Source organism: Shivajiella indica (genome assembly GCF_042683085.1).
Classification (GTDB): Bacteria; Bacteroidota; Bacteroidia; order Cytophagales; family Cyclobacteriaceae; genus Shivajiella; species Shivajiella indica.
Genome location: NZ_JBHUIV010000014.1, coordinates 57,672 through 173,014, shown reverse-complemented (window position 1 = coordinate 173,014; position 115,343 = coordinate 57,672). Strand labels below are relative to the sequence as shown.

85 protein-coding genes (1 of these 85 only partly in view) are annotated in these 115,343 nt (G+C 39.7%); 45 read left to right on the top strand and 40 right to left on the bottom strand.

The window, feature by feature from the left end:
• Together ACFSKV_RS09205 and ACFSKV_RS09200 are read left to right on the top strand one after the other, a co-directional pair.
• Positions 1 to 209: the end of a GlcG/HbpS family heme-binding protein gene (locus ACFSKV_RS09205; RefSeq protein ID WP_380801675.1), read on the top strand. It extends 247 nt beyond the left edge of the window; 209 of the gene's 456 nt are visible here — the last part of the coding sequence; its start codon lies beyond the left edge, outside the window; the stop codon is at positions 207 to 209.
• Positions 210 to 314: 105 nt separating this feature from the next.
• Positions 315 to 1,250 carry a proline iminopeptidase-family hydrolase gene (locus ACFSKV_RS09200; RefSeq protein WP_380801674.1) on the top strand — a complete coding sequence of 312 codons (936 nt, stop codon included), beginning with the start codon at positions 315 to 317 and terminating at the stop codon, positions 1,248 to 1,250.
• An 84-nt stretch (positions 1,251 to 1,334) separates the two neighbouring features.
• On the opposite strand, the gene ACFSKV_RS09195 is transcribed toward ACFSKV_RS09200, so the two are convergent.
• On the bottom strand, positions 1,335 to 2,972 hold the full coding sequence (locus ACFSKV_RS09195; RefSeq protein WP_380801672.1) for a carboxylesterase/lipase family protein: 1,638 nt from the start codon (positions 2,970 to 2,972) through the stop codon (positions 1,335 to 1,337).
• A 163-nt stretch (positions 2,973 to 3,135) separates the two neighbouring features.
• Complete coding sequence (locus tag ACFSKV_RS09190; RefSeq protein ID WP_380801670.1) at positions 3,136 to 4,965, bottom strand: phosphoenolpyruvate carboxykinase (GTP); 1,830 nt, start codon at positions 4,963 to 4,965, stop codon at positions 3,136 to 3,138.
• 449 nt (positions 4,966 to 5,414) lie between these two features.
• On the opposite strand from ACFSKV_RS09190, the gene ACFSKV_RS09185 reads away from it, so the two are divergent.
• The 4 genes from ACFSKV_RS09185 (at position 5,415) to ACFSKV_RS09170 (ending at position 14,146) form a co-directional block, all read left to right on the top strand.
• Positions 5,415 to 8,384, top strand: coding sequence for a SusC/RagA family TonB-linked outer membrane protein (locus tag ACFSKV_RS09185; RefSeq protein ID WP_380801668.1), 2,970 nt, complete (start codon positions 5,415 to 5,417; stop codon positions 8,382 to 8,384).
• An 18-nt stretch (positions 8,385 to 8,402) separates the two neighbouring features.
• On the top strand, positions 8,403 to 10,037 hold the full coding sequence (locus tag ACFSKV_RS09180; RefSeq protein ID WP_380801667.1) for a RagB/SusD family nutrient uptake outer membrane protein: 1,635 nt from the start codon (positions 8,403 to 8,405) through the stop codon (positions 10,035 to 10,037).
• Positions 10,038 to 10,207: 170 nt separating this feature from the next.
• Complete coding sequence (locus tag ACFSKV_RS09175; protein WP_380801666.1) at positions 10,208 to 10,786, top strand: hypothetical protein; 579 nt, start codon at positions 10,208 to 10,210, stop codon at positions 10,784 to 10,786.
• A gap of 48 nt (positions 10,787 to 10,834) precedes the next feature.
• Complete coding sequence (locus ACFSKV_RS09170; protein ID WP_380801664.1) at positions 10,835 to 14,146, top strand: VCBS repeat-containing protein; 3,312 nt, start codon at positions 10,835 to 10,837, stop codon at positions 14,144 to 14,146.
• Here ACFSKV_RS09170 and solA read toward each other — a convergent pair.
• From solA to ACFSKV_RS09145, 5 genes are all read right to left on the bottom strand, one after another.
• Positions 14,143 to 15,330, bottom strand: coding sequence for an N-methyl-L-tryptophan oxidase (gene solA / locus ACFSKV_RS09165; RefSeq protein ID WP_380801663.1), 1,188 nt, complete (start codon positions 15,328 to 15,330; stop codon positions 14,143 to 14,145). The genes ACFSKV_RS09170 and solA overlap by 4 nt on opposite strands.
• A gap of 505 nt (positions 15,331 to 15,835) precedes the next feature.
• Positions 15,836 to 16,429, bottom strand: a complete 594-nt coding sequence (locus tag ACFSKV_RS09160) for a gluconate 2-dehydrogenase subunit 3 family protein (RefSeq protein WP_380801662.1) — start codon at positions 16,427 to 16,429, stop codon at positions 15,836 to 15,838.
• A gap of 10 nt (positions 16,430 to 16,439) precedes the next feature.
• Positions 16,440 to 18,146, bottom strand: a complete 1,707-nt coding sequence (locus ACFSKV_RS09155; protein WP_380801661.1) for a GMC oxidoreductase — start codon at positions 18,144 to 18,146, stop codon at positions 16,440 to 16,442.
• Between the two features lie 109 nt (positions 18,147 to 18,255).
• Positions 18,256 to 18,393: an SDR family oxidoreductase gene (locus tag ACFSKV_RS09150; protein ID WP_380801659.1), complete on the bottom strand. Its 138-nt coding sequence runs from the start codon at positions 18,391 to 18,393 to the stop codon at positions 18,256 to 18,258.
• Positions 18,394 to 18,495: 102 nt separating this feature from the next.
• Entirely contained in the window at positions 18,496 to 20,049 is a 1,554-nt protein-coding gene (locus ACFSKV_RS09145) for a zinc-binding dehydrogenase (protein WP_380801658.1), read from the bottom strand.
• An 85-nt stretch (positions 20,050 to 20,134) separates the two neighbouring features.
• Between ACFSKV_RS09145 and ACFSKV_RS09140 the strand changes: the two genes are divergently transcribed.
• The 9 genes from ACFSKV_RS09140 to ACFSKV_RS09100 all read left to right on the top strand — a co-directional run bounded on the left by ACFSKV_RS09140 (position 20,135) and on the right by ACFSKV_RS09100 (position 31,366).
• Positions 20,135 to 21,523 carry a dipeptidase gene (locus tag ACFSKV_RS09140; protein ID WP_380801656.1) on the top strand — a complete coding sequence of 463 codons (1,389 nt, stop codon included), beginning with the start codon at positions 20,135 to 20,137 and terminating at the stop codon, positions 21,521 to 21,523.
• A 129-nt stretch (positions 21,524 to 21,652) separates the two neighbouring features.
• The gene (locus ACFSKV_RS09135; RefSeq protein ID WP_380801655.1) at positions 21,653 to 23,719 is read left to right on the top strand and encodes a protein-disulfide reductase DsbD family protein; all 2,067 of its coding nucleotides are present in this window, start codon (positions 21,653 to 21,655) and stop codon (positions 23,717 to 23,719) included.
• Positions 23,720 to 23,977: 258 nt separating this feature from the next.
• Positions 23,978 to 24,508 carry an adenylyl-sulfate kinase gene (cysC, locus tag ACFSKV_RS09130; protein ID WP_380801653.1) on the top strand — a complete coding sequence of 177 codons (531 nt, stop codon included), beginning with the start codon at positions 23,978 to 23,980 and terminating at the stop codon, positions 24,506 to 24,508.
• A gap of 13 nt (positions 24,509 to 24,521) precedes the next feature.
• Positions 24,522 to 25,616, top strand: a complete 1,095-nt coding sequence (locus tag ACFSKV_RS09125; RefSeq protein WP_380801651.1) for a sulfotransferase family protein — start codon at positions 24,522 to 24,524, stop codon at positions 25,614 to 25,616.
• Complete coding sequence (locus tag ACFSKV_RS09120; protein ID WP_380801649.1) at positions 25,613 to 27,124, top strand: MICOS complex subunit MIC60; 1,512 nt, start codon at positions 25,613 to 25,615, stop codon at positions 27,122 to 27,124. The genes ACFSKV_RS09125 and ACFSKV_RS09120 overlap by 4 nt, the downstream gene beginning before the upstream one ends.
• 1 nt (position 27,125) lies before the next feature.
• Positions 27,126 to 28,013, top strand: coding sequence for an alpha/beta fold hydrolase (locus tag ACFSKV_RS09115; RefSeq protein ID WP_380801648.1), 888 nt, complete (start codon positions 27,126 to 27,128; stop codon positions 28,011 to 28,013).
• Positions 28,006 to 29,652 (top strand): fatty acid CoA ligase family protein, encoded by a 1,647-nt coding sequence (locus tag ACFSKV_RS09110; RefSeq protein WP_380801647.1) that lies wholly within the window; start codon positions 28,006 to 28,008, stop codon positions 29,650 to 29,652. The genes ACFSKV_RS09115 and ACFSKV_RS09110 overlap by 8 nt, the downstream gene beginning before the upstream one ends.
• A complete protein-coding gene (locus ACFSKV_RS09105; protein WP_380801646.1) occupies positions 29,649 to 30,653 on the top strand; it encodes an NAD-dependent epimerase/dehydratase family protein in 1,005 nt (334 codons plus the stop codon). The genes ACFSKV_RS09110 and ACFSKV_RS09105 overlap by 4 nt, the downstream gene beginning before the upstream one ends.
• Positions 30,654 to 30,715: 62 nt before the next feature.
• Positions 30,716 to 31,366 carry a DUF6629 family protein gene (locus ACFSKV_RS09100; RefSeq protein WP_380801645.1) on the top strand — a complete coding sequence of 217 codons (651 nt, stop codon included), beginning with the start codon at positions 30,716 to 30,718 and terminating at the stop codon, positions 31,364 to 31,366.
• A gap of 54 nt (positions 31,367 to 31,420) precedes the next feature.
• Here ACFSKV_RS09100 and ACFSKV_RS09095 read toward each other — a convergent pair whose 3' ends face one another.
• The 4 genes from ACFSKV_RS09095 to ACFSKV_RS09080 are packed head-to-tail and all read right to left on the bottom strand — an operon-like array spanning position 31,421 to position 43,355.
• Positions 31,421 to 34,642: a non-ribosomal peptide synthetase gene (locus tag ACFSKV_RS09095; RefSeq protein ID WP_380801644.1), complete on the bottom strand. Its 3,222-nt coding sequence runs from the start codon at positions 34,640 to 34,642 to the stop codon at positions 31,421 to 31,423.
• Between the two features lie 5 nt (positions 34,643 to 34,647).
• On the bottom strand, positions 34,648 to 40,305 hold the full coding sequence (locus ACFSKV_RS09090) for an SDR family NAD(P)-dependent oxidoreductase (RefSeq protein ID WP_380801643.1): 5,658 nt from the start codon (positions 40,303 to 40,305) through the stop codon (positions 34,648 to 34,650).
• Positions 40,306 to 40,329: 24 nt separating this feature from the next.
• Positions 40,330 to 41,634, bottom strand: coding sequence for an LLM class flavin-dependent oxidoreductase (locus ACFSKV_RS09085; protein WP_380801642.1), 1,305 nt, complete (start codon positions 41,632 to 41,634; stop codon positions 40,330 to 40,332).
• Positions 41,631 to 43,355, bottom strand: a complete 1,725-nt coding sequence (locus ACFSKV_RS09080) for a fatty acyl-AMP ligase (RefSeq protein WP_380801641.1) — start codon at positions 43,353 to 43,355, stop codon at positions 41,631 to 41,633. The genes ACFSKV_RS09085 and ACFSKV_RS09080 overlap by 4 nt, the downstream gene beginning before the upstream one ends.
• Before the next feature lie 291 nt (positions 43,356 to 43,646).
• Here ACFSKV_RS09080 and ACFSKV_RS09075 point away from each other — a divergent pair, with 291 nt between their 5' ends.
• Genes ACFSKV_RS09075 through ACFSKV_RS09065 form a run of 3 tightly spaced genes read left to right on the top strand, consistent with a single transcriptional unit; the run spans position 43,647 to position 47,784 of the window.
• Positions 43,647 to 45,662 carry a 3-oxoacyl-[acyl-carrier-protein] synthase III C-terminal domain-containing protein gene (locus ACFSKV_RS09075; protein WP_380801640.1) on the top strand — a complete coding sequence of 672 codons (2,016 nt, stop codon included), beginning with the start codon at positions 43,647 to 43,649 and terminating at the stop codon, positions 45,660 to 45,662.
• Between the two features lie 10 nt (positions 45,663 to 45,672).
• Positions 45,673 to 47,013: a cytochrome P450 gene (locus ACFSKV_RS09070; RefSeq protein WP_380801639.1), complete on the top strand. Its 1,341-nt coding sequence runs from the start codon at positions 45,673 to 45,675 to the stop codon at positions 47,011 to 47,013.
• Positions 47,014 to 47,034: 21 nt separating this feature from the next.
• On the top strand, positions 47,035 to 47,784 hold the full coding sequence (locus ACFSKV_RS09065; protein WP_380801638.1) for a 4'-phosphopantetheinyl transferase family protein: 750 nt from the start codon (positions 47,035 to 47,037) through the stop codon (positions 47,782 to 47,784).
• A gap of 38 nt (positions 47,785 to 47,822) precedes the next feature.
• Here ACFSKV_RS09065 and ACFSKV_RS09060 read toward each other — a convergent pair whose 3' ends face one another.
• Together ACFSKV_RS09060 and ACFSKV_RS09055 are read right to left on the bottom strand one after the other, a co-directional pair.
• Positions 47,823 to 48,416, bottom strand: a complete 594-nt coding sequence (locus ACFSKV_RS09060) for a gluconate 2-dehydrogenase subunit 3 family protein (protein ID WP_380801637.1) — start codon at positions 48,414 to 48,416, stop codon at positions 47,823 to 47,825.
• Between the two features lie 4 nt (positions 48,417 to 48,420).
• A complete protein-coding gene (locus ACFSKV_RS09055; RefSeq protein WP_380801636.1) occupies positions 48,421 to 50,127 on the bottom strand; it encodes a GMC oxidoreductase in 1,707 nt (568 codons plus the stop codon).
• A 161-nt stretch (positions 50,128 to 50,288) separates the two neighbouring features.
• On the opposite strand from ACFSKV_RS09055, the gene ACFSKV_RS09050 reads away from it, so the two are divergent.
• Complete coding sequence (locus ACFSKV_RS09050) at positions 50,289 to 51,212, top strand: Nif3-like dinuclear metal center hexameric protein (protein ID WP_380801635.1); 924 nt, start codon at positions 50,289 to 50,291, stop codon at positions 51,210 to 51,212.
• Positions 51,213 to 51,396: 184 nt separating this feature from the next.
• Positions 51,397 to 51,999: a nitroreductase family protein gene (locus tag ACFSKV_RS09045; RefSeq protein ID WP_380801634.1), complete on the top strand. Its 603-nt coding sequence runs from the start codon at positions 51,397 to 51,399 to the stop codon at positions 51,997 to 51,999.
• Positions 52,000 to 52,143: 144 nt separating this feature from the next.
• Here ACFSKV_RS09045 and ACFSKV_RS09040 read toward each other — a convergent pair whose 3' ends face one another.
• Positions 52,144 to 52,680 carry a DinB family protein gene (locus ACFSKV_RS09040; RefSeq protein ID WP_380801633.1) on the bottom strand — a complete coding sequence of 179 codons (537 nt, stop codon included), beginning with the start codon at positions 52,678 to 52,680 and terminating at the stop codon, positions 52,144 to 52,146.
• A 77-nt stretch (positions 52,681 to 52,757) separates the two neighbouring features.
• Between ACFSKV_RS09040 and gldD the strand changes: the two genes are divergently transcribed.
• Complete coding sequence (gene gldD / locus ACFSKV_RS09035; RefSeq protein WP_380801632.1) at positions 52,758 to 53,339, top strand: gliding motility lipoprotein GldD; 582 nt, start codon at positions 52,758 to 52,760, stop codon at positions 53,337 to 53,339.
• Positions 53,340 to 53,409: 70 nt separating this feature from the next.
• On the opposite strand, the gene ACFSKV_RS09030 is transcribed toward gldD, so the two are convergent.
• The gene (locus tag ACFSKV_RS09030) at positions 53,410 to 55,185 is read right to left on the bottom strand and encodes a sodium:solute symporter family protein (RefSeq protein WP_380801631.1); all 1,776 of its coding nucleotides are present in this window, start codon (positions 55,183 to 55,185) and stop codon (positions 53,410 to 53,412) included.
• A 215-nt stretch (positions 55,186 to 55,400) separates the two neighbouring features.
• Here ACFSKV_RS09030 and ACFSKV_RS09025 point away from each other — a divergent pair, with 215 nt between their 5' ends.
• From ACFSKV_RS09025 to ACFSKV_RS09015, 3 genes are all read left to right on the top strand, one after another.
• A complete protein-coding gene (locus ACFSKV_RS09025; RefSeq protein ID WP_380801630.1) occupies positions 55,401 to 56,432 on the top strand; it encodes a phosphotransferase enzyme family protein in 1,032 nt (343 codons plus the stop codon).
• 235 nt (positions 56,433 to 56,667) lie between these two features.
• Complete coding sequence (gene katG / locus ACFSKV_RS09020) at positions 56,668 to 58,878, top strand: catalase/peroxidase HPI (protein WP_380801629.1); 2,211 nt, start codon at positions 56,668 to 56,670, stop codon at positions 58,876 to 58,878.
• Between the two features lie 235 nt (positions 58,879 to 59,113).
• Positions 59,114 to 60,037: a lysophospholipid acyltransferase family protein gene (locus tag ACFSKV_RS09015; RefSeq protein ID WP_380801628.1), complete on the top strand. Its 924-nt coding sequence runs from the start codon at positions 59,114 to 59,116 to the stop codon at positions 60,035 to 60,037.
• 107 nt (positions 60,038 to 60,144) lie between these two features.
• Here the strand turns inward: ACFSKV_RS09015 and ACFSKV_RS09010 are convergent, their stop codons facing one another.
• From ACFSKV_RS09010 to ACFSKV_RS08990, 5 genes are all read right to left on the bottom strand, one after another.
• On the bottom strand, positions 60,145 to 60,957 hold the full coding sequence (locus tag ACFSKV_RS09010; protein WP_380801627.1) for a sterol desaturase family protein: 813 nt from the start codon (positions 60,955 to 60,957) through the stop codon (positions 60,145 to 60,147).
• A gap of 92 nt (positions 60,958 to 61,049) precedes the next feature.
• Positions 61,050 to 62,330: a CotH kinase family protein gene (locus ACFSKV_RS09005; protein ID WP_380801626.1), complete on the bottom strand. Its 1,281-nt coding sequence runs from the start codon at positions 62,328 to 62,330 to the stop codon at positions 61,050 to 61,052.
• Between the two features lie 148 nt (positions 62,331 to 62,478).
• Positions 62,479 to 64,050, bottom strand: a complete 1,572-nt coding sequence (locus tag ACFSKV_RS09000) for an Rne/Rng family ribonuclease (RefSeq protein WP_380801625.1) — start codon at positions 64,048 to 64,050, stop codon at positions 62,479 to 62,481.
• Positions 64,051 to 64,232: 182 nt separating this feature from the next.
• On the bottom strand, positions 64,233 to 65,054 hold the full coding sequence (locus ACFSKV_RS08995; protein WP_380801624.1) for a tetratricopeptide repeat protein: 822 nt from the start codon (positions 65,052 to 65,054) through the stop codon (positions 64,233 to 64,235).
• Positions 65,055 to 65,075: 21 nt separating this feature from the next.
• Positions 65,076 to 65,384: an HU family DNA-binding protein gene (locus ACFSKV_RS08990; RefSeq protein ID WP_123952452.1), complete on the bottom strand. Its 309-nt coding sequence runs from the start codon at positions 65,382 to 65,384 to the stop codon at positions 65,076 to 65,078.
• Positions 65,385 to 65,546: 162 nt separating this feature from the next.
• Here ACFSKV_RS08990 and mutY point away from each other — a divergent pair, with 162 nt between their 5' ends.
• The 6 genes from mutY (at position 65,547) to ACFSKV_RS08960 (ending at position 75,591) form a co-directional block, all read left to right on the top strand.
• Positions 65,547 to 66,620 (top strand): A/G-specific adenine glycosylase, encoded by a 1,074-nt coding sequence (mutY, locus tag ACFSKV_RS08985; RefSeq protein WP_380801623.1) that lies wholly within the window; start codon positions 65,547 to 65,549, stop codon positions 66,618 to 66,620.
• 51 nt (positions 66,621 to 66,671) lie between these two features.
• Positions 66,672 to 67,109, top strand: coding sequence for a single-stranded DNA-binding protein (locus ACFSKV_RS08980; RefSeq protein ID WP_380801622.1), 438 nt, complete (start codon positions 66,672 to 66,674; stop codon positions 67,107 to 67,109).
• Positions 67,110 to 67,173: 64 nt separating this feature from the next.
• A complete protein-coding gene (gene gldE, locus ACFSKV_RS08975; RefSeq protein WP_380801621.1) occupies positions 67,174 to 68,520 on the top strand; it encodes a gliding motility-associated protein GldE in 1,347 nt (448 codons plus the stop codon).
• A gap of 403 nt (positions 68,521 to 68,923) precedes the next feature.
• A complete protein-coding gene (gene gltB, locus ACFSKV_RS08970; RefSeq protein ID WP_380801620.1) occupies positions 68,924 to 73,414 on the top strand; it encodes a glutamate synthase large subunit in 4,491 nt (1,496 codons plus the stop codon).
• 1 nt (position 73,415) lies between these two features.
• Entirely contained in the window at positions 73,416 to 74,891 is a 1,476-nt protein-coding gene (locus ACFSKV_RS08965; protein WP_380801619.1) for a glutamate synthase subunit beta, read from the top strand.
• A 253-nt stretch (positions 74,892 to 75,144) separates the two neighbouring features.
• Entirely contained in the window at positions 75,145 to 75,591 is a 447-nt protein-coding gene (locus tag ACFSKV_RS08960) for a hypothetical protein (RefSeq protein WP_380801618.1), read from the top strand.
• Between the two features lie 92 nt (positions 75,592 to 75,683).
• On the opposite strand, the gene ACFSKV_RS08955 is transcribed toward ACFSKV_RS08960, so the two are convergent.
• The gene (locus tag ACFSKV_RS08955; protein WP_380801617.1) at positions 75,684 to 76,121 is read right to left on the bottom strand and encodes a DUF4890 domain-containing protein; all 438 of its coding nucleotides are present in this window, start codon (positions 76,119 to 76,121) and stop codon (positions 75,684 to 75,686) included.
• 167 nt (positions 76,122 to 76,288) lie between these two features.
• On the opposite strand from ACFSKV_RS08955, the gene ACFSKV_RS08950 reads away from it, so the two are divergent.
• Positions 76,289 to 76,738, top strand: coding sequence for a gamma-glutamylcyclotransferase family protein (locus ACFSKV_RS08950; protein ID WP_380801616.1), 450 nt, complete (start codon positions 76,289 to 76,291; stop codon positions 76,736 to 76,738).
• Positions 76,739 to 76,782: 44 nt separating this feature from the next.
• Here the strand turns inward: ACFSKV_RS08950 and ACFSKV_RS08945 are convergent, their stop codons facing one another.
• Positions 76,783 to 78,126 carry an NAD(P)/FAD-dependent oxidoreductase gene (locus tag ACFSKV_RS08945; RefSeq protein ID WP_380801714.1) on the bottom strand — a complete coding sequence of 448 codons (1,344 nt, stop codon included), beginning with the start codon at positions 78,124 to 78,126 and terminating at the stop codon, positions 76,783 to 76,785.
• A gap of 159 nt (positions 78,127 to 78,285) precedes the next feature.
• Between ACFSKV_RS08945 and ACFSKV_RS08940 the strand changes: the two genes are divergently transcribed.
• Together ACFSKV_RS08940 and yjjX are read left to right on the top strand one after the other, a co-directional pair.
• Positions 78,286 to 78,993 carry a YebC/PmpR family DNA-binding transcriptional regulator gene (locus tag ACFSKV_RS08940; RefSeq protein ID WP_380801615.1) on the top strand — a complete coding sequence of 236 codons (708 nt, stop codon included), beginning with the start codon at positions 78,286 to 78,288 and terminating at the stop codon, positions 78,991 to 78,993.
• Between the two features lie 57 nt (positions 78,994 to 79,050).
• Positions 79,051 to 79,620: an inosine/xanthosine triphosphatase gene (yjjX, locus tag ACFSKV_RS08935; protein WP_380801614.1), complete on the top strand. Its 570-nt coding sequence runs from the start codon at positions 79,051 to 79,053 to the stop codon at positions 79,618 to 79,620.
• On the opposite strand, the gene ACFSKV_RS08930 is transcribed toward yjjX, so the two are convergent.
• Complete coding sequence (locus ACFSKV_RS08930; protein ID WP_380801613.1) at positions 79,601 to 80,593, bottom strand: NTPase; 993 nt, start codon at positions 80,591 to 80,593, stop codon at positions 79,601 to 79,603. The genes yjjX and ACFSKV_RS08930 overlap by 20 nt on opposite strands.
• 74 nt (positions 80,594 to 80,667) lie before the next feature.
• Here ACFSKV_RS08930 and ACFSKV_RS08925 point away from each other — a divergent pair, with 74 nt between their 5' ends.
• Positions 80,668 to 81,582: a M28 family peptidase gene (locus ACFSKV_RS08925; RefSeq protein WP_380801612.1), complete on the top strand. Its 915-nt coding sequence runs from the start codon at positions 80,668 to 80,670 to the stop codon at positions 81,580 to 81,582.
• A gap of 765 nt (positions 81,583 to 82,347) precedes the next feature.
• Here ACFSKV_RS08925 and ACFSKV_RS08920 read toward each other — a convergent pair.
• The gene (locus tag ACFSKV_RS08920; protein WP_380801611.1) at positions 82,348 to 83,703 is read right to left on the bottom strand and encodes an FAD-dependent oxidoreductase; all 1,356 of its coding nucleotides are present in this window, start codon (positions 83,701 to 83,703) and stop codon (positions 82,348 to 82,350) included.
• Positions 83,704 to 83,729: 26 nt separating this feature from the next.
• On the bottom strand, positions 83,730 to 85,016 hold the full coding sequence (gene kynU / locus ACFSKV_RS08915; protein WP_380801610.1) for a kynureninase: 1,287 nt from the start codon (positions 85,014 to 85,016) through the stop codon (positions 83,730 to 83,732).
• Between the two features lie 158 nt (positions 85,017 to 85,174).
• On the opposite strand from kynU, the gene ACFSKV_RS08910 reads away from it, so the two are divergent.
• The 6 genes from ACFSKV_RS08910 (at position 85,175) to ACFSKV_RS08885 (ending at position 92,441) form a co-directional block, all read left to right on the top strand.
• Positions 85,175 to 85,555, top strand: coding sequence for a RidA family protein (locus ACFSKV_RS08910; RefSeq protein ID WP_380801609.1), 381 nt, complete (start codon positions 85,175 to 85,177; stop codon positions 85,553 to 85,555).
• 180 nt (positions 85,556 to 85,735) lie between these two features.
• The gene (locus tag ACFSKV_RS08905) at positions 85,736 to 86,206 is read left to right on the top strand and encodes a hypothetical protein (RefSeq protein ID WP_380801608.1); all 471 of its coding nucleotides are present in this window, start codon (positions 85,736 to 85,738) and stop codon (positions 86,204 to 86,206) included.
• Positions 86,207 to 86,324: 118 nt separating this feature from the next.
• Positions 86,325 to 87,725, top strand: a complete 1,401-nt coding sequence (gene fumC, locus ACFSKV_RS08900; protein ID WP_380801607.1) for a class II fumarate hydratase — start codon at positions 86,325 to 86,327, stop codon at positions 87,723 to 87,725.
• A gap of 270 nt (positions 87,726 to 87,995) precedes the next feature.
• The gene (locus ACFSKV_RS08895; RefSeq protein ID WP_380801606.1) at positions 87,996 to 90,839 is read left to right on the top strand and encodes a PQQ-dependent sugar dehydrogenase; all 2,844 of its coding nucleotides are present in this window, start codon (positions 87,996 to 87,998) and stop codon (positions 90,837 to 90,839) included.
• Between the two features lie 11 nt (positions 90,840 to 90,850).
• Positions 90,851 to 91,591: a 3-keto-disaccharide hydrolase gene (locus ACFSKV_RS08890; protein ID WP_380801605.1), complete on the top strand. Its 741-nt coding sequence runs from the start codon at positions 90,851 to 90,853 to the stop codon at positions 91,589 to 91,591.
• Between the two features lie 109 nt (positions 91,592 to 91,700).
• The gene (locus tag ACFSKV_RS08885; protein ID WP_380801604.1) at positions 91,701 to 92,441 is read left to right on the top strand and encodes a formylglycine-generating enzyme family protein; all 741 of its coding nucleotides are present in this window, start codon (positions 91,701 to 91,703) and stop codon (positions 92,439 to 92,441) included.
• A gap of 14 nt (positions 92,442 to 92,455) precedes the next feature.
• Here ACFSKV_RS08885 and ACFSKV_RS08880 read toward each other — a convergent pair whose 3' ends face one another.
• A complete protein-coding gene (locus tag ACFSKV_RS08880; RefSeq protein ID WP_380801603.1) occupies positions 92,456 to 92,893 on the bottom strand; it encodes a hypothetical protein in 438 nt (145 codons plus the stop codon).
• A gap of 73 nt (positions 92,894 to 92,966) precedes the next feature.
• Here ACFSKV_RS08880 and ACFSKV_RS08875 point away from each other — a divergent pair, with 73 nt between their 5' ends.
• On the top strand, positions 92,967 to 94,640 hold the full coding sequence (locus ACFSKV_RS08875) for an amidase (RefSeq protein ID WP_380801602.1): 1,674 nt from the start codon (positions 92,967 to 92,969) through the stop codon (positions 94,638 to 94,640).
• Positions 94,641 to 94,781: 141 nt separating this feature from the next.
• Here ACFSKV_RS08875 and ACFSKV_RS08870 read toward each other — a convergent pair whose 3' ends face one another.
• From ACFSKV_RS08870 to ACFSKV_RS08855, 4 genes are all read right to left on the bottom strand, one after another.
• Positions 94,782 to 96,035 (bottom strand): carboxypeptidase-like regulatory domain-containing protein, encoded by a 1,254-nt coding sequence (locus ACFSKV_RS08870; RefSeq protein ID WP_380801601.1) that lies wholly within the window; start codon positions 96,033 to 96,035, stop codon positions 94,782 to 94,784.
• A gap of 5 nt (positions 96,036 to 96,040) precedes the next feature.
• Entirely contained in the window at positions 96,041 to 98,548 is a 2,508-nt protein-coding gene (locus tag ACFSKV_RS08865; RefSeq protein WP_380801600.1) for a TonB-dependent receptor, read from the bottom strand.
• A gap of 269 nt (positions 98,549 to 98,817) precedes the next feature.
• Positions 98,818 to 100,524 (bottom strand): GMC oxidoreductase, encoded by a 1,707-nt coding sequence (locus ACFSKV_RS08860; RefSeq protein ID WP_380801599.1) that lies wholly within the window; start codon positions 100,522 to 100,524, stop codon positions 98,818 to 98,820.
• A complete protein-coding gene (locus ACFSKV_RS08855) occupies positions 100,517 to 101,071 on the bottom strand; it encodes a gluconate 2-dehydrogenase subunit 3 family protein (RefSeq protein WP_380801598.1) in 555 nt (184 codons plus the stop codon). The genes ACFSKV_RS08860 and ACFSKV_RS08855 overlap by 8 nt, the downstream gene beginning before the upstream one ends.
• A 373-nt stretch (positions 101,072 to 101,444) precedes the next feature.
• Here ACFSKV_RS08855 and ACFSKV_RS08850 point away from each other — a divergent pair, with 373 nt between their 5' ends.
• Complete coding sequence (locus ACFSKV_RS08850) at positions 101,445 to 101,822, top strand: GxxExxY protein (protein ID WP_380801597.1); 378 nt, start codon at positions 101,445 to 101,447, stop codon at positions 101,820 to 101,822.
• A gap of 373 nt (positions 101,823 to 102,195) precedes the next feature.
• Here the strand turns inward: ACFSKV_RS08850 and ACFSKV_RS08845 are convergent, their stop codons facing one another.
• Entirely contained in the window at positions 102,196 to 104,253 is a 2,058-nt protein-coding gene (locus ACFSKV_RS08845; protein WP_380801596.1) for an alpha-L-fucosidase, read from the bottom strand.
• Positions 104,254 to 104,422: 169 nt separating this feature from the next.
• Between ACFSKV_RS08845 and araD1 the strand changes: the two genes are divergently transcribed.
• Both araD1 and alr read left to right on the top strand, forming a co-directional pair.
• Positions 104,423 to 105,385 (top strand): AraD1 family protein, encoded by a 963-nt coding sequence (araD1, locus tag ACFSKV_RS08840; RefSeq protein ID WP_380801595.1) that lies wholly within the window; start codon positions 104,423 to 104,425, stop codon positions 105,383 to 105,385.
• A 178-nt stretch (positions 105,386 to 105,563) separates the two neighbouring features.
• Entirely contained in the window at positions 105,564 to 106,718 is a 1,155-nt protein-coding gene (gene alr / locus ACFSKV_RS08835; RefSeq protein ID WP_380801594.1) for an alanine racemase, read from the top strand.
• A 20-nt stretch (positions 106,719 to 106,738) separates the two neighbouring features.
• On the opposite strand, the gene ACFSKV_RS08830 is transcribed toward alr, so the two are convergent.
• Positions 106,739 to 107,539, bottom strand: a complete 801-nt coding sequence (locus ACFSKV_RS08830) for a hypothetical protein (RefSeq protein ID WP_380801593.1) — start codon at positions 107,537 to 107,539, stop codon at positions 106,739 to 106,741.
• Positions 107,540 to 107,674: 135 nt separating this feature from the next.
• Here ACFSKV_RS08830 and ACFSKV_RS08825 point away from each other — a divergent pair, with 135 nt between their 5' ends.
• Positions 107,675 to 108,976 carry an aminotransferase class V-fold PLP-dependent enzyme gene (locus ACFSKV_RS08825; RefSeq protein ID WP_380801592.1) on the top strand — a complete coding sequence of 434 codons (1,302 nt, stop codon included), beginning with the start codon at positions 107,675 to 107,677 and terminating at the stop codon, positions 108,974 to 108,976.
• A 109-nt stretch (positions 108,977 to 109,085) separates the two neighbouring features.
• On the opposite strand, the gene ACFSKV_RS08820 is transcribed toward ACFSKV_RS08825, so the two are convergent.
• From ACFSKV_RS08820 to ACFSKV_RS08785, 8 genes are all read right to left on the bottom strand, one after another.
• Positions 109,086 to 109,760, bottom strand: a complete 675-nt coding sequence (locus tag ACFSKV_RS08820; RefSeq protein WP_380801591.1) for an ABC transporter ATP-binding protein — start codon at positions 109,758 to 109,760, stop codon at positions 109,086 to 109,088.
• Entirely contained in the window at positions 109,757 to 110,431 is a 675-nt protein-coding gene (gene modB / locus ACFSKV_RS08815; RefSeq protein WP_380801590.1) for a molybdate ABC transporter permease subunit, read from the bottom strand. Before modB ends, ACFSKV_RS08820 begins: the two co-directional genes overlap by 4 nt.
• Positions 110,432 to 110,438: 7 nt before the next feature.
• On the bottom strand, positions 110,439 to 111,197 hold the full coding sequence (gene modA, locus ACFSKV_RS08810) for a molybdate ABC transporter substrate-binding protein (RefSeq protein ID WP_380801589.1): 759 nt from the start codon (positions 111,195 to 111,197) through the stop codon (positions 110,439 to 110,441).
• A gap of 67 nt (positions 111,198 to 111,264) precedes the next feature.
• Positions 111,265 to 111,780, bottom strand: a complete 516-nt coding sequence (locus ACFSKV_RS08805; protein ID WP_380801588.1) for a molybdopterin-binding protein — start codon at positions 111,778 to 111,780, stop codon at positions 111,265 to 111,267.
• Positions 111,781 to 111,869: 89 nt separating this feature from the next.
• Positions 111,870 to 112,211 carry a winged helix-turn-helix domain-containing protein gene (locus tag ACFSKV_RS08800; protein WP_380801587.1) on the bottom strand — a complete coding sequence of 114 codons (342 nt, stop codon included), beginning with the start codon at positions 112,209 to 112,211 and terminating at the stop codon, positions 111,870 to 111,872.
• 7 nt (positions 112,212 to 112,218) lie between these two features.
• A complete protein-coding gene (locus ACFSKV_RS08795; RefSeq protein WP_380801586.1) occupies positions 112,219 to 112,581 on the bottom strand; it encodes a hypothetical protein in 363 nt (120 codons plus the stop codon).
• A 229-nt stretch (positions 112,582 to 112,810) separates the two neighbouring features.
• A complete protein-coding gene (gene feoB, locus ACFSKV_RS08790; protein WP_380801585.1) occupies positions 112,811 to 114,934 on the bottom strand; it encodes a ferrous iron transport protein B in 2,124 nt (707 codons plus the stop codon).
• Between the two features lie 49 nt (positions 114,935 to 114,983).
• Positions 114,984 to 115,232 (bottom strand): FeoA family protein, encoded by a 249-nt coding sequence (locus ACFSKV_RS08785; protein ID WP_380801584.1) that lies wholly within the window; start codon positions 115,230 to 115,232, stop codon positions 114,984 to 114,986.
• Positions 115,233 to 115,343: the final 111 nt, after the last annotated feature.

Below are 115,343 nucleotides of genomic sequence, written 5' to 3'. Positions count from 1 at the left end.
CAGCTGTTTATTTCAAAAGGCCAACGAAAGTTTTTGAGGACGCGGTAAATGAGGGGAATACAAGAATTTTGTCCTTACCCAATGCCGTGGCAGTTGAAGGAGGAATTCCCATATTTAAGGATGGGATTTGTGTTGGCGCTATCGGAATTTCAGGAGTAACTTCCTCACAGGATGCCATTATTGCAGAGGCAGGGTTAAAGGCATTATAATCATTTAACATAGCCTTGCAGTCAACTTAGGATTTTAGGTTAACAATTTCAGTATTCTTTTTTAAAGTTGGAACAAATGAAGAGCTAAGGCTTATTGAATAACATATGAAGAGGAAATATCTACTTTACCTATTTTTTCTAATCTTATTATTTTCCTGCAAAAAACAATCTCCTATTCTTTCGGAGGGATATGTGGAGGTCAATGGAGGAAGGATTTGGTATGAAGTTTTTGGAAATGGTCCCGAAGCGCCTGTTTTGTTGTTGCATGGTGGACCAGGAGGGACCAGTTTTGGATTTGAACCATTAAAGGAAATGGGATATAATGGTCCGATAATTTTTTGGGAACAGTTGGGTTCGGGAAGGTCAGATGCATTGACCGATACCTCCTTAATGACGATTGAGAATTATGTTGATCAGGTCGAGCGGCTCCGTAAGCATCTTGGGCTGAAAGATTTTATCCTCTATGGCCATTCTTGGGGTACCATGTTAGGTATGGATTATTATTTGGCTTATCCTGATGAAGTCAAAGCCATCATTTTTAGCAGTCCCCTATTTAGTACGGATTTGTGGATAGCGGATGCCGATACCCTGATCGCCACCTTACCAGATTCGGTACAACAGGTCATCAGGTACCATGAATCAATTGGTGAATACGAACATCCGGATTATCAGGAAGCTACTAAATTATATTACAGCTTATATGTGACCCGAAAAGAAAGGCCCAAAATGGATAGAAGCCATTTGAATCTGGCTTCAGGGGCGAATGTTTACCTTTATATGTGGGGACCCAGTGAGTTTACTTCCACGGGAACTTTAAGGGATTACGACCGGATGGAATACTTGCCTCAGATCAAAGTTCCGGTTTTATTGATGACTGGGGAATTTGATGAAGCGAGGCCAAATACCGTAAAATATTACCACAGTTTGGTACCCAATTCCCAATTTGCCATAATTCCCGATGCAGCCCACAGTACCTTAAATGACAATAAAGAAGCGACTTTGAAGGCGGTTAGGGAGTTTTTGGAGAAGATTGAGAACTAATAAATCAAATTTTAGAAATATGAGTAAAAAAGGGAAAAATCAAGCTGAATTTGTAAAATGGTTTGGGCCTTTTTGTACGTTTGCTTATTTGCTGTTCCCATAAAACTTATCATGGAATTTGTACCTGGCATCATTTTTAGACTTAACCGTTTTGGATTCGGTATCAATCACCATTACCGGAGGATTTTCGTCATTGGCGATAGCTTTTGGCCATTCAGGCAAGCCCTCGCCATTTGGATTATGGGTTTTGATAAAGTTAGCAAAATAATTAAACATGGTCGCGGAAGTCTGATAGTCATGTGCAGTCCAGGCAAATTCTTTAATTCTGTCCAAATTGCCCATGGCATATTCTATTTCCGCGGCATGAGGTGCCCCTAAATCCTTTGGTCTGGGAGGGGCATTGTCAGCTCTCTTGGATGTTCCACCTGCCAATCCCGCTTCCAGGGTTTGGTCCACCATGGGTGGCCTCAATTTGGCATAAAGGTAACGGTACACAGGCTGCTCGGAATTTTTTCTATGGAGGTCAAACCATTTCCAGGTGCTGTAGGAAATAAATCTGTCCCCTGCCAAGTCCATAGCTGAATAAGCTACCTGTTCTTCGGTTTCATGTGGATAAAGTTTCAGGACTTCGGCATAATCCTTGGGATAGGTTTCCTGTACCTTTTTGATAAAGTTATCCTTAGTGGATGGTAGACCCTGCATGAATGCTGCTGCCGGATTTTCCTGGGTATTCCAACCTAAAAGTAAAGGAACTTGGGCCTGTTCTCTGGCATTGAAAATTTCGGTCAAAGATTTGGGTAATAAGTAACCGTCCAAAACGACAGGAAATCCGAACCTTCCCGATTCATTATACATTTCATAGAGATCACGGGTGGGTAGTTTTCTTGCCTCAGCTATACTATTAACTCCGAATTTTTGAAAAAACTCCACCCCAGCTTTTTCACCTTCCGACAAAGGTACCGGAGCAAGGGCAGTAATTCCTGCCCCGCTTTCTCCAATGGCAGCGGAAATTAGATTTTTTGAAAGTGGGGATGCCATTTGATAGCTCACAGATATGGATCCGGCGGACTCACCTGCGATGGTCACCTTTTTAGGATCACCCCCAAACGCCGCAATGTTATCCTGCACCCATTGCAAGCCCAATGCCTGATCCAAAAGACCATAATTACCGGATGCTTTATAGGGAGCTTCTGCACTTAATTCAGGGTGGGCCAAAAATCCAAACACGCCCAATCTATAATTGATGGTAACTACAACAATCCCTTCTTTGGCCATATTTTCACCGTCATATCTGGGTTCAGAGCCGTCACCTGCTACAAAACCACCTCCAAAGAAATACACCAATACGGGCAATCCTTTGGTATTCCTAGTTGCCGGAGTCCAAACATTGAGGTAAAGACAGTCTTCACTGACCCCATTGGATCTGGAATTCATGTCTCCCCAGATCAGTTTTTGGACTGGTCTTGGTCCGAATTCTTTGGTTTCTTTCACCCCTGACCAGCTGTCGATGGGTTGGGGTGCTTTCCATCGGAGTTCACCTATAGGTGGTTTGGCAAATGGGATTCCAAAATATTTTTGAATTCCTGTTTTGGTATCATAATTTCCTTCAATGACTCCATTTTTTATGGTGGTTTGAACAGGGAAGGAATTATTTCCCTGTGCCATTGTACAACCAAGTGAAATCATAAACAGGATAAAATAGAGGATGGGTTTATTGGACATGATTATTGGGATTGACTATCATTATGTATATACTACACAATGATAGTCAATCGTTTTCAAATCTTCAATAAATCAAGTGATTATTTATCATGTTTCCATTATGAAAAAGACAAAAAAATCCCCACACTTTATCAAATAAAATGTGGGGAGAGAATTTCTTGATTTATTCTCCTCTTTCAGAAGCCAGACCCACTTTTTCAGGAGATCTCCATAATGCCGAAAGAATGAGTTCCCTCATAAAGAGAAATTCTTTGGGAATTTTATCATAAGACTGTTCAAATAGTTCAGAATGACCCAAAAGTTCCTTCTTCCAAGGCTCTCTTTCGATCACCATAATACTATCGAATTCTTCCTTGCTGAAGTCTTCCAAACCGTTCCAGTCCATATCTTTATACCTTGGTCTCCATCCTATAGGGCATTCTACGGCTGAAATTCTTCCTTTACATCTTCCGATAATCCATTTCAAGACTCTCATATTTTCACCAAATCCCGGCCAAATGAAATTACCGTCTTTGTCTTTTCTAAACCAATTGACCCCGAAAATCCTTGGTGCATTTTGTAGATCTCTGCCGAATTGTAGCCAGGTATTGAAATAATCACCCATGTGGTAGCCCATAAAAGGAAGCATGGCGAAAGGATCCCTTCTAACTTTTCCTACTTCCCCAAATGCCGCGGCAGTGGTTTCTGAACCCATGGTTGCAGCCATATATACTCCAAAACTCCAGTTGAAAGCCTGGTAAACCAAGGGAATAGCAGAACTTCTCCTGCCTCCGAAAATGAAGGCAAGAATTGGTACCCCATCAGGGTTTTCCCAATCAGAATCAATTACAGGGTTTTGGTAAGCAGGGGCGGTAAATCTGGAGTTTGGATGTGCTGCAGGTTTGCCGCTGTTTTTATCAAAGGGTTTTCCATGCCAGTCAGTTAATCCATCAGGCACATCTTTGGTCATTCCTTCCCACCAGACATCCCCGTCCTTGGTGATGGCCACATTAGTAAAGATGGTATTGGCCTTGATGCTTTCCATGGCGCTTGGATTGGTTTTATAATTCGTACCCGGTGCCACGCCAAAATATCCGGCTTCGGGATTGATGGCATGTAATCTTCCATCTTTTCCTTTATGTATCCAGGCAATATCATCACCGACTGTGGTAATTTTCCAGCCCTCCATTTTTTCAGGAGGAACCATCATGGCAAAATTCGTCTTTCCACAGGCACTTGGAAATGCAGCGGCAACATAGCTTTTCTCCCTTTGGGGGCTCTCAACTCCCATAATCAGCATATGTTCTGCAAGCCAGCCTTCTTCCCTGCCCATAGAACTTGCAATGCGTAGTGCGAAGCATTTTTTTCCCAATAAGGCATTCCCTCCATAACCACTTCCATAAGAAATAATCAGTTTTTCTTCAGGGAAATGGGAAATATATTTTACACTTGGATTGCATGGCCATTTCACATCTTCCTGGCCTTCAGCTAAAGGAGCACCAAGCGTATGAATACACTTTACAAAATTTTCATCTATATAGGGCATGGCCTGATTACCCATCCTAGTCATGATGCGCATGTTGATCACCACATATTCACTATCAGTAATCTGTACGCCATATCTGGAGAATGCAGATCCTACCGGCCCCATACAGAAAGGAATGACATACATGGTCCTACCCTTCATACTACCTGAGGTCAGTTCATCCAAAATGGATTTCATTTCCGTAGGGTTCATCCAATTGTTTGTTGGACCTGCATCTTCTTTTCTCCTACTGCAGATATAAGTTTTATCTTCCACCCTGGCAACATCACTTGGATCCGAAAAACAAGCAAAACTGTTAGGCCTTTTTTCAGGATTCAGTTTGATAAAAGTCCCTTTATCAACTAGCATCTGACAAAGTTTGTCATATTCCTCCTGGGAGCCATCACACCAATGTATACTTTGAGGTTTAAAATGGCCGGCCATTCTCTCCACCCAGGTTTTTAATTCGGTTTTGATTTCTGCAATCATAATTCTGATTTTTTAGTAAAAATGAAATGGTTAAAATTTGGGTTTAAATAGGTTTCCTTATTCAAACTTAATTGATTGACAGTTTAGATTTGAGGAATTTTATGAATTTTTTAAGGGAATTGAAACAAATAGTTTTTTCTATTTTTTTGCTGGCTTGTTTAGAATGTGAACAAATATTTAATCTTCAGAAAAAAATGAAATTTTACTTAATTTATTAAAAAACTTAAGTGGAAAAATTCAAATTTATTTTTTTATATAAAAAAAGGTAAAGATTTACATTTTAAAACAACATTTACCAAAAACAATACCTCACGGAAAATAATTTTAAAAAATATTAAAATAACCAAACTAATTATTTTGAAATTTCTAGTTCTTACTTTAAATTTCGTAGTTTAGTATTATTCAGGTATTAAATTTTAAAATTAATTAACAACAATCCCATTAAACCTATGAAAAAACAATTATGGAATTATGTATTCCTGTTGTTTTTCCTGCTGAGTTTAAGCATTGGAAATCTTGCTTTCGCTCAACAGAGTCAAATAACAGGAAAAGTAATCGACAAGGATTCAGGTGATGGAATCCCTGGGGTCAGCGTATTGGTAAAAGGAACCACAAGAGGATCCATTACTGATATAGACGGAAATTACTCAATTTTGGCATCACCAGAAGAGACTTTGGTAATATCCTTTATCGGATACGAATCTGTAGAAGAGCTGATTGGAAACCGATCGGTTATCAATGTTGGCCTTTCTCAGACTGTACAGGCGCTTTCCGAAATCATTGTGGTTGGTTACGGTACTCAGGAGAGAAAAGAAATTACCAGTGCGGTTACCAGTGTGAAAGCTGAGAATTTTAACCAGGGAACAGTAAATGACCCTAGACAATTGCTCCAAGGTAAAGTAGCAGGTTTGAATATTGCACGACCAGGTGGAAATCCAAATAGGGGTTTCAACATGCGTTTGAGAGGTATTTCTACTATCGGAGAAAATGCGGAACCACTAGTGGTAATAGATGGCGTGATCGGTGGTTCCTTGGCTACTGTGGATCCAAATGATATTGAATCCATGGACGTATTGAAGGATGGTTCAGCTGCTGCAATTTACGGAACAAGGGGTTCTGCAGGTGTAATTTTGGTCACTACCAAAACAGGAAAACAAGGAAGAACAGTAGTGGAATATAATGGAAGCGTCGCAGCAGAGACAGTAGCCAGAACGATTCCTGTTATGACAGCCAGTGAATACCGTCAGGTTCCCAACATGGTGGACCTTGGTGCAAATACCAATTGGTTAGATGAAGTAACCAGAACCGGTTTCAGCCAGGTACACAACCTATCCCTGGGAGGAGGAAGTGCAACAACAGCATATAGAGTATCCATGAACTACCGTGGGGTGGATGGTGTTGGCATCAATTCCGGTTTTGACCAATTAAATGCAAGGATAAACCTTACCCAACGTGCTTTAAAAGATAAAGCAATCTTTACAGTTAACATTTCCAATACCTCTATTGATAGGCAGTTTGGAAATGAGAACTCTTTCCGATATGCTATTATAAGTAACCCAACTGTTCCTGTCAGGAGTTCATTACCACAGGATGCCCAGTTTGGCGGCTATGCAGAAAGGGATATTTTTGATTGGTTCAACCCGGTTTCTATTGCAGAACAGAATATCGATGACCGTAGAGAAAGCAGATTATTGGCCAGCATCAGAGGTGAATATAACTTCACTGATCGGTTTAGGGCAGCTATATTCTATGCCTCCCAAAGAGAAACTGACTGGAGAGGTGCTTATTCTCCAAAGACTGCAAAATTTGGAGGAGGCTTTGGTAGAAACGGTCTCGCAACCATACAGGATGATGTAAGATTGAATGACTTGTTGGAAACTACCTTAAATTATGATGCCACCGCAGGTAGATTGGAAATGGCATTTTTAGGTGGTTATTCTTATCAGGAATTCTTCAATCAAGGCAACTACATGCAAGCCGGGGACTTCCTGACAGACATATTTACCTATAACAATATAGGTGCAGCTTTGGATTTTGCCAATGGTCTTGCTACTGTATCCAGTTATGCCAACTCCAACAAATTGGTGGCGTTCTTTGGTCGGGCCAATTTCAATTTGGAAGATACCTACTTCCTGTCTTTGAGTGCAAGATATGAAGGTTCTACCCGATTTGGTGCGAACAATAAATGGGGTTTGTTTCCAGCTGTAAGTGCCGGGGTCAACTTGGCGAACGTTTTTCAAATGCCTTCCTCTATAAGTGCTATGAAGTTTAGGGCCAGTTATGGTAGAACAGGTACACAGCCAAATCAATCCTACCTTTCTTTGTTGAGATTTGGCCGTCAGGGTAACTTCTTCTATAATGGAGCCTTTGTACCTTCCTATGGTCCTGTATCCAATCCAAACCCTGATTTGGCTTGGGAAACAAAAGACGAATATAACGTAGGGTTGGACTTTGTTATCCTTAACAATAAATTGGATGGTGCTATTGATTATTACACCAGGGTCACTACAGGAATGTTGCTTCCTATCAACGTACCCGTACCACCAAACTTATTCCCTCAAACTGTCCTGAACATAGGTGAAATGCTGAATTCAGGAATTGAGGTTATGGTCAATTACCAGGCCATTCAAAAATCTGATTTTAGATGGACTACAGGATTTAACTTCTCTACATTGAGGACCAATCTTCGAAGCTTATCAGCTGGAGATCTAAGTTTTGGTGAGGTGAATTATAGATCTAACTTTGGTTCTCCCGGACAAAACCTGACCCAATTGATCCGTATACAGGAAAATGGTCCTCTGGGACAGATTTGGGGACCTAGAAAAGTCGGATTGAATGAAGATGGAAGTCCAAGGATGGCCGTAATTAATGGAACCGCTGTAGACGATAACGGTAACCCGGTTTATTGTAATTGTAATGAGGACAGAACCCAATTGGGAACTGCTTATCCAACCTTCAATTTTGGTATAAACAACACCTTCAATTACAAAAGATGGGATCTGAACTTCTTCTTTAGAGGCTCAATCGGACATTATCTGATCAATAGTTACAGAGGCTTTTATGAAAATACTGAAGGAACTACTGTTCAGAACTATAACATCGTAAAAACAAAATATTATGATCCTGCTGTAACTAAGGCAGAATATAACAGTGACCACGTAGAAAGAGCAAATTTCGTTCTTTTGGACAATGCAACTTTAGGGTATAACTTTAATGTGGGAATTGGAAGGAATGTGACCAGGTTAAGGACATTCCTAGCCGTACAAAATCCTTTCATGTTTACAAGCTACACAGGTGTAGATCCTGAGGTTCGTTATCTTGATTCAGAAACAAATGACCCATTGGCTCCTGGGATAGAACGTAGGGCAACCTATTTTACTACAACCATCACAACATTTGGGTTAAACGTTAGTTTCTAAGCTTAAATTCAATATGATATGAAAAAATTATTAAACATACGATACTTCTTGATTGGCCTTGCAATGAGTTTCTTTGCCATATCATGCGTTGATCTGGAAGAGGAGGTATTCAGCGATGTAACGGCAGATAACTTCTTTCAAACGGAAGAAGAATTTATTTCTGCATTAGGTCAGGCATATAGTTCTTTGGGTGGTTTAGGTAATCACTCTGGACTTTGGTCAATCAATGAATTGGCTTCAGATGAAATCACCATCTCCACCAAAGGTGGTGACTGGTTTGACGGGGGTGTGTTGTTGCAATTGCATCAGCATGAATTCCTTCCGGATAACCCTTTCTTCAATAACTCTTGGAACTTCTTATACGGAGGGATTAACACTTGTAACCGTTTGATTTTCTCTTTCGAGTCTTTGGACAATCCCAATTCTCCTGCATTTATTGCTGAATTGAGAGCCTTAAGAGCCCTTTACTATTATTGGGCTATGGATGCGTTTGGAAACATTCCGTTAGTTACTTCTTTTACAGAGACCGAACCTCCTGGTACCTCATCAAGGACTGAAATTTATAATTTTATCCTTTCTGAATTGAATGAAATCATTCCTTTACTTCCAGTTGCAAAAGATGGAACAACTTATGGAAGGATGACGAAATGGGCTGCTTTGATGATTCGTATGAAGTTGTACCTTAATGCTGAAGTTTATACCGGAACACCTCAATGGGCTTTAGCTGCGGCAGATGCAAAAGAAATTATCAATACCGGTCCTTATAGTTTGATGCCAAGTTATAGGGATAATTTCTTAATCAATAATTCTGGATCTACCGAAAATATATTTGTTTATCCTTATGACAAAGTATTTGCAGGAGGCTTTAACTGGGTCATGATGACCTTGCATATTGCCAGTCAATCTACCTTTAACCTGACCCAACAACCATGGAATGGCTATCAGACAGTGGAAGAATTTTATAATTCTTACATTGATCCAGTTAAGAACCCAGGTGTTCAGGGTCCGGTATGGAGAGGCTTGGCATTGGAGCAATCTGAAGGGACTATAGATGGCAGGTTGAGTAACTTCCTGGTTGGACCACAGTTTAGATCTGATGGTTCTTTATTGGAAGATCCGGGAGTGGAGCCATTTGATGCCACAGGTAGAAACGGTGACCCTAATGGAACCCCTATTACCTTTATGCCTTACCTAAATGAAATTTGGCCACAGGGATTACGCCAGGCAGGAGCTAGAATTGGTAAGTATGAGTTTGAAATGGGAGGAACCAACAACATGAGTAATGACTTTGTTGTATTCAGATTATCAGACGCTATCCTTTCCCTTGCTGAAGCGGAATTTAGATTGGGCAATACTACCGAAGCTTTGGCTTTGGTGAATCAGATTCGAGAAAGAGCAGGGAACCTTGATCCATTTACCACTTTGACTGAAGAAAATCTTTTAGCTGAAAGAGGACGTGAAATGTATGTGGAAATGACTAGAAGACAGGATTTGATCCGCTTCAAGAAATATGGTGAAGCTTGGTGGCCTTTCCAAGGAATGAACAGACCTAAAAGAGTTCATTCACCAGGTAGTTTCTTGGAATTGTTTCCAATTCCTGAACCGCAAAGATTGGCAAATCCAAAACTTACCCAAAATCCGGGATATAATTAATTGGATTTGATATTATTGAAAAGCAAGCTGAATCATTTGATGCAGCTTGCTTTTTTTTTGTATTGTTGAATTTGGGTAAAAATGTTTTACTTATTTGATGATTAAGGACAAAATCCTTTATTTTCGAAAACTGATTATGGATCAGCATTGAATAAACTTCTTGAAAATCTATGAATAGATTTTATCAGCTATTGATTTATATTTCTTTGTTAGGTGCAAGCCTATTTTCCTGTGATATGGATAAAGGAAAAAGCTCTGATTCAGATGCTTTATTTATGGGGTTTTACCTTGGTATGCCTCAAAAGGATTTCTTTGATCATTGTACAGAACTAAACAAGCAGCAATTGATTACCCAAGGTCCTGGAGGAAATACCAATGTGGAGCATTTGATCAAGGATAAGTTTTCAAGTGAAGTCAGCATGCGGTTTTTCCCCACATTCATTGATCATAAAATTTTTGAGATGCCTGTTACCTACCAATTTATTTCTTGGGCTCCATGGAACAAACAATATTGGGCGGACCAGTTGTTGGAAGAAGTGTTGGAAGATTATAAAAAAACCTATGGAGATGATTTCAAATTGTTGAATCATCCAACACAGGGAAAAGTTTATTATAGGATTGACGGAAAAAGAAGGATCAATCTTTTTGTAAAGGATGAGCAGTTTGTGCAAGCGGTTTTCACAGATCTGAAAGTGGAAAAGAGGTTGAAAGAAGAATATGCCAAAAAAATATCCCCGGATAATAATTAAAGGATTGTGGAGGTTGTGCTCATTCATTCAGTGAAAATAATATTCTTAATGTTAAAAAGGATCGTGAAAACAGCATCCTTTTTTTTTATTGTTATTTCCTGTGTTCAAAATGAGGAAAAATTGGATCAGGACTTTCTATTTCAATCAATAGACCCTTTAAAAACAGGCATTAATTTTTCTAATGATCTTCATGAAGATGAAGAATTTAACATTATTGAATATCTCTATTTTTATAACGGTGGGGGAGTTGCCGTTGGGGATATCAATAATGATGGGCTGATGGATATTTATTTTTCAGCGAATCAGCAGGAAAACAAGCTTTATTTGAATAAGGGCAACTTTGAGTTTGAAGATATTACCCTCAAGGCTGGAGTTTCCTCTCCTGGATTATGGAAAACCGGGGTTTCCTTTGTGGACATCAATGGAGATGGATTAATGGATATATATGTTTGTAGGCTTGGCAATTACAAAGGTATAGAGGGTAAAAACGAGTTATATATCAACAATGGAGACCTTACTTTTTCGGAAAGGGCAGAGGAATATGGGTTGGATTTTAGGGGATTCAGTACGCATGCCGCATTTTTTGACTATGACAGAGACGGGGATTTGGACATGTATCTGCTCAACCATGCCGTTCATACGGAAAGGAGTTATGGTCGGGCCTCTTTACGTTTCCTTGATGATGGATTGGCCGGAGACAAATTGTTCAGAAGTAATTTAGAAAAGGGGATCAGTAAATTTACTCCCGTAACCAATGAAGCCGGAATTTTTTCCAGCCATATCGGCTATGGATTAGGTGTGGGGATTTCGGATGTAAATAATGATGGCTGGCCGGATATTTATGTTTCCAATGACTTTAATGAAAATGACTACCTGTATATCAACCAAAAAGACGGCTCATTTAAAGAAGTGATTTCTTCCTCTCTCCCTTATTCAAGCAGGTTTTCAATGGGAATTGATCTGGCTGATATCAACAATGACGGTTGGATAGATATCATGAGTCTGGATATGTTGCCAGAGGATGAAAAAACACAAAAAATGTCTGCCGGTGAGGACAGTTATGAGATTTACAACCTCAAGTTGAATTTTGGATATGAGCGCCAGTCAAGTCGGAATATGCTCCATTTGAACAATAAAAACGGCACCTTTTCAGAAATAGCACAATTTGCAGGGGTTCATGCCACGGATTGGAGTTGGTCAGTTCTATTTGCAGATTTTGACAACGATAGCCATAAGGATATTTTTATTTCCAATGGCATCAACAGAAGACCAAACGATTTGGATTACATCAACTTTATCACAGAAAGAGATGGGGAATCAGAGATCAGTAACCTTGACCTCGCCAAAAGAATGCCTCCTGGTGCTGTCTATAATTATTTTTTCAAAAATTCAGGAAATTTGGCTTTTAAAAATGTATCAAGGGCTTGGGGGATTAATCAGCCTAGCATTTCCAATGGTGCTGTATATGCGGATTTGGACAATGATGGAGATTTGGATTTGGTTGTCAGCAATATCAACCAAAAAGCAGGAATCTGGAGGAATACTACCAAGGAGAAAAGTCTGGATTCTGGCCATAGGTATCTAAAATTCAAATTTGAAGGAAATTCCAAAAACCCCTTTGGAATTGGGTGCAGGGTTATAGCGTTCCATGAGGGAAAAATTTTTACACAAGAAAATTTTACGAGCAGAGGATTTCAGTCCAGTGTTCCTCCTGAAATCCATATGGGTTTAGGCGATGTAGATCAACTGGACTCTTTGATAGTTATTTGGCCTGGAGGCTTATCTGAAAAATTGGTAAATGTTCTGACAGATCAGAGTCTTATTTTTAAGCAAGTCAATGCTAAAACGCCCTACACATTTAACATATCGGAAAGGGATTTTTCTTGGAGGAAATTGAGTCCTTTAGAAACAGGTATTGATTTCATCCACGAGGAAAATAGCTATAATGATTTTAATTTAGAACCATTGCTTCCCCATAAGCTTTCCAAAGAAGGGCCAGCTTTTGAAGTACTTGATTTGGATGGAGATGGTCTGGAAGATCTTTTTTTTGGTGGAGCAACTGGTCAGGAAAGTGTAATTTTCAAGCAGGATAAATCCGGCAAATTTATTCCGATTGCTTTACCTGAACTCATGGAGGATTCTGAATTGGAGGAGGTAATTGCAAACTGGGCTGATTTCAATAGTGACGGCTTTCCTGATTTGATGGTTGGAAGGGGAGGTAATATTCCTGATTCTAGAAGGAGTACTTCAGATTCTAAGATATATTTTGGTCTTGGAAATGGGCGCTTGGCAAAAGGCAAAAGCCTGCCTATTGATCCTGCGATTCAGGTTTCGGTGATCCTTCCATTTGATTTTGACAGGGATGGAAAAATGGATCTTTTTATTGGTGGGAGAAATATTGAAGGGAGGTATGGAGAAGTTCCAAGGAGCTATTTGCTAAAAAACAATGGAAAAGGTGAATTTGAAGATGTTACAGACCAAAACGGATCAGCACTTAAATTTCCTGGATACATTAAGGATGCTGTTTTGGTGGATCTTAATTCAGACGGTAAGGAAGAACTTGTTATCGTAGGGGAATGGATGGGTGTTAAAGTATTTGGATCAGTGGATGGGGTTTTCAAAGACCTATCCAAAGAATATGGTATGGATCAAACCAACGGCTGGTGGAATGTTATCCATATGGCAGACCTTGATGGAAATGGTTTTCAGGATCTGATAATTGGTAACCTTGGCTTGAACAACCGCCTGAAACCAAGTGTGGATCTTCCATTGAAAATGTGGGTGAAAGATCTGGATGGAAATGGAAGCTTGGATCCTATTATAGCATATGGAATTGGAAATAGTTATTTTCCTTTGGCCAATAGAGATGAACTGGTCAAAAAGATCCCTTCTCTGAAGAAAAATTTTGTGCGTAATTCAGATTTTGCTGGGAAGACAGTAGATCAGGTTTTCAATAAAATGCCCCTTTCAAATGCGGAAATTTTTGAAGTTCACGGATTCACTTCTAAGGTTTTTATGAACGATGGTAAACAATTACAATCTATACCTCTCCCGGATATAGCCCAACTTGCTCCAGTGCAGGCTATTGAAAGTCTTGACCTTGATGGGGATGGTATTTTGGATTTGATTCTGGGAGGGAATTTAATTGAAACTCACCCTTATTTCGGGGCTTATCTGGGAACTTGGGGAACGGTATTGAAAGGAGAAGGGAATGGAAATTTCGGGGAATTTAATATCAGTTCTCTGGGCATCAAAGGCCAGATCCGCCATATCAAAGCAATTACCGTGAAGGAAAAAAACTGGGTTTTATTTGTTAAAAATGATGGGGAAACCGAAGTGTTTGAATATGTCAAACCTTAATTGTCCTTAGGTTTCCATTTGAAAGGAGATAGATCAAATCTGGTATTTTTACCTAATAATTTATCTGCAATGGCTTCTCCTAAACCTGCAGAATGTTTAAATCCATGGCCGCTGCATGCAGAAGCAACCATTACCTCTGGAAAGTCAGGAAGTGAATCCACTACAAAATAGGAATCAGGCGTAACCGTATAGATACAGACTTTGGATTCGATTACTTTCTTCTCTATTAGATTAAATCGATTGGCTATTTTTTCCAAAAGAAATTTTTCCTCTTCTTCTTTACTCACTTCCCTCGAAAGGGTATCCGGATGATTCCTTTCTATAAAAGATTCAGAAGCCATTTTCACGGATTTCCCATCCAGGGAAGGAAATCCATAGATAAAATCTTCCGCACCTTCCCCAAATCCCCACATAAATATAGGGGTCTTGCCCAAAGTAAAAGCCTTGTCCTTAATAGGAAGCCAATGTAAGATTTGCCGGCAGATTTTAAAATGCGACTTTCCTGTTGGTGGCAAGAAGTCCTTTATCCATGCTCCTGCGCTTATTACAGCCCTTTCTGCTTCAAATTCCCCTTGGTTGGTCATGATTTTCACTCCTCCTTCGCTCAAAGGAGAAATGCTCAATACCTTGGTGTGGGTTTTAATTGCCGCCTTGTTTTTTTCTGCCAGATGGAGTTGGGTTGAAATGGCCAGTTCTGGCCTCAAAAATCCTGCACTCGGTTCATAATAGACTGTTCCCCTTTCTTCCAGATTGAATTCTGAGAACCTTTTTTTGAGTTCGCCTGCATCAAAAACCTCATGGTCTATTCCAGCCTCCTGTGCAAAATTCACTGTTCTTTTGAAAAAACCCTCCGATCCATGTTTGGACCAGCTTTTTCCTCCGGAATCGAACAATAGACCTCCGGTAGTGGTCATGATTTCCTTTCCGGTAATGGTTTCAATTTCCTTCCATATCTCATGAGAGCGCATGACTACCGGAATGAAATCCATTCCTTCTCCCACTGCCAATCGGGTGATTCTGGTCTCCCCGTGGGAAGAACCCATGGTATGCGGAGGAGCAAACTGATCGATCCCAAGTATATTTCGCCCGGATTTGCTAAGCTGCCAAAGAGTGGAGGCACCCAAAGCACCCAATCCAATAACGGCGATATCGAAAACATTTCTTTTCATAGGATGTGCCAACATGCTGAGTTTTTATTTATTCTAATGTGAAAGATAGAACACAGATAACGCGGATGGAGCAGATGCTCGCAGATTTTTTAGCGTCTGTTTTTATAAATAAGTACATCCGTTAATCTGCCACTAACCAAACGATTCGTACGTATTCTGCCCTGGTGGCCTGAAAACCATTGTCAATGTTGCGAGAAACTTTCTGTCTTTTTTTAGTGAATACATTTATCCATACCTCAATTTATCTGCGGCTTTCAGCTTCATTCGTTGAGGGTCGCATAGGAAGCTCTATTGCAGTGGACTTCGCCCATTGGCAAATATCAAGTAATATCGCATAGCAAATATCACCCTATATTCTTCATAAGGTATCGGGGTCACAGTTTTCCGCAATCAGCCTTCCGACATCCGCCTTCGAAACCCTTTCTTAATGAACGTCTTAATGGCCTTCACTTCTTAATGTTTCAAAACCTGACATCTCCCCTATTTAATACCTCATTTTTCATTCAAAATTCATCCCCTCCTATTCCGTCCAAGCTTTGCCCACATCCCCATAATCGATGCATCCTTGAAAAGGACCAGGAATGGGGTCATAGGCTAAAAATTCTTTTCCTATTTTTTCGGAGTGAAAGTAGCCCAGCAAAGCCAGTTCTTTCATCATTCGGTAAAAAGGGAATTCATCTCCGTCAGCAAAATTGTATGCCCATAAGTTTCCGGGTAATGGACCGGATTTTTCTTCAAAAGCCCGGATAACTTCATCTTTTTTGCTGTCATCCAATTTGGTAAAATTCTTACCTTGTAGGGATTTGGATTCAGCATTGAAAGCATCCAATCCCGCCAAAAATCCTTTTTGTATGTTTTCCGGAAATGCAGAAGCTAAAATTTTATCCACAAACTGATCTGTTCCCACATCCAATCCTCCCGGCGTGCTGGTGCTGGGAAGGATCCTGTCAATAAGGCCAGAAAGTATTTGTGCTTGGTTATTGGATAAAATTGTTGGGGTCCAGGAAAGCTTTGGTCCTGATTCGCAGGATTGCATCAAGACAGCTACCGTGGAACCGCTGATAGCATATCCCAAGATCATGGCTGTGCTCTTTAAGGCATCTCTTCTTTTCATGTTTTTAGGTTTAAAGGTTTCCTCGGTTTATTTCTTTCACGGCATGGTCTACAGCCCTTGCGGTCAAGGCCATGTAGGTGATGGATGGATTTTGAGTCCCGGATGAGGTCATGCATGCCCCGTCTGTTACAAATACATTTTTTACAGCGTGCACTTGGTTGAAGGAGTTTAAGACAGAAGTTTTAGGATCTTTTCCCATTCGGGCGGTTCCCATCTCATGGACACCTATACCCAGTGCACCTCCTCCATCATAAGTCTGGACATTTTTGAGTCCTGCAGCTTCCAGCATTTCAGCTGCATCTGACATAATATATTTCCTCATGGTGAGTTCGTTTTCTTTGTATCCTGCATCGAACACCATTTTAGGAATGCCCCATTCATCTTTTTCGGTTGAATGTAGGTACATCCTGTTTTCGTGATAAGGAAGTACTTCACCAAATCCACCAATTCTGAAGGTCCATTCCCCGGCCTGCATCATGCTGTCTTTAAAATCAGCCCCAAACTCTTTGCTATTGGCTCCTCTTGACCAGTTGGTGCGGGTACCGCCCCCTTGGTAGCCATAGCCACGAAGGAAGGCATCGGTTTTGGTCTCTTCATTGATATTGCGGAATCTTGGAATATAGATGCCATTTGGCCTGCGTCCTTTGTAATATTTATCCTCCATACCCTCAAAAGTTCCCATAGCACCCAGGCGGTAATGATGGTCCATGATGTTATGACCTAGTTCACCTGAGTCATTACCCAGTCCATTTGGAAATCTATCTGAAACGGAATTAAGCATAATGGCAGCCGTGGCAGGAGCAGAAGCATTTAGGAAAATGATGCGGGCATAATATTCAATCATCTCCTTGCTTTCCCTATCCACTACCCTGACCCCTGAAGCCTTGCCTGTTTGGGCATCATAAATAACAGAATGTACTACGGAATTTGGTCTAAGTGTCAAATTCCCTGTTTTAGCCGCATCAGGTAGGGCTACAGAGATTGAGCTGTAATAGGCACTGTAGGGACAACCTCTATTGCATCGGTTTCTGGATTGACAGGCTCCTCGACCATTGTGTTCCACTGTCAGGTTCGCTACCCTTCCAATCGTCATATATCGGAAAGGGAATTTGGATTCTATTTCTTTTTTGACATGTTTTTCCAAGCAGTTCATTTCCATGGGAGGCAAAAACTGACCATCCGGTAAATGGGGAAGTCCTCTTTTTTCACCGGAAACTCCCACATAACGTTCCGCATAATCATACCACGGAACGAGGTCTTTGTACCGGATTGGCCAATCTATCCCAATACCTTCTTTTGCATTTGCCTCAAAATCCAAGTCCGACCAGCGATAGCATTGCCTGCCCCATAAGAGGGAACGTCCTCCTGTCACATCAGCGCGGATCCAGTCAAATTGCTGGTCCTCGATATAAGGATCTGCTTTGTCATTGTGGTAAAAATGTTTATTCTCTTCATTTACAAATCCTGAACGGACCTGGACATAAAAGTCTTCCCTTTCGGAATGGGTCAGTTTACCGCGGTTTTCAAAATCCCAGGGATCCAGGTTCATGGTAGGATAATCCTGTAAATGTGTAACAAGGCGTCCCCGTTCCAGTACAAGTGTTTTGAGGCCTTTTTGGCATAATTCTTTGGCAGCGAAGCCTCCGGAAATTCCGGAACCTACAACAATAGCATCATAGGTATTCTCAGCTACTGCCTTGATATTGAGGTTACTCATTGAAATTGGGTTTAAATAGGTTCATTGAATATATAAGACGTTTAATCTAGATAAAAACCTCATTTAAAAAAAGGGAAAATAGATCAAGGAAAAAATGAAGCCATTAAAGCTATTCTCTAGCAGCTCCACCATCTATTACCAAGCAATTGCCATTCACATAGGCCGCTTCATCGGATGCTAGATACAGGTATCCATAGGCGATATCCAAAGGTTTACCCCAATAGCCCAAAGGTATCATAGGCATCATTTGGCAAAAAGTCGAACTGTTGCTTCCCCTATTCCATTGGCTCCGCAGGTGATGATGGCAATTTTATTTTCTAGACGCATACTTTAAATTTAATGAAAATGATCAAAACCTCACCATAGAAATCATTTCTGCGACACATACTGGTTTAGGTGAATTATTGGATTCCATTTCGACATGAATAAAGAGCTTGATGCTGCCATCTGGACTCTCTTCTAATTTAGAAATATTGGCATTTAGCCTTACCTGATCCCCAGAAAATACCGGTGAAGGAAACCTAACTTTATCCACACCATAATTTAAAGCCATCTGAGCACCTTCAATGGGCAAGATTTCATACAAAAGTTTGGGAGCTAAAGAAAGTGTCAAATAGCCATGGGCCAAATTTTTCCCACCGGGAATCAGTACCTTGGCTTTTTCGGTGTCCACATGGATCCACTGAAAATCCTCCGTGGTCTCCGCAAATTTCTGTATTACCTCTTGGCTTACCATGGTCCATGAACTAGCTCCCAGAGATTTTCCCTCATAAGCCTTCAAATCCCCCACCGACCTAAATACCACTTTTCCACTTCCGCCTTCCGCCTTTCGTCCTTCGCCTTCCAAAATCCCACTTTCTTGGTTCTTGATTCTTGCCTCTTGATTTTTGTTTCCCTCTAATCTCTCGTCTCTAGTTTCTAGTCTCTCTTTCACCTCCACAACCGCTTTCCCCACCACCTTTCTATCCATTAAGTCTTTTAGTGCCTGTGGCGCCTCCTCAAGCGTGTAAGTTTTGTAAATATGCTGCTTGATTTTGCCAGAATGAATCATTCCCAACAGTTCCATGATATTTTGCTGATTTTGTTTGGGTTCTTCTGAAGAAAACCTTCCCCAGAACACACCCATTACCGAGCAACCTTTGAGCAAAGCTAGATTGAAAGGCAATTTGGGAATTTCCCCAGCAGCAAACCCTACCACTAAATACCGGCCTTTCCAGGCCATGCTTCTCAGGGCAGGTTCTGCATATTTGTCTCCAACTACATCCAGCACCACATCAACCCCTTTGCCTGAAGTGAGCTCTTTGACTTTTTCTTTAAGATCTTCTTCTTCATAATTGATCAGCATGTCGGCTCCTTTTTGCTGGCAAATGTTCAGTTTTTCCTGTGTAGATGCTGCAGCAATGACCTTTGCGCCAAGAACCCTTCCCAATTCCACAGCAGCCAGGCCCACTCCTCCCGAAGCACCCAAAACCAAAAGGGTTTCCCCTTCTTTGATCTGGGCCCTGTCTTTTAAGGCATGATAAGCGGTACCAAAAGTGTAAAGGGTTGAAGCAGCTGTGATGTCATCCAAAAATGGGGGAATTGGAAAAACCCGGTCTGCAGCGACTTTCACTTTTTCTGCAAAACCTCCCCAGCCACAGAGGGCCAAAACGCGTTGACCTATCTGAAGATGCTTTACTCCTGGCCCCATATCTGTAATTATTCCGGATACCTCCCCACCAGGAGAGAAGGGAAGTTCAGGTTTAAACTGGTACTTATTCTGAATGATCAGCACATCAGGAAAATTCACTGCACAAGCAGCAACCTGGATGATGACTTCTTTTTCTCCTACAATAGGTTCTGTTGTTTCGGTATATTTTAGGAGTTCGGGGCCTCCAAATTCTGTACAAAGAATGGCTTTCATGGATAAAAGTTTTGTGTAAAATAGGCAATTCTTATTATATAACTTAATTTTGGACGAATCAAAAAATATCAGAATTAACCCATTTATGTCAGTAAAACAATATATTCAGGAAAACCAGGAAAAATTTCTCCATGAACTTTTTGACTTATTGCGTATTCCTTCAGTGAGCGCAGATCCCAAATTTAAAAATGATGTCTTTGCAGCTGCTGAATTCGTCAAAGAAAGCCTAGAGAAGGCGGGTGCAGATAAAGTCGAGCTTTGTCAAACTCCAGGATACCCGATTGTCTATGGTGAAAAAATAATTGATCCCGGTTTGCCTACTGTTTTGGTCTATGGACACTATGATGTCCAGCCAGCTGATCCTTATGAATTGTGGGATTCGCCACCTTTTGAACCGGTGATCAAAAAGACACCAAGGCACCCGGAAGGAGCCATTTTTGCCAGAGGCTCCGCGGATGATAAAGGGCAGTTTTATATGCATATTAAAGCTTTTGAAGCCATGATGGCCGATCAATCACTTCCCTGTAATGTGAAGTTTATGATTGAAGGGGAAGAAGAAGTAGGTTCTGCTAACCTGGATATTTTTGTAAAGGAAAATAAGGAGAAACTTAAAGCAGACGTGGTGGTGGTTTCCGATACCCATATGATTTCTTTGGAGCATCCATCAGTGACTGTTGGATTGAGGGGATTAGCGTACATGCAGGTGGAGGTAACAGGACCTAACCGTGATCTTCACTCCGGAACCTATGGGGGTGCTGTTGCCAATCCCATCAACATTCTTTGTAAAATGATTGCTACTCTACAGGATGAAAACAATCACATTACAATTCCCGGTTTCTATGATAAAGTGGAAGAATATTCTAAAGCCTATAGGTCTGATCTGAACAAGGCACCCTTTGATCTTGAGGATTACAAAAAAGAACTGGATATTGAAGATGTTCATGGGGAAGTAGGTTATACGACTATTGAACGTGTCGGAATCCGCCCAACTTTGGATGTAAATGGCATTTGGGGAGGATATACAGGGGAAGGAGCCAAGACAGTTTTACCTTCCAAGGCCTATGCAAAAATTTCCATGAGACTGGTTCCAAATCAGGACCATAAGGAAATTGCCAAACTATTTGAGGAACATTTCATGGCTATTGCCCCAAAATCAGTAAAAGTAAAGGTTATACCCCACCATGGAGGTGCTGCTGCAGTCGTTTCCACGGAAACCCCGGGGTATAGGGCTGCAGATTTAGCAATTCAGGAAGCTTTTGGCAAAAAGGCCATCCCGACAAGGGAAGGAGGATCAATCCCAATCTGTGCCTTGTTCCAACAGGAATTGGGTCTGGATCCCATTTTATTGGGATTCGGTTTGGATACCGATGCTTTGCACTCTCCTAATGAACATTATGGAGTGAAAAACTATTTAATGGGAATAGAAACCATTGCTTTGTTTTTCAATCATTTCAAAAAAGAAGCCGGCAAATAATTGGAAAAAGCCAAATTCATTGATTGGAATTATCCTTATGGATTTTGGCTCCTTTCTTAATTTACATTGATTACTGAACTAATTTCACTCAACTCCCATTATAATTGATCAGTAAAGCATAACACCGATATGTCAAAATACTTTAAAATCAGTGTAATCCTATCCTTGTTTTTATTGTTCACCGGACAAGTCTTTTCCCAAATTATTGCCCCTCCGAAGTGGACAATTCAATTTTCTAAAAATGAGCTTAAGGTTGGAGATGAGGTTAAAATTATTTTTAAAGCCCAAGTACCCAAGGACTGGTACATCTACTCTAATGATTTTGATCCCGATCTCGGACCCATGTTGACCGAGTTGGAACTTAAACAGTCAGAAGGGTTTACTCTTGTGGGAGGATTGAATGCAATCAATCCAAAAAAGAAGTATGATGAAATTTGGGAGGGTGAAGTCACCTATTTTGTGGGTACAGGCACTTTTGAACAAACTATAAAAATAACCTCAGAGGATATAAAAGCAGAAGGTTTCATTGGATATCAGATGTGTACTGATGTTACAGGACAGTGCATTCCTTTTGAAGAAGATTTTACTTTGACTTCCAAGGCTGCTCCGGCGCAGGTTTCCGAGTCAATAGAAATTTCGAATACTCAGGAAGAACAACCCATAACAGTAGAAGTAGGGATATCAGAAAAAAACGAAAAGGAGATTCAAGCAGAGGTTGTTGAAGAGAGAACCTATATCAGTTTGGATGAGGAGGAAGACAGAGGAGGGTTGTTGGGTTTTATGTTGATTGCTTTCCTTGCCGGTCTGGCAGCATTATTGACGCCTTGTGTATTTCCTATGATTCCCATGACGGTAACTTTTTTTACCGGAAGGGCAAAATCCAGGATTTCAGGTATCAGAAATGCCTTCCTTTATGGATTCTCCATTATAGCAATTTATACGATTGCCGGGACAGCGGTGGCGGCTATACAGGGGCCTGAATTTGCGAACTGGCTATCGACGCATTGGATTCCTAATGTGTTTTTCTTTTTGATTTTTATCTTTTTTGCTTTTGCCTTTTTGGGAATGTTTGAATTGACCTTGCCAAGTGGTTTTGTAAATAAAATGGACGCAAAGGCGGATAAGGGAGGGATGACAGGCATTTTCTTTATGGCCTTTACTTTGGTTTTGGTTTCTTTCTCCTGCACGGGCCCAATAGTTGGCTCCATTTTGATCAGTTCTGCTGGAGGTGCATTGTTGAAGCCTATTTTAGGCATGTTTGCCTTTTCAATGGCTTTTGCCATTCCATTTACCTTATTTGCAGTTTTTCCTGAATGGTTGAATTCACTGCCTAAATCCGGGGGTTGGTTGAATTCGGTAAAAGTTGTTCTGGGCTTCCTGGAACTGGCATTGGCATTTAAATTCCTCTCTGTTGCAGACCAGGTATATCATTGGGGTCTTTTGGATAGGGATATTTACATTGCAATTTGGGTGGTGATTTTTGCTTTGCTAGGCTTCTACTTATTGGGGAAAATCCGCACAAAGCACGATGATCCATTGGATTATATTGGCGTTCCAAGGTTAATGTTGGCGATAATCACTTTTGTTTTCGTCATCTATTTGATCCCTGGCCTTTGGGGAGCTCCTTTAAAGGCACTGAGTGGTTATCTTCCTCCTATGGCTACGCATGATTTCAATATTTTTGAAAACAGGTATGCAGCTGCCACAACAGAAAACAAACTTGACGAGGTACCAAAATACGCAGACTTCCTGCATTTCCCACACGGAATTCAGGGGTATTTTGATTATGATCAGGCGTTATCTGCAGCTAAAAGAACCGGTAAACCTCTCTTCATTGATTTTACCGGACATGGTTGTGTAAATTGCCGTGAAATGGAGGCACGTGTATGGTCCGATCCACAGGTATTACAAAGGTTGAAAGAAGATTTTGTGATGGTAGCCTTGTATATTGATGAGCGTTACGAACTCCCGGAATCTGAGTGGTACACCTCCGAATATGACGGTAAAGTAAAATCCACTATTGGAAAGCAGAATGCAGATTTCCAGATCACCCAGTTCAATAATAATGCCCAGCCCTATTATGTGATATTGGACCACAATGAGGAACTTTTGGTAAAGCCAAAGGCCTATGATACCAATATCCAGAATTTTGTGAATTTTCTGGAAGAGGCAAAAACGGAGTTTACAAGAAGGTGATCAGCCTTTGCAATACTCCCTATTTGAATTTGGAAAGGTAAAGATGTGGAAAACCCAACTAGCTTCAAAAGTTTGATTTTTCAATTAATAATTCCAGTAAATCACCGATGGAATTAAAATTGATTTTGTTGTTTTAATCAAACCCCAAAGCCTGTTTGTTCTTTAAGAATTAGCATGTAAATTAGGTAAAATCTCATATAGTATCTTCTTAGAGCGTGGTTTTAAGAAGACAAAGAGGGATTATTCTAATTGCTGCCTATGCTATTGATTCAATTGACAGGTCTGTCAGGTTCCGGAAAGTCAACTATTGCCAAGGGGGTTAAAGAATTTTTAGTGGGGAAGGGTTTCCAGGTTGAAGTCATAGACGGGGACCAATACAGAAAAATTCTTTGTAGAGATCTTGGGTTTTCCAAAGAAGATAGAAATGAGAATATCCGTAGACTGGGTTTTGTCGCCAATCTATTGGCCACTCATGGAGTTATTGCCATCCTTGCTGCCATCAATCCTTATGAAGAAGTCAGGAAGGAGTTGAGAGATTATGGCCCACATGTGAAGACAGTTTGGATACAATGTGATTTGGATACACTGCTCAAGAGGGATACAAAACAATTGTATCAAAAAGCCTTTCTTGCTGAGGGACATCCAGAGAAAATTTCCAATCTAACGGGCGTAAATGATCCATTTGAAATTCCTGTAAATCCGGATTTGATTATCAGAACGGATTTAGAAGAAGAGGAAGAAAGTATAGAGACTCTTTATGCATTTATTCTTGACAACATTAAGGTTTAAAATCCAATAAAATATGAACCGTCTTTTTCCGCTACCAATTTTTACCTTTTTAAGTTTAGTGATCAAGAATGGTGGTATTTCATTACGAAAACTTAAGAATACGCCTCCTTGGATTTTAAAGACCATTGTCTTTGAACCGGTTCGCTGGCTTGAACTGGCCATTTTTAACCAGAGGATCAGCTGTCATAAGTTGGAAAAGGACCCTTTGTTCATTCTTGGGTTTTACAGAAGTGGTACTTCTTATTTACATGAATGTTTTACCCAAGATGACCGGTTGGGATACCATAACAACTATCAGATGGTTTTACCTGAAGTCATGCTTAGTACGGAAAAAGTCCTATTGCCTTTTTTCCAATTCATTTGCCGGATTTTTAATTTGAAGGATTCAGTCCACAGGGTGCCTTTATCCTTTCGTTTCCCTGGAGAGGAAGATGCCACGATGACCACGTTCCTGGATCCAAAGGGTGCACAATGGGGCTACTTTTTTCCAAAGATGATGGAGGAACAGTTTCAAAAATATGTGATGTTTGAAAATTTGACTGATTGGGAATTACAAGATTGGAAAGAGTCATTTTCCTATTTGATCAATAAGATTTCCATTGCCAATAAGGGCAAGCAATTGGTTTTAAAAAGCCCTCCCAATACCGCAAGAATAAAATTGTTGCTTAACTTATATCCAAAAGCCAAATTTATTTTCATTCACCGTAATCCGTATCAGGTTTATGCCTCCAACAAACGGTTTTGGGAAGTGGTGCAGAAGGTATTTGCATTGCAAGGGACCAAGGGTGTGAATGTCAATGAAATTATTTTGGAAACTTATTCGAAAATGATGCAGAAGTATCTGGCGGAGAAAGAATTTGTACCTAAAGGACAATTGACTGAATTGGCTTATGATAATTTTATTCAGGATCCTGTCAAGAGTCTGAAAAATGCTTATGAAGAGCTCAACTTGGGTCATTTTGCTTATTGTGAAGAAAAAATGAAATCATTTACAGCAAAGAAAAAGCAATTCGTACAGTTGAAACATTCCTTACCGGAAAAGGAGAGGATTTTGGTTGATGAATATTTGGAACCCATTTTCAAACACTGGAACTACGCTCAGCTATGAACCTATCTGTGATCAATAAAATTTGGGAGAATAAAGACAAAACTGCTTTCCGTTCAACCAAGGGTAAGGAAAGGCCTGAATTCTACATCACCCCAACCCATGACTTTACACAATATACCAAGGACTGTGAGGAAAAGTATTACAATAAAGATACAGCATTTGATTGGAGTCAGAATGTCGGTGAAAATTTAAAGGATTATATTGAAAATCTTCCTGATGGAGAATTCGCAAGAATCACATTCATGGTTTTACCCATGATAAAAGAAAATATTGAGCGCAAAATCTATCAGATTGAAAAAGGGGGTCTGCCTTTGGATGAGGACGCCATGAAAGATATAGCAGAATGTATTCCCTTTGATAAGTTGAGCATATTTAAGGCAATATATATTCTTTCCCCTCTTAAAAAGCTTCAGTACGATCATGTGAGATTGGAAGATCAAATGGAAATTCTTCAAAGGGAATTACTTGAAGTAAGCGAACAGCAGCGCTTGGGATTTTTTAAAAAAGGGGAAAAAGTAAAGAGTTTAGAAACAGAAAATGAAAAAAAAGAGCAGGCTGAGGAAATTTCCCGATTGAAAAAACGCATTGCGGAAATCAGCCATGATAAAAAAGAATTGGATAAAAAGTACAGTGATGAAGAAGAAGCCTTAAAGGATAGGATTCAAAAAGAATTGGATGCCATTGATAGGCAAATACTTCTTGATTTAAAAGAATCTTTCACTTTACTAGAGGAAATTTTGACTTCAAAAGTTATCCCAAAAAATGAACAGATGCTTGCAAGGCTTAAAGATCTGATCTGGAAAAGGCAGTTTAGAGGCCTTAAAGACTTGGCCAATCATTCCCTGGTTGTAGAACAAACTGCAATAGCTCCTTTAAGTATGGGAATCATTCATTACAAACGCTACAGGGAAATCCAGGAAGCCATGACCACTTTTATCAATGATGAAGCAAAGCATTCAGCGATTTTTAGGCGTTTTTTGGTAGAAAAATTGGAAGCGAAGGAATATGTTTCAGACATTCTGATCAAGGGTGCTGAAAAATATATGTGGCTTGCCCGCTTTATGCCGGCAACAGGCATGTTCCTCGCTGTAATTGTGGAGGTTATCGGGGCCTCTTACCTTGAATTTTTCGGTCATGAGAAATATATGCCCGACAAACTGTTTCGGAAAATTTGTCAGACCATTTCCATGCAAGATGAGAAGAGGCATATGGATTTATGTGTTGCCATGTACAATGAACTTTTCAGGAAAGGAACCAAATGGGAAAGGATGAGAAACCAAACTGCCTTAAAGGTTATCTTGAAAGCAGTCTATGGGGATAAAAGTGAGGACCATCACCTGATTCAGGCCTTTCGGGCATTTGGGGTAGAATCCGAAATCCTGTATAGGCATATCATTACCCGATTAAGCGAACAATTGGCTAGGGTAGGCATATACGAAGATCCGGATAAACTATTGGAAATTATTTTGGGAAAAGGAGTAAAACTAATCCAGCCTCTGCAACACTAACATGAAAGGAGTCAACCCTAAATTATATCCCTTTAAAAGCCATTTTGAGACAATTGGTGGCCATCAGTACCATTATGTAGAGGAGGGAAAAGGAGAACCTGTAATCTTACTCCATGGGAACCCAACCTGGTCTTTCTACTATAGAGAGCTTATCCAAAAACTTTCACCAAATTTTCATTGCCTTGCTCCGGATCATATTGGCTGTGGTTATTCCGATAAACCTGATGATAAAGAATATGCTTATACTTTGGAACAAAGGGTCAGAGATTTGGAGGAATTTTTGGAAAAAAAAGGGATTGACCAAAATATACATTTAGTGGTACATGATTGGGGAGGGATCATAGGTATGGCCTATGCGACCCGTCATCCAAAGACAATCAAGAAGATTGTCCTTATGAACACTGCAGCTTTTCATTTACCCAAAATAAAAAGATTTCCGATTGCACTACGGCTTGCCAGAACCTGGATTGGTTCATTTGCTATTAGGGCCTTTAATGCTTTTAGTGGGGTAGCAACGGTGGAAGGAACCAAACGCATCAGGCTCTCCAAGGAAGTCCGACAGGGGCTTACTGCTCCCTACAATTCCTGGAAAAACAGAATAGCCACTTTGCGGTTTGTCCAAGATGTACCCTTAAATCCCAGTGATCCAGGCTATGATCTGATTTCAGAAATGGAGAAAAATTTGGCCCAATTCCAGAAAACCCCTATTCTTATTGCCTGGGGAATGAAAGACTTTGTTTTTGACAAGCACATTCTAAATACCTGGGAAAAACACCTACCAAAAGCAAAAGTCTATAGGTTTGAGGACTCTGGGCATTATATTTTGGAAGACCAACAGGAAGTAATTGGTGAATTGGTACTTAACTTTTTTAGGGAAACCAATGAATGATTATAACATTGTATCTGCCCTCTTTGAAAAAGCAAAGGCTCAGCCAGATGTATTGGCCATTGCCTTTCCTAAAAAAAACAGTATTGACAAAAGCGGGATAACACAATATAAGAAAATTTCCTTCAAAGAACTTGCCCATGAAACTGCCTGTATGGCAAGGGGTCTTTTAGACTCTGGTTTTAAAAAGGGGGACAAGGTTTTGATGATGGTACCTCCGGGGTTTGATTTTTTTATCTTGGGATTTGCCATGCTTCAATCTGGCATTGTACCCGTTTTTATTGATCCTGGAACAGGTTTGAAAAACCTAAAAAAATGTATCAATGAGGTAGAACCGGATGGATTTATTGGTATCAGCAAAGCACATATAGCCAGAGTTCTTTTTGGCTGGGGGAAAAATTCCATTCAAAAAATCCTTACTATCGGTCCACGTTTGTTTTGGGGAGGGAAGAAGTTGGAAACTATTCGGAAAATTGACGGTTCTGAAACAACGGCTTCAATTTTTCAGGCAGAGCCCAATGATTTGGCAGCGGTACTTTTTACGACCGGATCTACTGGTTTACCAAAAGGAGTTTATTATACTCATGGGAATTTCAAAGCACAATTGGAAATGATCCGGGAAACATTCGGATTTTCCCCGGGTGAGATAGATATGCCTACCTTTCCACCTTTTGCACTCTTTAATCCTGCTTTGGGAGTAAGCAGCATCATACCTGATATGGATCCCACCAAACCAGCTTCTGTAAATCCAAGGCATATCATTGGACCTATCAAACAATTTGGAATTACCAATATGTTTGGGTCACCCGCCCTTTTGGAAAAAGTGGGTAGATATGGGGAAGAGCATGGTGTCAAGCTTCCTAGTTTAACAAGGGTGATTTCTGCAGGAGCACCGGCATCTACCAAGGCTTTGGTTCGATTTTCTACTATGCTTAATACTGATGCTGAAATTTTTACACCTTACGGTTCCACCGAAGCGATGCCGATCACCAAAATAGGAAGCCATCAGATTCTTAGAGAAACCCAGACAAAAACTGAAAACGGTCATGGGGTTTGTATAGGAAAGTCAATAAAGGGCGTCCAAGTGGATATTATCAAAATTATGGATGAAGCCATTCCGACCTGGTCTGAAAATCTTAAAGCGGCTCCAGGACAAGTAGGAGAAATTGTAGTAAAGGGACCCAATGTTACACAATCCTATTACAAAAGGGAAAGCGCTACTAAACTGGCAAAAATTCAAGATGGAAATGAAGTCAGACATCGAATGGGAGATTTGGGATACCAAGATGCCGAAGGAAATTTTTGGTTTTGTGGACGAAAATCCCACCGGGTAAAGTCAGGTAATCAGGAGATGTATTCTATTCAATGTGAACATATTTTCAACAAGCATCCTGATGTATACAGGACAGCATTGGTGGGAGTGGATGGGGAAGCAATTTTATGTGTAGAGATGGAAAAAGGCAATACGCATATTGACAGGGAAAAACTCAAGAAAGAACTGTTGAGCTGGGCCAATGAACACCCTTTAACCAAACCTATCAAAACCTTGCTTTTCCATCCCAGTTTCCCTGTGGATTACAGACATAATGCGAAGATTATCCGTGAGCAATTAGCAGATTGGGCCAAAAAGAAACTGACATGAAAATCTTGGTTACAGGTGGTGGTGGCTTTTTGGGTTTTGCCATTGTTCGTCTCCTGAAAACCCAAGGGCATGAGGTAGTGAGCTTTTCCCGGCATAATTATCCCTATCTGGATGAATTGGAAGTAATACAGTTCCAAGGCAACTTACTAGATTTTAAAGCCCTTAAGAAAGCAGTGGAAGGTTGTGAAGTAGTATTCCATGTTGCTGCTAAACTAGGGATGTGGGGGAAATACATAGATTTTTTTGAAACCAATGTACTGGGTACCGAAAATGTAATACAGGCATGTAAGGAAGAAGGTGTTAGATTTTTGGTTTTCACAAGTTCTCCCAGTGTGGTGTTTGATGGAAAAGACTCTGAAGGGGAGGATGAATCTCTTCCTTATCCTAAAAAATATAACGCTTTTTATCCCCAGACCAAGGCAATGGCTGAAAAGCTTGTCATTTCAGCCAATAATTCCTCACTCAAAACAGTTTGCCTCCGTCCACATTTAATATGGGGTCCTGGGGATACACAGTTACTCCCAAGTTTGATCGAGAAAGCCAAACAGGGTAAGCTTCGTATTGTGGGAGATGGCCGTAATAAGGTAGATTGTATATATGTGGAAAATGCAGCGATGGCCCATACAAAGGTTTTAGATCAAATGATCAAGAATCCTTCAAAGGTAGAAGGCAAGGCTTATTTCATATCTCAGGGTAATCCAATCCCCATGGCTGAACTTATCCAAAAACTTTTGGCTACAGCAGGAATTTCACCTGTTAAAAAATATCTATCTCCTCTGATCGCAAAGTTTTTGGGGAGAGTTTTGGAAACCTCTTCCCGTTTTTTAGGCATCCCGTCTGAACCGATGGTTACCTTATTCCTGGCCCAACAGCTTTCTTCCGCCCATTGGTTTGATATTTCCGCTTCAAAAAGGGATTTCGGATATGAACCAGAGATTTCTATTGAAGAGGGGATGAAGCATTTAACAAATTGGTTATCAAGTATAAAAGATATAAAATGATACTAAATTCATAAGAAATTCTTATATTAAAAGGTATAAAAAAGACTGAAAAATAAAGAGCTATGTGTTTCTCAGCGGGTGCCAGTTTTGCAGTAGGCGTTGGCCTGATCGGTCCGGGATATTATTCGGTCAAAAAGACTGAATCCCGGGGAATGTTGCTTTTTGCAAGTACACCTTTACTATTCAGTTTCCATCAAATTGCAGAAGGGTTTCTTTGGTTATCTTTGACAAACCCTGATTTTGCTTCTATTTACACTTTTGCACTTTATGGGTATTCGTTCATTTCCCAACCTATATGGCCAATTTGGACACCGATGATTTTTTGGTTGATGGAACCGGATAAAAACAGGAGAAAAATTTTAAGCTACTTCGTCTTATTGGGCATTTTCACTTCGCTGTATATGTTTTATTGTTTGATCAGTTTTGATATTTCAGCAGTAGTCGAAAACCATCATATCCGTTACTATAGGGATTTTCCGAATCTCCATATTTTCAAACCCTTGAATTTTATAACCATAGCCATAACGCCTTTTCTTTCCACCCTAAGGTATACCAAACTTTTAGCCTCTGTGATGTTTGCTTCCCTGGTTATCACCTACCTTTTTTTCAACAATTATTTAATTTCTGTTTGGTGTTTTTTTGCCGCAATCCTGAGTTTGTTGGTTATTCTGGTTGTAGTCTCAAACAGGAATAAAGAGGGAAATCCTTCTTAGGATTTCTGGTTGATTTTTTTTGACGGAAATAGGATGATTTTCAGTTGGGAAAGATTAAACTGATTTTTTATCAAGAAAACTTGCCAATTCGGCGATGGTTTGATATTCAAAGAGATGTTCTACATTGATCTTTATTCCGAACATATTGGCTTTGGCAACAATTTGCAGGCTCTGCATAGATGCCCCTCCTAGATCAAAAAAATTATCATGAATCCCTACTTGGGATAAGTGGAGCACATTCTGCCATATTTCTGCCAATATTTTCTCTATCTCATTCCGAGGGGCAACATGAGTGGCTAATTCAAGGAGGCTTTCAGGATCAGGTAATTCTTTTCGATTGATTTTTCCACTTGTACTTAAAGGGAGGGAGGCCATACTTACAAAAATGGAAGGAATCATATATCCGGGCAACTTCCTTCCGATGAATTCTTTTAACTCATTTGGACCAATTGAAATATTGTTTTTTGGTACAAAATAGGCTACCAGCTTTTTTTCCCCAGAACTTCCGGTTCTTGTTACCACGATCCCGTCCTGAATGGAAGGATGTTGCAACAATATAGCTGTAATCTCTCCCAGTTCCATTCGGTTACCATTTACTTTTACCTGATCATCCAACCTTCCCAAAATTTCTATGGATCCATCAGACATATATCTTGCCCTGTCACCGGTTTTGTACATATGAGCATCAGGTTGGGAGGAAAAAGGGTCAGGAATGAATTTCTCCTTGGTGAGTATGGGTAAATTGGCATATCCTCTTGCCAATCCTTTTCCACCAATATGTAATTCTCCCACTACTTTTAAGGGAATGGGTTGCTTATATTTATCCAAAACATAGAGATGTGTATTTCCAATAGCTTGCCCGATGGTAATGGGATGGTCTCCCTTATTTATCAGATTGACTGCTGACCAAATGGTGGTCTCAGTTGGTCCGTACATATTCCACAAGCTGCCGACTTTTTCTAATAATTTATTGGCAAATTTCCGTGTCAACACATCTCCTCCGCACAAAGCTTTCAATCCTGCTTTTCCTTTCCAACCAGAATCCAACAGCAGTTGCCAAATGGCCGGGGTGGTCTGCATTATACTTACCTGATGTTGGTCGATTGCTTGGGATAGTAACACAGGATTTTCCAACATTTCCTCACTCGCGACAACTACTTTGGCCCCAGCCATAAGAGGTAGGAAGATTTCCAGGGCTGCAATATCAAAAGAAAGCGAGGTAATTGCCAAAAGCACATCTTTTTGATGGATCCCAGGCCTATCTTTCATAGACCAAAGGAAATTCATAAGAGAGGAATGATTGATCATCACCCCCTTAGGCTTTCCGGTAGAGCCAGAAGTGTAGATAAGATAGGCCAGATTTTCCGGGCTTGATTGAGAAGGCAGGTTTGTATAAGTTTTGGGTAGAGTTTGGGGTTTTTCTTCCAATTCTATTACTGGAACTTTGAGTCCTTTATATGATTCAGGGTCCAAATTGGTGATCAGAATGTCTACCTTAGCATCTTCTAAGATATACTGAACCCTGGCCTCAGGATAAGTGATATGGAGGGGAACATAGGCTCCCCCGGCTTTATGTACTGCCAAAAGTGCAACTGGCAAGGTCCATGATCTTTTCATCCATATACCAACCCTGAATTCAACGGCACCTGAAAATTCCAACAAACGATGGGCAAGAAAATTTGCCTGCTGGTTCAATTGATCATAGGTCAATTGTTGTCCCTGATGTATTATAGCAATAGCATCCGGTGTTTTTTCAACTTGAGCTTCAAATACCTGATGGAATAAGAGGTGTTGATTAAATTCCATTTGGGTATGGTTGCGTTCATGAAGGAGTTGTTGCAGTTCATTTTGGTTGCACCATTGGAGGTTTGATATGGGTAAATCAGGATGAATGATAGCATCTTGCAGCAAAAATTGATATGAACGGAACATTCTGGCAATTGTCTCCTGATGAAATAGATCCTTATTGTATTCTACCGAAGCGTGGTACTGGCCTTCCCTTTTTGAAATCATCAGGGTCAGATCAAATTGTGAAATTCCGGTATCAATTTCTAAAAAGCTTATTTCCAAACCTGACATTTCCAGTTTTGGCAAAGGGGTATTTTGTAAATTGAAAACTACCTGGAATAAAGGAGTCCGGCTTAGATCTCTTGTAGGCTTTAGCTCTTCCACCAATTTTTCGAAAGGTAAATCCTGGTGGGAAAAAGCCTCCAAAGAAACTTTCCTCACACTCTGTAACAATTGACGAAAGGAAATATTTCCAGAGAAAATGGAACGGATCACCAAGGTGTTGATAAATACCCCAATCAAGGATTCTACTTCAGGAAGATTTCGGTTTGCGATCGGTGTCCCGATCAAAATATCCTCCTGGCCTGAGTATTTATGGAGTAAAATATAAAAAACACTCAGCAATGCCATGAACAAAGTACTGTCTTCCGCCCTGCTGATTTGTTCCATTGCGTCTATCTGTTCTTTTTGAATGACAAATCGATAAGTACCACCGGAGAATGTACGCCTTGGGCCTCTTGGATTATCCGTAGGTAAATCCAACACAGGAAGGTCACCTTCCAATTGCTTTTTCCAATAGGAAAGAGAGGATGACATTGATTTTTGTCTTTCTTCATGGGTTTGCCAAAACGCATAATCAGCATATTGAATGGGCAAATCAATTAATTTTAATGGTGTTCCTAGGGTATTTGAATGATAAAAGGCGATCAGTTCCTTGAGAAATACCCCCAAAGACCAACCATCTGCAATGGTGTGATGGATGATGGCCAATAGTAGATGGTTCTGCTCATCAATCTGGTAAATTTTGAGGCGAATTAATGGAGCTTTGGTCAAATCGAATGCCTGTAACACCTCCTTTTCTGCCAATTTTCGGGCTTCCGCAATCCGTATATTTTTTTCAAAACCTTGCAAATCCACTTTAGTGATGGTGATATTAGTTTGGTTTTTCAGCTGGGGAACAGGAAGTCCTTGATCAAATGAAAAACAAGTCCGCAGATTTTCATGACGTTCAAGAATCTGATTGGCGCTTTTTTCCAAGGCGAAAAAATTCAGATTCCCTTTCATCTGAATAAAAACTGAAAGATTATTTACGGCTGTTCCACGATCTAGTAACTCAAGAAACAATTGCCTTTTCTGAGGGAAAGAAAGTGGAATAATACTGGAATTGGGGCGTGGAGAAATAATAGTCTTATTGGCTTCAGTCTGCTTTCCTTTGAGCCATTTTTCCAAAAGTGCTTTTTTTGCCGGTGAAAGGTCATTGTTTGCCATGTTCCTTATTCAAGCCTCCTTTTAGCTTCCTCTTCGGTCATTTCTTCAATTTGTCTTAATATTTCTGCTTCCAGTAGTTCTCCTAAACGCTCTATGGTAAATGCCTGGAAAGCATCCTGTGGATTGATACTGATACCATAAGTTTTTCGGGCCATGGCAAGGATTTGTGCGGCAAGCACAGAATCCCCCCCCAATTCAAAAAAGGAGTCATGGATGCCAACCTGGTCAATGTGCAGTGTTTGCTGCCAAAGCTCAGCCAATTTTTTCTCTATTTCAGTCCTTGGGGCTACAAATTTTTGGCGAAGATTGGGCCTTGCATATAATTTGGAAACATGCGTTTCGCTTCCCCCTACCTCTTCAAAGAAGGACATTCCAGCGGCTGTGGGATAAAGTTCGAGTAAGTTTTTCAGATCAAATGGCAAAACTGAAACCTGAGCTAAAGATTCAGTCATGAGATATTCCAAGGTTTCAAGCCCTTGTTGTATCTCAATCACTTTGACCAGATGCTGGGTGGATACATTTTGTTCTTCCAGTTTTTCTTTGGCTTCTGCAGCCAATCCCACTTCGGCCCAGGGGCCCCAATTGATGCTTAGACATGGTAACCCCAAATTTCTTCGGTAATGGGAAATGGCATCCAAGTAGGCGCTTGCCGCTGCATAATTTCCCTGACCTGGGGAACCTAGAACAGAGACTGCTGAGGAATACAACACAAAGAAATCCAGGTTTAGCTTAGAAGTCAGCTTATGCAGATTCCAGGTTCCCTGGACCTTTGGATCCATGACTTTTTTCATCCGCTCAGGATTCAGGTTAACCAAAGCACCATCATCCAATAAACCTGCAGCATGAACAACTCCCCCTAATTCGGGCATTTGCTTTCCGAATTTCTCAAAAATTGGTAGTAGCTGCTTGTATTGACTTACATCGGCTAATGCTATCTCTACTTTAGCGCCAGTTTTTTTCATCTGTTCCAAAGCCTGCCAAGTGGAAGGAGAAGGTTCACTTCTTCCCAACAAAACCACATGTTTTGCTCCTTTGTCTATCATCCATTTGGCAGTTTCAAGCCCTAATCCACCTAAACCACCGGTAATCAAATAGCTACGGGTTCCATGAAAAAACAATTCTTGGAAAGCAGCGGAAGGTTTGAATGGGTTTAGCCGAAGAACAAAGCGGTTATTTCCCCTAAATGCAATTTGGTCTTCATTATCCTCAACGAGGATTTGTCGGGACAAATAGGTCATGGATTCTTCAGTAATCTGTTTGGGATCCAGGTCAATTCGTACAGATTTTAATTCAGAAAGTTCGAAAGAAATCACTTTGCCCAGTCCCCAAATAGGAGATTGCTCCACTAAAACCTCTTCACCAGATTGTACTGACTGGGCACCCTTAGTTACAAGCCATAAGCGGGGAGATCCGGCAAAACGTTCTGCCAATGCCTGAACAAGATGAAGGATGCTGTTGCAACCCAGCAAGTCCATTGCTTTATTATTTTCAGTGGTCTGTGGAGGAATGGACAGACTCCATAAATGGATAATACCAATAAATGGAGATGGAATTTCTTTTAGAATATCATCTATTTTTTTCCTCAATGATAATTCACCTCCTTCTATTGCCTCTTGAGCTGATAGAAGGTAGCAGAAATCTCCCTGATCTTCCAGTTTTTTCGCTAGGGAAATACCATAGCCTTCCGAGTCCGCAAAAATCAACCAATTCCTTTTTCCACTAGTTTGAGATTGACCTTTCATGGTCAGATTGCGTATCTGCCAATTTAATTGATAGAGCCAAGTGTCTTTTCTTGAAAACTTTCGGAGAATAACTCTTTCAATTCGCTTAAGCTTTAGACCGGTAATATCAATGCTTATTTTTCCGCTCAGATCAAATATTCGGATATCAGCTTCCAGGAAATCTTCATATGAATGAGTTTCATTTTTAAGGGAAGCATGGCTCCAAATTTCTCCTTCAGGTTTAGAAAAAAATCTGATTTGATAGCAATTTGATGGAACATAGAGATGATTACCAATTGAAACATTAGGGATTCCGGCTATTACCTGCAGACAGGCATCAAATAGGACAGGATGTACGTGAAAATCATCTTTTTGAAAGGCTAATGAATCCGGCAAATAGATTTTAGCCAATGCCTCTTTTGGTTTGCTCCAAATGTGTTCAACCCCCTGGAAATCTGGCCCATAATTTAATCCTCTGAGCTGAAGTGTACTATAAAAATCTCCTTTTGACTGCTCTGTTAAGGCTTCTTTTCTGAAGGAGTCTAAGAACTCATGAAAATTTAACCTTAGGTTATTTTCTTCTTCCTTTGGAATGAATTGGATAGAAGCATGGAAGTCCCAATTCGATTTTGGATTGTTTCTGCTGTAAATTCCTAAGCTATATTGACCTTCCTGGCTTGGGGATAAAATTGCTTGGATTAATTTGTTTTTCCCCTCCTCTAAAATCATTTTTTGCCGAAAATCCGCATTCCCCAGACTATGGGATTGGTTCAATCCTCGTTCTTTTACGGCCTGCAAGGCCATTTCAATATAGGCCGTAGCGGGAAAAACTATTTCATCACCGATCTTATGGTCTTTCAAAAAAGGCAGGGAATCCATATTGAGTAGGGTCTGCCACACAAGGGCTGAGTTAGCGAGATCCATAGAGACTCCCAAAAGAGGGTGACCTAAATTATTATCTACTTGAAGTTTATTCCGTGAACCGGGAAAAACCGCATCCATCCAATAACGTTGTCTATTCCATTTGACAGGAGGGAGCAGCACATATTTGGAGTGGTCGGGGTATAAGTAATCCCAGTTTATTTTAAATCCTTCAACATATAAAACACCAAGTGAACGCAGCAATATTTCCCGCTCTGGCTCTTCCCTTCGAATTGAAGGGAGTAATTTTATTTCATTTTGGTTCAGGTTTACAGTTTGTTGGATAGCACCAAGGAGAATAGGGTGAGGTCCAATTTCAACCATCATGGTATGACCATTTTCTAACAGTTTATTGACTGCATTGGAGAATAAAACCGGTTTCCGGATATTGTCTATCCAATATTCTGCCTCAAAATTTGTATTTTCTTCCAGATGCCCTGAAACGGTTGAATAAAAGGGAATACGGGAAGGTTGGGGTTGAATATTTTCCAATGCCTTGTTTAAAGATGGTCGTAATTGTTCTATTTGAGGGCTATGGGAAGCCACATCCACCTTGACCCACCTACAAAAGAGATTTTGACTATCCAGAATATCTTTCAGTTTCTGCAGTTGCTCGGGATTACCTGAAAGCACAGTTGCCAAAGGCCCGTTGATTGCAGCGATGGAAACCTCATTTTCCTGGCCTTTCAACATTTCTTCAGCCTGCATTGGAGAAAGTTCTGTTGCTAACATGGCTCCTTTTCCTCTTAATTTTTTCAAAAGTTGGCTACGAAGGCAGACTATTTTAACGGCATCTTCCAGATTTAATATTCCTGAGACATAAGCAGCGGCCACTTCTCCCATGCTGTGTCCACAGACTGCGTCCGGGGTTATTCCCCAGTGTTTCCAAAGTTCTGCCAATGCCACCTGAATCGCGAAAATTGAAGGCTGGACTATATCAATTTTCTCAAGATGTTTTTCATCAGCTTCAGCTAGAAGCACTTGTTTCAAAGACCAGTTAAATAACTTTTGGATGACCAGATCAATTTTATCAATGGATTCTGAAAAGACATTCTCTTTCAACAAGAGTTCTTTGCCCATATCATACCATTGTCCCCCCTGTCCTGAAAATACAAAGGCTATCTTAGGAATAGTAAAAGGACTTCCTGAATGGTCTGAGGTTATGAGATTGGGGCTATGTTCACTTAATGAAAAAGCTTCAAGGCCGAGGCTTAATTCTGCTTTGGAATTTCCCAAAACAGTGATCCTATTGCTGAATTTACTGCGCCTTTTCCCCATTGAGAGGCAAAGGTCAGGAATAGCAATATCTTTTTCAGGGGACAATAGATCCTTGATACCATTGGACAGAGAAATTAGGCCTTCGCTGCTGTTTGCTGAAAGGGGTAAAATAAAACAATCTGATAGTTCTGTATCGGCTGATTTTATTTCAGATTTTCCTAGGTTAGGATCTGGTTCCTGTAGAGCCACATGAACAATGGTTCCTCCAAATCCAAAAGAACTTACCCCCGCAGTAAGTGGGTCGCTATCAGAAATCCAAGGAGTCAATTCATGTTGAACTTTTATGTTAAGTTCTTCAAAAGGGATATAGGGACTCGGGGAATGATAATGTAGACTTGGAGGAAGTGAGCGATGTTGCATGGAAAGGACAACTTTAATGAGCCCCGCGATACCTGCTGCTGCTTCAAGGTGTCCAATATTGGTTTTTACCGAACCAATTCTACAAGGGTTATTTTTTCGGCCCTTACCAATAATCGTCCCTATGGCTGCGGCTTCCATAGAATCTCCTAAAAGTGTACCGGTCCCATGGGCTTCAATATATTGAACTTTATTTAGAGAAATCCCTGCATTTCTATATGCTTCTTGTAAAAGAGCCTCCTGCGATTCACGGTTTGGGGCCATCAGTCCATTTGTTCTTCCATCTTGGGCCATAGCAGTTCCGGAAATTACAGCAAGCACGGGATCACCGTCTGCAAGGGCTTTAGAAAGCGTTTTCAAAATCACTATTCCACCTCCTTCTCCCCTGACATAACCATTGGCCTCTGAATCAAAGGTTTTGCATCTACCCTCCTGAGAAAGTACTCCTGCTTTGGTAAAGGCTATCGAATGAACTGGGGATAAGATAATATTCACACCTCCGGCGAGGGCCATTGGACATTCTCCATTTCTGAGGCTTTGGCAAGCAAGATGGACCGCTGCAAGGGAGGAAGAACAGGCGGTATCGACAGAAATGCTAGGTCCTTTGAAATTATAAAAATAGGATATACGATTGGCTGCAATGGACAGTGCAGCTCCGGTACCGGAATGGCTTGATATGGTCAAAGGGTCGTCAAATTGGTTATGACTGTATTCATTGACGGAAATTCCCATAAAAACACCTGTTTGACTGCCATCTAATTCTTCGGTACTTTGACCGGCATTATCCAATGCTTCATAGGATAACTCCAGCAATAAGCGTTGCTGGGGATCCATTTGTTTGGCTTCGTTGGGTGAAATACCAAAAAAGAAAGGGTCAAATTGGTCGATATTACTCAGGAAACCTCCCCATTTGGAAATGGATTTTCCCGGAACGGAAGGGTTTGGATGATAATATGTCTGCTTGTTCCACCGGTCGGCGGGGATTTCTGAAATGGCATCCACACCATTTTTCAACATTTCCCAGAAGGCTTTAGGATTATCAGCACCTGGAAATCTACATCCCATTCCTATGATGGCAATGGCTTCGTTTTTGGAGTATAAAGAAATATTTTCTTTGTTTTCTTCGTTTTGTGATTCTTCAGATTTTGAAAGGTGGAGTGATAGTGCTGCAATACTTGGATATTCATAAGCCAAAGTCGGTGAAAGTCTGAGCCCCAATAATTCTTCAAGGTCACCGGATAAGGTCACAACATCTCTTGAAGTAAGTCCATAGTTGGAAAATGGTTCATGAATATCAATTTCACTTTGATTTATATGTGCAAGTTCAGCAATCTGTTCAATTAACCATTTCTGAATTTCTCCTTTGCTCATTTCATTCTTTCTCAAAAGTTCACAGAAAATTTCAGATACTTATTTGGATCTTTTACCACCTACCTGCATTTGCCAAAATGCAGTCATGCCCGGTCTCCTGTCCGGTGTTCCCTGTGTATTTGCTGCACTCATTTTTTCCCAAATTAGCGGGTAAGCCTCAACAGGAGGGATATCTTTCAATGGATCCGGCAAACTGATTTTTTGGTTAGCGGCTTCTATAAAGGGTGCAAGTTCACGCTCCTTGATTTTTATCCTTTTTTCCTCCCTTTCTTTGAATTGGGGAAGGACTTCTTCAGCAAAGAGTTTCAGGGATTCACAAATATCCTCATGCCTGTAAGTACCACATTGTTGTAATAAGATCAACTGATCAACTCCAGCATCTTCTAAAGCCCGGAAATTCTCTATCAGTTGTTTTGGATTTCCTATACCCCTCATTCCAGCCTTTTTTCTTTCCTTTTCAATTTTTTGATCCACGGTAACAGGTCTTTTTTTGAATTCTTCCCATAAATCTGTTTTACCTGGGGTATGTATGCCGTCGCGCCAATAATGTCCCAACCCATAGGCGAAAAACTGGGCCCCATCATATCCTAAATTCACGGCGGTATCCTGGTCTTTGTGGCACATAAAACCCGTAAGCATAGCAACATTCGGATTTACTGCCTGACCTATTGGGTTGCATTCTTTTTTGAAAGTTTCGTAATATTCATCTACCCAAAATTTAGCTTCTTCGGGATTTACAAACGCGAAGGTCAAACCTCCCAGACCCAATTGTGCGGCTAATTTTAAACTGTCCCGGTTGGAGCAGGCGGCCCAAATCGGAGGGTGTGGTTTCTGCAAGGGTTTAGGCACAACGTTCCTATGGGGCATGGAAAAATATTTTCCCTGAAATCCTGGATAGGGATTCATGGACATCATTTTGGCAGCTTCCTCCAAAGCCTCTGCCCACATGGGTCGTTTATCTACAAAGTCAACCCCAAAACCTTCCAATTCCATCCGTGAACCGGATTCTCCGGAGCCCCATTCCACCCGTCCTCCACTAAGAATATCCAAGGTTGCCAGTCGTTCTGCAACCCTGGCGGGATGATTGAATTTAGGTGACATTACTACTATTCCGTGTCCCAAACGGATTTGTTTGGTCCTCTGAGTACAAGCGGCAAGGAAAACCTCAGGGGCAGAAGAATGACAATATTCTTCCAAGAAATGGTGTTCCTGTACCCAAACATAATCAATACCCAAGCGATCCGCCAGTTCAACTTGTTCCAAAGCTTCATTGAAAAGTCTGGCTTCATCCCCTTCATCCCATGGACGGGGTAATTGCAAATCAATAAATATTCCGAATTTCATATGTGTATAAGTTCTTTTAAGGTATTGGAAAGGTAGTTTTGTCTACAGACGAAGTGCTTTATTTTGCCGCTGGTTGTTTTGGGAATGCTTCCAGGAAGAACCAATCTGATATCCTGAACAGGTAAGTCATGATTTTCTGAAATAGACCTTTTGATGGACTTTTTCACCTCTTCGGTATTATCCAATGATTTAAAGGGAACTTCAGCTATGACAATAATTTGTTCCTTACCGGAATTTTCCACAGAAAAAACGGCACAGCCTAGGGGAGAAATACTTGGGTGGGATTCTTGAACAGTTCTTTCAATATCATGTGAATAATAATTTTTCCCATCAACTATGATCAAACTTTTTAACCTTCCTGTAATAAACAACTCCCTTTTGTGTATAAAACCAAGATCTCCTGTTCTTAAAAATGGGCCTTCTCCCGAATCAGGAAAATGTGCACCAAATGTGGAGGATGTTTCCAAAGGTTTGTTCCAATACCCTTTGGCCACACTAGGGCTGGATACCCAGATTTCCCCTATCTGATCCGGAGAACAGATTTTTTGGGTTTCTGGGTCTACAATCTTTATTGTTTGGTTTTCTCTAATCTGTCCGCAACCCACGACGGTTTTTGTGGCATTATTCTTTTCTTTAGTAAGGATGACTTGGTCTTTTTCTAAACCAGCTTTGTCAATATTTTCAGCTACCGGCAACCTGCATTTTGGACCACCTGTTACCAATAGGGTAGATTCTGCCAGTCCATAGCATGGTAAAAATGATTTCAACCTGAATCCACAGGAGGCAAAGTAATCCGCAAACTGTTCCATTGTTGCATAGGAAACAGGCTCAGCTCCGTTGAATGCTACTTCCCAGGAACTAAGGTCAAGTAGGTCTCTTTGTTCGGGTCTGACCTTTCTGAGGCATAAATCATAGGCAAAATTGGGGCCTCCGCTGGTTGTTGCTTTGTACCTGCTTATGGCTTGAAGCCATCGGATAGGTCTCTGTAAAAACAGGAGATGTGGGATCAATGTAACTGGATTTCCTGTATAAAGGGGTTGAAGAATTCCCCCTATTAAGCCCATATCATGATAAGGTGGTAGCCAAATGACGGTTTCACTTTTGCCTGTTTGTCCGAAAGAATTCTCGATCAGGCCCAAGTTGTGTATGAGGTTGCCATGGCTTACCATCACTCCTTTGGGAGCAGTCGTGGACCCTGAGGTATATTGGAGAAAGGCGATATCATCTCCTTTTATTTTTGTTTCTTTCCAACTTTCCGCCCAATCCTTGACCGAATCCTCCATAGTTAACACCAACTTTATTCCTCTGAACTGATTTAAAATTTTAGTATCAGCCAAAATAGCTTCATAAAGAGATGGGTTTAAAATGGCTGCTGTCGGTAATGCATCTTTGATGATACGAAAGGTGTTGGTCAATGTGAATTCAAGCCTTGCAGGATGTGGTGGTGGTAAAGGGACGGCAATTGTGTTCGAGTAAATGCAGGCGAAATAAGCAACTATGAAATCAAGTCCTGGAGGAAGCAAAAGGAGTACCCTTTCTCCAGCCTTAACAGAAACCTGAAGTTGGGCTCCTAATGCCCTTGCGCGGAGATCTAATTCTCCATAATTTAAAGTAACTTCATCTAACTCTCCATCTTTCAGAAACCGGAGTGCGAGTTTATCGGACTGGTTCTTTCCCCTCCATTTCAGGATTTCAACAAGAGTTGTTGGTGTACTTATCATTAAAAGCGCAAAAAGGGTGTAAAATGGTTATTTATTAAACCTGAAAAACAAACACCACATCCCAACAGTAAAATCATATTTATTTTCCATTTAAACCTAAGTTATGATATCTTTATGATAATAGCAATATGGATGAATGGGTGAATTCCAAGCAAGATTTTTGTTGAGGAAAAACATTTTATTTCTATTTATTTAATAATTTAGAATGAGAGGCAGAGGCAGATATATGCTCAAAAGAATGATCTTTAAATTTTTATTATTTAGATGTTTTCCACTCTTATAAAGGGAAATATGGGAAAGAAAGAAAACATATTAATTGAAAGCATTGGAACTTACCTTCCTCCCAAATCCATTTCTACCCAAGAGGTACTCCAGGCATGTAAAAACCAGATCCGTTTTCCTTTGGAAAAAATATCAGGAATTAAAACTAGGAGGATGGCAGGAGAGGAAGAATTCTCTATTGATTTGGCGAGAAAGGCAATATCCGAATGTTTGAAAGATTCAAAATATTCCCCTGAGGAAATAGACTTGCTTATATGTTGTAATATTTCCAGAGTAGATAAACCCGATTTACAATCTTTTGAACCTTGTACTGCCGTCAAACTCAAAAAAGAATTTGCCTTCCTTAATGCACTGGCATTTGATATTACCAATGCCTGTGCAGGAATGTTCACCGGGGTATATATTGCCAAAGCCTTAATGGAGACCAAAGCCGTTAAGAAGGCTATGATAGTCAGTGGGGAATACATAACACATCTGACTTTAACCGCGCAAAGGGAAGCTGAAAATTATATGGATAGCAGATTGGCCTGTCTCACTTTGGGAGATGCGGGCGCAGCTGTTGTATTGGAAAGCACTTCCAACGATCAAATTGGATTTGTAGCCTTGGATCTTCAGACATTTGGCCGGTATAGTCCATATTGTATAGCCAAAACTTCTGATCAAGGAGGTTGGATTATGTTAACAGATTCAGTTAACCTAACGGATGCCGGCATCAAATCAGGGGCCGAAAGTGCTTTAGATGTTTTGAAAAGGGAAGGATGGTACCCGGATAAATTTGATCATCTTATCTTGCATCAGACCTCTAAAATGACCCTTAATAGTGCCAGAAAAGAAATCAATGATCTTTTGGATGAGCCCATTCTTCATGATGAAAATACCATTAATAATTTAGAGGAGAGGGGAAATACTGCCTCTACTTCCCATTTTGTGGCCCTTTTTGACCATATCCAAAACAACAGGATTAAATCCGGTGATAAGGTTGTTTTTGGTATTTCTGCCTCTGGTCTTACCACGGGCACAGCGCTTTATGTTTTTGATGATTTGCCAGATCGGATAAGGGAAAAAGAATCTGCAAAAAAGCACTTAATTAATACTTCACCGGTTCAGAAAAATATTCCACATCATTCTTCTCAATTACCTTGGATTCGAGTGGAAAGTATAGGTACCCTTCCACTTGATAGACAAAGTGGGAGGGATTCACTTGAACTGCTCCGTAAGGCTGCTGAAAATTGCCTGAACCAATCCTCCCACCCTGTAAATGATATTGGATTACTCATCCATACAGGGATTTACCGAAGTGACAATGTATTGGAACCTGCCTTTGCCGCATTGTTGGCAGGGGAACTGAATCTGAATGCTTCCCTTGCGGATAAGGACAAAAAGAGCTTGGCTTTTGATATTTTTAATGGATCTATGGGATTTCTACAGGCCTGTTTTATAGCTCAGCAAATGATTTCAGCTGGAACAAGCGATACTGCCATGATAGTAGCGACGGAATTGGAAAATAACGCCAAATTTTTTCCGAAAAATCTGATTGGAATCTGTGAAACAGCTTCAGCAATACTGCTTGATAAAAGTCCTCAAAAAGACAAAGGGTTTTCCCGCTTTCTTTTCAAATACCTTTTAGAGGATATTGCTGCTTACACTGTAAATTGTTCCACTAAAGAAGTCATACCCTTTTTTCAAATTGAAAAAGGTTCAGAACTTGAGGAAAAATATCTTCAGGCAATTCAACCCCTCGTGGATGAAATTTTGAAGCAGGAGGGAATTATGCTTCAGGAGATTGATTGGGTCTTTCCACCCCAGATTTCCTCTGGATTTATAAAGTCTTTAAGTGGGCGGATAGGTCTTAATGATGAAAAGTTTATTGATATAGTGGGTGAAGGACCAGATCTATTTTCTTCTTCGATTCCTTTTGGGATGAAATATGCATTGGAAAATGGTTTGGTAAAATCCGGAGATATCGGATTAATAATAGCAGTGGGATCCGGATTACAGATTGGCTGTGCCATTTATCATTTTTAAAGAAAATGTTATGAAAGTGATCAATAAATCCAAATTACCACCCGGGCCAAATCCAAGAATTTCCCTGATCAATTTATTGAGATTCCGAAAAGATAGTCTTGGGTTTTTGAAGGGAGTAGCCTCAGAATTTGGAGATATCGCTCATTTTAAAATGGGACCTTTACGGGTTCTATTGTTAAACCATCCTGATTATATCAAGGAAGTATTATCCACACAGCAAAGTAATTTTGTCAAAGGACGTCCTTTGGAAATGGCCAAAGAGCTTTTGGGCGAGGGACTTCTGACCAGTGAAGGCGAGTTTCATAAACGACAATCCCGTGTTATTCAACCGGCCTTTCATAGAAAAATGATGGCCAATTATGCACCTGCCATGACAGAATATGCTACCCGGTTAATGAACAGTTGGGAAGAAGGGATGCAAGTGGATATGATGAAGGAAATGATTAAAATGAGCACAGGGATAGCAGGGAAAACGATGTTCAATGTGGATATTGAGGGAGAAGCCCCTGATATCAATCAGGCGCTGGAATCAGTGATGAGCTTATTTGATAGGGTTACGCTTCCTTTTGCCGAGTATCTATTAAAACTCCCTTTTCCAGGGACTATTCGATTTTTCAAGGCCAAAGCCAGATTGGACAATACCATTTACCGGATTATTGATGAAAGAAAACAGAACAGGCTGGACAATGGGGATTTACTCTCATTGTTATTGAAAGATCAAGAACAGGGGGGAATGAGTGATCAACAAATTCGGGACGAGGCATTGACCCTTCTTCTTACCGCATTTGATACCACATCTTTAGCTCTTACCTGGACATGGTATCTCATTTCCCAAAATCCCGAAGTGGAAGCTGAATTGCATGAAGAATTGGATCGGGTACTTCAGGGAAGGATGCCCACCCTTGAGGATATTCCTTTACTAAAATTTACTAGAATGGTCTTCTCTGAAGCAATGCGTTTATATCCCCCTATTTATATCATAGCCCGGCAGGCAATACATAGTTTTTCTATAAGGGATTATGAATTGCCTGAAGGGACCATTGTTCTCATGAGTCCCTATCTTATCCATCATGATTCACGGTTTCATGCTAATCCTGAGATTTTCAACCCGCATAATTGGGAGGAAAAGCCAGGTGGACAGCAATCAAGATTAGGATACTTTCCTTTTAGCGAAGGCCCCCGGTCCTGCATCGGACAGCATTATGCTTGGTTGGAAGGAGTGATGGTTCTGGCTGCCATTGCACAGTTTTGGCAAGCAAAATTGGTTCCTGGCCATACTGTAGAAATTGCCCAATTGCTGAACCTCCGGCCGAAAAACGGGATGATGATGCAGGTCAATCGAAGAAAGTAAGGGATAAATTCAATGATCAGAATGGATACCAATTCTTCTTGGCAAAAAGGTTTGCCAAAGGCAAAGATTCAAAATGAAATAATTCATGTCTGGACTTGTTCCTTAGATTTAGCAAAGAGTTTAAAGGAAGATTTAGAAAGGACCCTTTCACCGGATGAAATGGAAAGAGCAGGGAGGTTTTATTTTGAGAGGGATCAGGACAGATTTATCGTTTCCAGAGGAAGTTTAAGGCAAATTCTAGGGATTTATTTACAGCAAGAGCCAGCTTTGATTAAGTTTGAATATTCCGAATTTGGCAAACCTCTACTTAAATCTGATTCCAATTCCAGTGGAATTTGTTTTAATATTTCCCACTCAGAAAATTTGGCCTTGATTGCCATCAGTGAGGATGTGAGTTTAGGAGTAGATATTGAGCGTATTCGTTATGATATGGACATCAATCAAGTGATGGCTAGGTTTTTCACAAAAGAAGAAATTAGGATAATTGAAAGTTTGGATAGCGAAAAAAGGAATGAAAAATTTTTTCAGCTATGGACCAGAAAAGAGGCCTTTTTAAAAGCTACGGGAAAGGGACTCTCCCTGCCAATGGAACTATGTGATGTTTCATCAGTGGACGACAGTGGTTTCTCACAAGTCAAGGTTCCTGTTGATTTAAGTGACAAGAACAACTGGTTTGTAATGGACTTAGGGGTTGGGGAGGGATTCGCAGCCGCTGTTGGAACAGATAAAGCTGAAATGGGGGTGATAATCCGGAATTTTTCTTTGGATTGAAAAAAAAGGGATCAATTCTTCAAATGATCCCTTTAAGCTTAAAGACTCCAAGTATTTCCTACATCTGATAAAGGTATACAGCCTTTGTATTCACCTGGGACAGGATCATAACTCAGGTGGTTTAATCCGATTTCCTCTGATGAAAAATATCCCCAGATAGCCATGGATTTTAAAGAACGGTAAAACCCGACAGGTTCTTGCTTGCCAACAGCTGTTCCCCAAACGCTTGGGTTGAATTTTCCGGATTCGGATTCAGCTTTTTGAAGTATTGCTTTTTTGTCTTCTTCGTTCAGGTCAGCAAAAATTTTTCCATGGCTTGCTTTGCAATCTGCATTGAATTTATCGATCTGGGCTGCTACATGCTCCTGTGCTTTGGTGTCATAGGTTTTGGCAAAAACCAAATCCAGAAAAATATCCGTTTTCACATCCAAAGCCCCGGGTGTGCTAGTCCTTGGAAGTAAGGTGTCCACAAAGGAAGAAATAAATCTTGCCTGATCCTCATTTAGGAATTGAGGTGTCCATTCCAGACGGTTTTGTTGCTTACAGGATTGAAGTAAGGAAAATAAAGAAGGGGCAGCTACGGCCGAACTGGCCAATAATGCTGTTTTTCGTAAAGCGTTTCTCCTGTTCATGGTCTTAAAGGTTATTTTTCTTCAATTCAGATACGGCATGGTTAGCTGCCCTGGCAGTGAGGGCCATATAAGTCAGGGATGGGTTGACACAGGAAGAAGAAGTCATGCATGCCCCATCTGTCACAAATACATTTTTGCAGGAATGGACTTGATTTGTTCCATTGAGAACGGAGGTTTTTGGATCTCTTCCCATTCTTGCGGTTCCCATTTCATGGATTCCAAAACCGGGTTCATGTTCATTATCAAAGTCCACAATATCTCTCAAACCAGCTCTTTCCAGCATTTCCTTGGCATCTATTCTGATTTGTCTGTTCATGGCTTTTTCATTTTCCTTGAATTCACAATCAATGGAAAGAGTGGGTTGGCCCCATTTATCCAATACATCCTTGTTCAGGTAAACTTTGTTGTCATGGTATGGAAGACATTCCGCAAAGCCCGTGATAAAGAATTCCCATGGTCCTGGCTTCATAAGGCTGTCTTTAAAGTCCCCGCCGAAATCTTCCAAGTTGGCGCCGGCACCCCAATTGGAACGTCCTCCCGAACCCTGATAACCAAATCCTCTTAAGAATTTATCTGTTTTTGTTTTTTCGTCCAAATTGACATAACGGGGTATGTAAATGCCATTAGGCCTCCTTCCTTTATAATATTGATCCTCGAATCCATCTACTTTTCCCATAGCACCGACACGGTAAGTATGGTCCATAAGGTTATGGCCTAATTCACCGCTGTCATTTCCTAATCCTTCGGGGAAACGGTTGGAAATTGAATTCAATAAAATTTGGGTAGTGCTCAAAGTAGAGGCATTGCAAAATATTATTCTAGCATAATATTCAAGTACTTCTGAGGTTTCCGAATCAATGATTCGTACTCCTGTTGCTTTTCCTTTTTCCTCATCATAAATGATGGATTGGACAATGGAAAAAGGCCGGATGGTCAGGTTTCCGGTTGCATTTGCAGCTGGAAGGGTTACCGCATTACTGCTGAAATAAGCTCCATATGGACAGCCGCGGTCACAGCGGTTACGGAACTGGCATTTACCTCTTCCATTAAGTGGTTCGGTAAGGTGTGCTACCCTACCAATAATCATGTGTCTGCCCTGGAATTCCTTTTCAATACGGCTTTTAACATGTTTTTCGACGCAGTTCAATTCCATGGCCGGAAGGAAATGGCTATCTGGAAGATGAGGTAAGCCCAAGGCTTCCCCGCTAATACCGGCAAATTTTTCCACATGGGTGTACCATGGGGCAAGGTCTTTATAGCGTATTGGCCAATCTACGCCATAACCGTCTTTGGCATTGGCTTCAAAGTCCAGATCAGACCAACGATAGCATTGTTTTCCCCAAAGAATTGACCTTCCACCCATTTGATGGGCCCGTACCCACATAAAGGGTTTGACTTCAGTATAGGGATTTTCCAGGTCATTGGCATGAAAATGTTCGTTGGTCTCACCAATAAATCCGGAACGTCCGCCTTTGGGATGTTTTTGCTTTATCTCTGGTGGCAAAGAGCCCCTATATTTCATATCCCAAGGATCCAGGTTCATGGTTGGATAGTCTTTCACATGTTCTACCAGTCTTCCACGTTCAAGCACTAAGGTTTTTAAACCATTTTCGCACAGTTCCTTGGCAGCCCAACCACCACTGATACCCGAACCTATGACTATGGCGTCATAGGTCATATTTTGTTTTGCATCAATATTAAAATTGGCCATAAAATTTTATATTTTGGACCCTTAATATAAGTATATATGGGAATTGTTCGGAAAGTTAGTCCACAAATTTTGGAAATTCCATGACAAATTATCCGGAAATCATTCTTATCCGTATTTTCAAAATCAATTCTCTGACTTTCTTTAAATTTACTCCAAGCTATATGGAACCAATAAGAAAAAATAAAGAATTCAATACAAACAGGAGAGATTTCATCTGGAAAATTTCATGTCTAATAGGATCTGCTTATACCCTTAATTTTCCTGTTTTTGCTTATGGTAAATTGTCAAAAAATAGAAAAACGGTTAAACAGGTAATTGATCTTATTATAGAGGATATTCCAGGGGCACCTTTTACCCGAACTGTGGATCAATTAAGGACGGGCAGTTTGGACCAGGAAGTTACGGGAATTGTAACGACGATGTTTCCTACTGTTGACGTAATCAGAAAAACTGCGGAAATAGGGTCAAATTTGATCATAGCCCATGAAACCTTGTTTTATAATCATCAGGATGAGACGGAATGGCTGGAAGAGGATGAGGTATACCAACGCAAACTGGAATTGATCCATAAACATAACATCGCCATTTGGCGATTTCATGATTACTGGCACAGAAGACAACCGGATGGTATTGCTGAGGGAAATCTAAAAAAACTGGGTTGGGAAAAATATTTCAATCCTTCCACCCCAAGATTATTAACCTTACCAGAACCACAAAAATTAGAAGATCTCGTTTCCCACATCAAAGAGCGGTTTGGTATTCAACAGGCACGTTTGGTTGGAAACAGGGTACAGGAATGTCAAACCATTTACCTGGCATTTGGAGCCATAGATAGCAGGATGATCATAGCAGGTATTCAGGAATATAAACCAGACCTCATCCTTAGTGGGGAAACGAGGGAATGGGAAACTGTGGAAAGGGTAAGAGATGGACAGTTGCTCGGGGAAAAAACGGCATTGATGATTTTGGGACACGAATTAAGTGAAGCGGCAGGTATGGAATTTGCGGCAGAATGGATTCAGGGTAAAACTCCTGAAATCAAAGTGAGTTATATTCCTTCTGGCGAAGCATATCAATTTGTTTAAAAGAACCCTCTCCAAAACTAGCCTATCTTATCTAATTGAAAATTATTGGAATATTTGTTCTTTTTGAGGGGTATACCTGAAAAAATACTCCAAGGGTATTTTCATTTGGTTTTTCAAATTTTTGAAACCATTTTTTCAATTTTTGGATTTAAGACCATAGTACCTTAAACCAAATATAAGATTTATGGAAAGACCAAGTTTCAATATAGATGAAGTCAATAAAATCATCCGTGGACGCAGATCTATGTTTGTGGCCCAGTTTAAAGAAAATGATCCAGTAGATGATGCCATTATTCATGAAATTTTAGAGAATGCGAATTGGGCACCAACCCATAAACTGACAGAGCCTTGGAGTTTTACAGTTTTCACCGGGGAAGGGTTGAAAAAATTTGCGGACTTCCAGGCGGAGCTGTACAAAGAAAGGGCAATAAAAGCAGGGAACTTTATTGAAGCCACCTATGAAAAATTCAAAGAAAACCCTTTAAAAGCGTCACATGTCATTGCCATTAAACTGAAGCGTGACATGAAAGCAAACCTTCCATTAATGGAAGAAATTGCAGCAGTGTCCATGGCAGTTCAGAATATGTACCTGACGGCCTCAGCCCATGGTCTTGCTGCGTATTGGGGTACGGGTGGTGCCACATTTTGGCCTGAAGCAAAAGAATGGTTCGGTTTAGGAGAGGAAGATATGCTGATGGGATTTTTCTATATCGCCAAACCAGTTACTGATAGGTGGCCAATGGGAAAAAGAAAGCCAGTAGAGGAAAAAACTGAGTGGGTGAGATAAAACCTTTATTAAATTACCAATTACCAATTTAAAATCCAATTTTCAAAGTTCAAGGATTTTGTTTTGTTAATGGGGGTATATAGAAAAAGAGAAGGCAAATTTCTAAATGATTTGCCTGCTCCTTTTCTCATTAATGGTATTGAATTACATCCCCATTCCGCGATATCTTGGTGGTTCTATACCTTGAGCCCTGATATAGGAGACGGCTGCACCCCTATGATGGGTACAATGATCATCAATCAAAGCGATAACTTCTCTTCGAGAAGCAGCAGTACCAAAAATCTCCACTTTTTCATCAAGGTCAGCCATCCCGAGATTTTTGAATGTCTTAGTTCCATAATCATAACATGCTTCTACAAATGCCTTTAATTCTGCCTTTGTTGCAGGTTTGGCGTTAAAATCAAATCCAGGCTCCTGACCTTTCAAAAACCTTTGACTGATTCCAACAATTGCGGAGGAGAGGTGGGTCACCTGTTCCCTGAAACTCATTCCGGAAGCTTCCGGCCTATAGTCATAAAATTGATCAGGCATTTTGTCTACCACTTCTAGACTAAATTGCTTTCCTGCTTCCCATTTGGTTAAAAATTCTTCCATGGTAGTTTGAGCAGAAGACATGGTCTGAACACATAAAAAGGCTATCAAGCCCAATCCAAGCATGAATATTTTTTTGGTCTTTTCCATAATGATTTTGGTTAGAGTTCCGTATAAATATCCGATTTCTAGGCCGTAAATCAAACGCTTTTAATAAATTTGAAACCATGTCAAACAAGTCTCTGTATATTCTATTATTCTTGATCGTCCTCTCTAGTTGTGGTGGAGGAGATTATCTGCCCAAACCAAAAGGTTATAATAGAATTGATTTGCCGGAAAGGGAATTCACAAATTTAGAGGAGGGGAAGCCTTACACTTTTCAACATTCTATCCATGCGAGGATTGAGCCTGATTCTTTCAATTTAGCCGAAAAAAACTGGATAAACCTCAATTATACTTCTTTGGGAGGAAAGGTTCATTTGACTTACCTGGAATTGGACACAAAAGGGAAAGATATCAAAACTGTGGTAAACGATGCCATTAATCTGACTGCCAAACACCAGATCAAAGCTTATGGGATTGAGGAGTCGATCATGATGACTCCCAAAGGATATACCGGAGTAGTGGCTGAATTAACTGGTGAAGTTCCCACCCAATTCCAGTTTTTTGTTACTGATTCCACCAAGAATTTTTTAAGGGGGGCGCTGTATTTTGACACAGCATTAAAAAATGACTCACTTGCTCCTGCCATTGAATACATCAAAATAGACATGGCCCATTTGATCAATACCCTGGAGTTTAGAAATTAATTGACCGATTCCATACGCTGAAATCGGACAATTTTGTTCTTATTTACGCCTCGGAATGATAATGGTTGCTCTATTTGAGGTTTTTCCAACTTTTGATGATGATTACCCCTCCTACAATGGCTACGAGAGAGGCAATAATGGCAGGAAGTATATTGCTGTAAATCCAGAATCCCACTGCAAATAATGCAGAATAGACCATAACGGAACCCACCAACATCAATCCTATTTCCTGTGGAAGTCTACCTTGTTCCTGATGTTCTTGAGGATATCTGTACAGTAGTTTTTTCCAGCCAAATGCTGCAGGTTTTACTTTTCTATAAAAAGATAATAGAATTGTATCTTTTTCTGGCTGGGTTAATAAAGTGACCAAAACCCACCCTACTGTGGTAATCCCTACGCCGTATAAGAGCTTCAAATATTCCTGGTTTTCAGGTATCACTATCCATTGTACTTTCGGGTTGATACTCTCAAAGAAAATTGCCACCGCAAAAGAAATGATCATCGCTGAAATTTCAGTATAGGCATTTATTCTCCACCAAAACCAGCGTAATATAAATATCGCTCCTGTACCTGCCCCGATCTGTAGTAAAATATTAAAAGCTTCCAAGGCACTGGATAGGGCCAAAGCCAAAATTGCTGCCAATACCATGAGCAAAACCGTGGAAACTCTTCCCACAAGTACCAGTTCTTTATCAGAGGCATCTGGCCTTAGGAATCTTTGGTAAAAGTCATTGACTACATAAGAAGAGCCCCAGTTGAGATGAGTGGATAAAGTTGACATAACAGCTGCGATAAGCGAAGCCAATACGATCCCGATTAGACCGGTTGGTAAAAAGGTGAGCATAGCCGAATAGGCAAGGTCATTTCCTAATTTATCTACTGGGATATGCGGAAATGCTTCCTGCATATCTGAGACATTTGGGAAAATGATCAGTGAAGACAATGCAATGATGATCCAAGGCCAAGGGCGCATACTATAATGGGCAATGTTGAAAAACAATGTAGCTCCAATGGCGTTTTTTTCATCCTTTGCGGAAAGCATCCTTTGAGCGATATAACCACCTCCTCCAGGTTCAGCACCAGGATACCAAGTTGCCCACCATTGGATGGCCAAAGGCATGATCAACAAAGGTATGAGGAGGTTGTAATCATTGAAATCGGGGAGGAAATTAAGTTTATCAGAGACATTGGGATGCGTCAATAAATTATTCAAGGAACCAATTTCAGGCATTTCCAATACATAGATAGCCGCACCTATAGCTCCGGCCATTGCAATAAAAAACTGGAAAAAATCAGTAAGCAAGACCCCTTTCAGCCCTCCCAATGAACTGTAAATAACTGTCACAACTGATGCCAAAAGCAAGGTTTCCACAGGAGATAACCCGAGCATCACTCCTCCTATTTTTATGGCGGCAAGTGAAACTGTCGCCATGATGACGACATTGAAGAACACACCCAAATAGATGGCTCTGAATGCCCGGAGAAATGCAGCTGGTTTTCCTCCGTATCTTAATTCATAAAATTCCAGATCTGTAGTTACTTCAGATCTTCTCCATAGTTTGGCGTAGACAAATACAGTCAGCATCCCGGTCAACAGGAATGCCCACCAGACCCAGTTTCCGGAAACCCCGTTTTTTCTGACAATGTCGGTGACAAGATTAGGTGTATCGGCAGAAAAAGTGGTTGCCACCATAGACACCCCCAATAACCACCAGGGCATATTCCTACCTGAGAGGAAAAATTCTTTGGCGGAGGACCCTGCTTTTCTGGAGGTTAAGACACCAATAAGCATGGATATCACAAAAAAAGCAGCGATTATCGCCCAATCAATCATTGAAATATTCATAGGTATTTGGGTTAGGTGGCTATAGAAATAAGAAGTTTTTAAATTTTTTTATTTACTTACCTATACTTAATTAATAAATTTCACTAATGTAAAGAATAATTCAAGAATTGCAAAGTAGACTTTACCAAAAGGTGAATAATGATTTTTGCAAATTTTATCCTTCAATTATTCTCTTAAAAGTGAAAAACTTACTTTTACATCTCAATTAAAAAATTATGAATGCTTTGTCCTGGTTACCTGAACTCAATCAAAGGTATGGTTTGGAAATAGAGGAAAGTAAAATTCGTAAGTTTGGAGACGGCCATATCCATCAAACCTATTTAATAGAACTGGATAACCAAAAACTTATCCTCCAGCGGTTCAATAACAAAGTGTTCCAAAGACCGGACATCATTTCGCATAATCATAAAATCCTGATTGACCAGCTAGATACAAGGGTTTTACCTTTCCAACTTCCTTTACCTTTGGCCAATAAAAAAGGTGAATTATTTACAGAAATCCAGCATAAGTATTTCAGGATTTCGCCTTTTGTGTCAGGCACCTGTGTCAATGAAATCGAAAAGGCCGAACATGCTTATTTGGCAGCAAAAGCTTTTGCACAATTTATCGTGGCTGGTATTCATATTCCTGCTGATCAATTTCAAGAGGCTATTCCGGGTTTCAATGACCTGGATTTAAGATACCATCAATTATTGGAGGCCATAAAAAATACCAAAAGGAAAATTCAGGGAGAACTGGATGAAATAGTGGGATTTTATTTGGATCAAAAAAATTTAGTAGAGGAATATAATTCCTGGAAAGCTGAATTACCCTTAAGGTTAACGCATAATGATACAAAAATCAATAACCTCATTTTTTCAGAGGATTTTTCAAAAGTAAACGCAGTTATTGATCTGGATACTGTTATGGCAGGCTTTATTTTTTATGACTTTGGAGACCTCGTCAGAACAGTAGCTTGCACAGAAGGGGAATCTTCCCAAAACTGGAATAAAATAGAAGTGGATCAATTAAAGTATGATGCCTTATTAAGTGGATTTCATGCTGGAGGTAAAGGTGTTTTCACCAAGGAAGAATTGGATTCATTATCCTTTGGAGGAAAAATGATGACCTGTATTATGGGCTTTCGGTTTTTGGCAGATTACCTGAATGGAAACATCTATTATACCATTCATTATGAGAAACAAAATATGCTTAGGGCAAAAAATCAAATGTGTTTGTTGAGGTCATTAATTCAATTAGATGCTTAAAGAAAAGTTAAATTAATGGTATTTAAAAAGGTTTAAATCCTTGTTTCCAATTGAATATTTTCCTTTCCCCTGTTCACCAATTTACTTTTAAAATGAAGTATATTTCTGTAACTTGAACCCTTATAGAAATATGATAAGAGTCATAGATTTTATCAATTGAAAATTGATTCAAATAAGCAAATTAAATGATAATTTAGCTTTTGTAACCTAGATAAATCAATTAACCAATATTATTATGGATAATAACAAAAATCAAAGCGGAGGCGATTTGAGTAAATGCCCATTTCACAATGGTCAGATGAAGCATGTGGCAGGATCAGGTACCCGAAACAGTGATTGGTGGCCTAATCAATTGAATATGAGTATTCTAAGGCAGCACTCCCCCCTTTCAGACCCAATGGACCAGGATTTTGATTATGCAAAAGAGTTCCAGTCTTTGGATCTGAAAGAAGTAAAGGCAGAAATTGAAAAAGTATTGACTACCTCACAGGATTGGTGGCCTGCGGATTACGGTCATTATGGACCTTTTATGATCCGAATGGCATGGCACAGTGCAGGCACCTATAGGGTTCATGATGGAAGAGGAGGTGCAGGAACGGGAACCCAGCGTTTTGCCCCTTTGAACAGCTGGCCAGATAACGCCAACCTTGATAAAGCCAGACTTTTGCTTTGGCCGGTGAAACAAAAATATGGCAAGAAATTGTCCTGGGCTGATTTGATGATTCTAACGGGTAATGTTGCTTTGGAATCTATGGGATTCCAGACATTTGGTTTTGCTGGAGGTAGAAAGGATATATGGGAACCAGAACAGGATATTTACTGGGGAAATGAAAAAGAGTGGGTTGCCTCCCATAGGAACCCTGAATCCCTTGAAAGTCCTCTTGGGGCTACAGAGATGGGCTTGATTTATGTCAATCCTGAAGGTCCAGATAAGGTTCCTGATCCACTTTTGGCAGCCAAGGCTATTCGTGAGACTTTTGGCCGTATGGCGATGAATGATTATGAGACTGTAGCTTTGATTGCCGGAGGCCATACTTTTGGTAAAACCCATGGTGCTGCAGATCCTGGTAAATATGTAGGTCCTGAACCAGCAGCTGCATCCATTGAAGAAATGAGTCAGGGATGGACAAGTAAATATGGATCAGGTCATGGTGCTGATACCATTACTTCTGGACTTGAAGGAGCATGGACTTCAACACCGGCAAAATGGGGACATGATTATTTCAAATTTTTATTTGAATATGAGTGGGAATTGACCAAAAGCCCTGCAGGTGCACACCAGTGGGTGGCAAAAAATGCTGAGGCTATTATTCCAGACGCACACATTCCTGGAAAATTCCATAAGCCATTCATGTTGACCACTGATTTATCCATGAGATTTGATCCTGACTATGAGAAGGTTTCCAGACGTTTCTATGAAAATCCTGATGAATTTGCTGATGCTTTTGCAAGGGCTTGGTTTAAATTGACCCACAGGGATATGGGACCAAAGTCCAGGTATCTAGGTTCTGAAGTTCCTGCAGAAGACCTTATCTGGCAGGATCCTGTACCCGCAGCAAATCATCCGCTTATAGATGAAAAAGATATTGCTGGTTTGAAGGCCAATATCCTTGCTTCCGGTTTGACTGTTGCTGAACTGGTAACAACAGCCTGGGCTTCTGCTTCCACATTCCGAGGTTCAGACTTTAGAGGTGGAGCCAATGGAGCAAGAATCCGTTTGGAACCTCAGAAAAATTGGGAAGTTAACAATCCTGCTCAGCTTACTAAAGTTTTGGGGACCCTTTCCAGCATTCAGGAAGAATTTAACAGTACTGCTGCCGGAGGAAAGAAAGTTTCCATGGCAGACCTTATAGTATTGGGTGGATGTGCAGCAGTTGAAAAAGCAGCGAAAGATGCAGGATTTAATATTTCTGTCCCATTTGCTCCAGGACGTACCGATGCAACTCAAGAAGATACAGAAGTAGATTCTTTCCAATACCTAAGACCGGTAGCTGATGCTTTCAGGAACTATCTTGCAGGTGATTGTGAAGTTAAGGCTGAGGAATTGCTTATTGACAAAGCTCAATTGTTAACCCTCACTGCCCCTGAGATGACCGCATTACTTGGCGGAATGAGAGTATTGGGAGCCAATTGGGACGGTTCTAAGCATGGGGTGCTTACTGCCCAACCAGGAAAATTGTCCAACGATTTCTTCATAAATATATTGGATTTAGGCACTACCTGGAGAGCCACTTCAGACAAGCAAAATATCTTCGTAGGAAGTGATAGAAAAAGTGGAGAGCCTAAATGGTCCGCTACCCGTGCCGACCTTATTTTCGGTTCCAATACTGAATTAAGAGCTATTGCGGAAGTGTATGCCTGTGAAGATGGTAAAGAGAAATTCGTGAAGGATTTCGTAGCTGCATGGAATAAAGTGATGAATCTTGATCGTTTTGATTTAGCCTAATTATATTTTTGAATTTCAAAATAGAAATGGTGGCCCAAAAAGGCCACCATTTTTTTTAATCAGGTCGTACCTTAACAGGAATTTTCCAATAAATTCAACAAAAGTGTTAATCAAGGGGATACTTTTTCGAAAACTGGGAGTATTATTAGAAAAGTTATACTTTTATTCGTAATCAAGTAAGGGTATACTAAGAATTCTTAAATATTATCCAGTTTAACGGAAGTTTAGTTGAATTATGAAGCGGAAGCGGCCAATACTTAAGGAAGCCAAATATTTTATTATTTTCCTTTTTGTAAAATGGCTTTTGTTTTTGTCAAATCTTTTACCGAGAAAGGTATTATTGAATCTTTGCGGTGCATTGGGTAAAATGGCTTTTTATTTAGTAAAGGATTCCCGAAAAAAAACTTTAGCGCATATTACCTTAATATTTGGCCACGTAAAATCTTCGGAAGAAATCCTTTTGATGGCCAAAAGGGTTTTTGAGATGCTAGGGAAAAATGCCGCTGACATTCTTCGTTCAGTAAGCATGAATGATATTATTGCCTTCAAAAAAGTGGTAAATGTTACAGGAGAAGAATACCTGGAAAAAGCCTTCCATTCAAAAAAAGGAGTGATAGTATTGACAGCCCATATGGGAGCATTTGAATTAGTAGGAACCTATTTGGCATTGATGGATTATCGGCCACAGATTATTGGCAAGATTCAAAAGGATCCAAGGTTAAATCGCCTATTAATGGATAATCGAAGGAAAAGAAATGCTGAAGTTATAGAAAGAGGTAAGGATACTTTGAAAGTAGTAAGGAATTTGAAATCCGGAGGAATGGTTGCCATGTTGATCGATCAGGATACTAAGGTAAAAAGTGTTTTTGTGGATTTTATGGGAAAGCCGGCTTCCACACCGGTTGGAGCTGCTCTTTTTGCTCTTAGAACTGGTGCCAAAGTAGTACCAATTGGAATTCACCTTGATGACAAGCTTCAACAACAAATGACAATATATCCTGAAGTCCCAATGTTAAGAATTGGCAATGAGGAAGTAGATTTGGTAAACAATACATTAGCCTTTTCAAAAGCGACAGAATTGTTGATCAATCAGGATCCCACACAGTGGGTTTGGATGCATGAAAGGTGGAAAACCCAAAAAGAGAAAAAACTGATTTAAATTAACTTAAGATTGGTTTTGAGTTTGATAGTGGATAAACAAAAAATTTTTATAGGTTTCAATTTAAGCAAAAAACTTTAGAGACATTAAAACATTTATTCGAAAAGTCATGTCAAGTTTTTTTCTTTCGTAGTATGTGTTAAAAAGCGCTTTTCAAATCCAACATCTTCAGTTTTCATCCAAACATCCCAAAAAGTGAAATACAAACCATAATTGCAGCGATACTTCAAATGGTGCATATCATGATGGGTTGCTCCGACCATCCACCTGGCCAAAGGTGATTGAAGGGTAGATTTTGAATATACTTCCACTCCGGCATGGTTGATGACAGCAGTAACAGACATGGTAATCAACAAAGCGAGTAAAACTGAAAAATGCATTGGCAAAAACAACACCAGCACCGGCAAAAATATAGCCTGTAAAAATGCTTCAATAGGATGGAAAGAAAACGAGGTAAAAGAACTTGTATACAGACTGTTGTGGTGTATATGATGAAAGTACCGAAGCACTTTTGGGCGGTGCATCCATCGGTGTAACCAATAATAGTAAGTTTCATGGATGAAAAGTGCAATAAAAAAACTCATTGGAACCCATATCCAATCCCAAAGAGAAAGTGATGTATAGAGCTGAGTTAATCCTGTTTGCCAACAAATCAGCATAACAGACCCGGAAATGGCAAAAATGATGGCGCCATAAAAAGAATATTCAATTTCTTTTTTCACCTGAGGAATTCTGACCTGTTGATGTAGCCTGCGGTAAGGCATGGAATCTCCGAGTTTTTTATATACCAGTTCATGATAGACCCAAGCCAAAATGATGTAACGCAGGAAAATTCCTATGAATAGGATGGAGGATATGAGAAGAAAATTCAAAGGTTGGCTGTAATCTGTGCCCAATAACCAATCAAGATCAAAATCCATTTATTATAAGTACTTAAGCCTTAAATTTAACCAAAATAGGACATTTAAGTTTCCTGAGGACCAAAGAATTTCGAATTTCCATTGTATGCTACTTATTTTTGAAAGGAAAGATTTTGCGGCCTTTCCAAGTTATTTAACTGAAAAGTTCTGAATTCCAATAGCTGAAGGAATAAACTATTTAGTTCCTTTTTCAATTTTTCAATATCCGCGTATTTGTAATAATCATATTGGGAATGGCTGATGATTTCTATATCTGAATAGTAGGGATAAAGTTCTGAAAAAGTATTTTCGAAAATTTGCTTCAAAATATCTGGATCCAATTTTTCTAGGACTTCCTTAAACACTTGTAGGTATTTGGCATATAAAAATTCATCTGTTGCTATTTTCACATCAAGAGCATCCTCACTGGAAAAAATCAATTTTCCACTTAAAATTCTATCTGTGACTTCTTTTCCCTCATGTGGTGCTTTGGCAAAAATATCATCATAATCCCAAGGGATAATGCGCAATTTGCCTGATTTAGGGTCAGCGTAAAAAAAGACTTCATCTGCATAATCACCGTTATGCACAAAATAGTTAAAGGCTAGCCATCGCATGTAATTTTCCAAATCGATCCTTTCCGAAAGCATTTGATATAACTCTTCGCCCTGGTACTTAGGAAGTATTTTGTAAATCTGTCTAAAAGAATCTACAAAAAACTTACTTTCCTTTTTATCTGCTTTTTTGTTCAGTTTGATTTTATCAATGCTGTGATTGTAACCTCTACGGATAATCAGGGGAGATTTTCTATCCTGTAATGCCCAATCCTGAGGCCGCTCCACAACCAGATAGATACCTTCGCTATTCCCGTTGATTTTGAATTCGGAAAAAGTATAAAAGAGTTCAAACAATTCTAAGTGTTCCATCATTTGGAAAGCCAATCGGTTACGGATGTAATATTTGTCCATAGATAGGCTCAACAAATCAAACTTTTTAAGTTTTTGATTTTTTTCATTATGTTGAAAAGAAGCAGCTGAATTCAAGCTAAAGGCCAGACTTTTTCTCTTGAAGTTTAAGGTAGACTTTCCGCGTGTGTGTATTTCTTCCGGTTCAAATGAGACATTATTTATGTTCAGATTTTTCGCTCTTAAGTTTACCTTTTCACCGGTTATCATGGTCAGGGCTTCATAATCCATTGTAGAAAGATCCAAGTTGATGATATTTTCTATCTGCTTAGAGGTATTTGAGAAGTTAAGGCTAAGGGTTGAATGTACTTGACTTTGAAGGGTAAATGGAAGAATAAACAAAAAAATCAGGACTATTGGCCGATAAATATTTTCGAAGGCCGATAGTTGAGAACAGAAATAAAGAAAGAGCTTCCTTTCAATTTTCATATTCAAAGTGTAAACCTTTAATAATCAAGAAATAATATGAGTGTTTTTTATTGTAATTTATAAAAATTTCTAGTCAATAAAAATTTTCAAAAAGGAGGATGAAAACCCATTTCTTTGTTTTCAAAATGAAAATAAAAAAAAGCGGGACCTATTCGGTCTCGCTTTTAACTTGAAGTTCAATTTCTTCTCCTGTTTCATCCAGGAATTTGTACTCCGTCACCGGGAGTGAAGAATCTTTTATCAGTTTTACCCATTTGAGGTATTTGAAAAACCACCTTACTCTTTTCGAAATAAATCCGTTTGTAAAAAAGGCATAGAGATAAGGGTGTAATCCTATTTGGATGTTTGAAACATTTTGGATAGTTGCAATATGCTCGAGATCTTTTTCCAATTGATCTGCCACGAGGATAGATGCCTGAATTTTTCCGGTTCCGTTACATGCCGGACAGGTTTCCTTGGTGACGATGTTGACTTCCGGTCTTACCCTTTGTCTGGTGATTTGCATCAGACCAAATTTGGTCAAAGGTAATACCGTATTTTTAGACCTGTCATCTTTCATCTCCTCTCTCATTGCATCATAAATGGCTTTTTTGTTATCTGCCTTTTTCATGTCAATGAAGTCGATGACGATAATGCCTCCCATGTCCCGGAGGCGCAACTGTCTCGCAATTTCTTTCGCTGCGACCAGGTTGGTTTTTAATGCTGTGGTTTCCTGGTCACTTTCCTGATTGGACTTATTTCCACTGTTAACGTCAATGACGTGGAGGGCTTCTGTATGTTCAATGATGACATACCCTCCTTGTGGTAAACTGATAGTCTGCCCAAACAGGCTTTTGATTTGTTTCTCTATTCCAAAATTTTCAAAGAGCTTTGCTTTACCGTTGTAAAGCTTTACAATTTTTTCCTTTTCAGGGGCAATGGATCTGATATAAGACCTGATTTGATCATAGATCAATTCATCTTCAACCGTGATTGCATCAAATGATTCGTTGAGCAGGTCCCTGATAATAGAGGAAGCCATACTCATTTCTCCAATAACTTTGTCGCGTCCTTTGGCCTTAGCCAGTTTTTTCATGCCATCTTCCCAAGTCGTCAACAGGTTCCTGAGGTCTTTGTCCAGTTCGGTAACCGACTGGCCCTCAGCTACTGTTCTGATGATGACACCAAAATTGGCTGGTTTGATGGAGGTGATTAAGCGTACAAGTCTTTTTCTTTCTTCAGCACTTCGTATTTTTTTGGATACGTTGACTGTTTCTGCAAAAGGAACAAGTACCAGGTAGCGACCAGCTAAAGAGAGCTCACACGATAGTCTTGGACCTTTGGTAGAGATTGGTTCTTTGACCACCTGTACCAAAACCTGCTGGTTTTTTGAAAGGACATTGGAAATTTTCCCAAGCTTTTCTATGTCAGCATCCTTCTCAAAGCCTTTTAGATTATAAGCAGAGTAATTATTGTTACGGACCAGTTTGGTAAAATTGTTAAGGCTATTGATCTGTGGACCTAAATCCTGATAATGCAGGAATGCATCCTTTTCATAACCAACGTCAATAAATGCAGCATTAAGCCCATTGACGATTTTACGTACTGTTCCTAAATAAATATCCCCGACTTTAAACTGGTTTTCTCCTCCTTCTGAATGGAGTTCTACCAGACTTTTGTCTTTAAGAAGAGCTATCCGACTGCCGTTTTGAGTAGAATCAATAATTAATTCTGTGCTCAATCGTGTCTGATTTTATGATTTAAATGAACGTATTGGTTAAAAACTCAAAAAGAAGAAGTGTATTACTTCTTCTTATGTCTGTTTTTTCTCAGTCTTTTCTTACGCTTGTGCGTAGCGATCTTATGTCTTTTTCTTTTCTTACCGCAAGGCATAGTTTTAAAGATTTAAAGTGGAACAATTATTTATAGCTTATCCAGATAGCTTTCCACACTTGCCAGTACCATAGGGTCTGTGGTCATGCGCTGCACTTCCTGAAATTGCTTTTTTGCTTTATTGTTTTGTTTGGATTCAAAATAACTCACCCCAAGGTAAAACTGGCCTTGGAGATTGTCCGGATGATATCGCACCAATTCTTCAAATCGTTCAGCAGCTCTTTTGTACTGCCCTGACTGCATGGATAATACGCCCATATTATACAGGCCATCCTCATTGGTGGGATCCTCCTCCAAAATTTCCCTCAACATGGTAATACCCTGCATGGGATTGGACGATGACACATAGGTCATGGCCACTTTTGTTTTTAAATCCAGTCGTTTTGGGTCTTTTTCCAAAACTTTATTTAAATACACTCTGGTTTTATCTGCTAGATAAGCAATTTTTTCTTCATTCAATGCAAAAGTGAACGCTTCATAGTAAGCATTACCTGTTTTTTCCAGACTTTCAAGGGTCTCCAATCGGATAGCTGACTGTTCAAGGAAAAAAGCTGCAGAATCAAATTTACCTATCTGAGTGTATAAAGAAGCCAGTGTATCGGCCAAAACAGCAAATTTTTCTTTATTTCCTTCTGATTCCAGTTGGGAAGCAAGAGAAGTTAAAGCCTCTCTTGCTTCTGCTGGAATAGGGGCATCATGCAATTCTTCTACTGGTTTGGAAGAAGCCTGGGCTTCTTCTGATTCAATCGGGGCATCGCCTTCGTCATTATCCACCACTACTCTGGGCAGTGAAAACAGGACACCAATTGAAATTACTCCAATAATGAGAATGATGATCTGTGATTTTTTCATAAAGGAAAATAGCGCTCAGAACTATTCCTGAGGAGCTAATTCTTTAATTTTTTTGCTGTTTTTGATTTTGTCAATAAACACTTTGGAAGGTTTAAAAGCCGGCACATAATGCTCGTCAATCACGATCGCAGTGTTTTTTGAAATGTTTCTGGCGATTTTTTTAGCTCTTTTCTTATTGATGAAGCTGCCAAAACCTCTTACGTAAATATTCTCTCCCTCCGCCATGGAATCTTTTACCACTTTGAAGAATGCCTCAATGGTTTGAGTCACATCGTCTTTCTGAATTCCAGTTTTGTCCGAAATCTTGGTGATTACTTCTGCTTTAGTCACTGTTTGATAAATTTAAATTATTGTAGAATTAAGCTTAAAGACCTATTAACCAACTATTTTTGGGACTGCAAATTTAAAGGAAGCAATTCAATATAAAAACAAAATGTTCAAAATAAGATTGATTTGTTTAACATTGCCTTAATACATTAAATTCTGGGTATTTTGAATAACGAACCATTTGTCCATATATTATTAGAGTGGTACCTGCATCATAAGAGGGATTTGCCTTGGAGAAACACCAATAACCCATATATCATTTGGTTGTCAGAAATTATTTTACAACAGACAAGGGTTGCCCAAGGACTTCCTTATTTTGAGCGTTACCTGCAAAATTATCCTACATTGGAAGATTTGGCCTTGGCACCTTCTGAAGAGGTAATGAGATTATGGCAAGGGCTTGGGTATTATAGTCGGGCCAGGAACCTCCATGATTGTGCCAAATATCTGTATTATAATTTTGAGGGCAATTTTCCGGAAAGCTATTCAGAACTAATAAGATTAAAAGGAGTAGGGTCTTATACTGCAGCAGCAATCGCTTCTTTCGCATTTGCGGAGCCTGTGGCTGTGGTAGATGGGAATGTTTTCCGTGTACTGGCTCGCTATTTTGGAATTGGGACTGATATTGCCAGTGGAAAGGGGAAAAAAGAATTTGAGCAATTGGCCAACAGTATCATTCCCAAAGACAGACCAGGAGAATTTAACCAGGCCATCATGGAATTTGGCGCATTACAATGTGTTCCAAAAAATCCGGATTGCGATAATTGCCCCTTGAAGGGAGGGTGCTTCGCTTATGCTAAAAAAATGGTAAATGAATTGCCGGTAAAAATTAAAAAGTTAAAAATCCGAGAGCGGTATTTTCAGTATTATCATATTATTTGCGGAAGCCAAACAGTGGTGAAGCAAAGAAAAGAGGGGGATATCTGGCAAGGACTTTTTGATTTTCCAATGTATGAGCTTGACAATTTTGAAGATAATTTTAAGGAACCTGTAAGTGTTTTTGAAGATAATTTAGCTTTTGGGACAATTACTGTCATACAAGATGAGCATGTTTACAAACATATACTGACTCATCAAAAAATTTTTGCCAACTTTGTAAAGTTCGTGGTGGATGAGTCGTTTCGTTCGGTTCTTGCAGGCTGGGCATCTGGTAGGGGTTATCTGATGGTGGATACAAAAGAGTTGGAAAATCTGGCAAAGTCCAGGTTAATTTTGAAGTATTTGAACGAAGAAAAATAATCCGTAAATTTATACATGAACTTTTTGTTACACATTTAAACAACAACAATTATGGCCGGAGTGAATAAAGTTATTTTAGTAGGCAATTTGGGAGCAGACCCAGAAGTAAAGCATTTGGAAGGGGACAAAGTGGTAGCAAATCTTCGATTGGCCACCACAGAAGCCTACAAGGACAAAATGGGCAATCGCGTGGAAAATACCGAATGGCATGACCTGGAATTATGGGATGGACAGGCAAGAATAGCCGAGCAATACCTGAAAAAGGGCATGCAGATTTATGTAGAAGGTAAAATCAAAACGGATACCTGGCAGGATGAACAGGGCAATAACAGAAGGAGGGTAAGGATAAGAGTAATCAACTTTACCATGCTTGGTGGAAGACCTGAGGGCACAGGTTCCCAAGTGCCTAACTACAGCTCGCAAACCGTTTCCACCCCCGTCTCTACCATGGCACAGGGCCCGGAAGAAGAGGATGATTTGCCTTTCTGAAAATAAAAAATTGAAGAATTGATCAGGAATTGATTAATTTTGCAATCATCATCGCTATAATTTAATGGAAGACCCATACCCGAGTCTTATGTTGCTGGTTGAAGTCAATCAAATTTCAACCAGCTACATTTTAGCCAACATAATCATTTTTGTGATTTTATTGATCTTGTCCGGACTGGTTTCCGGCACTGAAGTAGCGTTTTTTTCTTTAAATACAGATGACATTTCCAACTTTGATGAAAAAAACAAGAGTGAGGAGAAAGTGATCATGTTGTTGGAAACACCTAAGAGTCTTTTAAGTACTGTCCTTATTTTGAATAATCTGATTAATATTGGGATCGTTACCCTGACGACTTTTTTTACCTGGAGTTTATTTGGTCTAAATGCAACCGGAATTGTAATTATCTTAATTCAAACCATAGGTGTAACTTTTGCGATAGTATTTTTTGGTGAAATTGTTCCAAAAGTATATGCTACAAAAGCTAAGGTTGAATTTGCGAAAATGATGGCATCTCCCATCTATTTTTTTTCTGTGATTTTGAAGCCCCTTTCTTCAATGTTGATGGCAATTAGCAATATTATAGAGAAAAGGATAGAGAAAAGGGGTTATTCACTTTCTGTTGACCAATTAAACCAGGCGCTTGAAATAACCACCGAGGATACCACTGAAGAAGAAAAGGATATCCTGAAGGGAATAGTGAATTTCAGTACACTTTCTGTCCGTCAGGTCATGAGATCCCGGATGGATATAACCGCAGTAGAGATTGAAACTGATTTCCATGAGTTAATGGATAAAATAAATAAAAGTGGGTATTCAAGGATTCCGGTTTTCAGAGAGACCATTGATCATATTGAAGGGATCTTATATATCAAGGATTTGCTTCCTTACATAGAAAAGGATGAGAATTTTGAATGGCAAAACCTTATAAGAAAAGGGTTTTTTATACCTGAAAACAAGAAAATTGATACACTTTTGAAAGATTTTCAGAAGAAGAGGGTTCATATGGCCATTGTGGTGGATGAATATGGCGGTACTTCAGGTCTTGTCACTTTGGAAGACCTGATTGAGGAAATCATTGGAGAAATCAATGATGAGTTTGATGAAGTGGAAGATTTTTATTTCAAAGAGCTTGAAAAGAACACCTTCATTTTTGAGGGCAAAATTTCCCTGAATGACTTTTGTAAAAAACTAGAAATCGACCAACAGATTTTTGATGAGGTAAAAGGGGAAAACGAATCACTTGGGGGTTTGTTATTGGAATTGAATTCCAACCTACCGAAAAACGGGACCAAAATCAGGTTTGATATTTTTGAATTTACCATCCTGGCAGTTGACACAAAAAGAATTAAAAAAGTTAAGGTACAAGTTAATTCAGAGGACAAAGAAATGGAAGGGCATAACCTGGATTGATTTTTTGCCCAACGAATGAAATTTTGCATATTACAATTTTTACAGGTGATTAATTGGCAGAATTTTTAGAGTTTTTGTAAAACAAATCTGCTTATCAATTCCCTTTCCTTAAAAAGTTGTAAAAAAAATTGATTTTTTTTCTTTTACCCAAATTTTTCAAAAAAGATAAAAAAATCATAGATTATGGTAGATAAAAAAACCAATTTTTAAATTTTGATATTTAAATTTAATTTTTTCAGTTAAAAAATTAACCGATACAATATTTTTATTATAAGCAATTAAGGCTCAAAATAGATATCAACTATGCATTTCAAAGGCTGTTTTATTGCTTCAATTTTAAAAAAAGGAAAATATTTTGTAATTTTTGCAACCAAATTTATGAAACCTATTAAACATTATAATAATGAATCAAGGACTATATCGTGATGCTTTTGAACACGATTCCTGTGGGATTGGAGCGGTAGTCAACGTCAAAGGTGTAAAGAGTCATGAGACCATCAGTGATGCCCTTTTTATGCTCAGTAATATGGAGCACAGAGGGGGGCGGGGGAGTGATCCGAAGACTGGTGATGGTGCAGGGATATTGATACAGCTGCCCCATGCATTTCTTAAGGAAGTAACCCATAGGGCGGGTTTCGAAATTCCGGAAGAGGGGAGCTATGGGGTAGGAATGACTTTTTTCCCAAAAAATAAACAGCTCTATAAGAAATCTAAGGCTTTACTGAATAATATAATTGAGGATCTAGGTTTTAACTTATTGGGTTACCGGGATGTTCCTGTGGATGAAACCGTTCCAGGATCAGGTGCCCTGGAAGTGATGCCCAATATTGAAATGCTATTTGTCAGTCATAAAAGAGGATTGACGGGTATAGACTTGGAGAGAAAACTGTATGTTCTTAGGAATTTTTCCTCCAAAACCATCAACAGCACCATTCCGGGAGTAAACTCCGCCTTTTATTTTGCAAGTTTGTCTGCATTTACACTCATTTATAAAGGTCAGCTACGTACCGATCAGGTACTTCCCTTTTATAAAGATCTTCAGAATAACAGGATTACTTCTGGATTGGCTATTGTTCATTCCCGGTTTTCCACCAATACATTTCCCAATTGGAGATTGGCGCAACCGTTTAGGTATTTGTCCCATAATGGGGAAATTAATACTATAAGGGGAAACCTGAACAAGATGAAGTCCAAAGAGACTTTGATGCGCTCAGTGTATTTTTCAGATGAAGAGTTGGCTAAATTGATGCCTGTTACCAATAAGCACAATTCTGACTCCGCTAACCTGGATGCTTTGGTGGAATTATTGACATTGAGTGGCAGGTCTCTTCCCCATGTGATGATGATGCTGGTACCTGAAGCATGGCAGGACAACCATATGATGGATAAGGACAGAAAAGCATTTTATAAATTTCATGCGGCATTAATGGAGCCATGGGATGGTCCTGCAGCCTTGATTTTTACAGACGGCAAATCTTTGGGTGCTACTTTGGATAGAAATGGATTGCGTCCTTTGCGTTATTTTATCACCAATGATGACCGTTTGATCCTATCTTCAGAAGCAGGGGCATTACCTATCAGAGAAGCCACGATTTCAGAAAAAGGCAGGATCAGTCCTGGAAGAATGCTTTTGGCCGACCTAGAGAAAGGAAAGATTTCATTTGATGATGAGATCAAGTCCAATGTTTGTGATAACAAACCTTATGATAATTGGGTCAAAGAGGAAAGATTAAAGCTCCGACTGATGCCAGATCCTGAAACGTTGGAATATCCTTACACCACTGAAGATATCAAAAAAAGGCAGACCATTTTCGGATATACCTCTGAAGAAATCAAGGTGATCCTTGCACCTATGGGTGAATCGGGCTATGAGGCTGTAGGCTCTATGGGAGCAGACACTCCTTTGGCAGTTCTGTCCAAACAAAGCCAACATATTTCCAATTATTTCAAGCAGCTCTTTGCCCAGGTAAGCAATCCGCCAATTGATCCAATAAGGGAAAGATTGGTGATGTCTTTGTTTACCCGGATTGGTGAAAGTCATAATATATTGGCTGAAAGTCCCAGACACACCCGTCAGATTCATATTTCCCAACCTGTTTTGCTGAATGAGGATTTGGAAAAAATCAAGCATTTGGAAGATCAGGGTTACAGGACAGTGACTTTATATGCTCACTTTGAGGCTGATCATCAACCCGGAAGAATGTTGGAAGCCTTAAACCACTTGTGTAGGGAGGCAGAAGGGGCAATTTATGCTGGAAAGAATATCATTATCATTTCAGATAGGAACAGTACCGAAAAGAAAGCGCCCATTCCCTCTCTTCTTGCGATTGGGGCGGTTCATCATCACCTGGTAAAGAAAAAGATCAGAACAAGAGCGGGGTTGGTAGTAGAAGCAGGAGACATTAGGGAAACCCATCATTTTGCTACTGTCATTGGATATGGCGCTTCGGCCATTAACCCTTATATGGCGCTAGAGTCTCTTATCCATATCAATGAAAAGGGTGGTTTTGGAAAAGAAATTAACCAGAAACAGCTTTTCTTAAATTATCAAAATGCTATTGGAAAAGGCCTCTTGAAGGTCCTTTCAAAGATGGGCATCAGTACCCTACAGTCCTATCAAAGCGCCCAGATATTTGAAGCAATTGGACTTGGTCCTGAAGTTATTGACAGGTGCTTCAAAGGAACTGTCAGCCGGATATCCGGAATATCATTTGATGAATTGGCTGAGGAGGTTTTAATCCGGCATCATGCTGCCTATGAAACAGAAAGTCCGATTTTGGAGACGGGAGGAGTTTATCAATGGAAGAGAAGGGGTGAAAAACACCTGTTTAACCCTGAGACTATCCATCTTTTGCAAAAATCCACCAGGCTCAATGATTACAGTTTATATAAAAAATTTGCCCAGAAGATCAATGATCAGAGCAAAGATGCTTTGACCCTAAGAGGGCTTTTTGAATTTAAAAAGAGAATTTCGATTCCTGTAGAAGAAGTAGAGCCTGTGGAATCCATTTTGAAAAGGTTTGCAACAGGAGCCATGTCATTTGGTTCTATTTCCCATGAAGCACATTCCACTTTGGCCATAGCGATGAACCGAATCGGTGCTAAAAGCAATAGCGGAGAAGGTGGTGAGGATGAAATAAGATTTGAGAAGAAGCCAAATGGTGATTGGGAAAGGTCTGCGATCAAGCAGGTAGCTTCAGGTAGGTTTGGAGTTACAAGTAATTACCTGACCAATGCTGAGGAGCTTCAGATTAAAATGGCGCAGGGAGCAAAACCCGGGGAAGGAGGACAGTTGCCGGGTCATAAAGTAGATGATTGGATTGGAAGGGTACGACATTCTACACCGGGAGTAGGTTTGATTTCTCCTCCTCCTCACCATGATATTTATTCTATCGAAGATCTAGCCCAATTGATTTATGATTTGAAGAATGCAAATAGAAAGGCCAGGATCAATGTGAAGCTCGTATCTCAGGCCGGAGTAGGAACCGTCGCTGCCGGTGTGGCCAAAGCACAAGCAGATGTTATTTTAATTTCAGGCGCTGATGGGGGTACAGGTGCTTCTCCATTAAGTTCCATTAGACATGCCGGTTTACCTTGGGAATTAGGTTTATCTGAGGCCCATCAGACTTTGGTTAAGAATAATCTTAGGAGTAGGGTCGTACTTCAAACTGACGGACAGCTGAGGACAGGAAGGGACATTGCCATCGCTACTCTATTGGGCGCCGAAGAATGGGGAATTTCCACCGGGGCATTGGTAGTGGAAGGTTGTATCATGATGCGTAAATGCCACTTGAACACCTGCCCTGTAGGTATTGCTACCCAAAACCCTGAATTGAGAAAGTTATTTACCGGAGATCCCGATCATGTAGTTAATTACTTTATGTTTCTGGCCCAGGACCTGAGGGAAATCATGGCCTCTTTGGGATTCCATACCATTGACGAAATGGTAGGACAAAGTGATGTGTTAAAGGCCACAGGCCATATGAACCACTGGAAATGGGATAAAGTTGATCTGACCCCGATTTTCCATAAGGTTGAGGTTCCCGATCATGTTGGTATTTCCAAGCAGATTGACCAGGAATTTGAACTCAAAAGGATTCTGGATAGAAAGCTCATCAAAGAAGCGATGCCGGCGTTGGAACAGGCAAATAAGGTAATGGGAGAGTTTAAGATAAAAAATACCGACAGGACAGTTGGTGCTATGCTTTCCAATGAAATTTCAAAAATTTACGGAAGTCCAGGTTTACCGGAAGATACTATTCATTATAAGTTCAAAGGATCAGCTGGCCAAACATTTGGAGGCTTTTTGGCTAAAGGTGTCACCTTTGAGTTGGAAGGCGAATCAAATGATTATTTTGGAAAAGGTCTTTCAGGAGGTAAACTTATCATCTATCCTAGCCGAAATGCTCATTTTAAGGCGCATGAAAATATTATTATTGGTAATGTAGCCTTTTATGGAGCCACTTCAGGGGAAGCTTTTATAAATGGAAAAGGAGGGGAAAGGTTCTGTGTGAGAAATTCAGGAGTAAAAGCAGTCATTGAAGGGATTGGGGACCATGGCTGCGAATATATGACAGGAGGTTTGGTAATCAATATAGGAGAAATCGGAAGAAACTTTGCAGCTGGAATGAGTGGAGGTATCGCTTACATTTTGAAAGATTATATCCATTTGATCAACCAGGAAATGGTTGATTTGGATCTTTTGAACGAGGATGATTTTGTCACTATCAAAAATCAGCTTAACAAACATTTGGAGCTGACCAAAAGTGAACTTGCTGGAGAATACCTGGAAAACTGGGATGAGTATAGGAACAGGTTTATCAAAGTAATTCCAAGAGATTACAAAGAAGTTTTAAGAAAAAAAGCATTGGAACAATCAACAACATTGGTGTAATATGGGAGCGAAAGAAGGGTTTTTACAATTTAAAAGAGAATTGCCAGAGTCGCGGTCTCCTGAAGATAGAATACACGATTATAAAGAAATTTATAAGCCTTTTGATGGTGAAAAACTAAATCATCAGGCTGCTAGATGCATGGATTGTGGCATTCCATTTTGTCATCAAGGGTGTCCGCTTGGCAATATCATACCGGAGTTTAACGATGCAGTATACAGAAATGAATGGGAAGAAGCCTTCCATATTTTGAGAAGCACTAATAACTTTCCTGAATTTACAGGCAGAATTTGCCCGGCGCCTTGTGAGGCTTCCTGTGTATTGGGAATAAACAAGGATCCTGTAGCGATTGAACTGATTGAAAAGAACATAGCTGAAAGGGCTTATGAACTTGGATATGTAAAACCAAAACTGCCTAAAAAAAGGACTGGCAAATCAGTGGCGGTAATAGGTTCCGGCCCTGCCGGGCTGGCTGCAGCAGACCAATTGAACCAGGCCGGGCATGAGGTAACCGTATTTGAAAAGGACCATAAAGCCGGAGGTCTGTTAAGGTATGGGATTCCTGATTTCAAACTGGAAAAGTGGGTCATAGACCGCAGGATTGAGATCATGGAGAAAGAAGGTGTAATTTTCAGTAACGGTACGGATGTGGGTTTTAATATCAAAGCCGAGAATATACTTAGGAATTATGATGCAGTAGTATTGGCTACTGGAGCCCAACAGCCGAGAGAACTCAAAATCAAGGGTTCAGACCTCAAAGGGGTTCATTTTGCTATGGAATTCCTAGGAAAACAAAACCAGGTGATTGGTGGTGAAATAAAACAAAATCCGATTTCGGCCAAGGATAAAAATATTATAGTCATCGGAGGAGGGGATACCGGATCGGACTGTATAGGAACATCCAATCGGCATGGTGCAAAAAGCATCACCCAACTGGAGCTCTTGCCCAAACCCCCTAAACAAAGAACGGTATTGAACCCTTGGCCGGAATGGCCGATGACGTTGAAAACTTCAAGTTCCCATGAAGAGGGGGCTGAACGGGTGTTTTCCATACTCACAAAAGAATTTATTGGGAATGATAAAGGTGAGGTAACGGGTTTGGTTTTGGTAGATTTGGAATGGAAAGAGCAAAATGGAAGGATGCAGTTTGTGGAAATCTCAGGGACAGAAAGGACGATTCCCTGTGACCTGGCATTCATAGCCATTGGTTATACCGGCCCAGCTCAAAACGGGTTGTTGGAGGCATTTGGAGTCCAGGCAATGGAAAATAGTCTACCTAAATCAAAAGATTATCAAAGCACCAATAAAAAGGTATTTCTTGCCGGAGATATGCGAAGAGGCCAGTCACTTGTGGTTTGGGCCATTTCTGAAGGCAGGGAGGCAGCTGTAAAAGTAGATGAATTCCTCATGGGTAACTCCCAGCTCCCCAAAAAAGATGAGGGTTATTTTGAAGTGGAGGAAGATATCATCCATGAATAATCGAAAGCAGTAAGCCTAAAATAAAAAGAGTAAGCGTGAAAGTAAGTTTAGTGATTGGTTATAATATTATTATTATGCCAAAATCAAAAAAAAGAGCGGGTTCCTGGCCTGCTCTTTTTAGCTTTATAGTAAATTCACTCTCAGAGTTGTTAGGCATTTTTTCAATATTTAATAACTATTTCTATTTTTGGAAATGAAAGATCTGAAAAATTTTGGCTTTGAAATAATATTCATCATTTTACTATCATCTTGTATGGATGATAATTCAGAATTTACTTCCCAAAATCTTTATGGAACATGGGAAAAAAGCCAATTCAATCCCGAGCTTCAATTGTTTAATGTCAATGCTTTTATTTTTAAGGAAGACGGAACATTTGAAATCAGGGGATCCTATCGACAACAAGATGTACAGATTGACCTGGGTTATTATTCTTTAAGTACCGGTAATTATGTGCTGAATGGAAACAAGCTCATTTTCTCAAATTTGACTTACTTTATCCTGCCCCCTGATTCAGATCAAATATATGTCTTATTGGAGGAGTTGATTGAATTGGTACCTGAAGAGGGGAATGAAATGAATAGTTTTCAGGTAGAAATTTCCACCAATAGTGGGAAAAATGAGTTGACGATCGATTATGGCCCATGCGCTCCCAACGAGCTGTGTTTAGGTCCCCAGACTTTTTATAAAGTGAGAAGATAGGTTTCAAACATTTGTTTATCGGGTAACTTTAAAAGAAAAAAGCAGGAATTTCCTGCTTTTTTCAACCAATATAACCCAATCAACCTAATCTTTTATCTGTGTCTTTCGGAACTGTGTCTTTCTTGACGTGTTTTTTCCCCTCTTGAACCGCCTCTTCCATTCCTACTTCTTTCATCAATTTTTCTTCGGTTTTCTGCCCTTATTTCTTCCCACTTTTCCTTTTGTTCGGGGGTTAAAACAGCATCAATTTGAGCCCTTTGACTTTCCATTTGAGATTTCATTGCCTCTCTTCGGGCTTCCATTTCTATCCTTCGCGCCTCCATTTCGGCTTGTCTTTTTTGTGCATTTTGTAGGTTAATCGCGTAGATTTCCTGTTTCTGTACTTCCGTAAGCTCAAGTTGTTCGGCCATCCTGTCGGTCATTCTTTCAGCCCTCTGTTCAGGAGTTGGCTTTTCTTTTTGCTGTTCCCTTTGGCCAAAAGCGGCTAGGGACAAAGAAAATATTATGGCAATCATCAATAGCTTTTTCATGGTTTCTATGTTTTTTCTGAAACTTTTTTTAATGTTAAGCAGATAGAGGTTTATTTCCCGGGATAAAAAACCCATCTTAAATGCTGAATTCGAAAGTTAGACCCATGTAGGAAGTAGAGGTTTAATTCTATTTCATCATTATTTTGTTAATAAAACTTAAAATTGATATGGATAAATTTTACTATTTCGGTTATGCAAGTAATCTACACACCGAAACTTTGGAAGGAAGGCTGAGGAATCCCCCGCGAAAAATAGGTTTGGGTGTACTGCCACATTTCGGTTTTCGGTTTAATTTTCCAAATTCAGATGGATCAGCACGGGCGAATATTGTACCTAGCCAAAATGAATCTGTTTATGGGATATTATTTGAAATCAGTGAAGAAGACAGGGCTTATTTTTTGAATTCTGAGCCCGGTTATGAATTTGTAAAAGTTCAGATTTTTACCAAAAGAGGATCTGTGGATGCATACACATTTATTTCAAAAAAAACCCAAGAAGGTATTTTCCCAAAAGAAGCATATTGGAAAATAATCTACCAGGGAGGAATGGAAAACGAAATTCCCAGCACTTATTTATCCCAGATATTAAACAGGGTGGGAAGGACCGAGCCGGAATGAAATTCAGAACGGAGGTTTATTTAATTAATTGGTGGATATAATTCTTAATCCTCGTAATCTTTTTCCTCAAGCATCCACTGTCGTTTGAAGTCTTTAACATAACGGGGACGTATCAGAAGCCTTAAACTGGGATCAAATGATAGATATTTCCAAGACCATGTCAGGAAGACCATCAATTTGTTTTTAACCCCCAGAATAGCCATGAGGTGGACAAATAACCAAACCAGCCAGGCAAATACTCCATGAAAGCTTACAAAAGGGAGATCAACCACAGCCATTGATTTGCCGATGGTAGCCATTGAACCCAGATCCTTATATTTAAAGGGTTTCCAACTCTTATTTTTTAATTCCTCTTTAAAATTTTTAGAAAGGTTGACAGCTTGTTGGATGGCCACTTGGGCCACTTGGGGATGTCCTTGAGGAAATTTATCTTCTGTCTGCAGGCATTGGTCTCCCAGGACAAAAATATCCTTTTCATTTATTAGACGGTTAAATTCATCCACCAAAAGTCTTCCGTTTGGAGCTTTTTGGTTTTCTTCAATTCCTTGTAGGGTATTGGCTTTAATACCGGCAGCCCATAATAAAGTCAGGGTTTCAATGGGTTCGTTCCCTTTTAATTTGACTGTAAATCCATCATAATCCTCTACCATGGTATTGAGCAGGACTTCTACGCCTAATTTTTTAAGGTATTCGAGCGCTTTTTCTCTTGATTTTGGCAATAGACCGCTTAAAAGAGAGCTTCCCGCTTCAATGAGAATTACCCGCATATTTTTGAAGCTGAGCTGAGGATAATCTTTTGGAAGCACTTTATTTCTAAGCTCAGCAATGGAACCAGCCAATTCTACTCCGGTTGCCCCTCCTCCCACAATAACCACATTCATGATGGGTTTTCGGTCTTCTTCCCTGGCCAGATTGACTGCTCTTTCATAATTGGAGATTATTTTGTTCCGTATATAAAGTGCCTCAGAGGTGGATTTCATAGGAGCACAGAATTTTTGGATGTTTTGATTTCCGAAATAGTTTGTATTGGCACCTTGCGACAATACCAGGTAGTCATAAGAAATCGTACCTAGATTTGTATGTAAGGTTTTGGTGCGTTTATCAATTTCCTTCACCACAGCCATCCTGAAAATAACATTATCTTTCTTATGAAAAATTCTTCTTAACGGGAAAGAAACAGCACTGGGAGAAAGGGCTGCTGTAGCTACCTGGTACAAAAGAGGTTGGAACATGTGGTAATTGTTTTTATCCAACAAAACCACCTGATATTGGGTGTGAGCCAGTTTTTGAGCCAGTTTTAACCCTGCAAAACCTGCTCCTATGATAACAATTCTTTTTTTTGAAGGATCTGGAATATTGGGGATTGGAAGTAATTCAGGAGAAGTCATCATAAAAATATTTGTTTCAAAAATCCACTTGAGTAAATCTAAACAAAAAACTATAGAAAAATTGGTGTTAAGTCGAATTAATGTGGTTTTGAAAAGTCAAGTTTTGAATCCTTTTGAAAAGATTTGTTAATTTTACCCGACTTTTAAAAAACTGAAGAAATGGGAAGAGCATTTGAATTCCGTAAAGAGAGAAAATTTAAACGTTGGAGCCAGATGTCCAAGGTTTTTACTCGGCTGGGCAAGGAAATTGTTATGGCGGTTAAATCAGGGGGACCAGATCCTGCAAACAATTCCAAATTAAGGACGGTAATTCAGAATGCCAAAGGGGCATCTATGCCCAAAGATAGAATTGAAGCAGCCATAAAAAGAGCATCCAATAAAGACGAGAAAGATTATGAGGAGTTGGTGTATGAAGGTTATGGTCCATACGGGGTCGCAGTGATTATTGAAACCTCAACTGACAATACCAATAGGACGGTGGCCAATATTAGAAGCTATTTTACCAAATCCGGGGGATCTTTGGGGACTTCAGGTTCAGTAAGCTTTATGTTTGACAAAAAAGCGGTTTTCCGATTTGCCCATGGAAACTTGGACATGGAAGAATTGGAACTTGAACTGATTGATTACGGATTGGATGAAATAGCTGAAAATGAGGGAGAAATATTTGTTTACACCTCCTTTGAGGATTTCGGCAAAATGCAAAAAGCTTTAGAGGATAGACATATTGAAATCATCAATGCAGATTTTCAGTGGTTTCCAGCCACAACTGTGGACTTGACCGAAGAACAGGAAGAAGATATCAATAAACTGATTGAAAGGTTGGAGGAAGATGATGATGTTAACCAGGTATTTACTAATGTAGCCTAACTTATTATTTTAAAGCTGCCGATTGGCTTTGCAGTTTATTACCCTACTCATAAAACCATGAATTTTCCAAAAAGAAGAAATATACAAGAAGAACTTCGCCAAAAACTAATAATTGTAGGGAGTAAAAATCCAGTTAAAATTGCCAGTACGGATGCTGCATTTCATCAGGCCTTTACCGGGGCATTTTTGGTTGAGGGGCTCAATGTTGGATCAGGTGTTTCAGATCAACCTTTTGGGGATGAGGAAACATTGAAAGGAGCAATGAATAGGGCTAAAAATTCCAAGGCAGTTTTCCCTGAGGCAGATTTTTGGGTGGGTATTGAAGGCGGTGTCGAAAGAGTTTCGGGAGAAATGCAGGCTTTTGCTTGGGTTGTTGTATTGGATAAAGAAGATAAAATAGGAAAATCAAAGACCTCAACTTTTTTTCTGCCAAAAGCAATCCTTGATTTAGTTGATACTGGAATGGAGCTTGGGGAAGCCGATGACATTGTTTTTGAAAGATCCAATTCGAAACAGGGAAATGGGGCTGTTGGAATTTTAACAAATGGGGCAATTGACAGAAAGGAATACTACCAACAGGCCGTGGTTCTGGCCCTGATTCCATTTATCAAGGAAGATTTATTTTAAGGTTATCAAGGAAAGAGGATAAGGCCTTTCTCCAATCCGGGTCTGCATCCCAGACAGGCCCAAAATAAAGTTCATCCCGGATGATTAACCTTATGTAATATTTAACAACTATTCTTGTTTTTTCATCAGGATTTTCTATTTCAAGCCCCATACTTTTCATCAAATCTCCTTCTTTTCCTTCAAGTCGTACCAAAATAAACTGGATTCTCTCTCTGACCAATTCCGCATCTCCTTTTATGGAGGTTAGGAATTCATATTGATAAGGATAATGTGCTTCAAGCAATTGTTCCAATCCTGCCCTTTCAGAGGCCTGTTCGGCTAGAATTGCCTGTTCAGTTTTGCCCAACATATCATATCTGTAAGACATAAGCAAACCTGCATCACCAGAAGATCCAGATAAAGGAATGCCCAATTTAAAGACATCCAGGTTTAAGGGATTTTTTGCGATGAATTTTTTTGCACCTTGAATGCCTGATTCAGAAAGCGGAAATTCAGGAACTTCAAGCACCAAGAGATTATTTGATTTTGAGGTTTTTCCGAGATTATTTAAGTTTTCTACCAAAAGATCCAGGGAGGTGGCCTGAATTCCCCATACACCTGAACTTGGTACTAAGTTTTTATTTTGGGTGAAAGGAGCTATGTGAAAGGCAAGATCCCCATTGGACTTTCTGGTAAATATAATAATGGAGCGTATCTGTCTTTTATTAAATGCAGCTGCATAGCCGGCCTGAATTTCTTCGGAAAGTGCGACATCTTCCAATTCATAATATGATACAGGGTCTCCTCCGGCTTCCAGTATGGCTGGATGTATGATTTCAGCAATATCCTGCCATTCCATGGCTGGCCTTGCCTGTGGTGAATTAGAAATCAAAACCACCGATTTTCCATCCAAAAAATAATCCGGCAATCCTCCCTGGCCCCAGGATGTGGTTTGGATAAGGGAGAAAAGCAGCAATGCAGAAAGATATTTCATTGGTTAAATGTATTCTGGTAATTTTCCTTTATATTTTTACGAAATATACTTAATGACAAAATATAAACTCTAAAATGGGGAAATTATTGAGAAATGCCTTAATCATTTTTTGCCTTATACCGGTTTTAGTTTCAGCCCAAAAGATAAATTCAATTCAATTATTGGCAGATCTTGAATATTTGGCTTCAGATCATCTTGAAGGCAGAAAGCCACTCTCTAATGGAAGCTTACTTGCCAGACAATTTATTAAGCATAGATTTCAGGAATTGGGATTGACCTCTCAATATCCTGATTTTACTCAATATTTTAGCTTTGTTAACAGAAGGGATGGTCGAGTTATGGAAAATGCAGCCAATATTGTTGGTTTTATTCCAGGTGAGCAAACAGATCAATTAATAGTTATCATGGCCCATTATGATCATTTGGGTAAAATAGGGGAAAGTATTTTCAACGGTGCTGACGACAATGCTTCAGGTACTGCCGCAGTTATGGCCATAGCGGCTTATTTTTCCCGAAACAGGCCTAAACATTCAATGATGTTTGTTGCTTTGGATGCTGAGGAAATGGGACACCAGGGGGCTAAGGCTTTGGTAGCAGATTTTCCATTTGACTTGAAGAATGTAGTTTTGAATATCAACTTGGATATGGTCAGTAGAAATGATGACAACGAAATCTATGCAGTAGGAACCTATCATTTTCCATTTTTAAAACCCATGATCCATAAAGTAAGCGAAGGCCGTCAACCCAAGCTCCTATTTGGACATGATGAACCTGGTTCGAGTCTGAAAGACTGGACAATGTCTTCTGACCACTCACAGTTTTTTATCAATGATATTCCGTTTATTTATTTTGGCGTGGAAGATCATAAAGATTACCATAAAGAAACAGACATCTTTGAAAATATTCATCCCGAATTTTATGTTTCGACAGTAGAGCTTATCCTGGAAATTATCATTTCTTTGGACAATGGTATGATTGAGAAGAAATGATTGGAATTGATGTTGACTTCAAACTTATCAATATAGTTAATTTAATAAAAAATTAAACTTTTTTATTTGGGAAGGAATAAAATTCCTTAGCTTTTTGATTTTCAATTAAATAGGCTTCAGGAAAATAATTTCAATAAAAATTACTTGAAATTTTGTGGAAGAGAAAGGGATCAAATATTAGATAAATCCAAGAATATAAAGGTTGAAACATTATTCTGTTTGGTGAAATTATCCACTGCTATTCACTTTAATAATTTTTGTAAAAAACTCATTTCCAGTTAGATATCCACAAATAGGTATGTTTCTCAATTTAGCTAAACATCTGAAAATCAGACATATAAGTCAAAATTATTGACCTATGTGGATAAATGTGGATAAATGTGGATAAAAAAAGCTTGTTTTTTTGCATCTATGAATACGGTCAAATTTGAGGCCTTTTTAATGATTGGCTAAACAGGACTTTAATTTATCCGTTTATTTTTTTCAGGGATTTGGATCGAAGATTCAGAATAAAATTTTAAATCTGAAAGGCAAAGCTTTAAAAAGAAGTAGACCTAATTTTTTAATCATTTTTGTAATTTCAGAAAGATTAAAGTATCATATTGGAAAAATCATATTTTAATTTTTGAAATTCAATTTTCTGTAAGTACCATAAATCTAATTCTTGACGAAATCAATATTGAAGAACCCTCACTTTATTTTGAAACAGGGTCGGTTTCCAGTTAGGGAAAAAAAAGCTGATTCTCCAGGAATCAGCCTTTTATATTAAACAGCTTTTGCTTTATCTAATTGATCAATGATATCTTCATAATCCATTTTATCCCAATTTTCGGTAATGAGGGGATCCGCCATGACTCTATCCATGATTTTTTCCTGCAGTTTTCCAAGTGCATAAGCCTCAGAGTAAGGCATATCAGAGAAGGTAACCATGGTATACAAAGGAATCCAATCTTTTGGAAATAATTGGTGTAATTTGGCCTCTATTTTCTTCCTGATTATGAATTTTGGATCGGCAACCTGTTCTTTCATTTCCTCAAAATTCTCCATGGCCAATTGGGAAATGGCATCAGTATCCGGTTTTCTGATTTTTTGGAATTTGGCAAAGACAAGTTCCCAGGCAGTTGTTCCTAATTTTTCAATCAAGTTATCGAGAATATAACAATCTTCAAATCCACAGTTCATCCCTTGGCCATAAAAAGGAACCATGGCATGTGAGGCATCCCCAATCAATAAGGCTTTATTTAACATCCAAGGATAACATTCAATATCAATCAATGCAGAAGTTGGATTGGTAAAATACTGATCAGCGAGTTGTGGCATTAATTGGTAGGCATCGTCAAAATAAGTTTTAAAAATTCCTTTTAAGTCTTTTTCATCCCTGATATTCTCAAAAGAGACCCTACCTCCCTCAAAAGGCAAGAATAATGTACAGGTAAATGATTTATCGGGATTGGGTAACGCAATGAGCATGAAACTTCCTCTTGGCCAAATATGCAAAGCATTCGGGTCCATGGCAAAGTCTCCGGATTCAGTAGGGGGAATACTCAATTCTTTGTATCCATGGGAGATATATTGCTGTTTGTAATTAAATCGAACTTGCTTCAACATAGCATTCCTTAAAGAGGAATAAGCACCATCAGAACCAATAATGACCTCAGATGAAATTTTTTCAAGTAAATTTCCTGGACTGCTTACAGTCAGTTCATTAAAGCGAAGATCTATATCTTCGATTCTATGTTCAAAATTAATTTTTACTCCAACTTTTTCAGCCTCATTAATAAGCAACTGATTGAATCTACCTCTGGATATAGAATAAATAGCCTGTCCTTCTTTACCATAAGGAATAAAGCTGGTGTCGCCGTGTTCATTATGTATTTTCCTCCCATACATGGGGATGGTCAAAGGAAGAACTTTATCTTTTAGGCCTGCTTTTTCCAATGCCTTCCAACCTCTGTCACTGAGTGCCATGTTGATAGACCGGCCTTCCTCTTTATATTCCTGATTTCTGTTATCGGCTCTTTTTTCGTAAACGGTTACGTTAAGATCCCTTTTTCTTAAATATATGCTCAGCAATGATCCTATTAAGCCGGAGCCTAAGATGCTGATTTCATTCTTTTTCATAGGTTTGAGATTGTTGCCCTTTCTTATTAAGCGAATTTTTGAAGGGATTGTTCTAAGATTTTTGCAAATCGGTAAATATCTAAGAAGCTGTTATATAACGGGGTAGGGGCAATTCTTATTACATTAGGGTGTCTCCAATCACCAACCACTCCGTTCTTATAGAATTCATCAAATACTGATTTTCCTCCTTTATGAATCAACAAAGATAACTGACAGCCCCTTTCCTTTGGATTTTTTGGTGTAATTATTTCCAAAATCCCTGTTTCTCCGCTGATTTGCCCAATAAGAAACTCCAAATATCCAGTTAAAAGTTCACTTTTCTTTCTAAGCCTTGCCATTCCTACTTCTTCGAATATATCCAAGGAGGCTTGATGCGCTGCCAATGCAATCACATTTGAATTCGCCAATTGCCATCCGTCTGCTCCATACATGGGTTTAAATCCCTTTTCCATTCTGAAACGTTCACCTTCGTCATGGCCCCACCAACCCGCAAATCTTGGTAAATCGGGACTTTCAGCATGCTTTTCATGCACAAATATGCCTGATATGTTTCCTGGACCTGAGTTCAGGTATTTATAACTGCACCAGGTAGCAAAGTCTACTTCCCAGTCATGCAATTGCAAAGGAGCATTTCCAGCTGCATGGGCCAAATCAAATCCTACCAAAGCTCCTGATTGATGCGCAGCTCTGCTGATTGCCTCCATATCAAAAACCTGGCCAGTATAATACTGAAGTCCTGCCATCATAACTAAAGCCAAATCATGCTTTTGATTTTCTATGGTCTTAAGGATGTCTTCGGTCCTTAAAGTATACTCCCCCGCTCTAGGAGCAAGTTCTATGATGGTCTCATCCGGATCCAGACCGTGAAATTTGACCTGTGATTCCAACATGTACATATCTGAGGGAAATGCACCGGCTTCCGTAATTATTTTAAATCGCTCCTTGGTTGGTCTGTAAAATGAAACCATTAAAAAATGAAGATTCGAACTCAAATTATTCATGGCTACCACTTCATGTTCATGGGCCCCAACAATTTCCGCGAGTGCAGGTTTGGATTTTTTTCGGATATGGTACCAAGCATCTTCACCTATAAAGTGACCATCAACTGCAAGGTTGGCCCAATTATCCAGTTCTTTTTGGATATAGGACTGTACGCTTTTTGGTTGGAGGCCCAAACTGTTACCACAGAAATAAACGGCTTCTTGTCCATTTACTTTTGGGAAAAAAAACTTTGACCTAAATCCTTTGAGTGGATCTGAATCATCCATTTTTTGGGCGAATTCTTCTGAATATTGATAGGTGATTTTTTCCATCTTCTTAATTGATTTGACAGTTGGAGTCCAAAGTTAACAAGAACTTGCCAAATTCGGTTTGAAGCTTTTTCAAACTTACCATGTTTCATTTTTCAAAAAAACCATTTTGCTTTCGGCGGTTGATTCATGAATTCCTATTTTGCAGAAAAATTAAGACGATGTCAAAAGAGATCATATTTTCAAAAGAGGCACCCGCACCCATTGGACCATACAGCCAGGCGGTTAAAGCAGGGAATACATTGTATGTTTCAGGTCAGATTGCATTGGATGCGGATACAGGCGAACTGATCAATGAAAATATCACAGAAGAAACCCATGCGGTGATGAAAAATCTGGAGGCGGTCCTGAGAGCTGGGGGCTTTGCTTTTGCTGATGTGGTTAAATGTACGATATTTATCAAGGATATGGGACAATTCACCACAATCAATGAGGCATATGGCCAATATTTTAAATCCAATCCTCCTGCCAGAGAAACCGTTGAAGTGAGCAAGCTTCCAAAAAATGTCAACGTGGAGATTTCTTGTATTGCGGTCAAATGATTTTATGGCCCAAAGGGCAAAATTTACCTTTAGGTGGTTTATTTGGAATCTTGTCTTTAATTCCAATCCCATATCAAGAGCTAAAATCCAACATGAAGGTGCTTTTTTGCCCCTAACAGGAACTCAATTTTCATCAGGCATCGCTTAACTTTAGTCCATGAAATCTGTTAACTCTTTATCATGTTTTTCCCAAGTCATAGTGAGGTCTTGGTTTCTGCCTTGAGCAAAAATGAGGTAGAGGGCAGATTAGAGAAAGTAACAAAAAATATAAATTTTTTGGACATTCAGGAAAGGACCGCAAGTGGATATAAATTTAATGGTTCCTTTGAGGAAGATAGCTTCAGTATCTCTTTGTTGATTGAAAAGGGGGACAGCTTTTTGCCTTTGATTAAGGGAAGGTTTGAAACCACCCCTCAAGGATGTATCCTTTTTCTGAAATACAGTTTATTTCCCAGTTCGGTCTTTTTTCTTGGCTTTTGGTCACTGATTACTTTTCTTTTGACCTTATTTTTTGGAATGGTCTCCAAAAATTACCTGTATGCTATCATTACTTTTTCCTTGGGTTTAGGCAATTACCTCTTTGCATGGTCCTATTTTAAAAGGAAAATAGGAATTTCAAGAAAGATTTTTTTTGAGCTTTTAAATCTTTGAAAAAGCAGATTGTCCAAAGAATGGGAGACTTTTACACATTCACTTTATAAGGATTTAGCTATGGATTATGGCCTTCAGGTCGTATTTTAGCGGACTCAAAAACTCAAAAAAACATATCATGACCTTTAGAATAGAAAAAGATACCATGGGGCCTGTCGAGGTTCCTGCGGACAAATATTGGGGAGCACAGACCCAAAGATCCATTAATAATTTCAAAATTGGTGGAGAAAGAAACCGCATGCCTATTGAAATCATTAGGGCATTTGCTATTCTTAAAAAATCAGCTGCCCTGGCCAATGCTGAATTGGGTGTTTTGGCCCAGGATAAAGCCGATATCATAGCCAAAGTATGCGATGAAATCCTGGCAGGACAGCATGATGATCAATTTCCTTTGGTCATCTGGCAAACAGGTTCAGGCACACAATCCAATATGAATGCCAATGAAGTGATCGCCTATCGTGCACATGTTTTGTTGGGTGGTTCTTTGGATGATGCCAAGAAAAAGATACATCCTAATGACGATGTAAACAAATCGCAATCTTCTAATGACACCTTTCCCACGGCCATGCATATTGCAGCGTACAAGATGGTGGTAGAGACTACCATTCCTGGCGTTGAGAAGTTGAGGAATACCCTGAAGGCAAAATCAGAGGCTTTTATGAGTGTTGTAAAAATTGGAAGAACCCATTTTATGGATGCCACTCCTTTGACATTGGGACAGGAATTCTCCGGTTATGTTGCCCAGTTGGACCATGGATTGAAAGCATTGAGAAATACTTTGTCCCATCTTTCCGAACTTGCATTGGGAGGAACCGCAGTAGGAACAGGATTGAATACTCCAAAAGGTTATGCAGAACTGGTGGCTAAAAAAATCGCTGAATTTTCAGGACAGCCCTTGGTTTCTGCTCCCAATAAATTTGAGGCCTTGGCAGCGCATGATGGAATCGTTGAAACACACGGAGCATTGAAGCAATTGGCAGTAAGCTTAATGAAAATTGCCAATGATATCAGAATGTTGTCCTCAGGTCCAAGATCAGGAATCGGAGAAATTCTGATTCCGGAAAATGAGCCTGGGTCATCAATTATGCCAGGAAAGGTCAACCCTACCCAAGTGGAGGCCATGACTATGGTGGCTGCCCAGGTGATGGGAAATGATGTTGCGATTTCCATCGGTGGATCAAACGGACATTTTGAGCTGAATGTATTCAAACCCCTGATGATTGCCAACTTCCTTCAATCTGCCAGATTGATCGGAGATGCCTGTGTTTCCTTCAACGATAATTGTGCCATAGGAATAGAGCCAAACACACCTTTTATCAAGCGTCACTTGGAAAACTCCCTGATGCTGGTGACAGCCCTAAACCCTTATATTGGGTATGAAAATGCAGCAGCAATTGCGAAAAAAGCGCATAAAGAAGGCACTAGCTTAAGAGAAGCCGCTTTGGCTTTGGGCTTATTGACCAATGAGCAGTTTGACGAATGGGTCAAGCCAGAAGATATGATTGGAAGTTTAAAATAAACAAAAATGGCTAACCCTGAGGTTAATCATTCAAAACTGAATACTTGAGAGGTATTTATAACTTCTTTTTAAAGCCTGTTCAAAATCAGGAGTATTGTCTTTTTCCAGGAAAAAGTGCTTTGCTCCTGATTTTTTTCTTAAAGCGTGAGAAAATTGTTTTTGATAGGTAATCCTTGATTTCACACCTTGTTTATTGCTTCAATAAGACTTTTATTTTTAAAATTACTCAATTCTAAAAAACTGCTCATTTAAAAACCTAAGTTTCCCTGCATGATCATTTCCCTGAAAAAGACCATTGTTATATTTTTTGTCAAGGAAAATTTCCAAATCACCTTTCTATTTTTTTTGGGATTACTTTTTGGCTGTAAGGAAAACACAAATCAGAAAGAACTTCAACGTCCAGAAGATAGTAGATTCATTCAAAAAGTATTGGTAGAAGGTCTTGAGGAGCCATTGCAGATAGAATTTGACCAAAAAGGATATGTGTATTGGATTGAGCGGGTTGGAAACGTCAAACGCTTCAATGAAAAAACAGGAGTGGTCGAACTTTTGGGAACCCTGGATCTTACCAAAGAAACTGCCCCGGGCTTAATCGGGATTTTACTGGATAGGGATTTTGAAAAAAGCCGTCAGACGTATCTTTTTTATTCAGCAGCAGCTGATAATGGGAATGCTTTACGGCTTTCCAGGTTTGAATTGGATAGAGAGGATAAATTGGATAAGGCCTCTGAGAAAATCATTTTGACTATCCCTTGGGAACAACCGGATGGACAGCATTTTGGCGGCGGGATGACCTGGGACAATGAAGGTAATTTGTATCTCAGCGTTGGGGCAGATTCCCATCCCACCCAATATGCACCGCTTCCTTTTGAAAATGAGGGTGGAAGAGGAGAAGATGAAGCAAGGACAGCCGGTAACACCCATGATTTAAGAGGTACAATTATTAGAATAAAACCTAATAATGACGGTACTTACAGCATTCCTGAAGGAAATTTATTTGCCCAAAATACCCCAAAAACTTTACCTGAAATCTACATTATGGGCAACAGAAACCCATGGAGATTGTCAATTGATTCCAAAACCCAATTCCTACATTGGGGAGAAGTTGGTCCTGATGCAGGAATGGACTCCGAAGAGTTTGGGCCTATGGGTTACGATGAGTTCAATGTGGCCAAAGGGCCAGGAAATTATGGATGGCCATATTTTATCGGTTACAACAGGGCATACAACAGTTATGATTATAAAACGGGGGGATATGGCGAACCCTATAAGCCTGATTCCAGCTATAATGATTCCCCAAATAACACAGGTCTTCAAATTCTGCCCACTGCACAGCCAGCACTTATTGCTTACCCCTACCAAGTTTCTGAAGAGTGGCCCATTTTGGGGAGTGCTGCTAGATCGGCAGTTGGTGGCCCGGTTTTTAGAAAACAGGATTTCTCCACAAACGCAGAAAGGGTATTCCCTGATTATTATGAAGGAAAGTGGTTTATTACCGATTATGTCCGGAACTGGATCATGGTGGTTTCCATGGATGAGCAGCGTGAAAAGGTTATTTCTATAGAGCGCTTTCTTTCGGCAAATATGTTGGCACATAGCCAACCTTTGGATATGGATTTTAGTCCCAATGGGGATTTGTATTTGGTAGAATATGGGATTGGAGGACAGGGCAAGATCTCTAGAATCGAGTATAATAAAGGGAATAGAGCACCTATTGCTCAAGCCAGTTCTTATGTATTGAATGGCAAAACACCTCTTGAATTGATGCTTTCTTCAAAAAGAAGTATGGACCCGGATGGAGATCAACTAATATATAATTGGGAAGTCAAAGAAGTTGAGGGCAACTTTTCACAAAGCCTCTCTGCTGAAAATCCTTCTTTGGTGTTAAAAAATGCAGGGAGGTACTTCATTGGCCTTGCAGTAACTGATTCCCATGGGCTTACCTCAATGGATTCCCTACTCGTTATTGCTGGAAACACCAGGCCAATTGTAAAACTCAAAGTATTGGAAGGGAACCAAAGTTTCTATTTTCCTGATGGACTGATCAAATATGAAGTCTCTGTGGAGGATGGTGAAGATGGGAATTTGATTGATGGAAATATCCGGAAAGAGGAGGTGTCTGTTACCGCACAATATATCCCATCTGGAATGGATTATCCACAATTAGAGGCTTTGGACAGGCAGGGAAACCTGAATCCGGACATCAAATTAAAACATTTAAATGCCAAAGGATTAATTCAAAAAAGCAATTGTCTTTCCTGCCATTTGGAGGACAAAAAACTGGTTGGTCCTTCTTTTAGAGACATTGCTGAAAGGTATCAAAAAAACCCTAAAGCAATGGATTTGCTGTCCAAAGGCATCATGGAAGGAGGTTCAGGCAAATGGGGAGATATAACTATGCCCCCTCAACCCATGCTGAATAGCCAGGAGGTTTCTCAGATCATTGACTATATTTTGGAAATAAACTTAGCAAATAGTTCAAATGTCAAATTGGGTACTTCCGGGGAATATATCACCAAAGGGTTTCCCAAAAGGACTAGTGGCGGTAGACTGGATTCCTATTTTCAAACCCCATTGGAAATGGGTTCTTATGTTTTTATGGCTAATTATTTGGACAAAGGTTCAAAGGAGAAAGATGGCCTAAACCTAATGGGCAAAGATTATTTTCTGTTGAGATTTCCTGTCTTGGCTCCCGAAGATGCGGATTACTTCTCTGAAGAAGGTATTTCATTTACCCCTTCCACAAATGATCCAGGTTTTATATTCACAGGAAAAGGTGGCTATATAGGTTTTAAGGAAATTGACTTTACAGGTATCAATCAGGTTAAAATTGGAGCCCCAAACAGGTTCTGGCATTGGTCCCATTTTGTGGGGGCCAGCATTGAGATCAGATTGAGCAGCCCGGAGGGAGAGTTAATCGGAAAACCCTTTACTGTGCCCCCTGCACCAAAAGGAGAAAAGGGGCCATTTTTTGGTGAAGCGATGGGTAGACCGGCAGTATTTGATGTTTCCAAAACTCAGGGTATCCATGATATCTACATCGTGGTAAAGAATCTGCAAGCCAAAGAAAGTGATGCTTTGCTTATGATGACGGGAATAGAATTTTTAAAATAAATGATGAGGTCTTGGAAATAAATATTTCTCTAAAGAATTATACATTGGGTCGAGGAAATAAGCTCCTTCTTATATTTATTTTTATAGGTAATATAGTTTTTGGACAAAAATTTCAGGTTCCAGATGGCTTCGAAACTATCTTTAATGGTAAAGACCTGGATGGTTGGCATCTCAGTAAAACCAATCATCATGGAACCAAGGGTAATTTCTATGTAGAAGAGGGAGCACTGATCATGAAGCAATATCCCTATGGACAGGGAGGGATTATTCTTACGGATAAAAAATACCGGGATTTTGAGCTTTACCTTGAGTTTAAAGGACATCCTGGCACTAATGGAGGAATTTTTCTCCGATCAAGTGAGAGCGGTTCTGCCTATCAGTTGGAATTGGCAGGAGATGGAGAGAGTGGGACAGGAGACTTTTTTGGGGAAATGCTGAGAACCACTTTTAATGCCCAAGTGGAAAATTTGGATGAGGTATGGAAAAAAGGAGAATGGAACAGTTTTCATATCCGCATGACCGGAGAAGTACCTAAGGTTACCCTTTGGATTAATGGGGTGCACATATGGGACGCTGAAGGGATAAGAAATGATTTGATAGCTGATGCTACAGAGGGTATGATCGCCTTGCAACTGCATTGGAGTGCTACTTTACAACCTGTCCCGGGAGGAAGATGCTGTGATTTCTCATGGAGACCGGATGCGGTCCATGCATTTAGGAATATTATGATCAAAGAAATAAAAAAAGAATAGTGGGATGAAGGGAATAATACTTATGATTTCTTTTATAGGATGCTTGTTGTCTTTTGTACTTTATGCACAAGAGAAACGAAAGCCATCTCCATCAATAAAAAATTTCAACATGGAGTTCCAAAGGATAGAGCCTGGAAGTTTTCTTGTTGGAAATATTGAAATTGAATGCCCAAGTTTTCCGGACACAAGAGATGTGCCCGAAGAAGTCAAATGGACAGAGGAAGATTTTCAAAGATGTAGGGAAATGGCTGAAAGAGATTCCAGACCGGGTTTTTGGGTAAATATTGAGCAAGCCTTTTACATAGGAAAATATGAGGTAACCCAAGGCCAATGGAAAGAGATCATGGGCTTCAATCCCTCTTTTTTTAATGAAAAAAAAGTAGGTGAAAATTCCGATTTACATCCGGTTGAAAATGTCACCTGGGAAATGGTTCAGGAGTTTATTGAGAAACTCAATGACATGGATAGTATATACCATTATAGATTACCAACAGAGTTTGAGTGGGAATATGCCGCAAGAGCGGGAAATGAATCCTTACTTTCCTGGGCAGAAACTGTTGAACAAGCCTGGATTCAACAAATTGACAAAGGAACCACAAAACCTGTGGGAACAAAAAAAACCAGCCCTTGGGGATTATATGATATGTTGGGAAATGTTTGGGAATGGGTGGAAGATTATTATAATGATGCGGTTTTTGCAGACCCGATTCCACCCAAAAATGGGGAAGTTCATGTACTGAAAGGAGGTAGCATTACTTCAGATGTAACCAATGCTACCTACTTATTCCACGGGGGAGGTCCTGGAAATGGATATGATGTTGGTTTTAGGCTGGTAAGAGAATTAAAGTAAATTTATTTGTAGCCTTACTCAGGCAGTTCTTTTAAATATTTTTTCACCTTCAAAGATCTCGCAAAGATGATAGAAAGCAGGATTATCCAAAGTAATTCATTAAATGCCAAATGGAAGATTGTACGTTTGTTCCAGCCCAATTCCAGTACAAATACCAAAACAAACCAAGTCGCCAAGATTATTTTCCCAATAATTCCTAAGAGAATAAGGTATTGCCAACTGATGGGATAGAAAGCACTTAGGAAAATCAGAAAACCGAGCAGCATCCCAATGGAACCGAAAACCCTGCCGCTTAAATCCATTGTCTCCATGGGATTCATAGATAGCCACTTCAAAAGATCGTCTCCAAAATACCTGAAGAAAGCAGACCAGGCAAAAGTGTACATTCCTGTAAGCAATAAGAAGCCACGCATTGGCATTGGGAAGCTTGGCATAATGCTGTTTTTGTCCATAAGGATTATTCTTTATATTCCAGAAAATTAACTTTTACCTTTAGAATTGGTTTGGATAAAAATACAAAACTACATGATGCCATTGAAATATAAGTCAAAGCTCGGATTATTTATTCTGGGGACAGCGCTATTGTCAATAGGTTTTATAGCAGGGCAAAGGGCAGGAGATATTACTCCGGCAATCATCACAGCGGGAGAAACTTTAATAGGCTTGGAATTTTCCCCTTCAGAAAGGGACAGCATGGTTCAAAATCTGATCAACCACCGAAACAGTTTTGAGCGGATGAGGGTTCAAAAGCTGGAGAATGCCACATCACCGGCCCTTTATTTTAATCCACTTCCCCACGGTTTTGTTCCGGAACAGGTACAAAAACCTTTTAATTGGGGATTACCGAAAGAAGTGGGATTACCAGTCAATGACCATGATATTGCCTTCCTTCCTATTTCTAACCTTGCCGTTTTGATCCAGCATAAAAAAATCAGCTCCGAAAGGCTTACCAGGATTTACTTGGATAGGATTAAGAATTATGCTGATACTTTACAGTGTTTGATTACACTTATGGAAGAGGATGCCATTCAATCCGCCAAAGCCATGGATGCAGAGATTGCCCAAGGGAAATACAGGGGTCCATTACATGGAATCCCTTATGGTATTAAAGATTTGTTGGCAGTAAAAGGTACCAAGACTACATGGGGGGCCATGCCATATAAAGATCAGGTCATCGATGAAACTGCCACTGTAGTGGAAAAACTGGAAGAAGCAGGGGCTGTTTTGGTTGGGAAATTTACCTTGGGAGCATTGGCCATGGGTGATGTTTGGTATGGGGGAGTTACTAAAAACCCCTGGAATCTGGAACAGGGGTCCAGTGGATCTTCCGCTGGGTCTGCCTCTGCAGTAAGTGCAGGTTTGGTTCCCTTTGCCATTGGTACGGAAACTTTGGGAAGTATTGTGTCCCCATCTACAAGAAATGGAGTTACCGGTTTACGGCCAACTTTTGGACGGGTGAGCCGGCATGGGGCGATGGCTTTGAGCTGGAGTATGGACAAAATCGGACCGATATCGCGTTCAGCCTTGGACAACGCCATAGTGTTGGCTATTATCAATGGGTTCGATCCAAAGGATAAGAGTACGGTTTCTGCAGCCTTTAATTATGATGCGAAGAAGTCAATTAAAGATTTAAAAGTCGGGTATTTTGCTTCATTTTTTGAAGGAGAGAGGGCCACTGAACAGGATAAGAGGGTTTTGGAAGAATTGAAGAGTATGGGAGTGGAATTGCATCCGGTAGAATTGAAAACTTCTGTGGACGTGTCCTCTATGTTGATATCATTATACGTGGAGGGAGCTGCTGCTTTTGATGAGATGACCAGAATGGATAGGGATGAGCTTTTGGTGGCCCAGCACCGCAATGCCTGGCCAAACCTGTTCCGTTCTTCAAGGTTTATACCGGCAGTGGAATACCTGCAGGCCAATAGGTTCCGCAATATCCTCATTGAAGAAATGCACGCTTTGTTTTCGGAATATGATGTCATTGTGACACCTTCATTTGGGGGGAATCAACTTCAAGTTACCAACTTGACCGGTCATCCTGCTCTATGCATGCCCAATGGTTTTAATGATAAGGGTAGCCCGGTTTCCATAACCTTCCTTGCTAATCTGTATGATGAAGAAAAACTGATCATGTTGGGAAGGGCATATCAGGAAAATACCGATTGGCAGGAAAAAAGACCTCCATTGTTTGATAGGTAAACAAAGTGAATAGAATTTTCTTCCATCTTTAAATGATTATGATATCCCACAAAGAATGCAAAGGACCACAAAGAGATAAAACTTTGTGCATCTTTGTTGGCTTTGTGGGAAAGAAAAATTTGATTGTCAAAGCTGTTTATTTTAATCGCTCATTTTATAATCAAAAGGCATCAAATCTCCGATTTTTTCCCATGCCATATAGCCGTTCAAATAAAGATCAAAGGGGTGGAAATAACTGCCATCTTCAAATATTCTCAAGGCATTTCCTGTCAAGGTAAGTTGAGTAACCTGAAAAGGCATCGGATCCAATTTTGCATGGATTCCGACCGACTTTCCTCTTATTTGATTAGTGTCGGATTGTTTGGCAGAATACTTGCGGAAATTGGGTTCTTCATGTTCTTTTTCGAATATTACGAAAAATGGATCAGAATAGGTTAAAAATAGCCATCCATTTCGGGCTTCTTCTACCAAATTATCAACGCTTAAATCTTCCTCGGATAATTCGAATCTTTCTTTCGGTAAGTTTTCTTTTTGGATAAACTGCCTCAAACTATCCCTTACTAACCAAGTACGGGTTTGCGCTAACTGTTCCTTAGCGACTTCTATTTCAGCATCGCTGGGCCTTTCTCTATTATTTTTAATCTCTGATTTTTTGACTACAAATCCCTCTTCCTCTATATTTCCCTGGTATAAAACGCGGACAAAATGAGTAATACTTCCCTCAAAAGCCCGGATTCTTTGCTTCTCTATTTGTGCTTTTCTGCGCCGGGGAATATCCTTTTCGATAAAGTAGGGGTATCCGGCATACTTGGAAACTTTATTCTCAAAGTCAAGCTCGAAACCTTCCAGGACATATTTAATTGAATACCCCAAATTGGGGTTTTCGATTTCCAAAATTCCTTTGGATTTTGCCGTTAATACATTTTTATTGGTTTCGTTGTCCAGAATTAAAACCTCAGGGTTGAGTATTTTGCACCTTTGGCCATTGATGCTGGTACCCAAGAAATTTTCTTTGAATATTTCCAGGTTATTATACCAGGCTTTGTCCCTTTTTTCGGCGATTCTTGCTTCCTCAAGTTCAAAAAATTCAGGTAGGATCCTGAACTCATAGCTATCACGAATGGTATTTGTATTAAAAGGAAAGCTAAATGTCTGGTATCCCAAATAACTGATGACCAATTCATAGTTACCGGCCGGGACATTGATCTGAAAAGCTCCATTTCGGTCAGTAATATCCCCAAAAGTTGAATTGTTGATGAATACAGTGGCAAATTCCAAAGGTTGTAGAGATTCGGCATCCAATACCTTACCTCTCATGAGAAATTGTGCATGCACCTGGCATACTCCAAGGAAAAAAGTGGAAAGGATTAAAAGATTGGATTTTTTTATTTTCATGGAACCTATTTTACTTTAAAGGTATAGTTGGAGTAAATAGGTTCGCCTTTTTTTGATAATCCTTCCAAACTAACCCTTACCTCAGGTCTTCCTTCTGATAAAGGAAATTCTAGGTATACTTTTCCATTCATATCAGATTCTACAAAAGATAACCAGAAAATAGTCGACCTATAATCAATAGCAATGGGAGCACTGATATCAGGCACCATGGGAGGAACATAAAATTCCCGTATAGGCGCATAACCTTGAGTTACTAATGTTGCATTGCCAAGGATATCCACTTCTGAATAATCCCTATTTGGGTTTCCTCCTTTGGTGAGTATATTGACTACGCCACCGGCACCTTGTGATCCATAAACAGCAGATTTTGCTAAACTTCTTAATATATCCACCCTTTCTATTTCCGCTACAGGTATAGTTGCAGCCAATTGAGGTGTTGCCGGAGATCCATCAATAAAAATAGCTGCACCACCAACTGCCGGCCTACCACTTGCCGGACCTGAGATCAATCCTCCTCTCATAAGAATGGCAGGGGGGTTCATCATATTAAATACATCTCCATACACTGTCACCCCAGGGAATCTTCCCCTGATTAAATGATATACATTTTGAAAACCATAATATTCATCAGTCACGGTCATACTTAATTCCGGCGAATCATTGTATTGTATGGTCCGTGTATCCGGTATTTGGTCACTTCTTCTTCCTCTGACGGTTACTTCTCCCAATTCAATTTCTTTGTTGAGCACAAATTGCTCCATCAGGTTTCTTGCTTCTTTCACTGTAACCAAATAATCCTCATAATCTATAAATTGGTCTCCCTGAGGTAATCCGATCAAGCTGGCCATTTTCGGTTTGGGAATTTCCTTTTCAAAAATTTCTAACTCATTTCGTTTGAGCTCCTTTTTCTTCCCACTTGCTTTTTCCTTTTCGAGATATGCCTGTAAAAATATGCCAACAGTATCTTGGTAATCCATCCCTAGGAAAGTGAATCTTCCTGATGCATCAGTTTCGCCTTCATAAACTAGAGGGTCACCATACCAATGGTTTACCAAAAGGGTAAGTTTATGGATTTCTTCGACAGGTTTGTTATTCAACTTGAACACCTTTCCACTTAGACTCAAACCGGATTCAAACTGATAGGGAGGTAATTCATTCAATTTGGAGAGGTTTTCCCAAGAGAACCTTCTCCAACCTTGGGTCAGTAAAAGTATGTCCAGGTATTTTTCTGCATTTGGATTTTCCGGATTAAAATAATAGGAAGGTTGTTCCAGTACTCCTTTCAGATCTGAACTAAGTTGAAAATAAGAGACTATATTTTCTGAATTTTCCAGATGCATTACTTGGTAAGCATCGGTTACAGATATGGAAAAATCTCCTTCTACTGGCATCCCGAACTCATCATTAAGCTCAATATCCATTCTTACCATTTCTTTTGGCCCATATTCGGATTTTTCGGTTCTGAATTTCCCGCTAGCCTGTGAAAAAGGGAGGAAGTAAACCAAACGTTCAGCCAAAAGCTGGGTTTCATCATCCATCAGGGTAAAAGTAACCAGCCCGGGCATGAAATCTTCCTTATCCAGAAAGAAACTGTTTTCCTGTTTTCCTGCGTCCAAATCTTTTCTGAAAACAACTTTTCCTTTGGAAAGGCCAATGATATGGAGTGATTTGGGTTGAGGAACTTTATTATGGAGGACACTTATTTTTACTTGATCGTTTTCATACAAGGGATCAATTTTCAGCACATATCCGGTTTTTTGAATGGCTGAAAAAGCAAATCTGGTCCAGTCCTGTTCCGCCGACTTTGCCCTTATTTCATAGCTTTCATTTGGTACAGGATTGAAATTAAAAGCCCCCATCCCCAAGTGTTCTGATTCAAATCTGAGAATTGTATCCATTTTGCTATTTAGGATATAGCCCAACACATCGGTGCCTTTACCAATAGCATTTGTTGCCTTAAATCCGACTTTACTTTCAATTCCCTCGACGAGATACCCTCCCTCAGGAAAAAAGGATAGGTTCAATTTCGGATTTTGATTGATAAACTCCCAGCCATCACCCAATTCCCCAACCCAAATATTCTTTTCAAAAAATGCTTCCTCTCCAAAATTCATCATCCATTCCGTGTAAGCCCTTAGGGTGTAAACCCCAGGGCGGAGATTTCTGGGCAATACAATATCTCCCTGACCCATTCCATTTTCGAGTTTCATGATGATCCTGGAGACGTAGGGTAATACCCTATCCTGAAGCAATTCCACGTAAAGGGGAACTGTTGGGGTTTTTTCTGGATCCTCCTTACCTAATTCAATTAGTCCATAGGCCTTGATCCAGATGGTATCATTTAAAAAATAGTGGGGTTTGTCAGTATGTAAGTAAACTTTTTCGTAGGGATAGGTCTGGTGATATTTTTCAATGCTTTCGATAATTTTGTCTATGCTTTCCTGACCAAATGAAGGAGTTATAAAAAAAATAATAAAAATCCACGTTGCGAGGGATGATATGGAAAAGTTCATAATCAGGGAATTTTAGTTTAAATAAACTTACGAAATAAAGACAATATTAGTTACTCAAGAAGCGCATAATCTTTGTTTTATTTAGGAAATAACCTTTCATTTTTTGGAAACCTTAGTTTACGTTAAAAAATCGAAAATGAGTTTGAATGATAATAGGAAGTTAAAGAATGAATCTGGGTTCAGATGTCAAAGGAGATTTAATAACAGGTAATTCAAAAAAGCCTGACAGTAGATTTTTACTATCAGGCTTGAAATTATGGTTAGGATTTTTACCCCAAATTCTTCATCGCATGGTGCGCTGCTCTTGCTGCAAAAGCCATATAGGTCAAGGACGGGTTTTGTGTTGATGTAGAGGTCATTGATGCCCCATCCGTTACATAAACATTCGGAACGGCATGCAGTTGATGGTTGGCATTGAGCAGGGAGTTCTTAGGATCTTTGCCCATCCGTACTCCGCCCATTTCATGTATATCCAAACCAGGTGCCCTATGGTCGTCTCTGGTTTGAATATTGGTGAAACCTGCTTTTTCAAACATCTCCGTCATCTGTTCCAGGTAGTCCTTCACCATTTTTTCATCATTGTCATCATAATCCACATTGATTCTCAATAATGGCATTCCCCACTCATCTTTTTGATTTGGATCCAAAGCGACATAATTGCTTTCTTTGGGTATGGTCTCACCCATCATATGCGAACCCACTCTCCATGGGCCATATTTGTCAGGATTGAGCAAACTTTCTTTAAGCTCCATACCGATGCTGCTTTGATCGGAATAGTTTCCCCTATTTGCAGAAAAACCTGCTGCATATCCCCTTAGAAAGTCCGTTTCCTGTTTGAAAACGTTTCTGAACCTTGGGAAATAACCAGAGGTAGGTCTGCCTCCCTGAGTTGTAAATTCCAAATGACCTTCATACTCCGCTGATATGCCTGCCCTGTAGTTATGGAAAGCTACATATTTTCCCAATAGGCCATTGTCATTTCCCAATCCATTTGGGAAGCGGCTGGAGATAGAGTTAAGCAAGATCAAATTGGTATTGAGGGCAGCCGCATTGACAAAAATGACATCTGCATAATATTCTTCCATTTCCTTAGTGTTGGCATCTACAATCCTGACACCTGTGGCCTTTCCTTTTTCTTCATCATAAATGATGGAATGCACTACTGCATGGGTACGCAATGTCATATTTCCGGTCTTTTCTGCCCAAGGTATGGTAGAGGAATTGGCTGAGAAATAACCCCCGAATGGACAACCTCTCTGACAGAGATTTCTGCTTTGGCATTTTGCTCTGCCTTGTTGGGCATAGTATTCAAAGTTACCATTGATATGGGCACAGCGGGCCAAAATCAAATGACGCGAATCTCCATAGTGCTTCTTTAGTTGGTCCTGAAAATACTTTTCCACGACGTTCAATGGATAACCGGGAAGAAATTCTCCATCCGGTAAATTTGGTAACCCATCTTTGTTTCCTGAAACACCTGCAAACTTTTCCACATGGCTGTACCATGGAGCAATATCCTTGTACCTGATGGGCCAATCCACAGCAAAACCGTCTCTGGCCGGGCCTTCAAAGTCAAAATCAGACCATCTTTGCACTTGTCTGGCCCATAATAAGGATTTCCCTCCCACTTGATAGCCTCTGATCCAGTCAAAGGGTTTCTCCTGTACATAAGGGTGTTCCTTATCTTTCACAAAGAAATGGGCTGCATCTTCCCGAAAGGCATAGCAGCGACTCACTACAGGATTTTCTTTTTGAATCTCCTGAGGAATCTGTCCTCTGTGTTCGAATTCATAGGGAAGCATATTGGTGGTTGGATAATCTTTGATGTGTTTCACATCCCGGCCCCTTTCAATGACCAGTGTCTTTACACCATGTTCACAAAGTTCCTTTGCAGCCCAACTGCCGCTCAATCCAGAGCCAATGACAATGGCCTGAAATGTTCTTTCTTTTGCGGCGTCTATATTCAGATTAGCCATTTATTCTTTCCGTTTTAATGTCAGCAATCAATACATCTCCTTTATATTCCCCGGGAATGAGAGAATAGGGTTTCACTTGGGTTTGGATGTACTCGGACATCATGAAGCCCTGGGTGGTAAACCTTTTGGTCATTCTTAGAAAATCTCTGATCTCCTTTTGACTTTCTTCCTCTGTGGATAAACCTGTCAGAATGAGTGATTCTTTTTGTTTTTGGTCCAATTTGCCAAAGGATGAGCCTGCTGTTTTTTTACTGTAATCCTCAAAGCCATTTAACCCGTTCATAAAGGTTTTTTGTCCTTCCTCCTCGATACAGTCATTGACCATGACAAGGATAAAATCCTGCACACTGATATCTGCTGCCCCTTTGATATTTCCCGAAGGAATGATGCTGTCTGCTATGTCGGCCAACAATTGTTTGAGGGAAGGGGTAATCTGAAGGTTCTGATAGGCATCGAGGATGTCTTCCTTTGAAAAATCACAGGAAGGTACCAATACCAGTCCGCCTGTCAACAGGGCAAGACTCCGAAGGGCATCTCTTCTTTTCATGGATAGGTTATTAGGGTTTGATTTTAAATGAGCAATAAGGTATAACGATTTAGGGATTTTTCAAACCACTGATTAATTTAACCATAGATGAAATTGGATAAAGATTAAAAAATGAACCACTGATGAATGGGATGAACACTGATAAAATGAATCAAGGATGAAGATGGATTTTTTATGATTTCTGAATTTGATAATGATTTTGAGGTATTCAGATGAGGTTATTAACCACAGATGAATGGGATGAACACTGATAAAATGGATAAGGGATGAATGAGGATTAATGCAGATAAAAAAATAATTTAATCGGTTATTTAAACGGATAATATGAATCGTATTTGATTAATAGCGATTATTTTTTGGAAAATGATTTGTTATGTCGTGGGATTATGATTGGATCACTGAAGAAATAATTGGCAAAGCCTTTAAGGTTTCCAATACTTTGGGAACAGGTTTTCTGGAAAAGGTTTATGAAAATGCATTGGCTATTGAATTAAGGAAAAGCGGATTTTTAGTCAATCAGCAATTTCCCATTCATGTGCATTATTCAGGAGAAATCGTGGGAGAATATTTTGCCGATCTGTATGTGGAAAAAACTATCATTGTAGAATTGAAGACCGTAAAAGCCCTAGATGATATTCATTTGGCTCAAGTTTTAAACTACTTAAAGGGCGCAAGGAACTCAATAGCACTTTTAATCAACTTTGGATCTCCTAAAGTCCAAATCAAAAGAGTAATCAATAATGTTTTATAGACAAATCGACCTATTATTTTGAACTAATGATACGACGGAAAGAGTGAATCCAATTATTAAAACAAAGTTTTTATCAATATTTATCAGTGTTTATCTGCGTTAATCTGTGGTTAGTTCATCCTTTTTTATATTCATGATCAGTAGTCCTCAACATGAATCAATGGTTCATTCTATTTTCACAAATAATATCAGTGTTTATCGGCGTCCATCTGTGGTTAATTCATCCATTATCATTAATCATCCGCACTCATCCTAGGTAAAAACTTTAGTCAACATTCATCTGTATTTTTAATCCCAATATCTGCGCAAATCTGCGGTAAATTCATCCATTTTTCATACATCATCCGCGTTCATCCTATTTATCTGTGGTTAATTAATTATCCCTGGTAATTACACCAAGTTCTGCAAAGGAGCCCTTCAATCCATCAGTTGTTCCCAATGCTTTCAGCCGGATATACCTTGCCTCCACCCCATCAAATCTTATTGTCTGCTCAATAGGATTGTTGTAAATATTTGAGAATTCACCCAGGGCCCTATCTGTCCAGGTCCTTCCATCGAAGCTACTTTGGAAAACATACCTATTAATCACACCGCTCATAAACCTATTTTGGGGAGGGAGATAGGTAAATCCATATAGCGTAATCACTTCACCTAAATCTATGGTCAACTCATCCGCTGTGCTCTGCCAAAAGGTACTTGGATCCTCATAAATGGCTTTTTCTGCATTGGGATCAGTGTGGATAACGCTCCATTTGGCTTTGGCCATATCCAGATCTTGTACTAAAATCTCGCTCAATTGACCAGTAGCAGGGTCATGACTGATGGCCTTCAATTGGACCGCTTGATCCATCATCACAGGCCTTTCATATTTTAAACTGTTGATGCCTGGATTACTGCCATCCAAGGTATAATAAATATCCACATTGCTTCCGGGAACAATCAAAGTCATGGCCCCTGATTTGTTCCTTTTGAGCATAGGTTCGATCAGCAATGCCGGTGCATGGTAAACCCCAATCCTGGAAAGGGTAGGGCTTGCTTTGGCATCGGTAATGGTAAACCTCAAAGCATCTGTATCCACATCGTCAAATCTCAGGATTCGCTTTGTACCAATGGTGGTTCCCTTGTGGATAAGTTCCCAGCCCTTTTCCGTTTTGGCTTCCAATGTAAAAGCTTTTACCCTTTGGCCTAAGACAATATGTTCTTGGACCATAAACCTGTTAATTTTTTGTTTTTGAGGGAATTGAATAACAATTTCGTTGTGGATAACTCCATCTTCTGCTGCCCAATACTTGTTTTTATCCTCATTGAGTACCTGTTTGATTTCAAAGCCTTTTCCTCTTTCATTCGAGGCGCTGAACTTGGCTATTTGGGCTAGGTCTATGGCAAAATCTTCTTTAATTTTTGTGGATAACTTCATGATCTGCTCCACATCTTTTTCATGGATCAAGCCTCTTCTATCTACGGGAAAATTGATCAAAAGGGCTGCATTCCTACCAATGCTGTTGTAATATATGTCCAGCAATTGAGGAAGCGTCTTCACCTTGTGGTCCTCGTATTCGTGGTAATACCATCCCGGTCTAATGGATACATCCGCTTCTGCAGGCACCCAATGGGTACCGTCCTCTTGACCTGATGCATATTTTTCAGGGTACTCCGGCATACCAGCATAGACTGAATCCCGCATCAGATTGGACCAAGTGGTTTCATAGGCATAACCTTCTTCATTGCCAACCCAGCGCACATCTGGTCCACCATCGCTAAAAAGTACCGCACCGGGCTGCAATTCTCTCACCAAGGCATAGATATTCGGCCAATCATAGTAAGTCAACTTATCCACATAGCGGTTTTCATTGGCGCCTCCATAGTAGCCGGTTCCCCCATTTGCTCCGTCAAACCATACCTCAAAGATTTCCCCATAATTGGTTAGTAATTCCGTCAGCTGATTCCGCATATAGTTGATATATTCCGGCGTGCCATAATCCGCATGGTTTCGGTCCCAAGGGGAGTAGTAAATGCCCATTTTTAGACCAAATTCATCACAGGCATCTCTTAACTCCTGGATCAGGTCCCCTTTCCCATTTTTCCAGGGGGAGTTCTTTACAGAATGTTCGGTATAAGCTGAAGGCCAAAGGCAAAAGCCATCATGGTGCTTGGCAGTAATAATAATTCCCTTCATTCCCGCTTCCTTGGCCACTTTGGCCCATTGACGGGTATCCAATGAAGTAGGGTTGAAATCAGCGGGATCTTCATCCCCCATTCCCCATTCCATATCCGAAAAAGTATTCATATTGAAATGCACAAAGCCATAGTATTCCAGGTCATGCCAGGCCAACTGCCGTTCCGAAGGAATGGGATAAACAGGTGCTGGGGGTGCTACTTCAGGGCCTTGGCAGGCACAAATAATCAATGCAAGAAACAGAAGCTTTTTCATATGAAAACCAATTGTTCTGAAATATTAATCATTTTTCCAGAAAACATACATACAACAGCCCAAATCCCTATCTACCTTGAGAAAATTTAGGATTAAAAGGATAAAACAGTACTATTTGACTAAATTTCACTGAAATTTATGTTTCTTTTCCAGTAAGCCCTTATCCCCAATGAGAATCGTACAGTTTAAAAATAAAGAGAACACCACCAATGTGGCTTTGGTAGAGGATGAAAATCTGCGCCTGTTGCTTGAAATAAAGAGTACCTATGAATTGGTGCAAAAATCCTTTACATCTGGAAAAAGTCTGGAAGACCTTGTCAACTATCTGGCAGGCGATCAAACAGTAAGTTATCAACCTTTATTAGACAATAAACAGGTTCTGCTCCCGCTTACCCATCCTGACCCTTATCGCTGTTGGGTTACGGGCACTGGACTTACCCATTTGGGATCTGCGGCTTCCCGGGATAAAATGCATCAAAAACTAAAAAGCAGCAACCCTGATGAGCTTACAGACTCCATGAAAATGTTCCAAATGGGGCTCGAAAATGGAAAAATGTTAAATGGAAAGCCCGGAGTCCAACCAGAATGGTTTTACAAAGGAAACGGGCTATCCGTAGTACCCACAGGTCATGAATTGCTTTCTCCTCCTTTTGCCCTGGATGCAGGCGAGGAACCCGAATTGGCAGGATTATATGTCATCGATCCAGAAGGCAATCCTTTTAGGGTGGGTTTTGCAATAGGCAATGAGTTTTCGGATCATAAAATGGAGAAAATCAATTACCTCTACTTGGCACATTCCAAGCTCAGGGCAAGTGCCTTTGGGCCTGAGCTCCTAATCAGCGAACTCCCTGATCATGTGGTAGGCCTAAGTAGTATCATAAGAGGAGAAGATCTGCTATGGCAAAAGGAATTCCTAACCGGTAACGCCAACATGAGCCACAATATCGCCAATCTGGAACACCACCACTTCAAATATGACCTGTTTCGACAGCCTGGAGATGTCCATGTACACTACTTTGGCACCTCAGTAGCAAGTTTTGCTGATGGGATTGAAGTCCAAAATGGGGACAGATTTGAGATTTCTATTCCGGAACTCGGAAAACCACTCATCAACACACTCAAACAGGTATAACAAGCATGTTTATAACCCTAATCATCTTCTAATTTAGGTTGATTCAGAATTTCCGTTTTATTAACAATACGTTAAAGTTACATGGAATTAAGCAGTAGGGTTATTCTTGAAATGCAATCTTAATCCAACTCTTTCATAAAAAATTAGGTTAAAAAATTAGAAAATGTAATTTGCCCACATGCAGCATACTTCTTATATCGAAATCAGTAAATCAGCGTATCAACAAAACTTACAATTTTTAAAAGAAGATATAGACCCAAAAACCCAGATTTCTATGGTGGTAAAAGGCAATGCCTATGGGCACGGGATTGAAATAATGGTGCCTTTGGCTGAAGAAAACGGAATTCGCCATTTTTCCACATTTTCATCAGATGAGGCTTTACGGGTTTATGAAGCAAGTCAGCATCAAAGTCAGGTCATGATCATGGGCATGTTACAAAATGAAGACTTGGAAGAGATTATACGGAAGGGGATCAGTTTTTTTGTATTTGAATTTGACCGGTTGGAGGCTTCCATTGCAGCAGCAAAAAAATTGGGCATCAAAGCCAAAATCCATGTGGAAGTGGAGACAGGCTTTCACCGGACCGGTTTTGAATGGGAAGACAAAGAATGGCTTGCCCATTTGCTGGATGAAAATACTGATTACCTGGAATTGAAAGGCCTTTGTACCCATTATGCAGGTGCTGAAAGTATTGCCAATTATGTACGCGTAAGGAATCAGATCAAAAACTACAAAAAAATCAAAAAATGGTTTGATTCCCAGGAAATCAAATTTGAAAAATACCATACTGCTTGTTCAGCAGCAACCTTATTATATCCGGAAACCAAAATGGACATGGTGAGGTTGGGCATTGCTTCCTATGGCTTTTGGCCAACCCAAGAAACCTATATGTACCGGTTCCAATCCCTACCAGAGGACAACAAAAACCCACTGAAAAGGCTGATATCCTGGAAAAGCAGTATCATGAACACCAAGGCTGTAAAAATGGGTGACTTCATTGGATATGGATCAAGCTATATGGCCCCTAGGGACATGACCATTGCCTTAATTCCCATTGGCTATGGACATGGCTATAGCCGCCTCTTAAGTAATCAGGGAAAAGTTTTGATAAGGGGCAGGGTGGTTTCTGTGGTAGGAACCGTTACCATGAACAGTATCGCAGTGGATGTGACAGACCTGGAAAAGGTACAAAAAGGAGACGAGGTTGTGATCATTGGAAAACAAAGGGATAAGGAAATTACTATTGCCTCATTTAGTGAGTCTTCCCAACAGGTAAATTATGAATTGTTGACCCGTTTACCTCATGACATTCCCAGGAGGATCGTGGAATGAAATTATCTAAGATTTAAACTTTATAATCTGGAATTAACCATAGGCCTACCCAATAGAAACAGTTTATTTCCTCCCTTTCCTTTTATTTTCCCCATTTCCCATTGGTAAAAGTCATCGGAAAGGTCTTCTACAAGTTTTTGCATATCTCCAATTGTGTAGGTTCTTGCATTGGAAACAGCTCCGTCCCAAGCGATAAACAAAGGTAAAATGGGAATGAGGTATGTAAATACCAATTGTTGCCAAGTCATAGGTCGTACAAAAGGTGTCACAAACAAAGAAGTAATGAAAGCCACTGGAATTGCCAACCACCAAAGAAAAATGGGAGCCGAATTATCCGAAATCTCAAAAATCAAAATGGGTTCTTTGCTTTCCATTGCATTTCGCAGAACTTGTTTCGCAAGAAATGGTTTCATATGATGCAAACCACTTACCATGGTTCTTAGTCCGGTAAATTTGGAATCAACTTGGGTAGCATCGAGAGGATCTTCAAGGTATTGTATATCCTTTATTGCTTTCTTGTTGATTTCTTTGATAGCTTTTTGATTGGGAAATAAGTCGCTTAAGAAGAGTTTTAGGTTTGAATGTTTTTCCTTTTTCTTAAGATTTTTCAGGACGTCTGGCATAGGTCCCCCACTGCCAGAGCAAAGGTCAAGGATTTGGGATGAGGAACTGAAGGATAGACCTTTTTCTACCAAAGGAATAAGGTGATCAGAAGTATTCAGGATTTTATGGAATGTTTGGATATAGCGGGTCATCAGTTCCCTTATCCAGTTGGGAAACCATGGCAAATCTTCAAATTCGACTAAGTGGATTCTTTTCATACATCCGAAAGAGATGAAAGGGTACAGGAAGAACCATGGGGGCCTTACAAAACAAATAATAATAAGACCATGTATTTTTCCGAATTTTTTAGGAACTTATCCATTCAATACCCAATAAATTTACATATCATTTCAATGAATACCTCAGAAAATCGCAGATCTTTCATCAAAAAAGCCGGTGCCTTTATAGGAGCTTTTTCGGTCAACAGTCTTTTCAACCAAATTCATGCTTCCGATTGGAATGATAATGAAGAGCAGTACCATGGACTATCGCCTATCGAAATGGCTTCAAACGAAGATTATTGGTCAGTGATCCAACAAGGGTATTCCGCTAGTTCCTCTCCCATTATTATACTGAACAATGGTGGTGTTTCTCCCAGTCCTATTGTAGTCCAACAAGCGGTAGAGCGCTTCAATCAAATGACCAATCAGGGGCCATCATATTACATGTGGCAGATTTTGGATCAAGGTAGGGAAAGTCTCAGAGAATCCCTTGCCAAGTTGGGGGGCTGTTCTTCGGAAGAAATAGCTATCAATAGAAATGCTACAGAGGCCTTGGTTACGGTTATCTACGGTTTGGATTTGAAAAAAGGAGATGAGGTTGTTGGAAGCACGCAGGACTATCCGAATATGATGCAGGCTTGGAAACAAAGGGTATTAAGGGAAGGGATAATTTATAAACAATTGACTTTCGATTTTCCCATTGAAAATGATGAAGAAATTGTTGAAAAATACCGTGAAGCCATAACAGAAAAAACAAAAATCATCCACCTGACCCATGTCATCAATTGGAATGGACAGATCATGCCTGTAAAGAAAATTGCTAAAATGGCGCATGAACATGGACTGGAAGTGATTATTGATGGGGCACATTCCTTTGGGCTCTTGGATTTTAAGATTCCGGATTTGGAAGGTGATTATTTCGGGACGAGCCTTCATAAATACTTATCTGCTCCAATAGGAAGCGGGATGTTATGGATCAAAAAGGACAAAATATCCAAAGTATGGCCTTTGGTCTGTGCCGGAGATCCCCAAAGTGATAATATCAGGAAGTTTGAAAATTTGGGAACCAGAAGTTTTCCTATTGAACAGGGAATCGGGGAAGCATTAAATTTTCACAATGCCATAGGTACCAAAAGGAAAGAGGAACGGATCCGGTATTTGAAGGATTATTGGGCAAAGCAGGCAAAAGATATTCCCAGAGTAAAAATCCATACCTCGTTGAATCCTGCGTATAGTTGTGCCTTGGCAGGTGTATCAGTTGAAGGGATTGAGCCAGGGGTTTTGACTAGTGTTTTAATGAGTAAATATAAAATCCATACCACATCCATTTCTTTGGAAAATATCCACTGTGTAAGGGTTTCACCCCATGTGTATACCAAAATCTCTGATTTGGACCGATTGGTGGAAGCCTTATCAAATATTGCTAAAAGTTAATTTTTGAGTGGGTAAAACTTAATGGAAGGCAAAACATATCATATCCGGCAACCCATTTTCAGTAATCCAATTTCCTTTAAGTTTGAGATTTTCAAGTCTCATTTCATTTTTATTGTTTGAAAATATCTTCCGCTTTTCCTTCACCTGCAATCCTACCGTTTTCTAACAATATTACCCTGTCAGACATTTTTTTGACTTCATGGTAATCATGGGAAACCAAAATGGTAGTTAAATTATATTGGCTATGAAAGACTAAAATGTCATCCTGAAGCTTGGTTCTCATGGCAGTGTCCAAGGCAGACAATGGCTCATCCAATAGTAAGATGGATGGTTTGCGGACCAATGCTCTTGCCAACGCAACCCTTTGTTTTTGTCCGCCCGAAAGTAGGTTTGGTTTTTTATCCCTTAGGTTTTTAAGTCCAACGGTATCCAGCATTTCCTCAATAATGCTTTCCGAATCCCCTTTGGGTAAAGCGAATTTCAGATTTTCATATACTGTCATATTGGGGAAAAGAGAATACTCCTGAAATACCATACCAATCGATCGGTCTTGGGTCTTGAGATTTTTCTCTAGCTTTTTGTCAAACCATGATTCACCACTCACTGTAATGCTTCCATCATCAGGTTTCATCAATCCAGCAATCATGCGGATAATACTGGTTTTTCCTGCTCCTGAAGGGCCATATAAAGTGACTAATTCATTAAACTGAATGTTGGTTTGAACTTGCAAGTGAATTGGACCGTCAGCGCCGAACAATTTTTTATAGAGTTCCAGTTTGATCATAAAAGCCTGATGTTTTTTCGTTGCTGATAATTAAAAAAGTAAACAAAAGACAAAATCAAAAAGGAAAATACCAATAGGATTATCGCATAGTGATTGGCTAGGCTGTAATTCATGGCCTCTACCTCATCGTAAATGCTGATGGAAACAACCTTAGTGATTCCAGGAATGTTTCCGCCCACCATCAATACTACGCCAAATTCCCCAATGGTATGGGCAAAAGTCAGAATACATGCTGAAATTATGGCTGCGGACATATTGGGCAGGATGACTTTCCTTAAAGTTATCCATCTGCTTTTCCCCAAAGAATAGGCCGCTTCAACCAAAGAGAAAGGTACCGAACGGAAGCCTGATTGCAAAGGTTGAACCATAAAAGGTAAACTGTAAAATACCGAAGCCACCACCAATCCTTCAAAAGTAAACACCAATCTCAAGTCAAAATATTTTTCCAGCCAGGAACCCAAAAAATTTTCCGGGCTTAAGGCCAAAAGCAGGTAAAATCCAAGGACAGTTGGAGGAAGAACAAGAGGTAATGCCACAACTGCTTCTAAGAAAATTTTGTACCTTTTGGGATTGAAAGCTAACCAATAAGCCAAAGGAATTCCCAGCACAAAAAGTACCAAGGTAGTTACAAAGGCCAGTTTAATGGATAATATAAAGGGTGAATAATCCATAATAATATCAGGGCTGGGTAAAACCAAAATGGGTCAAAATCAATCGGGCCTGTTCTTCTTTTACAAAATCAAAGAATTTAATGGCTCCTGGATTCTGGGTTGTTTTCTTTACCAATACAGCACCTTGTATTAATGGTTGGTGGCTTGATTCAGGTATGAGGTAATATTTTTGGTTCATCTTTTGCATATTTGGAGAAAGGGCAAGAGACAGTGCGATAATCCCAATATCTGCAGCACCACTACTGACAAATTGGGCAGTTTGGGCTATGTTTTCTCCAAACACCAGTTTAGGTTTAACCTGCTCAAAAACTCCAAAATGCTTTAATGCTTCTTCTGCTCTTTGACCGTAAGGAGCATGGCGCGGATTCGCAATGGCTATTTTCCGGTATTGAGGGTCTTTTAACATCTCTAAGGAATAGCTTCTTCCCAAATCTTTCTTGCTCCAAATCACCAACCTTCCAATCCCATAAGGATAAATATCAGAGACCGTTTTTCCATTTTCCTGCAATTTTTTAGGATAGCTCAAATCTGCAGAAAAATATAAATCGAAAGGTGCGCCGTTGGAAATTTGCTCGAAGAATTTGCCGGATGACCCATAGATAACCTCAATTTCAGTAGCATTGGGATAAATCTGGATAATGGAATCCATAGCAAATCTTAAATCTGCTGCTGCGGCTACCAAAACTTTTTCCTTTTTTTGGGAAAAAGAAGGCTGAATCGAAATAAAAATCAAAAAAAAGGATAAAAGAATAATTTCTGCCTTCATTGCTTTTTAATCAACTAAACCAATTTATTGCCAAAATAATACTCATCTCTGCAATACACCTCATTTTTTATTCAACTTTGATCAGTTTAATGGCTACTACCTCTCTAATCCACCTCGCGTGAAGTTTTTCTTCCGGTACCACAAACCGGAAGGGACCCACTCCTTCCTCCAATGCAATTCCATCCCTTGAATGTGCCACTATAATCTGCTTCCCTGAAAATTCAGGGTCAATTTCGGGAAGGGAAAAAATAACCTTATAACCATCGGCGGCCTCAACCAAAAGATATTGGGCCTGGTTTTTACCTTTCAATCCAGTGCCAAATTCCAACCCGCCTTTTTTGAGCAAATCGATCAGAAATACTCCTTGGAAGCGATGGATTTTTTCATCCTTATCTTTTCCGGGGACTTCTGATTGGGGCATGGATTTTAAATCTTCCATACTCAATTCAAATGGGTTTGGGAATTCTCCTGTAAATTTAATAGTTGCATGTTGATAGGATTGGGCAACAGTTTTTTCCCCACATGAATTAAATAGCATCAGAAAGAGTAGAGGAAGAAGAACGGTATTAATTATGGATTTCATTGTCTTACTATTTTTGAAAGAGAACCGATATTTCCAAATATACATATCGCTTTTCAAAAAAAATAAATCTTTTGTTAGTTACAGTTTAATCAAAGATTTTCCATTATATCCTCACCTTCTTTGATTATGGATTTTAATTTTTCATCCAGTTTCTGATACCGATGTAAAAATTTCCGGCCAAAATCCGTCAAGATCGCTGAACCTCCTTTTTGCCCTCCTTTTTGTAAAGTAACAAATGCCTCTGGCCCTCGGTTATTCAAGTCATTGACCATATCCCAGGCTTTTTTGTAGGACATGCCCATAACCTTGGATGCTTTGGAAACAGACCCATGAATTGATATCAGCTCAAGAAGTTCTGCTCTTCCTGGACCAAAAAACCTGCTGTCATCCAATTCGATCCAGCATCTGACTTTGAGTTTTTTTTGGGACATTAACTTGTTATTTCACTCTTTCACCCCTGACTGGAAATTGGTCTATCAAGTAACCTGATAATTTATCTCCTTCTTCAGGATTTAACTTCAAATAAAGATCATAACCTTCTGCAAAGAAGAAAAGAGTTATTCCGTTTTCATCTTCGTTGATATTGGATACAGTGGTTTCTTGAGAAGCTCCCGCCTGGCTGAATTTGCCGATTAGTTTTCCTTCCACACGCTCAAGAGTTAGCCTTGCATTGACATTTCCCTGAGGGGTGTCTGTAATTATTATATCCCAGGTACCAATAAAATAGTCTGAATACTGAGCAAAAGTGGCTATTGTAACACAAAACATTATTCCAATTAGGAAGAAAGCTAATTTTTTCATGATATAACTAATGGGTTTATTGATGGAGGAATTTGAGAAAAATTATCGGATTGAGAAATATTTTTTTAAGCATTTTTAAGTTTCCCCGCTTAAAGAATTTTATATTTAATAACAACCATTACAGCCACAGTCCTTTTTTGCTTTTGTTTTTTTTCTGGAAAAAAACCTGTACGTTCCTATTCCAAGGACAAGAAAAAACAGACTAAAGACCAAAATCTCCTGAAACATATTAAAGAAGTGTTTGATAAGTGATCAATGCTGTAATATAAGCTACGGCAGTCATTACAATCATTTGAAAGATAGGCCATTTCCATGTTTTGGTTTCTCGCTTTACTACGGCCAAAGTACTCATGCATTGCATGGCAAAAGCATAAAATACCATTAAGGAAATTCCGGTGGCCAGATTGAAAACTTTTTTCCCTGTATCCGGACGGGTCTCCTGACTTAGCTTTTCCCGGATGGTCAGTTCATTATCCACATCACCACCTATACTGTATATGGTCGCTATGGTGGCTACAAAGACTTCCCTCGCTGCAAATGAAGTGATCAGTGCGATACCAATCTTCCAGTCGTATCCCAATGGCTTAATGATGGGTTCTATTGCTTTACCCATAATCCCCATAAAAGAAGCTTCAAGTTTTTTAGAGGAATACAATTCTTCAATTTCAGCAGCATCTTCTTCTGAGTTTGCCAATTCTATTAAGGTAGCTTCTTCTTCATTCAATGAATTCATGGTAGCAGGCGGGCCATAGCTTGCCAACACCCAAAGGATAATGGAAATGGATAAAATCACCTTGCCTGCTTCCAATACGAAAACTTTGGACTTGCTGTACATAGTCAAGAGAACTGCCTTCCATCTTGGAAAACGATAAATTGGTAATTCAGTTAATAAATAGCTTCTTTCTTTTTGTTGAAAAACCAGATTCAACAACAGTGCACCGCTAAGGGTGGCAACAGTTCCTAAAAGGTACATGCCTAATAGTGCTAATGCCTGCATGTTAAAACCAAGGATGGTTTCAGAGGGTATTACCAATCCTATAATAATTATATAAATGGGCAATCTGGCCGAACAGCTCATCCAAGGTGTTACCAAAATGGTGATAAGCTTTTCTTTTGTATTAGTGATTGTTCTTGTTGCCATGACAGCAGGTATGGCACAAGCCAAACCTGAAATCAAAGGGACTACACTTTTTCCATGCAATCCAAAGGGTTTCATGATGCGGTCCATCAGAAAGACCACCCGCGATAAGTACCCTGTATCCTCCAAAAATGCTAAAAATCCAAACAGAAGGGCAATTTGAGGAATAAATATAACGATTCCACCGATTCCAGGGATCAATCCTTCTGCCAGGAAGTCAGTAAATACACCTTGTGGTAATTTAGTAGAAATCCATGCTGAGATTTCGGCAAATCCCATATCAATCCAGTCCATGGGTACTTCCGCCCAGGCAAAAATTGCCTGAAAAATCAATAGCATGATACCGATAAACACCACATACCCCAATATGGGATGAAGTAAAAGTCCATCCAATTTTTTGGAAAATTGGGTTGACCTCAAATTTGATGAGGTGGTAGCTCCTTTTAATAAGTTTCTGATTTTGGAATTTCTTCTTTTACTTTCCTCAATTTGTGCGTTATGGATATCAAAATCATATTCCTTACAAGCCTCCTGAAGCCATTCTTTTTTTTCGGAAGAAATCAATTTATTGGATTCACCAAAAATCAGGTATTGAAATGCCTGGTATAAGTTTTGGAGTTCAAATTTGGTTTTAACTTTTTCAAGTAATTTTTGATCAGCAATTTCTGTGATTTCAAGAAATTGCCCGTGCTTCCTAAATTTTTCCTCTACTATCAAGGAACGGATCGCATCCATTCCAACCACTTTTCTAGCATCGGTCATCACCAAAGGTATCCCAAAGGCTTCATAAAGGGAATGGGTTTTAATCTTGATCCCATTTATTTCGGCAACATCTTTCATGTTAACCACAAAAGCAACAGGAAGTCCCAAATCTATAACCTGTGTACCCAACAGCAGACTTCTTTCCAGATTGGAGGCGTCCAAAATCACAATGACAGCATCCGGTTTTTCTTCTTCCATACCTGTCAAAACCCTCATCGCAATCAATTCATCTTCCGATTTTGGGAAAATACTATAGGTTCCGGGAAGGTCGATCAACTGGTATTGTTTTCCAGAGATATTCAAGAATCCCAAAGTCTTATCTACGGTTACACCAGGATAATTTCCAATTTTTTGGTTAAGCCCAGTCAATTGGTTGAAAATACTCGATTTGCCGACATTGGGATTTCCAATGATAGCGATGGTTTTTTCTCTGGAGTTAACTGAAGGCTGCATGTAATTCAGGGGCTTTTGAGGTTGGGAAATTTGGGTATCTGATCAGGTTTTACAGTTTAACTTCTAAAAATTCATTTTCCGGAACGACCTGAATCATCTTTGCCTCATTTTTCCGCATGAATACCTGATTCCCTTCAACCTCAAAAGCCAATGGGCCTGAGAATGGCGCTTTATGCAACAATTTGATTCTTTTTCCGACAAATATTCCTATTTCCAGAAAATTGACCAAAAAAGGTGAATCCTGAATGGATTCGATTTGGTAAGGTTGGTTTGGAATCATGTCTGTGGCATTAATCATAAATTTAATTGATAAGGGAATTGATCTGATTCAGAAAGGATATGCAATTTGCAGCAGTTTTTAAACAGAAGCAATTTAATTAGATTAATTCCCGATAATTTTCCCAATTGA

Bases quoted from the DNA above. Each gene is read 5' to 3' on its own strand.
- ACFSKV_RS09200 (WP_380801674.1), top strand. From the start codon at position 315: ATGAAGAGGAAATATCTACTTTACCTATTTTTTCTAATCTTATTATTT.
- ACFSKV_RS09195 (WP_380801672.1), bottom strand. From the start codon at position 2,972: ATGTCCAATAAACCCATCCTCTATTTTATCCTGTTTATGATTTCACTT.
- ACFSKV_RS09190 (WP_380801670.1), bottom strand. From the start codon at position 4,965: ATGATTGCAGAAATCAAAACCGAATTAAAAACCTGGGTGGAGAGAATG.
- ACFSKV_RS09185 (WP_380801668.1), top strand. From the start codon at position 5,415: ATGAAAAAACAATTATGGAATTATGTATTCCTGTTGTTTTTCCTGCTG.
- ACFSKV_RS09180 (WP_380801667.1), top strand. From the start codon at position 8,403: ATGAAAAAATTATTAAACATACGATACTTCTTGATTGGCCTTGCAATG.
- ACFSKV_RS09175 (WP_380801666.1), top strand. From the start codon at position 10,208: ATGAATAGATTTTATCAGCTATTGATTTATATTTCTTTGTTAGGTGCA.
- ACFSKV_RS09170 (WP_380801664.1), top strand. From the start codon at position 10,835: ATGTTAAAAAGGATCGTGAAAACAGCATCCTTTTTTTTTATTGTTATT.
- solA (WP_380801663.1), bottom strand. From the start codon at position 15,330: ATGTTGGCACATCCTATGAAAAGAAATGTTTTCGATATCGCCGTTATT.
- ACFSKV_RS09160 (WP_380801662.1), bottom strand. From the start codon at position 16,429: ATGAAAAGAAGAGATGCCTTAAAGAGCACAGCCATGATCTTGGGATAT.
- ACFSKV_RS09155 (WP_380801661.1), bottom strand. From the start codon at position 18,146: ATGAGTAACCTCAATATCAAGGCAGTAGCTGAGAATACCTATGATGCT.
- ACFSKV_RS09150 (WP_380801659.1), bottom strand. From the start codon at position 18,393: ATGATGCCTATGATACCTTTGGGCTATTGGGGTAAACCTTTGGATATC.
- ACFSKV_RS09145 (WP_380801658.1), bottom strand. From the start codon at position 20,049: ATGAAAGCCATTCTTTGTACAGAATTTGGAGGCCCCGAACTCCTAAAA.
- ACFSKV_RS09140 (WP_380801656.1), top strand. From the start codon at position 20,135: ATGTCAGTAAAACAATATATTCAGGAAAACCAGGAAAAATTTCTCCAT.
- ACFSKV_RS09135 (WP_380801655.1), top strand. From the start codon at position 21,653: ATGTCAAAATACTTTAAAATCAGTGTAATCCTATCCTTGTTTTTATTG.
- cysC (WP_380801653.1), top strand. From the start codon at position 23,978: ATGCTATTGATTCAATTGACAGGTCTGTCAGGTTCCGGAAAGTCAACT.
- ACFSKV_RS09125 (WP_380801651.1), top strand. From the start codon at position 24,522: ATGAACCGTCTTTTTCCGCTACCAATTTTTACCTTTTTAAGTTTAGTG.
- ACFSKV_RS09120 (WP_380801649.1), top strand. From the start codon at position 25,613: ATGAACCTATCTGTGATCAATAAAATTTGGGAGAATAAAGACAAAACT.
- ACFSKV_RS09115 (WP_380801648.1), top strand. From the start codon at position 27,126: ATGAAAGGAGTCAACCCTAAATTATATCCCTTTAAAAGCCATTTTGAG.
- ACFSKV_RS09110 (WP_380801647.1), top strand. From the start codon at position 28,006: ATGAATGATTATAACATTGTATCTGCCCTCTTTGAAAAAGCAAAGGCT.
- ACFSKV_RS09105 (WP_380801646.1), top strand. From the start codon at position 29,649: ATGAAAATCTTGGTTACAGGTGGTGGTGGCTTTTTGGGTTTTGCCATT.
- ACFSKV_RS09100 (WP_380801645.1), top strand. From the start codon at position 30,716: ATGTGTTTCTCAGCGGGTGCCAGTTTTGCAGTAGGCGTTGGCCTGATC.
- ACFSKV_RS09095 (WP_380801644.1), bottom strand. From the start codon at position 34,642: ATGGCAAACAATGACCTTTCACCGGCAAAAAAAGCACTTTTGGAAAAA.
- ACFSKV_RS09085 (WP_380801642.1), bottom strand. From the start codon at position 41,634: ATGAAATTCGGAATATTTATTGATTTGCAATTACCCCGTCCATGGGAT.
- ACFSKV_RS09080 (WP_380801641.1), bottom strand. From the start codon at position 43,355: ATGATAAGTACACCAACAACTCTTGTTGAAATCCTGAAATGGAGGGGA.
- ACFSKV_RS09075 (WP_380801640.1), top strand. From the start codon at position 43,647: ATGGGAAAGAAAGAAAACATATTAATTGAAAGCATTGGAACTTACCTT.
- ACFSKV_RS09070 (WP_380801639.1), top strand. From the start codon at position 45,673: ATGAAAGTGATCAATAAATCCAAATTACCACCCGGGCCAAATCCAAGA.
- ACFSKV_RS09065 (WP_380801638.1), top strand. From the start codon at position 47,035: ATGGATACCAATTCTTCTTGGCAAAAAGGTTTGCCAAAGGCAAAGATT.
- ACFSKV_RS09060 (WP_380801637.1), bottom strand. From the start codon at position 48,416: ATGAACAGGAGAAACGCTTTACGAAAAACAGCATTATTGGCCAGTTCG.
- ACFSKV_RS09055 (WP_380801636.1), bottom strand. From the start codon at position 50,127: ATGGCCAATTTTAATATTGATGCAAAACAAAATATGACCTATGACGCC.
- ACFSKV_RS09050 (WP_380801635.1), top strand. From the start codon at position 50,289: ATGGAACCAATAAGAAAAAATAAAGAATTCAATACAAACAGGAGAGAT.
- ACFSKV_RS09045 (WP_380801634.1), top strand. From the start codon at position 51,397: ATGGAAAGACCAAGTTTCAATATAGATGAAGTCAATAAAATCATCCGT.
- ACFSKV_RS09040 (WP_380801633.1), bottom strand. From the start codon at position 52,680: ATGGAAAAGACCAAAAAAATATTCATGCTTGGATTGGGCTTGATAGCC.
- gldD (WP_380801632.1), top strand. From the start codon at position 52,758: ATGTCAAACAAGTCTCTGTATATTCTATTATTCTTGATCGTCCTCTCT.
- ACFSKV_RS09030 (WP_380801631.1), bottom strand. From the start codon at position 55,185: ATGAATATTTCAATGATTGATTGGGCGATAATCGCTGCTTTTTTTGTG.
- ACFSKV_RS09025 (WP_380801630.1), top strand. From the start codon at position 55,401: ATGAATGCTTTGTCCTGGTTACCTGAACTCAATCAAAGGTATGGTTTG.
- katG (WP_380801629.1), top strand. From the start codon at position 56,668: ATGGATAATAACAAAAATCAAAGCGGAGGCGATTTGAGTAAATGCCCA.
- ACFSKV_RS09015 (WP_380801628.1), top strand. From the start codon at position 59,114: ATGAAGCGGAAGCGGCCAATACTTAAGGAAGCCAAATATTTTATTATT.
- ACFSKV_RS09010 (WP_380801627.1), bottom strand. From the start codon at position 60,957: ATGGATTTTGATCTTGATTGGTTATTGGGCACAGATTACAGCCAACCT.
- ACFSKV_RS09005 (WP_380801626.1), bottom strand. From the start codon at position 62,330: ATGAAAATTGAAAGGAAGCTCTTTCTTTATTTCTGTTCTCAACTATCG.
- ACFSKV_RS08995 (WP_380801624.1), bottom strand. From the start codon at position 65,054: ATGAAAAAATCACAGATCATCATTCTCATTATTGGAGTAATTTCAATT.
- ACFSKV_RS08980 (WP_380801622.1), top strand. From the start codon at position 66,672: ATGGCCGGAGTGAATAAAGTTATTTTAGTAGGCAATTTGGGAGCAGAC.
- gldE (WP_380801621.1), top strand. From the start codon at position 67,174: ATGGAAGACCCATACCCGAGTCTTATGTTGCTGGTTGAAGTCAATCAA.
- gltB (WP_380801620.1), top strand. From the start codon at position 68,924: ATGAATCAAGGACTATATCGTGATGCTTTTGAACACGATTCCTGTGGG.
- ACFSKV_RS08965 (WP_380801619.1), top strand. From the start codon at position 73,416: ATGGGAGCGAAAGAAGGGTTTTTACAATTTAAAAGAGAATTGCCAGAG.
- ACFSKV_RS08960 (WP_380801618.1), top strand. From the start codon at position 75,145: ATGGATGATAATTCAGAATTTACTTCCCAAAATCTTTATGGAACATGG.
- ACFSKV_RS08955 (WP_380801617.1), bottom strand. From the start codon at position 76,121: ATGAAAAAGCTATTGATGATTGCCATAATATTTTCTTTGTCCCTAGCC.
- ACFSKV_RS08950 (WP_380801616.1), top strand. From the start codon at position 76,289: ATGGATAAATTTTACTATTTCGGTTATGCAAGTAATCTACACACCGAA.
- ACFSKV_RS08945 (WP_380801714.1), bottom strand. From the start codon at position 78,126: ATGACTTCTCCTGAATTACTTCCAATCCCCAATATTCCAGATCCTTCA.
- ACFSKV_RS08940 (WP_380801615.1), top strand. From the start codon at position 78,286: ATGGGAAGAGCATTTGAATTCCGTAAAGAGAGAAAATTTAAACGTTGG.
- yjjX (WP_380801614.1), top strand. From the start codon at position 79,051: ATGAATTTTCCAAAAAGAAGAAATATACAAGAAGAACTTCGCCAAAAA.
- ACFSKV_RS08930 (WP_380801613.1), bottom strand. From the start codon at position 80,593: ATGAAATATCTTTCTGCATTGCTGCTTTTCTCCCTTATCCAAACCACA.
- ACFSKV_RS08925 (WP_380801612.1), top strand. From the start codon at position 80,668: ATGGGGAAATTATTGAGAAATGCCTTAATCATTTTTTGCCTTATACCG.
- ACFSKV_RS08920 (WP_380801611.1), bottom strand. From the start codon at position 83,703: ATGAAAAAGAATGAAATCAGCATCTTAGGCTCCGGCTTAATAGGATCA.
- kynU (WP_380801610.1), bottom strand. From the start codon at position 85,016: ATGGAAAAAATCACCTATCAATATTCAGAAGAATTCGCCCAAAAAATG.
- ACFSKV_RS08910 (WP_380801609.1), top strand. From the start codon at position 85,175: ATGTCAAAAGAGATCATATTTTCAAAAGAGGCACCCGCACCCATTGGA.
- ACFSKV_RS08905 (WP_380801608.1), top strand. From the start codon at position 85,736: ATGTTTTTCCCAAGTCATAGTGAGGTCTTGGTTTCTGCCTTGAGCAAA.
- fumC (WP_380801607.1), top strand. From the start codon at position 86,325: ATGACCTTTAGAATAGAAAAAGATACCATGGGGCCTGTCGAGGTTCCT.
- ACFSKV_RS08895 (WP_380801606.1), top strand. From the start codon at position 87,996: ATGATCATTTCCCTGAAAAAGACCATTGTTATATTTTTTGTCAAGGAA.
- ACFSKV_RS08885 (WP_380801604.1), top strand. From the start codon at position 91,701: ATGGAGTTCCAAAGGATAGAGCCTGGAAGTTTTCTTGTTGGAAATATT.
- ACFSKV_RS08880 (WP_380801603.1), bottom strand. From the start codon at position 92,893: ATGGACAAAAACAGCATTATGCCAAGCTTCCCAATGCCAATGCGTGGC.
- ACFSKV_RS08875 (WP_380801602.1), top strand. From the start codon at position 92,967: ATGATGCCATTGAAATATAAGTCAAAGCTCGGATTATTTATTCTGGGG.
- ACFSKV_RS08870 (WP_380801601.1), bottom strand. From the start codon at position 96,035: ATGAAAATAAAAAAATCCAATCTTTTAATCCTTTCCACTTTTTTCCTT.
- ACFSKV_RS08865 (WP_380801600.1), bottom strand. From the start codon at position 98,548: ATGAACTTTTCCATATCATCCCTCGCAACGTGGATTTTTATTATTTTT.
- ACFSKV_RS08860 (WP_380801599.1), bottom strand. From the start codon at position 100,524: ATGGCTAATCTGAATATAGACGCCGCAAAAGAAAGAACATTTCAGGCC.
- ACFSKV_RS08855 (WP_380801598.1), bottom strand. From the start codon at position 101,071: ATGAAAAGAAGAGATGCCCTTCGGAGTCTTGCCCTGTTGACAGGCGGA.
- ACFSKV_RS08850 (WP_380801597.1), top strand. From the start codon at position 101,445: ATGTCGTGGGATTATGATTGGATCACTGAAGAAATAATTGGCAAAGCC.
- ACFSKV_RS08845 (WP_380801596.1), bottom strand. From the start codon at position 104,253: ATGAAAAAGCTTCTGTTTCTTGCATTGATTATTTGTGCCTGCCAAGGC.
- araD1 (WP_380801595.1), top strand. From the start codon at position 104,423: ATGAGAATCGTACAGTTTAAAAATAAAGAGAACACCACCAATGTGGCT.
- alr (WP_380801594.1), top strand. From the start codon at position 105,564: ATGCAGCATACTTCTTATATCGAAATCAGTAAATCAGCGTATCAACAA.
- ACFSKV_RS08830 (WP_380801593.1), bottom strand. From the start codon at position 107,539: ATGAAAAGAATCCACTTAGTCGAATTTGAAGATTTGCCATGGTTTCCC.
- ACFSKV_RS08825 (WP_380801592.1), top strand. From the start codon at position 107,675: ATGAATACCTCAGAAAATCGCAGATCTTTCATCAAAAAAGCCGGTGCC.
- ACFSKV_RS08820 (WP_380801591.1), bottom strand. From the start codon at position 109,760: ATGATCAAACTGGAACTCTATAAAAAATTGTTCGGCGCTGACGGTCCA.
- modB (WP_380801590.1), bottom strand. From the start codon at position 110,431: ATGGATTATTCACCCTTTATATTATCCATTAAACTGGCCTTTGTAACT.
- modA (WP_380801589.1), bottom strand. From the start codon at position 111,197: ATGAAGGCAGAAATTATTCTTTTATCCTTTTTTTTGATTTTTATTTCG.
- ACFSKV_RS08805 (WP_380801588.1), bottom strand. From the start codon at position 111,780: ATGAAATCCATAATTAATACCGTTCTTCTTCCTCTACTCTTTCTGATG.
- ACFSKV_RS08800 (WP_380801587.1), bottom strand. From the start codon at position 112,211: ATGTCCCAAAAAAAACTCAAAGTCAGATGCTGGATCGAATTGGATGAC.
- ACFSKV_RS08795 (WP_380801586.1), bottom strand. From the start codon at position 112,581: ATGAAAAAATTAGCTTTCTTCCTAATTGGAATAATGTTTTGTGTTACA.
- feoB (WP_380801585.1), bottom strand. From the start codon at position 114,934: ATGCAGCCTTCAGTTAACTCCAGAGAAAAAACCATCGCTATCATTGGA.
- ACFSKV_RS08785 (WP_380801584.1), bottom strand. From the start codon at position 115,232: ATGATTAATGCCACAGACATGATTCCAAACCAACCTTACCAAATCGAA.